Below are 105,223 nucleotides of genomic sequence, written 5' to 3'. Positions count from 1 at the left end.
GCAGAAGCCGCCAGACCAGCAGAACCCCAGCGCCGCAGCCGATGCCTATCTCGCCGAGAGCCGTGGCTTCGACCTGTCCCTGATCAAGGGCCTGTACACGCAGGAGCACTACTTCGACGCTCGCGCCGATGGCGGGCGCGGCGCCGGCACAGGCACCGTTCGCTTCCAGCTCGAGGAGACCTGGTGGGAGCGCTTCTTCGACGCGCCCCACCGCTTCGGCAAGAAGAAGGCCAACTTCAAGACCGGCGGCGCCTACAAGGGCACATGGTGGGCACTGCCCTCGCTGTCGTTCGCCGAGCCGGCACCGACCGAAACCGCCCTGTCTGCGGCCCTGCAGCAGGCGATGCGCGCCGCCGGCACCAGCAACACCGAAGCGCCCACCACCAATCCGCCCCCGACCGAGCTGTGGCTCGTGGAAGGCATCTTCGACGCGATCGCGCTGGCGCATCACGGCATCGCCGCCGTGGCGCTGCTGAGCTGCAACAACTACCCGGAGAAGGCGCTCGCCGCGCTCAAGGCCCAGCTCGAAGCCCAGGGCGGCACCGTCCCTGCGCCCGTGCTGGTGTGGGCCTTCGATGGCGATACCGCTGGGCGGGCTTTTACGCTGAAGTACGCGCGCCGCGCCCGCGATGAGGGCTGGGTGTGCGAGGCCGCTCAGATCCCGCAGGACAAGGGCAAGAAGGTCGACTGGAACGACGCGCACCAGCACGACCGGCTCAAAGAGAGCCACCTCAGGGAGTACCGCTACCACGGTGCGCTGCTGCTGGCCGACTCGGCGCAGGAGAAAGCGCTGCTCATCTACAACCACACCGGCCGCGCGGAGTTCGACTTCGACCACGGCAATCGGCTGTGGTGGTTCAAGCTGGATCTCGACCGCTACGGCAAGGCCCGCGACGCGCTGCGCGAGGCGATCAAGGAAGGCACCCGGGAGGAAATGACAGAGGACGCCCAGCGCGACCAGGCGCTGCTCGAGTCCCACACCATCCAGAACATCGCGAACTGCCTGCCTCGGGCCCTCTACTACCAGAAGAACGAGGTCACCGACGAGGCCTGGTACTACTTCCGCGTCACGTTCCCGCACGACAGCCCGGCAATCAAGGCCACGTTCACCTCAGGCCAGCTCACGGCCGCCACCGAGTTCGAGAAGCGGCTCCTGCACATCGCACCAGGCGCGATGTTCAGCGGCAGCAGCCACCAACTCAAGAAGATCATGCAGTGGCAGCTGGACAACCCGAAGGTGGTCCAGACCATCGATTTCATCGGCTACAGCGCCTCGCACAAGGCCTACATCCTCGGCAAGGTGGCCGTGCGCGAAGGCCAGATCCACGAGGCCAATAAGGAAGACTATTTCGAGTTCAACAAGCTCTCGATCAAGTCGCTTCAGAAGTCGATCCAGCTGCGGATCAATGCCGACCGCGAGGGCTATCAGCGGGCATGGCAGCAGCACCTGTGGCGCGCCTTTGGTGCCAAGGGCTACATCGCGTTGGCATTCTGGTTTGGCAGTCTCTTCGCCGAGCAGGTACGCGCCGAACAGCAGAGCTTCCCGTTCCTTGAGATCGTCGGCGAGCCCGGCGCCGGCAAGACCACGCTGATCCAGTTCCTCTGGAAGCTGCTCGGGCGCGACTACGAGGGCTTCGATCCCTCGAAGTCCACCGCCGCCGGGCGCCTGCGCACGTTCACGCAGGTCAGCAACCTTCCCATCGTGCTGATCGAGTCGGACCGGGAAACGAAGACCGGCGGGCAGGCCCACGTGAGGTCGTTCGACTGGGACGAGCTGAAAGACGCCTACAACGGCAACAGCATCCGCACCACCGGCGTGAAGACCGGCGGCAATGAGACATACGACCCGCCCTTCCGCGCGTCGATCGTCATCAGCCAGAACAACCAGGTGCAGGCCTCGCAAGCCATCATGGAGCGGATCTGCCACATGACCTTCGACACCGGAGGTTTCACGCAGAGCAGCTACGAGAGCGCCAAGACGCTCGAGAAGGTGGAGATCGAGGCGGTCAGCGGTTTCATCCTGGCCGCGCTGCGCCGCGAGGCCGAGGTGATGCAGGCCATCACCAGCTCGCACGACGAGAACATCCGCTTCCTGCTTGCGCAGGACGGCATCCACAAGCCGCGCATCGCGAAGAACCACGCGCAGCTGTTGGCGATGGCCACGGCCATGCGCGGCGTGGTGAAGCTCTCGGACGAGCAGTTCGACCAGGTGCAGGCGCAGATCGTCACGATGGCCCGCGAACGCCAGAGCTCGATCAACGCCGACCACCCGCTGGTGCAGGAGTTCTGGGAGGCCTTCGATTACCTCGATGCCCTCGGCTACACGAACGTCAAGGGCGAGCACTTCGACCGCCCGTTGCTCAACCACAGCCGCACGGCCGATCAGATCGCCGTGAACCTCAACGAGTTCGTCGAGAAGGCGAACACGCACCGGCAGCAGATCCCGCTGATGGCCGATCTCAAGAAGGTGCTGCGCACCAGCAAGACGCGGCGCTTTCTCGACGTCAAGTCCGTCAGCAGCGCCATCCGCTTCAGCGTGGTCGCGGTCACGGCGACCGACGTGAAGAAGGAAGTTCCGAAGACCGTGCATTGCTGGGTCTTCGAGCGGCCTGGGCGGGGGGGCTGAAGCCATGGAGCACGACACCATGCACCTCCCCGAATCCCGGCCCTTCCGCTGCCACTACCGGCACGCCGTGCCAGGCCAGGAGCCGATCGCGCTCTTCATCCAGCTGCGCGCGCGTGACGCCGATGCGGCCCAGCGCCTCGCAGAGGCCGCTGTGGGCCGGCTGGTCGACCGCGTCGAGCCCGCCCCCTTCCCCTTTTCCATCACCAACCCTGCAAAGGAGGTCTGACCATGCACGCCTACATCGTGAAGGTCATCGACGCCACTGGCGTCTTCTACGGGTACGTCCAGCTCGCCACCTCGTGCGCCGCAGCCGAAGGCCTCGCCTTCGACCGCTTCGGCGACGTGCGACTGCTCAGCGTGCGGAGGTCCGCATGAGAAAGCGCAAATGGGACGAGCGGTCCAGCCTGGAGCGCACAGCCTGCACAGCCGTGCTGCTGTCGGCGCTGCGCAACCTGCACAAGGTCTGCCTCGACATGGAACTGGAGCGCGAAGACAAGCGACCCAGCGAAGCCCAGTACCAGAACGCCATGCGCCACGCCGGCGCCGCCATCGCCATGTGCAGCGGAGGTGCATCGTGACCGGCCCCCGCAAGACCATGCCGACGCACAGCATCTACGCGGACAACTTCAAGTATCGCGACTCGGCTCACACCGATATCCGCGAGACCTTCAAAGCCGCTCGGCGTGCGCTGGCCCGCGAGGCTCAGCGCAAGGCCGAGGAGCGCCAGCAGAGCCTGGAACTCGACAACGTGGTGCCCATGCCCTCGCGAGGTGGCAAATGAGCGGTTACGACATCGCGACCGCGCCGGATACGGCGATCGTGCAGCTCGTGTTCACGTCGCCGCCGTGCGTGGGCCACAGCAAGCCCATGGAACGGGCGCTAGTGACCTCGTTTCGGGCTTGCGAGCTGTGCACGCACTCGACGGCCCGCGCCGGCCGTCTGCTGTGCGACAGCCCAGCCGTGCGGCTGACGGGCCAGCCCGAAGCGCTGGACGTGGCACGTGCGCCGGCCGGCAGCTGCGGGCCCAACGCCAGGCATCTCGACATGCCGGGCTGGCACTGACGACGAGAAGCCGCCATGGCCCACGCGATCGAGCCCACCGACCAGATGCTGCACGAAGCCTGCGCACGCATGGCGGAGCGCTTTCACTGGGCCGATGACTTCGAGGCGGTGATGCAGGACCGCGTGCGCAGCCGACTGGTGCGCATCGCAGCCCGGCATCCGACCGCCGCCGGCAGGGCACCCGCGCCGCCGCGCGCGCCGGCCTGCCGCCCCTTCCAGCCACCCACCAGCGGAATCCCCCTTTTCGACCGCAAGCGCGCCGCCTCGGGCGAGCGCGATGACGACTGACACAACCCTTTCAGAGACTCAACATGAAACGCGTCTACATCGAGGCCCCTCGTGCCTTCGGCAAGGTCACCCAGCGCAGCATCACGGTGATCGCCTTCACCGGGAAGACCGGCGCGGGCAAGGACAGTTGTGCCGCTGTCCTGCACAACCGCTTCCAGTTCGAAACCATCGCGTTCGCCGACGCACTGCGGCGAGAGATCGCGGCGGCATGGCGTCTCGACGAACGGATGCTCAACTTTCGGCCGACGAAGGAATTCTCGATTCCTGCGCTCGCCGTGGGCATGTGCAGCGATCCTGCCTTCATCAACTGGTGCTTCGACGCCGACGAGAGCCTGCACGAGCCGCGCAGCCCGCGCTGGGTGATGCAGCACTGGGCCGACTACCAGCGCCGTTACCGCCCGACCTACTACGCCGACATCGTCACGCGCTGGATCAGCCGGCAGGCCTCGGTGGGCTTTCGCCGCTTCGCGGTCACAGATCTGCGCGATCCGGTCGAGGTGCAAGCCCTGATGGCCCTCGGCGTGCAGTTGAGCGTGGTCCGCGTCCTGGGCCCGCACGCGGCCGGGCTCAGCGCCGACACGGCGCACCACAGCAGCGAGCGGCACGAGATCGATGCGGACTTCGAGCTGGTGAACGATGGAAGCCTGGAGTTGCTCGCCGAACGCGTCTCGGCCTTGCCGCCAGTGCGGTGCCTGACCGACGAAGGGCGCGCGGCGTTCATGCAGGAAATGCTCACCGGCCACTTCAGCAGTGAGGCCCATCCGTTGGAGGAACTGGTCAAGCAGTACCACGAGCGCTGCGAGACCTACGACCGCAGCGTATGCACGGGGCCGGTGGGCGTCGACGGCATCTTGCCGGCCACCGACCGTGAACGCAGCCTCATCAACCTCAACGCACAACGCGTGCGCCAAGAGATCCTCGGGCGCAACGGCATCGGCCCTGCCGCCTTCAGCGCCGCCCTGGCCTCTTTCGGTCGCCGGGGAGTCTGATCGTGGACGAGCTCTTCGTCATCCTCGACATCACGGGCTGCGAAAACTGGCCCTTCGCCCTGCAGTACCTCACCGGGCCGGCCTCGCCGCGCAGCATTCCGCCGGAAGGCCGTTCGAACGTGCTGCAGGTCAGCCGTGGCGCTGCCGAGCGCGAGGCGGTGCGCCTGGCAGAAATGCATCCGGGCCACACGTTCGCGCTGTTCCTCGCCACCCACGCCACCGTGCGGACCGAGATCCCGGCGAGCGTGAACTTCAAAGGAGAGCCGTTCATGCGGCGCAGCCTCACCCAGCTGCTGCCTCTCGATGACGGCGTGCCCTTCTGAGGGCCGACATGAAGCACCAGAAGAAACGCCATCGCCGCCCGGCGCGCACCTGCGCCGAGCTGGCGCGCATGGCCGAACTCAATCAAGCGCGCGACGAGGCGCTCAAGGAGATCTCATGAAGTGCCCCGCCTGCACAAGCACAGAGCAGCGCGTGCTTTCCACGCGCACCGCCGACTCCAGAATCACGCGCCTGCGCTGCTGCGACGCCTGCGGGCACCGGTGGAACACCGTGGAGATCGGCGCTCAGAACCTCAACCGCATGGAGTCCGCCGTGGCGGCCGTGCGCACCTTCACCAGCCTTTCCAAAGAACTCGAAGATGCCAAGGCCACGCACAGTTAACAAGAAGATCCCGGACCTGCCACGCGGCATGCGCCGGGTGGATGGAGTCTGGTACTGGCGCGGCACCGACGGGCTCACCAGGGAGATCGAGGCGGGGCTGAAAGCGACCGGCATGAAGATGCGGTGCGGCACGACGCCCGTCCAGGCCCGGCTCTGGTGGGAGAAGCATGTCTCGCCGGCGCTCGCCGCCGCGGTGCCCGACGACGATGTCGTCGGCACCATCGAGGAGATCATTCGGAAGTACGAGGCCGACGAGCTCGCCACCATGAAGCGAGAGAAGACGAAGGAGGAGTACAGCGGCCGCATCCGCCGGCTGCGCGCTGCCTTTCGTACGAAGCGCTACCCAAAAACTGAGGCGCACGCCCTGCTGCCCGGCTACCTGAGCGCGGTCGCGATCACGCAGCACCTGCACGACAACCGGGAGCGGGCATCGTCAGCCAACAAAGACATGCAGCTTCTGTCGCGCATGTTCCGCCTGGCGCGCGTGCGCTGGGGCTTGACCACATTCAACCCGTGCGACGGCATCGAATACCTGCCCGAGGCGCCGCGCGACCAATACGTCAGCGACGCCCGCTATGCCGATATCCACGCCGCGGCGAGCCCGCTGCTGCAGTGCATGCTGGAGATCAGCACCCAAACCGGCGCCCGTCAGGGGATGATCCTCGACATCCGGATCGGAGACTTCAACCAGCAGGGCATCGACATCCGCGTGACGAAGAAGCGCAACAGCACCGGCTTCGTGACGAAGCGCTACGCCATGACGCCCGACCTCTGGCGCGCGCTGAGCACCGCGCTCGAGCTGCGGAAGAAGCGTCGCGGTGGCGCCCAGTGCCTGCCGGAGCACCACCTTTTCATCACGAAAAACGGCACGCCGTACACGAAGGAATCTTTCAAGAGCCTGTGGCGCGTGGTGCGCAAGAAGCTCGGCCTCGGCGGCCGGGAGATCACCTTCCACGACATGCGCGCCAAGGCGGCATCCGATGCCGTGTCCGACACTGCCGCGCAGGAGCTGCTGCACCACGAAGACGTCAAGGTCACGAAGCGCGTCTACCGTCGCAAAGTGCCAACAGGTACACCCCTGCCGTCAGCAATCGGGGGGCGTGACGAAACCTGAAAGGCCCCGGGTTTGTCAGGAACCCTATCCATTTGTCAGCCGCAAAGAAAAACGGGTCAGGACTTGTGGTCCTAACCCGTTGATCTATCTAGCAAAAATGGTCGGTGTGAAAGGATTCGAACCTTCGACCCCTTGCACCCCATGCGAGGGGGTTCGGTGCAACTAAGTGGTTGTCGCGATTTAAGTTTCTGGAAAACACCGTGACAAAAAATCACCGGTAGGATTCTCGATTTTTGCATCTGTGTCAGAGGGAAGGCGGCGCATTTGTCCGCGCAGCCACCTCTGCCTACTACCATCGGTAGGCTAGTCCGAGCTTGCCGGAGACAATTTTTCCCGGGTCTTTTTCCCGAGTTCCTTCAGCTTCTCGATCTCGCGCGCTATCCGCCGCTCACCCTCCTCTCGGCTGATCTCGCCACGAGCCATCTTGCGGCCAATGGAACGGGCCTCGGTCTCGATCACCTTCTCTCTGGCCTTGGCATCCAGGCCGACGCTGGCCGCCTCATCAGCCAGGCGGCGAGAGTCGACCTTCACGCCCAGGGCTTTCGACACCGCCAAGCCGGCATCCGTTTCCTTTCCGAGCCCGGTCTTGGCGCCGTCGAGAGCCTTCTCGATGCCGGTCCAGCCATAGGGGTCCAGCATGCCGCTATCAACCGGGGCGCCCATCTTGCGCATGAGCCAGCCCAGGCCCGGCGTGGGCAAGTTCGGCAGCATGAACTTCGCGAGCGTGTCGGAGACCTTCATCACCATCTCGCCGGCCGTGTCGGTCGGCTTGACGATCTTGTCGCCGCGCCAGTTGGTGTTCGAGTAGAAGTCGATCAACAGGGAAAGCGGGCCTCCGATTGACAGCCAGCTCGGCAGGGGGACGCTGGCCTTGCTGCCGCTGGTGTCCGTGATGTCTCCGGCTGGGAGCCATCGGCGCACGTCCAGCCACATGGGGTCATTGCTCTCGTTGTTCCACGGCAGCCGCACCATTTTCGGAAGGCCCAGCGATTTGCCCTGCAGGTCTTCGGGCAACAGCCGCTCTTCCTTTTCGCGATCACCACCGGCACCCAGCGCCATATAGGTCAGCATCGACAACGCCTCACCGAGCGCGGCGTACTTGGCGAACTTCCAGGGCTTCGTAACCACGGCCTTCGCAAGCAAGGGCACCGCCCGATAGGTGAAGCTGACGAACGGAAGCACGCTGCGACGTGCTGCCCGGACCCAAGGAGCGTTGATGTCGTAGTTGAGGAAGGCGTCGCGCGCAGCCTTGCCTGCGTCCGCGTCGCTCTTCCCTGCCTCGATCTCGTTGAGGAACTTCGCCAAGCGGAACACAGAGTCTTCCGACTGGTAGGCCTTGATCATCGCGCCCATGGTGCTACCCAGCGCCCGCCCCGGCAGGGTCTTCGTGGAAGCGATGCCGGCCTCACGGAAACTGCCGTGGGCGGCAAGCGCGACCACGTTGGCAAGGCTGGCCTTCTGCACCGACTCCGGGTCGCTCTTGGCAATCTGCTGCAGCAGCGGCTCGATCACCGAAGTCCTGATCTCGTTGCTCGCGAACGACCCGCCCTCAGCGCCAGAATCGTCATAGCGCTCGATCAAAGCCTTCGCCCTGGCATCCCCTGCCTTCGACGCAACGATGGTCTCCAGGGCCTTGCGAAGGTCGTTCACTCCGACCTCCGCGAGGTCGGCCATGATGAAGTTCGACATCACATTGTTGACGTGAACCGCGGGCGACAGTGCCGTCTTGCTGATCTTCCAAGCACCCAGCAGCTTGTCCCACAGGCCGTTGCGCAGCTCCATCGCGCCAGCGATGTCGGAATACATCACGGCCGGGAGGTACTTGCCAGCCAAGTCGCCATAGCGTGCAACCTGGGTTCCCTTGATCTTGGTCTCGGGCACCTTGACCCACTGGTCACGAGTGAACGTCTGCGAGCCGAGCACTGCATGAGCACCGCTGATGTCGACGACATCGAGACCGGCATCGCTGTCCTTGCCGTAGTTGATGGCCGTCCACTGCAGCAGCCGCGAGGTCTCGACATCCCGGACGCCCTGTACCATCGTGCGCGCGAAGGCATACCTTGCATCTTCGATCTCGCCCATGCGCTGCCGTTCGGCCAGGGTGAAGTCGCGCCAAACCTTGATGTTGCCGGCCTTGGTCGCGTCGCGTACCTCCCAGGTGCCGGCGTTTGCGTAGCCTTCCAGTGCGACAGGCCGCTTTGCCCCTTGAACCAGATACTCGCGGCGAATGAGCTTGCCGCTGTTGTCCCGCTTCTCCAGCATTTCCAGCTTGAGCCCCTTCAGGTCTTCCGGCAGATCGCCGCGCACGCGATCCAGGCTTGCCTCCAGCTCCATGCCGCGCCCCTTGAACTGGTCGCCCTTCAGACGTTGAGCGCGCTGACGCGCGACAGCCTGAGAGCCGGTCAGCTCTGCCTCGTACTTCTTGTAGCTCCGATGGACGTAGGCCATCTTGTTGCGCTCGTAAGTCTCCGGCGTGATGAGCCCGAGTTTGACCGCCTCCTTGGAGAGGTTGTCGATGTCGGTCTTCATCTGCCGCATCACTTCCTGCTGAACTGCAGGAAGCCTTTCGAGAAGCTCGCGTTCGCGAGCTGTATCGGGCTTCTCCTGCAGCCATTGATAGGCGACGGAGAGCTGGTCAGGCGTCATAGACGAGAGACGATCCAAGGTGCCCTTGGCCTCGCGCATGAGCTTGTTCTCGCGAACGGTCTTGTCGAACTTTGCAGACAGGTACTCGGCAGGGAGCCCGTAGTCCGAGATGAGGCCTTGCTTGGCCTTCTCCAGCCAAGACCAGGACGACTTCGCATCGAGTGCACGCTCAGCCAGGCTCACAGCCTTGGCGCCGAGTGCCTTCACGCCCGAGACGCGCGCGAGCTGTTCGCCGATAGAGTCGACAACCTTGTTCGTAACTTGGAGGCCTGCCATTACTGGCGCAGTCGCCTTTATGCCCAAAGCACCAACGGCCGCCGCGGCGGCTCCGGCAGTACGCCCTTGATCCTCCTGGGCATGCTCCGATGCGCGGGAGCTACGGCGCAGTCCTAGTTCGGCGTCAGCGGCGACCGAGCGCACAGTCGGGCTTCTTCTGGCGGCCTCTGCGTAGGCCCTCGCCAGGTCCGTCCTCATCGAAATCGCAGCGTTGCCGAAGCCAGAGTCTTTGGAGAGGTCCACCTTGAAGCCTACATCCACCAGTCGGTTCAACCAACGCGCCGCCCATCGGAAGAATCGCTTCAAACCGGTCGAATCCATCTCAGCCTGGAACTCTTCCCAGAATCTGTCCTGCTTAAACGCAGCGCCAGCCACGTCGGAAAGATTCTCTTCCTCGACCAATGAGTCGCTGACCTTCCGGCCGTAGCTCTGCTCCTGGAACTCACGATTTGCCAAGCTGTCCCGAGACACGCGGCGCAAAGCAGCCATCAGGCCCGCATGCAGGTCTGGGTGAGCCTCTTTGAGCGAATGCGTGAATTCGTGCCCGAAGGTCGAAACTGGGTCGACATCGCCACGAGCGTGGATGTAGACGGTCTTCGGGTCGCCAGGAACATAAGCGCCACCGGCAGGAGCGTTCGGATCGTCAGACTGGAAGTAGACCGTCTCGACGCCGAAATACTGCTTCATCGCAGCGGCGAGCTGTCCTCTACTAGACTTCGGTTCGACCTCAACATGGCGTACCCGCACATCGGTGCCGGCATCCTTGCTGAGAGCTGCGGCGAGCCTGGAGACTCTCGACGCATCTGCCGAAGCAGCTTGACCATTGGAAGCCGCCGACGTGCTCTCTCGCGAAGAGCGGCGCGATAGCGCATCCATCTCTTCGCCCATGCGCGAAGACCGGCGAGCAATCGGATCGGCGGAAGCATTCGGCGATTCTATGCCCGCTCCGTCCTGACTCACCCATTCGGGCAGCAAGCCGGTCTTCTGGTCTGCAAAGACAGTGTTGACGCCGCTGGCGGTCCGGTTGCTGTCACCGTGCGGCCCGTAGTTAACCCAGGAATTTTGGCCCCGGGTCTCGGAGGTCATGGCCCTTCGCGCCAGCGGCGAGTACATGGCCGAATGCAAGCGCCATGCGTTCTCCTCGCCATCAGCACGGAAGCCGACAGCCTCTTTGACGTGCCCGAAGTAGTCGTGAACGATGCGGAAGACATCGTTCGCCACCATGTCAACGCCGTCGAGCGTCTCGCCAACCTTGCGGAGTAGCGGATTCGAGCTGGCGTCGAAGCTGCTGGAGCCGAATCCATCGGTCGTGGGGAACACCCAGAGGTGGTTGTTCTCCTGCACGTCGATGATCGCCAGGCGAGGCGACGCAGCATATGGGTCGCCGCCCTTCTCAAAGTCGATGAACTCGACTTTCAACTCCGGGTGATACTTCTTGATCGCCGCCCACTGCGCGAGAGTCTCCTCGATCATCTTGTCGTAGGCGGCCTTGACCTCTGGGTCAGAGGGGTCGTGAGCCATCTCGGCGTAGGCGTCAGCGATACGCCGCGCTCGCCCCTCGTCAACGCGAGCAAACGTGGTCGGCGGCTTGTAGTCGATACCCGCGTCGCGAGCGTAAGCCTCGGCGACAGCACGGGCTTTCTCCGTGGGGCGGACTTCAACCGCTCCCCTGCCGGGAACCTCTATGGTTGCCGGGAGGCCTGCAAGTCTTCCGCGTACTTCTCCAGCGCTGCGATGTTCCGCCCCTGGTTGAACCGCCACCGACCGAGCGCTTCTTCGTGCTGCTCCGTCGTCTCGAAGTCCTCGCGCTTGGGAGCTGTTCTCTTCAGTTGCTCGGCCCTCTCGCGGGCCTGCGCTGCTGTGATCGCTTCCATTTACGCCTGCCCTTCCTGGGGACTGTTCCCGTCCATCACGCTCGTCGCGAAGCCGCCCGGAATCAACTGGCTCTCCAGCCGGTCGGGAATCTTGCCGGTCTTGATGGCCTCTTCCATCTGCTCGATCCACAGATTGCGCGGCATCGCCTCGGGCGGGATCGACGCGCTCTTGCCGAACTTCAGCCGGAACTCGCGCATCAGCTCGGTCGCCCGGCTTGGCTTCAATGACACTCCTTGCGTACTCATAGGCTTTCGGCGCACGCCGCTCCAGTTCTGCTCTATTGGTGAAGTATGCGCGAACGATCTGCGCATGAATCTCCGACTGCACGAGTGCAGCCGGGAGTGGCTTTCCAGAATCGGTTGCATCGAATGCAGCTTCAAGTGGGTACGCAAAAAGCGTCGCCAGCGAAGAGCCGTCTTGAGCGCCATAGAGGTCGAAGACCTCCTGAGCCACCGCGCCTTTAGCTTCAATACTACCATCGGTAGTAATAGCGAGCCGCGAATCGCTCGCAGAGCGCATTGCGTTGCCGTCGAAGTCGCCGTTATGCGCCAACTCGTGGATGAGTTGCCCGCGGAATTCCTGCTGCTCTGCCAGGTTCGCATTCAAGCCGGGGACCGTCGAGTCCACGTCGGTCTGCTTGAATGAGACGCCGCGCACAGTCTTGCCACGGAGGTTCTTCTTGAAGAAATTGGCAAGTCCCCCGGGGAACTTCGGCGTGTTGACAAAGAAGCCTTGCACCGAGTTCACCCAAGCGCGGGGCACGCCAAGCGCAAGAATGTCCCGCAGAGCCGCCGAGACAGCCTGAGACTGCTCATTCGACAGGGCGCCGAACATCGTGCCTGTCGGGTCGCCCATGAAGTCTGGTTCACCGAACTGATGCTCGTGATCGAACGTCGGATCGAGATCGACGCGGGCCTCGGGATCGATGTTCTCGGCCGGCCGACCAAATGCGGGCTGCGACTGCACGCCACGGCGCGCATCGCTTCGACGCAACGCCTCGACTGCGGCTTCGCGATTACCCTCACGGGCGGCACGAGTTGCTGCAAAGAATTCGTCTCGGGTCATGTGCCCGGCCTTGACCGCATCGCGGCCCGCCTCCGTCACATGGGACACAAAGTCTTCATCAGCCGCCGTGGTTGACTCCTGCCGCGTTGACGTGATCTGACCTTGCTCGCCAGCGATCTGTCGCAGCGCCTCGATCATCGCATCAGCGTCCTTGCCGCGCAGCACCGCTACTGCGCGACGAGGCTCGGCTGCGATGGCCGCGCGTGCCATACCGATGTCGTCGCCAGCAATGGGGGCCTTTGCCAAGAGCGACTCTGCGGTCTTGGCTGCCATGCGGTTCAGCTCCCCGCTGATGCGGGCTTTGTCGGCTGCTCTCCCAACCAGTCGCGTTGCCCCCAAACGGTCGCTTGCCGCGCCGGCTTGGCGCATTGCCTTGGGGCTCAGAAGACGCGGCGCGACCGCGAGCGGCCCATCGGCCAACGCGGCACGCAGCAAAGCTGATTGCGTCGCGTCTTCCGGCGTGGCCGAAACAACGGAACGTGGTTCGCCAGCCGCGCCTGGCTTTACGACCAGCTTTTCGTCGGGATTGGCGTAGAAGAAGTAGCTGATCGAGCCATCGGCCTCGACCCTGGTCACAACGCCCAGTTCGGATGTGGGCGACAGGGCGCGAGCAGCAGCCATAGAGGTCTGCTCGATCTCGACCTTGCGCCTGGCGCGCTTCGTATTGGCTCTCTCCGCAAGCTCGCGCATGCGATCTTCGAAGCCCAACTCCCGCTGGCGCTGGGCATCGATCCACTCAGCGCGCCTGGCTTCGTCGCCCTTCTTTGGGAACAGCTTGGATGCCTCGGATTCCAGGCGCTCCGTCGCGATCTGGTCGCTGCTGCGAGTCTCACCCTGCACTCGCGCCTGACCCTCAGCGTCCACGGAGATCGGCGTCGGAGTCGCTCGCCGTGTCTGGTCGAAGCCCAACTCACCCGGAGCGCGAGCAGAAGGAGAGGTGATCTCGGCACGGCCGCTCTTGCGCGGCAAGTCGCCCAGCGTGGCATCGCGTTCCTGCGGACGAGCGGACTGTTCGTCGGTTACTGCGTTGCCGCGGCCGTCAACCGAGATCGGCGTCTGCTGCCCACGCGGTGCTGAAGGTTCGAAGCCGAGCTTGCCCAGCTCGTCGCGAACGATGTCTGCACGGCCGACTGCCTTGGCAGCAGGCTCGAAACTCGTATCGCGCACCTGGGTATCGCCATCGGTGCGAGCTGCCCCCTCGCTGTCGACAATGATCGGGGTCGGCGTTGAGCGTGGCGTAGGCTCGTATCCCAGAGCCTTCAGTTCGTCCCGCACCGTCTGGCGGACCTCACTCGTGTCGGCTCGGCCGGACACTCGCGCCGCCGCCTCGAACGGAGGCTCCACGCCATCCATGCGTGCGTTTCCGCGGCTGTCCACACGAACAACAGGAGCTGGCAGGGCGAGCGGCGCAGAGCCCGGCGCCTCTGCATCCACGACCGTGCCCGCGTCGATAGCAGCTCCAGGCTTGCCATGCCTCGTGATCGCCCCCCTCACCCCACCCATGCCGGCGCCACCAGCGGCGCCCAATGCGAATTCTCCGAACGATCCATCCCCGAGATCGCGGGTATCGCCAGTCGAATCATTCACGCCCTTGCGCTGCGCGACCCCCTCCCCCACCTCCTGGATGCCCTCTTCGGCAGCTCCAAGCACCGCGCCGATCACGGCTCGCGCAACGCTGCCCTTCGCTGCGCTTTCGAGTGCATGGCCGCCTGCCTTGCCGAGCAGTGCGCCAGTCAGCGCGCCGCCCGCAGCGGATACCGGTGCCACGTACTTTGCAACGCGATCCTCCGTCTCCTTCGCAAGGGCGGCACGCGCGTCCGCAGGCGCCTCGCCTTTGGCAATACGTTCGCGAAAGACCGGCGAGATGGCCGCGAGCTGCTCGTCCGTCTTGCTGCCGAACCAGTCGCGCACCTCACTGACGGCTGAGCCCACCCCTTGCGAGGCGCCGACGAGGGTGCCGGTTGCAATCTGCGCCGGAATGGACTGCCCGCGTGTGCTTACCGCGATGCCGACCTGCGGCAGAACTTGGCCCGAGATGTTGGCAGCCTGCAGGCCGAAGCCTGCTGCAGTTGGAGACTTGCCCAGGGTCAAGCCAGACGCATCACCCTCGCGCACTGCCTGAATGATGTTGCCCTCGGGCGTGGTGTTCTCCATCGCCGTCTTCGCCGCCTGGCTCCGGGTGCCGAGGATCGCCTCGCCCTTCTTCGTGAGCCATCCGCCGACCGGATTGGCGACGGCGGCAAGCACCTTGCCAGGTACACCAGTGCCGTGCTTCACGTAGGCCAGTCCAGGGTCTTCCTTCCAGGCCTTGTCAATCTCCTCCTGTCCGATGTCCCCGGCCTTGCCGATCCCGGTCAGGGCATCGCCCGCTGACTTGACGACGCTCCCCCCGAATTGCTTCAGGTAGTCCATCGCCCCGACACTCTCTTCAGGCGCATCGAGGAAGGCGTCGGCAGACGGCGCATCCACGACGGGCGATTCATCAGGGATGTCGAGAAACGCATCAGCGCTCATCCCGCGCTTAGCGGCAGTTCGACTAACCTTGCCGCGAGAACTGCCTGGCTCTGCGATTTCGGAGTGAATCTTCGAAGCGTAGGACGCCGTTTCCGGGTTGTTCCAAGAATCTCGGTTCCACCCGTTGTTGTAGGCGCGCGCCGCATCGTCCGGGTTCTGGAACTTCGCGAGGTTCTCCTTCATAGCCTCGCGATGGATGTACAGCGCATCAGCTTCGTTGAATGGATCGAGCTTGCGGCCGGCGCGCTCTGACAGCGTGCGCAACGTCTTCGGCATGACCTGAGCGAGCCCCATGGCGCCCGCCCTGGAGACGGCAGCCGGGTCGTTGTTCGATTCCACCCTGATCTGGGCTGCCGACCAACCCTTGGGAAGTCCAAGAAGCCTGTCCGTTTCGGCGAGGTAGGTGTCTCGGTCGAAGTCGAGGAAGTCGTCTGCGTTCATTGAAATCCCAGGGCTTGCAGTTCTTGGCGCGCCGCTTCGCGCGACATCTGGCCGCTGCGAACAGCGGCCTTGATCTCCGCGGCACGACGCGCTTCAGCCGCGTCGAGCTGCGGCATCGCTCCCTTGCTCGGAGCCTTGATGCCCATCCCTGGGCCACTGCCGGTTCGGGCTGCGCTGCCGGGCGGCGTCATGCCTGCGCCGACCGGAGCGCCTGAGCCCACGCGAGAAGTGCCCGCCATCTGGGCAGCACCATCGACGAGCTGAGCCGCCTGCTTCAGGGCGTCCTCCGGCTTCAGCGGCGGCGCGCCAAGCTGTTTAGCGTTCGAGTCGACGAGCTTCGTCGCGACATCGGTAATGAGTGCCTCGCGGCTCTTCGCCTTGTCGCCCTTCCCCATCGCATACGCCAGGGCGGCATCCTCGTCGACGCCGAGGCGCTTCAGGCCATTCACCGTCTGCTCCATAGGCGACTGGCGCTCCGCCGCAATCTTTGAAGCCGAGGCTGTTGCCTGGGCAGTCTGGGCGTCGATGAGGCCCGCGCGCGCGCCCTGCTCTTCAACCTTGCCAGAACGTAGAGCGTTTTCGCTGGTAGTGTTGGCTTGGATGAGGCCAGTCTGTGCGTCGGCCTGACGGGTCTGTGCAGCTCGAAGCAGATTGTCGGCGCGGCTCTTTTCCGCTTCACGCAGAGTGGCTGCCACGCTGCCGTTCTTGGTGAAGGTGTCGACCATGCCGATCATCTCGTCGCGGCTTTTGAAGCTCATCGGCACCGTATTGCCATCGGGGCCAGTAACCGAACCAGTGATCGCGCCCGACTTGTCGGCGTTCGCCGAGAACTTGTAGCCAGGCGACATCTCCGACATCACGGATGCGATCTGGGTCGGATCGCCGGTCATGGCCGCCTGATTGAGCTTCGTGTTGAAGTGCAAAGACTTCAATGCGACGCTCTTACTCGCGAGCTGTTCATAGCCTTCCAGGTCTCCGCTCTGCAGCCGGGCCTGCGAAGCACGGTCAAGAGACTCCCAGATCGGCCGCTTCGTCTCTGGCACCGGCCCCTCGTCGCCCGCACGCGCTGGCTGGTTGTCAGCCGCCACGGCTATCGAAACATCGGCCTTGCGCGAGTCGCGCAGCGCGCGCTCGCGCTGGCGATCCTCCTCTTGACGGTCGAGCATCTGCTGGCGCCGCGCGTTCGCGGTCCACTGCTGCCCCATCTCGACACCATCAGCCAAACCACCCCAGAAACCGCCTCCAGACATTTCGCGCTCCTTACGTCGACATCAGGCCGGCACCCACAGCCGTGAGCGCAGCGCTACCCGCAGCGCTACCTGCATAGGCGCTGGCAGCGCCGCCAATTAGTTTCCCGATACCAGCGCTCTTTGCGTCACTGGAGGCCTGCTGCTGCTGCGCCATGCTCTGGAACGTGTTCCCAGCGCCACCGATGGTGCTTGCCGCCTGGCCGAAGCCACCCATAGTCGAATTGAAGCTCTGGTTGTTTGCGCTGATGAGGCCCGCCATTCCTGCCGCACTCGACTGCCCCGCGCGAAGTGCTGCGTCCGAGGCGGCCGTCGAGTTCGCAGGGAGGTTCCGGCCGAGTCCAGCCGCATCCATCCGCATCGCAAAGCCCTTCCCCTTCACCGCCTCGGCGGTGCTCGTGGCCGCATTCGCAGCGGTAGCGGCCTGAGACAGCGAGGAGTTCTCTCGCAAGGCGAGAGCCTTGGCCGAATTGGGGTTGAGGCCAGCTCGCAGCATGTCCCGTTGCGCCCCGGCGTTCGCCTTGTCGTAGGCCTGGACAACAGCCGCGTCCGCCTTGCCAGCCTCTGCGGCGATGCGCTCCGTCGAGTCGTAGTTCCTCGCCTCGTCGATGATCTGGTTTTCGAGCGGAACCTGAACGTCGCGGTATCGATTCAACGCGAGTTCGGCGGCATCAGCTTGGGCGCTCTGCAAGCGCTGCTCAGTCGGCTGATTTGCCTTGATGATGTCCATGTATTCGCGCTGCAGCACCGTGTCGCTGTCGAGCTTCTGCTGAGCGAGCGCGTTTTGCTGCAGCCCTAGCACCGCCTGAGTCTGTGCTTGATAGAGCGCAGCAACGCCCAGGTTCTTATCCGATCCGCCGCCACCCATACACATGGCTTACTCCTTCGACGTAGAAGACGCCGCAAACTGGGCGCGCAGGTTTTCGATATAGGCCTCGTATCCCTCGATGTGGAATTGGCGTCGCGCCGTTGCCGCGACTTCACGCGCCCAATCCCATCCGCCGACGATCCGCGCGGACATGAGCGCGACATTCAGATAGTCAGAGCGGGTGATGAAGGCGATACGCTTGTCGGCGGCACTGTTGGTCCGCTCCAGCTCGTTTGCCGTGAGCCAGTTGAGCATTGCCATTTCCATGAGCGGACTCAGCATCGCGAAGTGACGCTGATAGAACGGATCGCGCGGCAATGCGATCAACGCCCCAAACATCATCAGGCTTGTGTCGGCCTGCTTGTCGCCATCAACGAGGTCATCCCAGAGATGTACGACCGCAAAGAGCATCTCAAGGAAAGCCGCCGCTTCGCGGTCCCCCTTTACGAGATAGTCGATCAGGGCACGAACAGGTTTGCCAGAGAAGTCGGGAGTAGTGTTCATGCTCGCATCAGTAGGATTGCCGAGCATCCTAGGCCTCTAGCCGCGAGCAGCGGACGGTTTTCTCGTCAATACCCAGTCACATCGACAACTAGGTCGGTCACGTTTCGCGTGGAAACATAGCCGCGCCTGGTGGCTGTGAAATAGCGTCGATAGATGAAAAAGCTGCGCTCGATGGTGTTGTCGTTCGGAGTTCGCGCGCCTAGCAAAGCCTCCCATTGCATTGACGCTGAGTCTTGCATGTAGCGGAGCATTCCACTGACGACAACTGCCACCTTCTTTCCGGGATAGCTGCGACTGGCGACGCCGCTGGGAAAGAACACGTTTCCCTGCTTATAGGTGTCCACTACCCGCAACGACTTGTCGTTCGAGTCATAGACCTGCGTGCCAGCGGCGTTCCAGACCTGCAGCCCACAATTGCTAGGAGTAGGTGGCGACTGGTCAAAGACATAGAAAGTGACCGATCCCGGAGCCGTGTCCACTGCCGCGGCGCGCACTAGAAACGTCGTCGGCGAGAACTGCCGAATCATCGCGATGGAGCAGAGCACCGTCGAACGGACTGCCACGAGTGGGGTGTTGCCGGAAATGACGGTGGATACCGTCCCAGCGAACAGCTCCGGCGATGCGCCGCCTGGTCCCGGGAAGTTGAACGTCTGCACGCTGGTGAGGCGGAAGTTCGTGTACTCCGAGTCGATCTGGAAGAAACCGTTGTCGTTAAAAACTTGAATCCCTGCCGGCATCAGTAGGCCCCATAGACGATGTTCATGGTGGGAGGCGATGGGCTGAAAGGCTCGGCCGGGAACGCGGTCCACGAAAGAGTTTGTCCGCTGACGTTGAAGTCATATGACATCTCTTGCCAGTCGTAGCTGTTGTCGTTGAGTACGGCGAACCAAGGCCGCCCATTTGGCACGGCCACCGAGCCGTTACCCGTGATCGAAACGTAGCCAATGACGCGACAGACGCTGGTGGACGAGTTGAGAATTTCGTTTCCGAACTGGTCCCAAATTTGAAGCCCAAATGGCATTACCAAATTCCCAGCCGCACACGCAGCACATTCGCGTCGTCGAAAACAAGAATCTGGCTATTCGTTATGACTAGTCGTCGCGTCCCAGCCTGCCCCACCACGTTGATCGTCCCATTGAATGTGGCGTTCCCGTTGACAATGCTGAAGCCAGGCGCAAAAACATTGCCTCCAGCCTCTACCTGGAAGTAGCGGCCATCGTTCGCGTTCCCAAGAAGCAGCCCGTTCCCGCCAATGTAAAAGCCAGTCTGCCCAGACGCCGGCCATGCGTATCCAGCAAAGCCGCCGCCAGTGACTTGGCCGCGGAAATTTCCGGTCGCACCGGAAATGCTTCCAGCGAAGGAGCCAGCGGAGGCATAGACAGTGCCGCGAATCACAACGTTGTTGAACTCGGCGGTTCCGTCCGCGTTAATGCGCCATCCGGATGAGCCGCCGATGTAGCCCTGACTTCCAATCCATTGGCCGACTGCGATGCTGCCTGCCTTTAGCTTGCTAACCGACAGCTCCGAAATCTTCGCGTCGTCGACTGCCAGATTGCCAATCTTGGCGTTGGTGATCGTCCCGTTCTTGACCCATGCGTCGGCCATATAGACGCCAACGGGAACCTCGACCCCGTTGTTCATGATCGGCGCGGTGACAACAGAAAACATCGGGGCCGAGCTATTCTCGTTTGCCACGTAGAAGAGCCCAGCTCGAACGGCCATCTTCGTGAACGGAGCATCGGGGTTCTCAGCCGCCTCTGTGATCGCGTCAAGCAATGCCGCGACGGAGAGAGCGGTCTGCGCTGGCTTGCCTGCCTGATCATTGAGCGGCCCCTTTCGACCGGCGACATTCACAAAGCGAACCCAGTAGAAATATGCCGCCGAGCCAACCCCCACCGCATCGACATAGAGGGAGCCCTGAGTCTGCCCGACCTGCGAAGCGAGGGTGAAGTCGTTCGTGCCCGCTCGATAGATTTCGGTGTAGGCATGGCCGGGATATTGATTTCCGGACCACTCCAGGAAGATGACGCCGGAACCAACAGTAATCGTCAACCCAGTCGGCTGAGGCGGGGGCGGCAGATCGCCCCCAACGGGCGGCACCACCAGACTGCCGTCCTCCTCGACGACCAGACCCGCGGCCTTCAGCTCTTCCCGACTGACCGCGGTGGCGTTGAGCGACATCACGGCGCGACGCAACTCCATCAGCAGAGGCGCCAGATCGCCCGCCGACTTCGGCACATCGCGGACGGCGACTTTTGTCATGCGCCGATGTCCTGCAGCTCGTCCGAGGTTTCAGCGAGGGTAACGCGACGCACCTTGGCAACGCCCTCTACCTGTACTTCGAACTCGAAGGCCGTGTAGCCCGAAGGCATCGTGAACTCTTCATTGCTCTGGACGGTCTTCTCTCCCACAAGCGCGCCGTCCGCGAAGAGCTTCAGTGTCACCGGATAGCTGTCTGCGAGTACGCGCCCAACGCTCAGGTTGGCCCGACTTGGCAGCACCCACTTGCGGCTCTTCCAGGTGTAGGGAAGCAGATCGCCTTCCTCGAAGCACATGAGCTTCGAGCCCATCGCCAAGTAGAGCTTGCCGTTCGTGACATGCGCGGCTGAAGCGAAGGCGGTTGTCTCGGTAAAGCCAACAACATTCGGATCGAAGATCAGCCCACGCTTTACCAAACCGTTGTCGTAGAACCCGATGTATCGCGAGCCCGATGTGATGCCGAGCATCGTATCTGGCGCGAACTTCTTCCACTCGTTCTTCTGCACGTAGGCAGCCGTCAGCAGTTGCGAGCTGGAAGGCGAGAGCATCACGATGCCATGCTCGTTCGGATAGAAGACAGCACCAGGCACCGAGACAATGCCCCTCTTCGACGCGCAGCCCGAGCACTCGTCCAATACCTCCGCGGGCGCCAGTACAAAGTCGTCTGGATGTCCACCGCTGGCAGTGAGCGGCGCGCCCTTGGTCAAGACCACGAGCGCGGTGCCGAAGCTGCCAATCCCCACAATGGGGTCGTTCGTGGCCTGTGAGTACGCGAGAGGCGCGGCATAGGGCGAGAGCGGCTCACCGAAATATACGTCGTAGTCCTTGAAGCCCACGGTCATGCCGCTCCAGAGAGCACGCAATCCCCGGATACCTTCAGGCCATGCATCCCACCCTTGAGTCTTAAGCGTCTCGCCAAGCTCCAGCTTGGTCTTTGAGTCGACATAGGTGGTTTGCGCTACCGGAATCTCCGCGACAAACTGGATGCCCGTCTGCAAGTTGCCAGAATACGAGCTTCGGTAGATGCGTCGTCGGTTGATCTGCGTGCTCCCGCTCGGGAGCGGCGTCAGATTGGTGATGGTATTCGTGGCACCAACCAGCGTTGACACACGATCTGAAGCAGGGCCAGGCTCGGACTCTTCATCCCATTCGGTAACGAACGTCTCGGTGTAGATGACATACTCCGGCTCAATCTTCCCGTCGCCGCCAGAAGTAGTGAACGCCGGCTTGCTCGTCGGCTTAGGGACACTGGCTTCCAGGTAGTTGGTCGGATACGGCGCTGTACCAGACTGCGCCAATCCGAATCGTGTCTTTCGAACGATGTCCAATCCACCGATCACGCCACTGAAATAGGTTCGCTCCTCAGTGTCATTCGAGATCGCGGCCTTCGCCACGTCGATGTCGTTCTCGAAAGCGAACCACCACTGCATCTCGTTGCCGCTCTTGTAGCCGAACTTGTAGATAGTCTTCGGGTTCATGCGACCGAGATCGCCAACCAGGCGATGGCCGCGCATAGGCGCAAGGGTTCCCCCTCGCAGATCGCAGTCGAGAGCTACCTGGGCCATGCTCTCTCCGAGTGCGATAGGAGCTACGATTGGAGCAAAGCCCAAGAACTTCTGTATATCGATCCGCATTTACTACTATTGGTAGGTTGCAGGCCGTGCTTAAGCTGCCGTCTCGTAGAAACCGCAGACATTCAGCACGTTGTTGCTAGCCATCGACTGCCCTGTAAAAGGCACCAGCAGCAGATTCGACGTACCCTGCCGGACGAACCCGATCACACCATACCCGGTCGTTTGTGACTCTCGTCCAGCAAGTGACCACTCTGCATAGGTGTTGGCCAGCGCCACCGCCGGATAAGGCAGCGGAAGGATGGCGTGCCCGGATGCTGTGCCGAGCGTAGTGATCAACACCGACGCTTGTACGAAGACTGTCTTCCCCTCTTTTCGAATGCGTAGAGAACCCGAGGCGTTGCCAAAGGCTCCGTTTGCAGCCGTTGGAATTGGAGTAGACGCAACCCATGGGTTCGGCTGAACAACATTGACCTCGCCCGCTGCGTTCACCGTCAGGATGTCCTGCGTCGTCGCACCTGGGTTGCCGCGCGCGATCTTGAAGCCGCCCGCGCCATCGCTCACAAGCGTGAAGTTGTTGGTGGCCGTGACGCTGAGCCCGACCTGATAGCTGTCTGTTTTCGTGCCCACAGTGGCTCCTTAGTCGGGGTACATGAGGATCGCAGAGAGGCGGTTCGCGGAGCCGCCCGCGTCGCCGTTTAAGGTGCAGGTTCCGCTCGCCTGCCCCCGATATACGTGCCCTTCGATGTAGTCGGTCGTACCGTTCATGTAGACGAGTTGACTGCCGCTATGCACACACACGAGAAGAACGGCGGAGGACGTGTTCGTCAATCCGACCGTAATGTTGGTGAACCCATTCTTGTTGATGTGTGTTTGGCAGTTGTCGGACGCGGCGTCGCCATTGGTGGAGGATGTAAGGTGGACTGCGTACCAGCCGGGAACATCCGGGGTAAACCGGTTGGTGCTCGTATTGAAAGCGCCATTCGGGTTCCACCCCACGCCTGTATATGGAATCTTGGTATCAACATTGCGCGTGAACGCAGTATTCGCCGAGATAAAGACCGAGCAGCCGATCTTTTTGTTGCCAGCTTGCTTCAACACACCAGCGGGCATGACGAGGTTGCCGGGCAGCGTGATAAGGCCGGCCGCGCCCACGGTGAGCACGTCGATGGGCGTCTCGTTCTGGATGCGGCCACCAGTGGCCTCGGATACGATTTTGAGCGTCATGGTGTTTTTCTCAGAGCTTGTAGCAGGGCAGCATCACAATGCTGGGGCCGGCCGATTCGCCAGACGTGTTCTCGAATGTGCCTGCCGTATAGGCAACGCGGACACTCGCAGAGCCGAAGCTGCTTGGCGCGAAGGTTGCGCGCCATGCCCCTGTCTCGACTGTCGAGCCAAATACTGGCGAGCCGCTGCCGTCAGCCCACAAGTACCCCATCGGACCTCCATCGAAGCCAATCGGCATCTTGTGCTGATGAACTTGCGTCGACGTGGCGTAGCCGTTGCCGTTCACGAAGGTCAGACCGTTGATGGTGCCCGGCGCGCGAATGAAACGCCCTCGCACATCGAACACGGTGAGCCGCTTGCCCGCCGCCCAGTCGGCGGCGGCGCTTGCGCCTCGTGTACTGGCCGAACCGGTCACCGTTTGAATCGGGAGCTGCGCGTCCGTGTAGTCGGTCCACCAGAGCGTGAAGAGCGCCAATGTATCGGCGTTGGCCCGGTTGGTAGCGCCGCTGCCACTGTTGCCGATGGTGCCGCCCGTGGCCGCGATCCAGCCAGCGTCGGCCGCCTGCGCCTGCCGCCATTTGAAGTCGCCCGTGCTCCACACCGAAGTGGAGCCTGTGATAGGCCCGTTGCCGTCGATCTTTACTGCCATGACGGTTCCTTAAACGATGGTCAGGGTCGAGCCTGCCGGGATGGTGATCGTCGCCCCTGCGTTGATCGTGATGGGTCCAGCAGCCATAGCATTGCGGCCGGCCGGAACCGAGTAGTCCGTCGTGACCACGATGTCGCTTTCGTAGAAGACGGCGTCGGTGCCGCCGCCCGTGGCGCCGCCGAGCGAGCCCCAGCCGGTGCCACTGTTGATTTCAGCGCGGCCGAGCGTGATGTTGTACCGAAGGATGCCAACGGCGTTGGCGGGGCGCTGCGCCGTGGTGCCGGCTGGCAGGTTCGCGGCGCCCGTGTTGCTGTCCTTGGTGACCGTGATGGCCGCGTTGTCGGTGATCTGCTTCTGCAACTTGCCGGGTGCGGTCAGCACCGTGTCGGCCGCCGTGATGGCCGTGCCGGTAGCAAGGCTCAACCCCGTCAGCGGCGTAGCGCGCACGCGGGCCTGCGTGAAGAAGAGGTTCGTGGTCCCTTCGATAATGTCGTCGGTGGTGCCGGGCGACGCCACGATCTGCACGTAGATCGAGCTAGTCCAACGGTATTGCCGATTGGTGTCGAGCGCGATGTATATCTTCCCCGTCTCGCCCGTTACTGGGAAAGCCGCGAGATTCGCGAATTCGAGCACGTCATCGACGTAGCTGGGGAGCTGCGAGGCCGGCACCACGCCAGCCACGAGGTCGGCCTTGTTGGCGAGGGCACCCGCCGTCGCCGAGCTGATCGGATAATCGGCCGGCGCGAGATTCCCAACGTTAGTGATGTTCAGCGCCGCGCGTGCCTGTGCATACGTGATGGTGCCGAGTAGGCCTACCCATGAGTAGACCGGGCCATCTGCGATGCTGGCCGCGCTTGCCGCTGCCGCGAGCGCGTGGTATTTCGCGCTGTATTCGCCGCCTTCGACGGGGGTGCCGAGCTGGATCGCCCAGGCCTGGGCAAGATGTTTGGACCCGACAGCCGCTGTCTCGCTTGCCGCAGCGTTGCCTGCACTAGCGCCTGCTGCCGTGGCGCTGTTCGCCGCGTTGTTCTGGCTCGTCAGGGCTGCGTTCGCGCTCGCCGCAGCGTTTGCTTCCGAGACTACTGCTGCGCTCTTACTGGCAAGCGCTGAAGCCGCGCTCGCTGACGCCGCGTTTGCGCTTCCATCCGCCTGCAAAGCGGAAGCGGCAGCGGCATCACGGGCCGCTTGAGCCTCGACCAGGGCCTGCAGCACCTGGGCAATCACGAGGGCGCCGTCAGGCCTCCCCTCGTAGGGCGGCAGCTCGGCGATGGCATGCAGGTCAATCGAGGCAAGGTTTGGCACGACGGCTGTCGTGCGAAGACTCTTCTCGTTCGCCGCGATGGTGATCTTGTAGAAGCTCGCGACAGAGCCGAGCTGGTTCGGCCAGAGGTGTAGGACCGCATAGCCATCGGCATCAGTGGTCGCCTCGACTTCCTCCGGTACGACGTAACCATCGTCAATGTCGTAGCCCGACAGCCGAGCGACGATGGTGGCGCCAACAATCGGCTCGCCACCGACCGAATCTCGGATGACGGCGCGGACTGCACAGGTAGGGATCGCACTCATGGGTTACAGCTCGTCGAAAGGGGTGGACTTCAGGGTCACAATGGCCCTCGTGTGCGACTTGTCGATACGTGCGCGAGCAGAGCGTGCCGCCTCGTCGATAAGCAGATCGCAGTCCTTCGACATGGCGACATCCGTCCAAGCCTTCTTCGGGATGCGATAGAGCACGCCAGCAGCGCCCTCGACCAACTCCTTGCGGTACATCTCGCCGAGCCAGTCAGGGATGTTCACGGTGCTCGGATTGCAGTAAAGCGCCAGTTCCACCTCGACGGTATCGACCCGCAATGGGATGGGGTAGAGGCGAACGAGGTGAGGCTCCTGCGGCGCGATATATGCGCGCGGCTGCTCTCCCGACTGCGTGCGCCAACCCGGCACCCGACGATCCATGTCGCGAGCGGTGTAGGGATCGATGGGGTTGGAGTCGCCCTGGAGGTTCATGCGCGTCACGGCGCAGATCAGCCCCTCTTCCACCAGGTCGCTGAGGTCGTACTCGAACTTGCCCGGCTTGGTCTTGAACTTGGCATTGACGCGCCATGCAGTCGAATCCCGCAGGAAGCGCCCCAGCGCCGTGTTCACTGCTGACGCGATGAGCTGTGGGGTAGCAGGAACGCGCTGAGCTACCTCGTCGTATAGGCTTTCGATCAGCATCAGCCCTGCCCTCCACCCAGCGTTGCAGCGAATGAAAGAAGCTGCACGCCCTTCGCCGTGTCCGCGGCGTTGGTGTTGATCGTGAGCGCGCGGCCGGCGATGAAGTTCTCGGCGCTGGCCTGGAACACAGCCGACACGCCGTTGTCGGTGTTCTTCGTGGCATCAGTGACCGCAGCAGGGAGCGCCGTGACGGAGACAGTAGCCTTCGGAGCTGGAGCTGGACTCGGAGGGATCACGACTGGCGGATACACGGCAAATCGGAATGGGTCGGCCTTCTGCCTCATCCAGACCTTGAACGGCTTGCTGGCGGCCTTCCCCCACCCCCTGGCCTGAACGCTCATCTCGGTCATGTCGACCTCGCGAACGTATTCCGCGCCCTGGTTCTTGAGCACGTCGACCAGGCCTAACGTTGTCAGCTTGGAGATCGACTGCATCTCGCCCGCCACGAGTGGGACATCGATTTGCTCGGTAAAAAACTCCCCCCGCTGCAGCGCCAGAGCCCGCATGAAGTCGTTGAAGTAGCCGAGCAGCGTCGCATCGCTCCAACGGGGCGACGTTCCTGCCGGGTCATTCAGGATGACGCGAGCACCAGCGATGGCGAGCGAGGGGACCATCGCCGACTTACTCCAGCTCGACGACGTTGAAGCGCGGGATGTTGTCCGAGGTGTACTCGCCCGTTTCCTTGCCGTTCTCGATCACCGGGCTGAACTCGGTGACATAGAGGCTGCGCAGATGCGCGATGAACCCCGTGTCCAGCTCGATTTCCTTGCCGCGCTTCGCGACGAAGTTGAAACCGTTGACGGAGCCGAACACGTCGAACTTGCCATCGGGGCCTGAGCCGACCTCGATACGGCAGCGCTTCTTAATGCCGGTACGCGGGTCGTCGCCCTTGCCGGTCGCGACGCCCTTGTCGCTTTCGGTGGCGGCGCGACCGGGCGTCGGGTCGTTTTCCTTGAGCAGCGCTTCGAGGGCGCTGTTCGACATGGACTTGAGCGAAGGCTCCTCGCCGAGCTTCAGTTCGAGCGCGCGAGCAACCATTTCAGCCTTGGTCATATGAATCTCCTGTTGAATGAATGGAAGAGAGGACCGCCACAGGCAAGCCCTCTCCTTCGCCGACGACTTAGTTCGTGACGGCGATCTCGCCGCGCGACATCCAGGCGTCGTTGAGGATCACGCAGGCGTGGTAGGCCTTCCAGCCTGCCGAGCCACGCTGCCCCAGAGGGTCGCCCTGGACTGGCTTCGGGTTCACGATGGTCGGCGTGATAGCCGCCTTGCCCTTGAGCGGCACACACGCCCAGGCGTCCTTCCCGAGGTAGATCACCGGGAACACGTCGCAGTTGGTGCCGCTGGTCGACTGCATCGTGCCGCCAGCCGCGCCGCCCGCGTCAGCGAACGGGTCGCAGAGCGTCGAGGTGAGATAGCGGCAGTCCTCGACAGCGCCGACCTCGTTCTCGTAGGGCGAGAGCGAGCCGTAGGTCTCCACGGCCTTGAAGCCCGCCATGTCGCGCACGTCGTTCTCGATGTCGGTGTGGCCGATGGCGATGTACGAGGCCTTGACGTTGCGGGTCTCGTAGGCCGGCGTCGAGCGCAGCACCGTGGTGATCGGCTTGGCGCTCTGGCGCTTCAGGGTCTTCGTGACCTTGCGCTGCAGCGCGGTCGTGATCTTCGTGTTCACCGCGGCACGGGTCGCGCCATTGGCATAGAACACGCTGGTGCCAGCCTTCAGCACGTTGTAGCGGACCTTCTCCAGCATCTGGCCGGCCTGCTCGCCCAGGATGGCCTGGGTCTCCTGCAGCACCGGATCGGTGTGCAGGTCTTGCACGACATCGGTCAACTCGATGAAGTCGCCGTACTGCTTGATCTCGACGCTCACATCGGTCTTGGTGAGCTGCTTGCCGGCAGGCGTCACGCCTTCGGCCAGAGCCACCGGCACGTTCGAAAGCGCGTTGTAGCGGCGGAAGATCATCGTCGAAGTGCTGTTCGACGGCAGAGGCTTCGTCTGGCCGAACTTCTCGAAGATGAGGTAGGGAATCGCGCGCGTCAGCAGCTCGGCTGCTTGTACGCCCGCGACGGCGGGGGAAATATCACCGTACTTGGTCATGGCAATCTCTCAGGTTGAATCAGGTCAGTTCGGGTGCCGCACGGGCTGCCGCTGCCGCGAATGCACTGTCGAAGTCGTCGGGCTTGCCCGCTGCCGCGCTCGGTGCCACAGGGGCGCTCCGGCTGGGCTGAGTGCTAAGCGCACGCTTCTGTGCGTCGCGTCTGGCTTCATGTCCCGAAGGCGCTGCAGGAGCTGCAGCGGGAGCAGCAGACGGCGCGGGCGCGGCAGCCGGAGACGCCGCAGGGCTCGATGCGCGGTACTGGTTCAGCACCTCGATCACCTCTGCGGACGTGCCGGATTCCGCGACGCGCGCGAAGTGCTGCTGCGTCCAGGTCGGCTGGCTTTGCACCCAAGCAATCAGCTCGGGTGACTGGACAACGGCTTCCCAGTCAGGGTGAGCCTTCGCGATTGCCGCGAAGTGGTCTGCGTCCGACTGGGCTTGCTGCTTGGACTCGATGGGCTCGATGCGAACGTCGAGTTCCTTGATGCGCGCGGCGACGCGATCTTCGAAGGTGCGCTCCAGAGTGGCGCGATCCTTCTTCATCATCAGCGTGACCGCCTTGTAGACGGTCGGCGCGCTCTCCTTCAGCTCGGCGAGTAGCTCCTCGGCCTCGGCGTCCTCGGCGCTCGGCGCGACCGGAGCGGCTGCTGGCGCAGGGGCCGGTGCAGGCGGTTCGGCTTGCTTCGTCTTGAGGGCCTTCAGCTCGTCGGAGGTCGAGCGCAGGAGACCTTGCACAGTCGAGAGACGCTGACGCAGCTTCACCGGATCGTTTTCCTCGTCTGCTGCCGCTGGCGCAGAGGCCGGTGCGGGAGCAGGCGCGGCGGGCGCTGGAGCCTCGACGGCAGAAGCCGGAGTGGCAGGCGCGGGAGCGGCGACCGGTGCGGCTGCAGGAGCCGGGGCCGGAGCAGCGCCACCATCAGGGGCGGAATCAGTCGGCGCCGCCGAACTACCATCGGTAGGATCGTCGGTCGAAGGATCGCCACCCTCGTCGAGCGAAGCGCTCACCTGGGCGTTGCGGTTGCCGAAAGCTGCGTCAAATTCGTCGTCTTGTTCCACGTTGTCTTCTCGTTGAGAGATCGTCGCGTCAAGCGCGGCTCGATCCTGTTTGCCTTGCGGCGGGCGGCCGTGGGCTCACGCCTGGCCTCTTAGCCCTCGTCGCGAGGTGCACCTCGCGACACGGGCATGCTCAGGGCCTCGCGTATCAGGCGAAGCTCCTTGAATCTGTGCTGGACCTCGACAGCATTGCCGTTGCTCGCCAGCTCTTCAATCAACTCCTTCTCGCGCTCGACCAACAGCGAAATGAACGACTGCAGGCTTTGTGTGTTGGAGGAGCCATGCATCGCGCGGCGCGCGGTTTCGAAGGGAGTCACCTTGGCGCCTCTCGTCCATTGAGGAGAAGCAGGACTCGCTGCTCCTCGTAGAACCTCTGGATGGCTTCGAGCTGTAGAGCGTTTGGCTTCAGCACCAGCTCGATGTTCTCTGCGGCCCAGACGGCGACGGCTTTGCATGAGACGCTGCCATCCTCATCCGTCGCTCCACCTCTTGCAGTGGCATCGGCTTGCGAGGCGGCTTCGCCAGCTCGGGAGGAAGTGGTTGCAGCACCGGCTGCGGGCTCAGGCTTGACGACATTGCGGAGCACCCCGCCAACACGGCGAGGCAAACGAACATCAGGCAGGTCACGAAGGGCGCCCGATAGCGCGGCAAGCGTTGCATCAGCGTTCTCCCGTTGGGCATCGAGCTGGTTCTGAAGATTGAGCACCGACCGATTGGCAAGGTCTCTCTGCTGGCGTTCGATCCCAAGCGCCTGCACTGCTTGGTCGGCTCGTGCGTTGGCTTTGGAAAGGTCGTGACGTGCACCGCGCAGCACAAGCGCCTGGGACAGAACAACGGAGATGAGCACCATGACCACCACAACGCACGTCAGGGCGAGCGTCAGGCTTCCCTTCTGGTGGTGAGTGATCTTGCTTGCTCTCATCGGTAGTGTTTTCGAATGCGGTGAGGATAGGGTTGGCCGTTCTTGACGCTGGACGCTTTTCTCGCTACTGCGCCGCCATGCACTTCGTGTAGCGTTCGAGCTGGCGCGTCCACACGCCATAGCAGCGCTTGTTCGGCTGTCCGTTCACCATGGTCGAGCAGTCGTAGCCTGCGGCGTAGCGCCAGTTGAGCAACGCCTCGCACGCCCCCGCATAGTCGCCCTTCAAAAGCCATGTGCGCGGAGACAGCGGCTTGATCCAGTTGCCCGAGCCGTACTGGTACACCCAGTCCATGTAGGTGTCGTATTCGGCTTGGCTCAGGCTCACGCCGTCGAGCGATGCTCGGAAGACGGCTTCCTCCTTGCCAATGTGCGCCTGAGCCTTGACAAGGGCGCGCACGGGCGTGGTGGTGTCTCCGAGCTTTACCGGCGCGCCGTTCTCGTGGAACGTGCTGCCAAAGCCAACCGTAGGCCTGTCACCCTTGGTCGGGACCACAGCGGTGCTGGTGTAGCTCTCGCTCCCGACGATGGCGATGAAGCCGGCAGCGCTGAGCGCAAGACTGGCGACGGCGATGCGTACTCGATTCGCCTGCATCTCAGTCCTCCTTCACCAGCTCAGCCCACTGGCTGCGCGTCATCAGAGGCTCGCCAGCAACCCAGCCACGGCGTACCGCGACCGGCCGCAGCCAAGCTCGCCAGACCTTCTTGAAGAGCCACTCGCTGAAGAGCGCGGAGGTGTAGATCGCCGCCACGAGCGAGGCGATCTTGTCCCAGGGCAGTCCGACGATGATCCAGTACCAGGTCGGGTCGGAGGTTGGCGCCACGGCTTGGGCGACAGTCGTCGCGACCTGGCCTGCTGCATCGGTGTTGGCGCCGATTGCGGCGACGATTGCGGTGGTGCCTTTGGCGATGGGGGCCTTGATCTCGGTCATTTGCGGGTTCATACGAGGGCAGGCTCCTGTTGGGCTGCGGGTTGCTGCGCGATCTGCGCTGCGGCTCCATTCACGATTTGGCCGGCGCGCTGGGCGGCTTCCGTGAGCTGGAGGATGATCTGATCGACGTTCTGCACCAGGGTCTCGGGTGGAATGCGCATGGCCTTCGCGATGGTCGCTACCGTTTGCATGGCAGCCGCGCCCATCTGCTTCTCCTGGTTCTCCTGGTCGGCCTCGCCCTGGGTCTTCAAGAACATGTCGGGGTCGAGGTCGAGATTGCGGGCTCGTTCTTCGAACAGCTCCCGCACCTTCGCCAGATCAGGCGCCATCTTGATGAGGTCGGCCGTGAAGCCGGCGAGCGCGTTGGAGCGAATCTCCTTCGCCACGAGCGACGAACTGCCGCGCGCTGTAACCTCGTGATCGCCCTTGATAGTCGGGTCATCGTTGAACTGCATGTTCCAGTCGTAGCAGTCGCCGATGAACGGCTCCGTGATGCCGTCGTCCCAGTTCTTCGCGAGGTCTTTCAGCGAGATGTTTGCCTGGCCCATGAGCATCGACAAGCCACCGACCGTCTTGCTGACCGCCGCGCCGTCCGTCCCGCCGTATGTGAACCTGGGGACGGTCGTCACCTCGTCGCCTAGCTCCATGAAGAGCTTCAGGAGTTGGGCGAACTCGGCGGTACGGATGGGGATGTCGATCACCCGGACGGCCGGGTACTGCGCATCTGCGGCCGATCCCGTGCGATGCCACACGCGGCCAGAGGTGAAGGTGTCGAGGTCTTGCTCCTCCGGCATCAGGCGGGTGTTGACCTCAAGGTTCGGCACGGCCGCCATCGCAGCGTTGTCCACCATGGCACGAACCGAAGTGTTGGCGCCCCTTTCGGTGTCGCGCATGATGGAGCACATGCCCTCGCCCCAGATGCTCGACTCGTCCTTGTCGAAGTAGAAGAGCTTGAAGGGACGCGATCCGCTGTCGAAGGGGTTGATGTCGATGCGGATGACGATGTGGCCGACCTGCCAGACCTGAGCCTCGTAATCCACGCTCTCGTCTTCGACCGGCAGTCCGGCCGCCTTGAGCGTCGAGGCCTTGATCGTGCCCCACCGCTCCATGATCCGAAAGCGGCCCGTCGGGTTCGGCTTGTTCACCTGGTCCTTCGACAGCTCTCGCAGGCTCTGCTCCCACAGTTCGAGTTGGTTCACATTGCCGTTCGGAAAGGCGGAGAGCACCTTGTCGATCTGCTCAGGCATGTAGGCGTCATCGCGCCGCAGTTTGGCGATGTCGCTGGCCGTGGCTGGGCGCGCATCGAATTCGTAGCGGCACTGCTCGCGCTCGGTCGCCAGGGGGTCAGGGTAGTAATACCAGAGCGGGACGAAGGCGAAGTGAGGCTTGACGACCTTGCGGTCTTCCAGCACCCATTGCCCTTGCATGCGGCGCCAGCGACGAGTCATCTGTGGCGACCCGAGCGGCCCCTTCAGGATGCCGGTGCCGTACATGTTGCCGGAGGCAATAACCTTGCGGCAGACCGACTCGTATCCGCCCTCTTCGAGCTGGTCGTTGACCGTCTTCTCCATACGCGCAGCGCAATCGCGAGCAACCTCTCGGATGGCGCTCTCGATGGCGGTCGGGCTCAGTTGCTGGCCGGCCTCCTGCGCGCGCTGCCGCAGTTGTGCGATCTCGTCGGCGTACATCTCCTCGTCGAGGGTTGGCATCGGCGTGGCTGTGATCGTCCAGTTCTTGTCGCCGGCCGGGAAAAGCATGTCGGACAGCCGCGCATTCAGGCTCTTCACCTTGGCGCGCGACAGGCGCAGGTAGAGCATCGAGCGCTTCTTGTCCTTCAGGCGCTGCAGCGTCGCCGCGTCGTATATGCCCTTGTACTGGCGCAGGTCGTCGAGCCAGCGTTGCTCAGTCTCCAAGCGGAAGGTCCGAGCTTCATCGAACTCCTTGAGGTGCGCGTTGCCCAGTTCCTCCAGCAGCTTCGCAAAGGCAGCCGGGTCGACCGCCTTCATGCTCTCATCGGTAGGACTGTCGGCCGAGAGTTGCTCGACCGTTTCGACGTTTTCCATGCCTGCCATTTCAGTACCCCGTTGCGGTATCGCCGCGGGCCGGAATGTGCGAGCTGGAGCGCGGGCGCTTAGTGGCCTGGGGGCGGTATGCTTTCATCGCGAGGTACTGTAGGGCGTCGTGCGGGTGCGAGAAGACGTTTTTCTCGGGCGCCTCCAGGAAGCGCACGTCGCTCGTATTCGTCTTCAGGCGCCGGTAGTGGTAGCCGCCGTTGAAGCCTTCGCGCAAAGTCGGGCATTCGGGGCTGAGCCGGAAAGCGCTCTCGCCATCGATGTTCCGGGTGAGGAAGTAGTTGACCGCCTCCTGCCGCGTCGTCGGGTCGTTCGAGAAGGCGCTCTCGTACTGCGGCCAGAACTCCTCCAATATCTCCTGGCAGCTCGATCCCTCATCCTGCCCCTTCGCGTCTCCAGCAGGGTCGCCCGTGACGATCATTTCCTTGAAGGGATGGTTTGGGAAGTTCTCATTGAGGAACGGAACGACCGCGCCTTCAATGAGCTGCCGCAGGCTCATGTCCTCGCTGGTGATCTCGGCAATCGTGCGAAGTTGGCCGCGTGTCGAGAGCTGGCCGATGACGCAGCACGGCGTTCGGCCAAAGTCGAAAGAGAGCCGCAGGGGTAGCCCCTTGATTGCGAACAGCTTGGCCTTCGCAAGGTGCAGGCTGTCGCTGTACTGCGGATAGACGCGCTTGCCGCTAAAGGTCGATCCGTATTCGTTCTTGAGGTGCACGTTGATCCACTCCTCGGTCTTGCCGACCGCTGAAAACTGGTAGTAGCCGGGCATCAGGTTGGCGATGTTCTCGGCGTGGGGCGACATCCCGCTGGGCTGCGCAAAGAACTCCATGAGGGGCTGGCCGGGCGAGATCAGCTCCATGCGCTCCAGTTCCTCGATGATCGGAGCCATGCGCTCCATCACTGCGGCGTGGCCCTTGGCACTGGGCTCGGCCATCTCGTACCACCAATGCCTGTCGCTCGGGCTGTTCGTGTCCATCACGAGGTAGCGCTCGGTGGGCCAGCTCTTGGCGTCGATCCACTCGGGCTTGTCGCGCTGCGACGGGTATCGACCAATCCGCCCCGTCAAGCCTTCGATCACGGCGAACGGCAGCTCGCGTGTCTCGTTGGTGAAGGCGGCGGTCAGCTCAAGCGACAGCAGCTTCTTCACGTCTTCAGGGCGGTCCACTGCGAGGAAGAGCACCTCGGCCTCGATGCGCGTGCCGTCTGGGTGTGGCAGCGTGATCGTGTGTGTGATCGGCGCATCCCAACTCATCGGCCCGAAGATGTCCTCTGGGAACCAGTCGAGCCAGGTCTTGATGGTCGTCGACTTCAACTCGGGGTAGGTGTTGCGGATGATCGCGAAGCGCGTGCGTCGCACGCCGTTGGCGTCGGGCTCCTGCTTCATCGCCGTGGCGAAGAGCCGAACGATGCAAGCGGCAGACTTGCCGGAGCCGATGGGGCCACGGATGCCACGAATAAACGCCTTTGATTTAAAAAAATCATTGGCGACAGGGCCTGGTGGCCGCCATTTCAAGTTGAACGATTTCCCGGGCTTAGCAATCAAAATGGGCTCTTCCCAATCAAATTCTTTTTGTCATGGCCCAAGACTGGTTTCTCTACGCTGATCCAATCCACTCCACCACCATCAAGGCTGCGATCAGCAACGGCGCCTTGTCCAACGTCCCGAGCTGCCCTCTTGTGGTCGGCGACACGCTCTCCTTCCCGGGCTCCCGACTCGCATACCGAGTCGTCTCTCGTCACCTCCAGCCCAACAAGGACGGCTCGGCAATGGCCTGGGCGTTGAAGATCGAGCCCGTTCCAAACCCGATGACCGACTGAGCTGGACATCAGTGGGAGTAGCGAGAACGGTGATCGACGAAGAAGATCTTCGTTGGCGTCGTGCCGCCCTCGTCTGCGTAGATGCGGTTCAGGAGGTCGGCCGTCTCCCCCGTGACATATAGCTCAGGGGCGCCGGGCGCGTCGTCGCCGGCCGCGCTGACCAAGCTGTCCAGGATGTCGGCGGCAGCGAGTGCCAGCGCATCAGTGCTGTAGCGGTTGCGGTCGCCCTGGTCGTTGGTCATCTGCAGCAAGGTCAGCGCAACACGCAGCGACTGTGCGAGGTTCTTTGGGCGGCGTGCCTTCATACTCTGGACCTCAACCAACCCAAAGGAGAGCCATGTCGAACTTCAATGCTCCGTCCCATGAGACCACCAACGCCATTCGGGACGCTTCGAACACTGCTGCTAGCCAGGTGAGATCGGCTTACGCCGTTCTGCAGACGGTCAATCCGGCTGCCAGCATCACGCCGGAAGCAATCGCGACCATGACGCTTGCCATTGCGGTGAACATGCTGACCGAGGTCCAGGCTCGGAAGGAGTAGCACAGTCATCGCGCAGCTTCCGCTGACGCACTCTCGTTGCGCTGCAGGTCGGCCAAACCTCCCTCTGGCGTTGCGGGTGCTGGAAGGAGATAGCGGCGGAAGCGCATCACCACCGGGCCGCTCACTGCCGGCAATGACTTGGCTTGACTCATGAGGTACAGCGGGTCGCCCGGCTGTGGCACCGACTGTTCTTCATCTCGCATGGCAATCACCTCGGCGGCCAAGATGCGCAACGCCCAGAGGTGGTAGTCGTCGCGCTCGGCCTCCTGCACCACATCCATGCGCGAGAGGCGGATCGCCTCGTCAACATCGGTTGTTTCGGGCAGGCCGGGCTTGAAGCTCAGAAGGGCTTCAGCAGCCTGCGCGCGGCGCTTCCAGTCCTGCAGGTCTTCGCGCGCTCCCGCATAGGCGTCGGCCATGTAAGGCTTCGTTTCGTCGCGCCCGCGCTGCACCAGCGCTTCGGCGCGAGAAGACACGGCGGGGTCGAGCGCAACATCGATCTCCCAGGCTAGCAGCTCGGCGAGCGCCTTCTCCGGGTCGGTCTCGTGTTCGCGGCGCAAGATGTGCGCACAGATCATCGCGGCGGTCACGGCCATCTTCCACGGGTTCTCGTCGGCGTGCCAGTTGATCGACGCCTTGGCGTAGATGCCGGTGCCCTTATCGGGGTCGCCGAAGTGCTCGCGCTCGATGGCCGAGAGCCGCTCCTCTTCGCGCCACTTCATGTGGTTGCGCAGGTAGAGGAAGGTGAGCGTCGCCGTGAGCGGCAGGAAGCCCCACGAGCCCGAGGCGATGATGAAGGCGAGCCAGCCGGCCTGCCCTGCCAACGAAATCAGCCATGCAAGCCGGTGCTTGTTGCCCGTCAGCACGGTGGAGACGATGGTGATGGCCGAGAGCAGCCACGGGAGAAAGGTGGTCAGGTGTGTGGCAGTCATTGGTTGTTTGCCTCGTTGATGAATGCGTCGGCCAGCTCGCGCGCGGCGATGGCCCAGACGGAGAAGAAGGCGGCTCGGTTGTTGTCGTTGAGCAGGTTCACGCTGTCAGGGCTTTGGCCGCCGATCCAGAATCGACTCAATACGTCGTCCAGCGTGATCGGCGTGTTGCGCATCAGCTCCAGGCGCTGGACGACTTGGGCGCGACGCTGACGCTCGTCCCATTCCTGCTGGGCCTTGCCTGCGGCCTCGACCTCGGCCACGGTGACGCGGCCATGTGTTGCAGCCGTTGGCATGACGGGGCGCGGTTCCTCGGGCCACTGCAGGCGAGCGGCCATGCTGTCCGCGCGCTCGGCGTAACCGCTGAAAGAGGTGCGCCCGGTCATGCCCGCCTCCCGATGGCGCACAGAGCTGTCCGCTCAAGATGCCAGCCTTCCAGAGGGCTCATACTCCCCTCCCCTAGGAGGTGGAAATGGGTAAAGACATTGCGCGCACGCTCTACGTTGCTGGAGCTGCGCTTGTTGGAGGGGCCTTGCTCTGGGCGTTCGCGGCACATCCGCCGACGCATTCCAGCGATTGGGCCTCGTGGGTCCAAGCGTTTGGCGCCATTGCTGCGATTGCTGCGACCGGCATCTTTGTCCGCTGGCAGCACACGCTTGAGGTAGAGCGTGCAGAGAAGGCGGAATTGAGTGCTAAGACCAGAGCGCAAGCAGCGATCTTGTTGAGCCTTCAGAGCCTTGCCTCGGAACTGAGTCGAATGAACGTGCTGACTGGCTTCCAGATTGATGCTGTCGGCAATGAGATCATCTATCCCGATGCTTCTGCGGAATTCAATGCCATCGCTGGTCTGTTTTCGCAGTTGCCCATCGATCAGATCGCTACGCTGGGGAAGATGAACGTCTATCTGGACCTTCGCCGCGCAGCAAGCGAACTGAGCATGGTCTACGCCGTCCAGCCCAAACAGGGGGATGGCTTCTACAAGCGGAATCGTGAGCAGCTCCACAAGCTCCAGAAGCTGTGCTCTCGTCATGCCGCCTATCTGGCGGAAGAGATTAAGTCTCTCGACCGAGCCCTGTACGAGCAAAACGAGGATCAGATCGAGCGGTTGTAGCCCCATCGCGGAGTGTCGCCCCAGACTAGCGGGCGACATGTCAAGGCGGCGGCTCACGATGCCGCCCTTTCCACTTTCAGCTCCATCTCACGGCGATGCAGTCCGCTGGCAATCTGGATGATGTCGTTGACCGGGTTGCCGGTCATGGCGTGCAATGCGATCTTGGCGCGCTGCTCGGCGTTGCCGATCTTTCCGTCGTCCAGGAGGGATTGATAGAACTGCGCGAGCGACAGGCTGTGGTCCTCGTGCGTGTAGACCTTCTTGCCGTAGGAGACGACGGCGCCCTCCCACTGGTCGTCGATGTTGACCGCGTGGGCGATGTAGATGACGCCGGCATCCGGCGCCGTGTCGGGACTCGCGGCGATAGCGGTCTCGACGGCTTCGAGAAACTTGCCCATGTCCAGGGCTTCGTAGCGGGTGAGCATCAGGGTTCCTTCGGGAGGTTGACGTAGACGCCGCGTGCCTGGCTCAGAGCGACAGGCAACTCGACGTGCGGATCGGAGGCCGCCCAACGCGCCTTGGCGTCGGACAGCGTTTCGCCAGGGCGGCGGCGCAGCACATGGGTGCTGGATGCCCTGGGCGGCGGGACGTAGACGAAGGGCTCGTCGTCGGGGTCTTCTGGGCTGAGGTGAATCTCGCCCTGGGGAGCGCGGGCGTTGACCTCCTTGACGAGCTGCCAGTCGGTCCGAGTCAGGCCGCGCAGCCAGGAGACGGCCATCCCGTCCAGGCCCTCGGTGTCGATGACCGTCTTCCCGATCAGCACGCCGGCCCCTCAGCAGCCAGCGCAGGCTCGTTTTGGCTGGTTTGCGATACCGTGTCGGTAAAATCCCGGGATTCTTCGCATTTCTGGCCGGTTTTCGATACCGATTTATCATCGGCCTCACGCGCGCGCGCGTACTGGACGTTTTCGGGCGAGCGATTCAGCCGGATTCCCGGGATCGAGGTCAGCTCTCCCTCGAAGCGCTCCGTCTCTTCCACCGCCTGGGAGAGGTCACCCTCCGTCGCCTTCCGAGCCGCCCGGTCCTCGCTGACCAGGGAGCCGCTCATGGCAGGCTTGGTCTCCACGAAGTGCAGGAAGCCGCCCTCCTGGGCGACATAGCCGGTCTTGCCGTTGGCGGCTGCCCAGTCCTTGAGCTGCTGGGTCAGGCGCTCGGTGGGCGTCAGCTCCAGAGCCCGGATGGCGTCGGCCGTCAGCATCGTGCGGATGTCCTCGGGAGTGCTGCCAGTGCTCAGGCCCGCGTTCACCACAAGCTGTGCCGTGCCCCCCAGGCTTTCCGGCCAGCGACGGAAACGCAGTTCCCTCCCCATGTCTACGACAGGCAGCGCTGTAAGCGTCGGTTCCTTGGGCTTCACGGTCGATTCAGGAGCGCCAACCGAGCCTGCAGCCTCCAGCTCCTCCCCCATGCCCCAATCGGAGCCCGCCTGCGCCTGGGCAGCCGGCATGCCGAGGACAGCCGCCCATTCGGCGCTGAAGTGGTTCCCGGCCTGCGCCGTCACCAGGGCATGGCGCAGCAGAGCGATCTCGTGCTCGAACAGGGTGTCCAGGCGCACCAGCGAGGGCGACATGCCGAGCATCAGCGTGCGAGCCGCCTCGACGGTCCGCTCGAACGCTAGGTTCACCCCCTCCACGAGGCCCGGCTGACGGGCGGCTTGGGCCTTCTTCAGGGCGTCATGCCGCGTGTTGCCGGGGTTCGCCTGCCGGTTGCAGGCTACGGTCGGACTCGCATCGGTAGGAGATACCGCGCAAAGAGGCGCCTGATCGGCGGGATGGGTTCCTTCCACGCCGCGCGGACGGAAGAAGCTGGAGCTTCGGAAGACGGGCCAGAGGACACAGGCGAGACAGATCGCCAGAAGCAGGCCAAGGGCGAGATTGGTGGAATTCATGAAATTTCCTCGTTTCGGTAGGTTGGAAGGTCAACGGAAGGATGCGGGCGCCTTACGGCTGCGCCCGGCGAGCCGGTCGGTATCGAGCTGGGCGAGGTGCCAGCAGTGCAGGTAGAAGAGCGCGCGGCGGTAGGTGGCGCGCACCAGGAGGACCACGGCGCCAACCAGGGCAGCCACAGCCCACATTGCGGGAAGGACTCCAAGGCCCCAGCCCTCGAACATCACAGCCGGCGCCAGCTCGGTACAGCCAGCCAGAGCCGCCACCAGGAACAGGACAACCCAGCGCATCACGCCACCCGCCAGTCACAGGCCAGCATGTCGGTCTGGCTGGCGAGCCATCCGGTCACGGTAGAGCCATCGGCCGCACGCATGTTGATGTTCGGCATCCGGGTGACGGTTCCATCGTCCCCCAGCATGAACAGGGCGCGGGGCACGCCACCGATGGCGGCAGCCTGCTCATGCTCGTCGTGGGAGCCGAGGTTGAGCCAGAGGAACATGCCCTTCCCGTTCCACCCGGCGCGTTGGATTCGGCCACCAGAGATCAGGTGGTCCAGGGCCTCGCCGAACTTCATGTCCCGCTTGGCAGGAGAGGCGACAGGCAGTGGCGGCACACCAGTCGCCGTCGTGCCGTCCGCGTAGGCTCTGGTCTCCAACTGCCGGACGGCGGCAAGCTGGTCACGCAGCGCGTAGCCCAGAAGCGGCCAGACCTGATCGACCGCGTGCTGCCGAGCGTATTGGCGTCCCAAGTCGGCACAGAAGTTGTCAGACGACACCGGGCCGGTGTTCACGCCGACGATCTTCGTGCCGTTGCGCAGGACCAGCACACAGATGGTGACGCAAGAGAGTGGGCTCTTGTTGAAGGTCACGTACTCGGGGAGCAGCGACGCGCCGGGCTTGCTCTCGGATGCGGCACGCACGCCATCCGCCGCAGTGAAATAGCTCTCGCTGACGATGGCCGCCTCGATGTCGGCCGGCGTGACGCGCGGAGCATTCAGGCCCTTCGAAGCGATCTGCGCCTCGTCGGCGGCGTCTTGAGAGGAAATGCGGTCGTTGCTCATGTGACTCCTTCAGTCGGTTGAGATGTCGATGGAAATGGAATGGGAGACCTGGCCCTTCAGGTCGATGGCTTGGCGGTTGTCGTACTGGGCGTTGCGCTTCGCGGCGAGCCACTGCAGGCCATTGGCCCGGATCGCCATGACCTTGGCGTCGGTAGCGTCGAGCGCGACGCCCTCCCCGACTGCGATGGCCTTCTCTGCCATCGCGGCGCCGCCTTCGAGCATTGCGTCGGCATACAGCGCTGCGCGGTCCTCGTTGGCCTTGAAGTAGGCAGCGATGTCCGCGCGCCGGACCATCAGGCCCTCTGCGATGCGGAGCACGGTCTCGCCGTCGTAGAGGGAGAGGAGGATTTCGCTCTCGTGGTCGGCAACGATCTCGGCGTTGGTCTTGGGCTTGCTGCCCTTCTTCGGCCGGCCGGTCTTGCCCTCCTTCGCCACCACGATGACGTTCATGGCCGCCTGCTTGACCAGGGCCATGCGGTAGCGGTCTCGAAGCTCAGGCTGCAGCGTGAAGAACTCGACGATCTGGGCAGGCCAGACCTCGATCTCCTTCGCCACTTCATGGACAGTGCGGCCCGAAGCGAGCTGTTCGAGCAGCCAGTCGGCCTTCTCGCCCAGCATCTCCCGCAGTTTCCGACCCTTGCTTTGACCAGCCATCTGTTTCGATCCTACCGAGGGGACTTGACAAACCTACCAATAGTAGTTATACTACGCAACATGCACCGGCCAAAACCGATGCAGAAATCAACCGGCAGTAGGGACTCCACAGATCAGCTCTCGCCAAGCTGTTAGGACTAGATGGGATTCGCCACACGGCGTGAATCCTCGCCCCGCTAGAAGCCACAAGACACCTCGCAGTGAGGGCACCCCGGGAGGGGCTCCTGAAACACTGGTAAGTGTCCGACCGGCAACTCCAATTTTAGCGCCAAACCTACCGATAGGAGCATTTTCTTTACTCCATCGGTAGAAAAACATCCACACAGAACGACACCGCTCTGCCCCTTCGGGCAGACCAGTGCGCTTTGCACTTTTACCCTACCGATACGAGCTTTAACCACCGAAGGAGATCAGCATGTTCCATACCCCCGCACACAAAGCTCTCGCAGTCCGGCCCGCACAGATTGCCGCTCCGGCAGATGCCGCAATCGAGCGTCCGACAGCACCTTCCACTGTTCTCGAAGCACTCGTTGCGCTCCGGGCCGAAGTCTCCGAGATGGAGTCACGCTGCGGCTGGGCCGGCAATGGCGCTCGCGCCAAGGCAGACGCCGCAATTGCTGCGGCATCGCAGGCCGCACAAGACGCCTACGTCGTGGTGCAGGAGGGAGGCAGCAGCGAGGAGCTTTTCCTGCACGCCCACTACACGGAAAACGAAGCCCACGAGGATCGGATTGCTTGCCGCGACGACGGCAGCTACCGAACTTCTTCGGTCGTGAAGGTGCCTGCAATCCTGGCCGCGCACGGAGAGGTCTTCTACGAGACCGTCGAGGCAATCCTCAAGGCGGCGCTGGATGTCGACTTCCCTGAAGACTGATCGACCAGGGCGCCCCAGCTCAGTACAGAACACACCACGCTGCTCGGCGCGCTGGGCAGCCTAGTGCGCTTTGCACTCGCTTCCTACCAAAAAGAGGATGCGCAACCCAGCACAGGAGATCAGCATGTCCATGCGCAAGATTTACGTGGCCGAAGCGGCAGACGGCAGCGACGACAAGGCAGTCGTCTATCGCGACTCGGAATGGAACGAGTTCCGAACCAAGTTCTACATCGCTGGCAAACACTACGAGCCAGCCGACTCGTTCGAGACCGATAAGGAATCCGCGGTCCACACGGCGGATGACTGGATTCAGAACCGCCGCTACTACAACCGCAGGCCAGCCAGCGCGGCTCCCCACGAGTCGCTCGCACCAGCAGTGGAAGCTCTGCGCGCCTTCGTCGTGCGCCGAGGCCCAGGTTGGCCCGACGACCTCGCAGTCTGCTGGTGCAACGACGCCTATCGACGCTATGGCTGCACATCCGACGAAGCCAGCCTCCTCCAGCTCCTGCGCAACACGGCCGCCACCGGCCCGGGTAGCGACTTCATCCGCAGCTTCAAGCCCTGATTGAACCGCTATGCCTCGCGCGCCGGGGCATGCCAGTGCAATCCCGCACGTCACCGCCTGAACGGCAGAAAGTTCCCATGATCGCCAACATCACCCCCGGCCTCACCTCGACCAGCGACCTCGACCTGAACGGCCAGATCGTCGCTCTGTCGGCCAGCAAGGGCCGCTTTGCCAACCCGCTACTGCAACTCCACCAAGTGACTGGTGGCAGCGGCTGCAGCCCCACCGCCCTCGGCTCCGGCGTGTTCGTCCGTCCTCTCTGGGTCGAATCGCCCGAGGGCAGTGGCAACCTGGCAAGGAACACGGCGAGCGGCACGCCCCATGAAGACGACGGCTCCTTCAAGACCCGTCGTGGTGCGGTCCTCGGCGTCGTGTCGCCCGAGTTGCTCGCCCTGGTGGAAGCCAACACAGAGCCCAAGATTGCCCCCGTCGATCCCTCCAACCTGTGCGTCATCGCCGCATCCAACGGATGCTGGGGCAAGGGCGATACCGTGAAAGAGGCTCTCCGCAAAGCGGGCGCCAAGCTCGGCGATGGCACGTTTGTCGCCGTCATCCACCGCGAGGCCTACCTCAGCGACTGGGGCTCGATCATGACGCCCACCTACTGCGAGGTGGCAGGCCGCCCCAACGTGCAGATGGTCTACAACTCCGAGGAACTGCGGCCTCGCCTGCCGAAGGCCGAAGAGATGGCAGCCCAGTTCATCGCAGCAGCCAAGGTGCAAGCATGAGCACCAGGAAGCCGACCTACCAGGAGCTTGCGAACGCCCTCGCGATGGCCCTCGATGCGTTCTCCAGGCATGACGAGCAGCTCGATGCATTCATGTCCGTGCACGACGCCTCGCGCAACGAGAAGCGACGTGCAAAGGAGGCGGTGAAGGACGCCGACTCTGCCCGCGAGGTTCTCCAACGCACAACGGTCGAGGAGTCACCATGAGAGTCCGCAAGTACAGCAAGCTCAAGCGACTCCCGATCAGCCAGAAGCCGCTACCCCGCCCCCGCCGCCTCGTGCCTGGCCCCGCAAAGCCCTACCTCACCGAAGACGGACCTCTGGCGGGACATCGCATCTATCTTCGCTCACCCAACACACTACCGATAGTAGTTCGAGGCATTGCCGGGCACTACAGCTCGGGGACTTGGGTGCCCTCCCCCTAGAGCCCGGACTGATGCCCAGCGCGCTGGGCATTGGCCTGCGCTTTTGCAGGTTCCCTCTCATGGAGTTTTGAGTATGGCTTGCCTCACCAACTACACAGTTCAGTGCACGGATGTCACCACCGGGAAAACCGGGTGCTTTCTTTTCGATACGGCGCACTGGCAGCAGACCGGCGAATTTAGGGCCGTGTCGCCCGTGTTCGCCAACCTCACGCAGTTCTACGCATGGGACAACGAAAACAAGAACCTGCGCGCGCCGTGCTACCTTGAGCGCAACAGCGATCAAGAGGCCGCACATGACTAAGCGGCTCCCTCACGGCGTTCCTGGACAGGTGAACATTTACGTCCTCGACAAAGACAGCGACATCACCGGCCACGGCGCCCACAACCGCATTCTGGTGTTCGGCCACAAAGACGGAACCATCACGGCACGCGAGGATGTTCGCGGCCTCCCGTTCTCCACTGAAGAGCAGCGCCGTAAGGTGCTCAACGGCTGGCAACGGCAGCATCCGCGCAATTCTCGCCTCAAGCTCATTCATCAAGAGTACGGCGGCGACAGCATTGAGCACATCTACCGAGCAGAAGGCGGTGTCGCGTGAGCCGCATCGTTGCCTACACCTACGAAGCCGATGTGCACTGCGTGAACTGCACCAACAACCGCTTCGGCCAACACATCCGGTTTCCGCGCGATTCGAACGGCATCCCTCTCGACTCGACCGACAGAGAGGGCAACGCGATTCATCCCGTCTTCTCGACCGATGAAGTCACCACGACCCATTTCACTTACTGCGGCTCATGCCTGCAACCTCTGGAGCATTGACCATGGACACCGTTAGCTTTCACACCAGCGCAGAAGACCGGGCGATCCTGATCGCAATCCTCAAACGCGCAAAGACAGTTGCGAACGAGATCGGCAGCCCCCTGCGCGATCCGCTCAGCCTGCACATGGACCTTACCGCGTGCCACGCCAACGGGTGCCCCCTGAAACTCAAGGAGTTGCTGGAGACGGACGACTTCAACTTTACGCACGATGTCTTCGGAATCAGTCGCCACCTCGACCGCGGTACGGGGAAGCTGACGCAGTGCTTCCTGCCCCGCTTCGCCGCACGCACTCAGGAGGCAGCATGACCGCGCAACACACGCCGGCCGTTGGCGACTACATCATGGGTCGCTGCGTGACCATGAACACCTACCACGATGGGCAGGTTCAGGAGATCGTTGGCACGCACGGCTTCGAATCAACGCTGCGCTACCGCATTCGCGCTGAGGGCGGACGTACTTATGTCGTCTTCCATCAAGGCTTTGCGTTCCGTCCCGCAACCCACGCTGCTGATGCGCGCCTGAATGCCGCTGCATGGGCGGCATTCGATGCACTCACGCCGCACACTCCAAGCGCATCAATCGTCGGGCTGCGTCAGAGCGATGTCTCCCGACGCAGTGGCAACGTTGACGAGCGCGTTTCTGTGTCCGCATCCGGGGCACAAGAAGAAGCAGCCGTCCCCGTCGATCTCGGGCTCGACAGCTCGGAACATCACCTCCAGTCCGCAGTGTCTGCACTTCCACATGGCAGTTCTCCTGGTGAGGAAGGCAATGGTAGCGCCGCCCTAGCCGCACCGCAGGAGGCCGCATCGTGAACATGCGCCTCCTCATTCCCATAGAAGTGCTCCAGGCACAGCAAGCATGGTCCGAAGTGGGAGCGATCTTCCAGGACGGCAACCCAGAATGCGACGGATGCCCGCACAGCATGCACGACATCGTTGCGCCGCAGTTTGGTGACGCGCCAGTAGGCGACATCGAGTGCGGCCTGGGCCAGCGTCGAAGCGACAGGCCTTCCGACTGCCCGGTGTACGCAGAACGTCTGAACCAAAAACCTACCAAAGAGAGTTTTTAATGACAACCCTACGCCCTTCCCCCACCACCGCTGACGCCGAGGCCAAGCCCGGTATTTGGACGGGGCTCGTCGTCGGCGCCAACACCAAGCATCGCGGCGCTCACTCGGCCGTACTTCGCGCTGACGGCACGCCGTTGTGCATCGTCGGCCGCGCCGACAACCCGCAGGCCAAAGCCGATGCGCGTCTGCTCGCTCACCTCTGGAACAAGGCCCACGAAGACAGCGTGAGCCTTCAGTCCCTCAACTGATTTTCATCGTCCAGCAACCTATCAAAAGGAGTTTTCTCATGTCCGCACTCATTGACACTTCCAACGCCCGCGCAAACATCGCCTATGTCGGCGAGACCCCCTGGCACGAGTCGGGGCAGCAGCTCACGAAGGGCGCAACCATCCAGGAATGGACAACACAGGCCGGCCTCTCGCATACCGTGAAGGAGGCCAAGGTCGAGTTCTTCAACTCGGCGACTGGCTTGCTCGGCAAGTATCCCGAGCGCAAGGTGCTCTATCGCAGCGACACTGGCGCCCCGCTGTCAGTCGTTGGCGACCGCTACAAGGTGGTTCAGCCGGGCGAGATTCTCGAATTCTTCCGCGACCTCACTGAGGCCGGGGGCTTCGAGCTGGAGACTGCGGGCTCGCTGAAGGGCGGCCAAGTTGTCTGGGCGCTCGCGAAGGTCGGCGATGGCGCTGACGTGGTGGACGGCGATCACGTCAGCCCCTACCTCCTTCTCGCGACGGGCTACGGCGGCGACCTAGCCACTACCGCGAAGTTCACAGGCGTGCGCGTGGTCTGCTGGAACACCATCAGCATGGCCCTGCAGTCCTACGAGGAGCGCGCGGCCGGGGCGAAGCGCGTGACCTCCGTCAAGGTGCACCACGGCAAGAGCTTCGACGCACAGGCGGTGAAGAAGGAGCTGGGAATCTCGATCACCGCGTGGCAGACATTCCTGGCCGAGTCCCGCAGGCTCGCAAACAAGCCGATTAACGCGAAGACGGTGGACGAATTGACCTACGAGCTGGTCGAGCCGCTACTCACAGTGAAGCCCGATGCACCGCTGCCCGATGTCCGCCTGAGCAAGCCCTACAACCGCATCCTGCAGCTCTTCAACGGCGACGCCATCGGCTCCGATGTCGCGGGCGGCCCGAACGCCTGGGCTTGGCTCAACGCCGTGACCCAGCTCGTGGACCACGAGCGCGGGCGCAACAGCGATACGCGCATGAACAGTGCCTGGTTCGGCCAGGGTGACGGCATCAAGAGTCGGGCTCTCGATCTGGCGCTTGCAGCATGACCGCCGCTCAGCAAACGCCGGGGCGTCTTTGGTGGCGCGCTCCGGCTGACCAGCGCTTCCGCGCCTACTACCGCTGCATGCGGGAGGTCTACGGCATGACAGCCAGCGAAGCGCTGGCATATGCACGCAAGGTGTTCGCGCAGTACCCGGCCTTCATGAACGATCCGGTGGGCACGCTGCGCAACAGCCTCGCTACAGCGCAGGGAGCGGCATCGTGAGCGCGCGGATCGTTGGCAGCTTCTCCCACGGAGATGACGAGCCGAGGACCGCGCACAGCGCCAAGTTGGCTATCGGCGCGAGCCGCTTAGGCCTGTGGATGCTTCAGCGGCAACCCGAACAGGGTGGCCGGTGGCATGTGCAGATAAACATCCATGGCCTGCTGGTCTTCGGGCTGGCGGTGCAGGATGACTTCGGCTCCTTGCAGATGGTGAGCGTATGAAGGGGAAGCTGCTGAAGGTTGACTGCCCCTACTGCAGTCGCCCGGCGCGGCTGGTCGGCGGCGCTGCGATCTACCCGCATCGCCCCGACCTCTTCGCTCTCAAGTTCTGGCAGTGCCAACCATGCAATGCGTTCGTCGGCACGCACAAGAACAGCTCGCGCCATGTGCCGCTCGGCCGCCTTGCCAATGCTGAGCTGCGCGCCTTGAAGAGCCGGGCTCATGCTCGCTTCGACCCGCTCTGGAAGCAGGGAGGGATGTCGAGAAGCGAGGCCTATGCCTGGGCTGCCGAGGCACTCGCCATTCCGCAGAATGAGATGCACATCGGCATGTTTGATGGCGCGCGCTGTGAGCAGCTCATCGCGGCAATCGCTGCGCGTCCTGGCTAGATTCTCTCGCTCCCGTGGTAGCCCCCCAGCGTCTCGCGGGCGGGCACCAGTACCCAGGATTGCGCGTGATCGGTGAAGCTCCCCAGGCCGTCATCGATGCGCTCGATACCCGTGTAGCTCCAGAAGTCCACCCCCATCTCGATGGGCTCGATGTCCCAAAGAGGCGGGGGTGGCGCCGCCTTTTGGTCGAGCATGTAAATGCGACCGACACGACTGAACCTGTGGAGTTCATGTATGTGCTCGATCTTCATCAACAGAATCCCGCGAAATGGCCGCAGCCGGCCGCGCTGCCAGCCCGGGATGACCTTTCCATTCTCCCGGGACCGAACCATGTCCATGACCTGCATCCTTGCCATAACTGTATAAATATACAGTATTAATTTTGGCCTGCCTATACTCCTCGCAACGAGGAGCAAGGATGAAGAAAAAGCAAATCATGCGAAGGTTCGCCATCTGGCTGGCGGTCTTACTGTTGATCTCTCTCCGCTTGAGATTCCCGACAGATTCGGCAGCTTTGGCAAGCTGGTACTCGGCAATTGGCACAGTCGGCGCCGTCTTCGCCGCAGTGTGGGCGACCTTTTCGACTGAAGAGCGCCTGCATCAAGAAGCGCAGGACGCCGCCGTTGTAACGTCAGTAATGGTCACCTCCACCGTCTCTCACATGATTGAGGAGTTGCTGAGGATCGAGCTAGAACTCGAAGACATTCGGCTCAACGGCACACCTCTTGCGCACATTGCTCAGATTCGAACTCGTCTGGAAGATATGCCCCTGCCAACCGAAGAGCAGTTGCAACGCCTCGTCCACGCTCCAGGAGAAATCGCTCTAGAGATTGCCAGCGCACTGGCGCGAGTCAAATACGCCCTGCGCATACTTTCGCCAAAGGAACTCGCCACCTATTCCATGGGCGCACGCGACCAAACCAGAGAAGGGGCACGACGGGCGCACACTCCAGTTAGCTCTGCAAGAGGAATACTGTCGGAAGCCACGATGAAAATGGTTGATTTCTACAACGCGGCGGAAGAGCAGGCAAAAGTCAGTAGCGTCAAGAGCACTATCATTCCCGCCTACTTGACGGAGGCGAAAATGGCGAAGTTGTCTAAGATCGCGCGCGTGATTGCGGGCATATGGTCTGTGCTTGGGATGGGCGCATTTTTATGGACGGCTTTCACAACGGGAGTGAAGGCCATGCTCACAGCCTGGGCGAAATCGCTGGGCTGGGTCGTTGGACTAAAACTATGGTGGACTGGATCGGAGACGCCCGAAGGAATGGGCTTGCTCTTAGCCAATTCGCTCGGCCAGATAGTCTTCTTCCTCGGCGGCATCTTGCTCCTCCTTCTAGTCAAACCGCGAGCCCAAAAGCAAAGCCAAAAGGCACCAGTCAGCGCCTAGTCCTCCCCTTGCAACCGGTGTTGATACACACCCATTCATCAGAGGGCTTCTCGCCCAACAGCGCACCGGCATAGGCCGCCTCTTCCCACATGCGGGTGAAGACGGTGGCTCTCCCCTCTCCCGGCATCGCGCGAAAAACCCCCAGCTCTTGGTAGCGCTTTCGCAGCGCCTCCTCTTTCCCTCTCGCCTGCCACGCCTGCCAGGGCGCCAGCGACATCGTGACCAGCTCGTCGATGTCCAGCAGCACCAGCACCGGCCAGGTCATCGCAATACGCGAGGCCTCGCGCAGCTTGCGAACGTTCGAGCGCCTGGCTCTGCTTCGTGTCTTCATCCCGCAGCCACCAGCGCCAGCGCGTCGGCCAGCAAGTCTTCTTGATCGAAACCGTAGTGCTTGGGGAACCCCTTGGTCCCGAGCCCGTGCACGCCCGTGTTCCCGCGATGGTGCTCGTAGCACAGCGGGATCAGCGTCTTGTAGTCGCCCTTCCCCCAGCCTCCGCGGCGAAGGTGATGCAGCTCGACTTCGCTGTCGGTGATTCCGAACAGGCGACGGCAGACCATGCAGCCGAGACCGGCCAGCGCAGACTTGTGCGCCTTCTCGTCCTGCGTCATATCACTGTCACCACTCGGCCGTTGCGCACCACCGCGTAGTGGCCGCCTCCAATCGGCACCTCGACCTCACGCAGCCCGCGCACGGCCGCGAGCTGCATGGGCGTGAGCATGTTGCTCCGCACCTTCTCGACCTCCAGGCCCATCACGCGCTCCATGTAGCGGAGCACGGCGTGATCGCTGATGAGCGGCGCCGCGCGCTCGGCAACGACCTGTGGCCGGAAGACCTTCGGCGGCGTGCGCTTCCGCCCCTTCTTCAGGTCGGAAGGCTTGACTTCATCGCGCGCCGTCATCCGTCGTACCTCATGACCGCTTCAACCCAAGCGCGGAGCTGTGCCTCAGTCTTCCTGGGGAACACGAGCCTGAGCAGGACGTTGATCGTCGCGGAGTACAGCTTCTCGAACTCGTCCTGTTCCATCTTGTCGAACGAGATCGAGCGCGCCGTCACGATGGCGTGCCCCGTGATCGAGACGTTCACATCGACAAAGCCGGCCAGCTTCGTGATGTCCTTGCGGAAGGTGTCGAAGTCCTTCTCCGGCTGAAAGCCCGCGAACCGGCCGCTCTCGATCACTGGCGGCTCCCAATTGTCAAAAGCCAAGCCCACCAGAGAGAACCACTTCCGATGAAAAGCCGTGTTGCGCGCGCGCACGACATCCACCCAGACCTGCTGCCCGATCTTCAGCTTGGGCAACAGCTCGTTCGCTTCCGGCCCGATGGGCATGAGCGCCCCTTGCGGGGTCTTCGCCATCAGCACCCTCATAGCGTGCACCCCACATGCAGCGTGCGCTTCGCCGCAACGTAGGCTTCCCGAGCCTTGCGCGCGGTCGGGAACGAACCGAGGTGCCGCTCCACGCCGTCAACGCAGATGCGCGCGCGAAAACTCTTGCCGCACACGGACACCCCCAGCATCCCCGACTTGTTGTTCGAGTAGGCCTTGCGCTTGTTCTGCGTGTTGATGCGACCAGGCACGTCGCGAAGGTTGCGCCAGCGGTTGTTCGTGCGGTCGGTGTCTTTGTGGTCGACCTCGCCTTCGGGCCAGACGCCTTTGACGTAGAACCAGGCAAGGCGATGCGCCTTCAGCTTCTTGCCGTCAATGCTGATCTGCACGTAGCCGCCGCCCGTCAGCGTGCCGGCCACATCGCCCGCCTTGATGTTCCCGCTCCGGTCCACGCGCCAGTGGAACAGGCCCGTCCCACGGCTATAGGACAAGAGCTGCTTGAGCTTCTTGTGCGTCAGCATCAGCGTCCCCGCAGTTCGAAGAAGCCAGGGCAGTTGCGAACGGCCGTGTAGAGGCGAGCCAAGTCGGGCCACACATGGTCGTTGCACTTGAAGGTGCTGCCTTCACGAAGCGCGGTCTCGTGGCGAATGAATTCGCCGATGGTGCGGGCGCTGTAGTGAGCGCGACCTCGCTCGCGAACCTTGTCGGCCTCGACCTGGAAGCGCTTCCAGATGCCCCAGTTGTCGCGCAGCCAGTACCAAAAATTCGCCCGGTAGTGGACGGCCTGGTCCGCCTGGATGATGGCAAGAAGCTCGTCCTGCTCGCTGTCGATGCCCATCAGTGTGTCTTGTTGCATGCGAAAACTCCTATTGGTAGGTTAAATAACGCGACTCATCGCCGCTTTCTTGCTGGCCGCCAGCACTGCGCGCGCGACTGCCGCCCACGCCTGTTGCTCAGCCTTCGGGATGTCGGCAAACGCCGGCAAAGGAAATGGGAGGCGACGCTCGCGTGCCTCGTATGCGATCTGGCCGAGGGACTTGCGGTCGGTCATGGCTGCAGTTCCTCCAGCACCACCACAAGCCGAGGCTCTGCGCCCCAGACCTTGGTGCAGTTGCGCAGGCAGACGATCTGGCCGTCATCGCGGTAGACGATGCTGTTGCAGGCGTCGCAGAGCGCCTTCTCCAGGTTGTCGATGTCGGGCCTGGTCGGCTTCCATTCGGGCAGCAGCAACGCCGCTTCCTTGCGCCTCTTCGACCACGACGAGGGGATCGGGTACACCGCGCTGAAAGACAGCGCCAGCGGCCCGCTGAGCGGCTCCTTGCCACGCATTGCGACGCGGGCATGGTGCTCGACCCATTCAGCAAAGTCGCGAGTGGCCTCGGGGGTATAGGCACGGCCACGCCCAAAGCGTGGGCGCCCCTTGGGGACCGGCTCGCCCGGCACAACGAACGAGACCTGCATCACCACCCCACCATCCATTCCGGCAGATCGCCAGTAAGACTCAGAGCCTTGTCGACGATGTAGCTGGGGTAAGAGATGCCATCGCGCACGCGGTCGAGGATTTGCACGGCTTCGGCGTAGGTCACGACTGAGCCTCCTCATTACTCTCATTGGTAGGAATTCGAGCCGAGCGAAGCGCGTCGATCTTCGCGCGCTCTTCCGGCGTCGGGCCTCTGGTCTTTGCGGGCTCCGCAGCCAGTTGCCTCGGCACTTCTGGCACCTCGTCGCCCCAGCCCTTGTCCAGCTCGCGCGCGAGCACGGCGGCCCAGCGCTTGCGATTCCAGGACGTGGCTTCGCCCGCACTGATCTCGCGGCTCATCACGCATGCCGCCCTCCAGACGGCCGGGTGCGACCAGTCGCCGATGAGTCCCTGGCGTCGCTGAGACAGGCAGTGCTCGGCCTCGATCCAGGCGGCGTCGCTGTCCAAGCAGGGGCGGCACAGCCTTGCGAACTCGCCCAGGTTCGGGGCGAACGGTCGGGCTCGGCATGCAGCAAGTCCGCGCTCGATCTCCCTACCGCGGAAGCCGGCGAGGCCGATAGCCCATTCGCTCTGCATGTCTTGCACTGGCACGCCCTGATAGAGATCGGCCAGCTTGCCGCCGAGCTGCCCGTTCAGGCTGGCGAAGAGCTTGCCGACCGCACGGGCCGGCAGCGCCTCAGCCGCCGACGACTCGGGCTTCAGCGTCGAAAGTGCGGTCATCACGTCCGGCATCTGCTTCTCCAAAGTTGGTCATCTCTTGCATGAAGTTCGCTCGCTGCTCGCCACGGCTCTGCCTCTCGGGCGTCTTGACGTATGCGAAGGCAGTCCACTCGCTCGCGTAGTGCAAGCCAGGGCCGAAGAAAGTCGCGGCCTGCTTGATGTAGCGCGGGTCTGTACGCTGGGTAGTGCAGAAGGCGGCATAGCGCCCTGCGCCCGCCGCCATCTCTGCTGCAGTAGCGCCCTCCTTCAGGCGTGCATTCCAGGCCTTGAAGGCGTCAGCCTTCGAGTCGCCTGGACGGCGCGGGTATACAGACCATGCGTGCTCGAACTCCTCCGTGTAGGCGATGCGACGGCCCGAGGACTTCAGTCCTTGCTCAGGATTCAGTCCTTGTTTGAAGTCAGTTCTTGTTTGTGTCGGATTCACCGTATGCGGTCGGCCCGCATACGGTTTGGCCGTATCCGGGTTAGCCGCTTCCGGCTTTTCCGTAAGCGGTGAGCGGCACTCGCACACGGTGTAGTCGGTGCCTCCAAAGGTGCCACCATCGGCGCGCGCTGTCTCTGCCCGCAGGTAGCCGGCAGTCTTCAGCTCGCCGATCACTCCATAGACGGCATCACGGCCAGAGGGGCGCGCAGAGGCAGCGGTCTCGTTCACCAGATTGGCAACCGAGACGGTCCAGTTGTCAGGCTTGCCCAACAGGAAGATAAGCATGCCCCTCGCGGCCCAGCTCAGGGCGCGGTCCTCGCTTATCGATTTGTCGAGGACGTAGAAGTTGGCATTTGGGCGCGGCGCCCGGCGAATGCTCATTGAATACTACTTTCGGTAGGTTGTAGGACGAAAACTGAAAGCGCGCTTTACAAGGCGCGTTTCATTCGAGAACAGGGGCCGGCTCCTTGACACTCCTTCTACCTTTGGTAGCATCCCGGGCACGGTCAGCAACCTTCCCAGCCTTCAACAGGTCTGCGATGCACGGGTCACAGACTTGGTGCGGAAGCTCCTGCGTCAACGCGCAGAAGGTCTTGAGACGGTTGTTCGGGACGAAGCCAGCGGACGCCCACTTGTAGATCGACCACGCAGTGATTCCATATGCGTGAGACAGAACAGCCACGCCGATGCGCTTGATTGCGCGGTCGATGCGTGCGCCACGGCCGGTGAGGCTATTTTTGAGAGCTTTATCCATGAGAAAGAACAGAGAGATTGAGTTCGGCAAGCGGGTTTCTGAGGCCCTTGAGCGCAAAGGCGCGACGCTGCACGACTTCGCCAAGGGAATTGAGAAGAGCTACGAGATGGCGAGGCGCTACAGCCACGGCATCTCCATTCCGCAAGACCCGAAGACCTTGGAATTGATGGCCGCGTACCTGAGCACAAGCGTCGGGTGGCTGCTGGCGGACGAGTCGAACCAGAAGGCCACGCCTCAGCTTGTCGAGGCATCGGACCTTCGTGAGCCAATTCGCGAGAGAGTCTGCCTGGTCATTGGCGACAACGCTATGCGAACGGTCGTGCATGGCATCCGCCTCCTTGCGGCTGGAGACCAAGCGATCCTTGCCCCAGTTCGCCCCCGCAATGGCGATGTCGTTGCCGTGCGAACAGGCAACACCACCACTCTGCGGAAGCTCGTCGAGTCCGCGGAGTCCGACCAGTACGTCACGGCGGACAACAGCGCACCACCATTGAAGGGCGAAGTGCTGGTGCTGGGCGTCGTGACCGAAGCCAGAGGCATGTCTGAACGGATGAAATAATCTCACCGTCGCCCTCCCACAGCCCGCTCATGGAGCTGGACAAGGGCGGCGCCCGACGTATAGGAAATGTCCTTGACATCGCCTCGTGCCAGCTTGCTAATCGTCGATTGCGTGAGCCGGCTCTCCTGGCCCACCGCCTTCTGGCTATAGCCGGCACGAAACAATTCGTTGAGCAATTTTTTCCAGTTCATGACGGCGGATTGTAGTCGCCTACGAATAGACAAGCAATGGACCTACAGCTCGAACAGATTTTTTCGACCTTCGGCGGCCGGCTGAAGTGGGCGCGGGAGCGAGCACGCCTCACGCAGGAGCAGCTTTGTCTCATCGTGAGCATGTCCCAGGGCGCCTACTCGAAGCTCGAACGTGGCGGGTCTGGCTCCGAGAAGACCTCCTCTATTGCCAAGGCAGTCAACGTTGACCCGTTCTGGCTGGAAACCGGACAAGGCTCGCCTGATCCACAGGAGGCGCCAGCCGACGACTTCATCCAAGTGCGCTCGGCCGAGCTTCGACTATCTGCCGGGATCGCTGGAGTACAGATCGATTACCTCCACGCCGAGGCCCCTCCTCTGTGGTTCCGCGCTGATTGGATTCGCGAGAAGGGCTACAACCCCAAGCGTCTGCTGTGCACAAAGGTCAAAGGCCGCAGCATGGAGAAGAGCCTTTTCGATGGCGACACGGTTGTCGTGAATCTGGCAGACACCGAGCCCAAGGACGAGATGGTCTACGCCTTCAACTTCGAGGGCGAGCCCGTCGTAAAGAGATTGATCCGCGACCTTGGACAGTGGTGGCTCTCCTCGGACAACGAAGACCAGGGGCGCTACCCGCGCAAGGCCGCGACCAACCTCTCGCTCATCATCGGCAGGATCATTGCGAAGCAGTCGACCATCATCTGAATTCGCCAAGAAATATCGCCTCTTGCCAAATAGCTCTTGACACCTATTCGCTGACGACTTACATTCCAGTCCACACCAACCCGTGGACTGGACATGAATCACTACGTGAACGCAGGCGTCGTCAAGTCGCTCGCATACCAACTGGTCGCCTCGCGCGTCGCGGCCGGCCTCCTCAAGATCAAGAACCGTAGGCAGTTCCGCGATGCCGTCATCGCAACTGTCCACTCGGCATTTCTCGGGAGCGTCGCATGACCAGCGAAACCCGCGACCTGCCGATGCTCTTCAAGAACTACATCGAAGAGCCCTTCCGCTTCCAGCAGCTCGCTGAAGCCCTCCCCGCGCACATCAAGCCGGAGCGCATGGCCCGGCTGGCGATGACCGCCTTCAACAACAGCCAAGCGCTGCGTGATTGCCGCCCCGAATCCATCTTCTCGGCGATCCTCCTGGCAGCCCAAGTTGGCCTGGAGATTGGTGTCGATGGGCAGGCCTACCTCGTTCCGTACAAGGGCACATGCACGTTCGTCCCCGGTTGGAAGGGCATCGTCGACATCGTGATGCGCGGCGGTCGCGCGACCGTCTGGACTGGCGCCGTCTACGTGGGCGACGAGTTCGACTACGCGCTCGGCAGCTCGCCCTTCGTCCAGCACAGGCCCGCTCGCGCTGGCAAGAAGGACCGCGAGCTGGACTACACCTATGCAATCGGCGCCATCACCGGCACCGACAAGCTGGTCATCGAAGTCTGGCCGCGCGAGCAACTCGAAGAGCACTTCGATGCCAACAACAAAGTTGGCGCCAAACACTACCGATACAAGTTTGAGGAAATGTACTTCCGCAAGGTGCCCCTGCTTCAGGTGTGCAAGTACATGCCGAAGTCCATCGAGCTGACCAACGTTCTCACGGCAGCCTATGCCGCGGAGAACCACGACGAAGTGCGCTCTGAAGGCGGCGTGATCTACGTGGATCGCGAGGACGATCAACCCGGCCAGGAGCGTCAGCCGGAAGATGTCGTTCGTCAACCGCAGCGCGCCCGTCGTGCTGAGCCAGCCGACGTAAGCGATGCTGCAGTCAAGACGAGCCCTTCTGCGCCCGTTTATCCTACCAATGCGAGCAACACGCAGCCTCTCGCCACGGAGACGGAGCGCAACTGGGTAAAGCGAAAGGCAGGAGATGGCTTCGCGCATCTCCTGGAAGACGCGGGCATCACCGACTTCGACCACCTCACCAAGGCGGGCTTGGCGAAGTGCCGGAACCTCCTCAACGGACAGCCGGCATGACTAGCCTCGTATTCCGCGAGGGCGATCACACCTACTGGCTCGGCGAACGCCGGTTGCCAAGCGTTTCTGAAGTGCTCGCGCCAGTGCAGGACTTCGAGGGCATCCCCGAGGCGGTGCTCGCGCGAAAGATCGCCATCGGGAAAGCAGCCCACCTGGCTTGCCAGTTCCTCGACGAGGGAGACGAGATTGACCCCGCGTCTCTCGATTCCGTTGTCGCGCCCTACGTCCAAGGGTGGCGCCTCTTCGTGGCCGAGAACAAGCCGCAATGGACGGTCATTGAACAGAGCATGCACGACGAAGCCCTTGGCTACGCCGGCACACCTGATCGAGTCGGCTTCATGCACGGCAGCGAATGGGTCATCGACATCAAGACCGTTGCGACCGTCTCCGCAGCGACAGCGCTGCAGACCGTGGCGTATCGAAAGCTGATTGCTCCGCGTGCCCAAAGTCGCGAGCCACTCATCAAACGCGCAGCCGTGCAGCTTCTGCCGACCGGTAAATACAAGCTGCACGAATTCAAAGAGCCCACCGACTGGGCAATTTTTCAATCTCTTCTCAACGTCAAGCACTGGAGCATTAAGAATGTCAAACGCTGAAGCCAGCACCGCGATCCCCTCCTCTCTCACGATCACCGCTCCCGACCGGGCCGCATTGGTCTCCTCATCGACCAAGCTCCTCGAAGACGCCAAGGCCATCGTGATCGATAGCAACGACATGCTGGAGATTGCCAATGACGAATTGGCCGCGATCAAGGGGAAATGGAAAGCGCTTGAAACGCAACGCGACTCGCTCGTTCGTCCTCTCAACGACACCGTGCGCGCAATTAACACCATGTTCAGAGGTCCGATGGATGTGCTCGTACAAGGCGAGCAGATCATCAAGAGCGCCATGCTGACCTACACCACGGAGCAGGAACGCAAAGCGTTAGAAGAACGCAGGCGCCTGGAGCGGGAAGCAGAAGAACGCCGGCTCCAGGCCGAGAAAGAGGCCGCCGAGGCGCGCGAGAAGCTGGAGGAAGCGGCAGCTACTGGGAGCGATCAGGAAGTCGCGGTTGCGCAAGCTCAAGTCATCGAGGCCGAGCAGGCAGCAAGCACCTCGCTCGCACCGATTCACTACGTCGCGGCTGCCCCTCGCCTCTCTGGAACCTCTGTGCGCAAGACCTGGAAGGCTCGCTTGCCCGAGACGGATGACGACAAGCTGAAGGCCCTGGCCTTCATCGTCGCGAACCCGCAATTCCTTCACCTCGTCGAGTTCTCTCAGAGCGAGTGCAACAAGTTGGCCTCAGCGATGAAGGCAAACATGAAGATCGACGGCATCGTCGCCTACCAGGACTCCGGCATTACGGCACGCGCACGATGAAACCCCTCCCCACACCCACTCCGGCCGACCCGTGGGGCTACGAGCCCCCTGCCAACCCGGTCCCAATCGGTCCGACTGACATCTAGAGCTGACGTGCCGCTACTTGGTCACGGTCATCACATAGCTGGTGGAGCCTTGAAGATGCAGTTGCCATTCATCTCGCCCCATACGGGTCCAGATGTCCTTGAGCGCGGCGTCAATGCTTTCCGCAAGCTTCCGTGCTGTCTCTGGCTCAAGAAGCGGCTCCCAATCCTCAAGCACCAAATGCGCAGCAGCATCGATAGGGTGCACCCCCTCTGGTATTTCCAGAAGTGCGCTCTTATCCCGCTTTGCAGGACGCGGATGGGCCAACGCATCACGCGCTCGCATCACACGTTTAACGTCACTCCACGGAAGCTGCCCGTAGTTCACGCTGGCCCCGACCGATTTCCCGATCAGTTTGAACTTTTCGAGGACAGGCTTGCGCTCTACTCTGGCGCCGTCCTCGTTATCCCAATCATCGCCAAATATTCCAGGCCCCTCCGTTTGGCAGAAGCCCTCAACTGCAAAGGCCAACATGACCAGCGCTCCGAGGCCGGCCCAGTAACGACCAGGAACCGTTTCTGCATCACGGATTTCCCGGAGACATTTGGCGGCATGCCAAAGAACCGGGAAAGGCTTGAATTCCTTCTCGATCCGAACCTCACTCATCTGCGGCATCTCTGTCCCTCGTGCTTGGATAAACAAGTATGGACGAGCCGGTCAGCTCACGCATCGCCGAAACATGTCAGACGAGTCAGGCTAGTGATGTGACTTGACAATCCTACCGATAGTAGTATTATCGCGTTTCCAAAACCACCACGCTTTACACACAAAGGCTATATGGCAAGCGTTAACAAAGTAATCATCGTCGGCAACCTCGGGAAAGACCCCGAGGTCCGCACTTTCCCAAGCGGCGATCAAGTCGCCAACGTCAGCGTCGCAACGACCGACAAGTGGAAAGACAAGCAGAGCGGAGAGATGCGCGAAGCGACCGAATGGCATCGCATCGTCTTCAATGGCCGCTTGGCAGAGATCGCTGGACAGTACCTGCGCAAGGGCTCGCAGGTCTACGTCGAAGGCTCCCTCCGCACCCGCAAGTGGACCGACAAGGATGGCGTCGAGCGCTACTCGACGGAGATTCGCGCGGACAACATGCAGATGCTGGGCAACAAGCAACGCAGCCAGGACGACGGCTACGGTGAGCCGAGCGGCTACGGCGGCCAATCGCAAGGTGGCGGCTACTCCCGCAACGCCCCAGCGCAGCAGCCGAGCGGGCGCAACGGATATGCCGATGCACGAGGCCGCTCTCAGCCTCCGGCACAGCCGCAGCGACAAAAGGCTCCGCGAAGCAGCACTGGCTTCGATGACCTGGACGATGACATCCCGTTCTGACCACCATCGCTTCTCTCTCGTGAGCCTCCCGGCTCGGCTTTTCTTTGCCCATTCAACCTACTAATAGGAGTTTTTGTGAGCATTAAACCGCAACCGATGACCCCAGTCGTCCGCCCCCACATCCCCATCAACAAGGTCGAGTCTTCGATGATCGAAGGCTGCGGCTACGACGCCGCTCGCAAATGCTTGCGCGTCACGTTCAAGGGCGGGAAGAGCTACGACTATGAAGACGTACCGCCCGAACTGCACGCGAGCCTGCTGAAGGCCGAATCGGCGGGCAAGTTCATCAATGCCCACATCGCCCGTCGCTTCAAGACCCACAGGCTGGAGTCTTCGAAGTGAAGGCCACGCTCGAAATGCTGTGCGGTTTCACGGCGCCTCGGTCGCCGGCCGTCATCATGTCGTCGGTACGGATCACCCGTGATTGGGCCTATGCGACCGATGGCCCGAGTTCTATGCGCGTGCGCTGGGAAGGGCCTGACTGCGATATCGCGATCACCGCGCCGCAACTCCAGGCCGCGCTCGCGGGGATCGTCGACGACCAAGCCATAAAGCTCGTGTCCGGCGACGGCTTTGCCACGCTGCACGCCGGACGGCGCAAGCTCAAGCTCCGCACCGTGCCAATCGACGGTATGCCCGAGATCGAGGTCAAGGGCGAACTGGTGTTCAAGGAGGCAGGCCCCCTGGCGGACGCCCTGCAATACGCCCTCGTCACAGCATCGAAGAAGAACCTGGTGCGCCCGGAATACTGCGCGGTTCTGATCGACCAGACTGAGGAAGGAACGCACGTCGTCGGCCTTGATGGGTTCCGAGCCAACCTCGTGAAGGTCGACTCTGAGCCAGGGAAGTACCGGTCGCTCGTTCCTCGCGCGCTGGCAGACCGCCTTGTGAAGCTGGCGAAGCTCGGCGGCCAGATCGCGCTCACGGATGACCGGGTGGTGTTCCGCAAGGGCGACTCCGAGTTCATCGGTGTGCTGCAGCACGCTGGCAAGTTCCCGCCCTGGCAGCGGGTGATGCGCCCCGACGAGTCGAAGATGTTCAAGCTCGAAGGCTCGCAAGCGCCCATCCTCGCTGCGGCTCAGGACGCACAGCGCTTCGGCATCGACACGCTGATTCTTAGCCTGTCCAAGGCTGGGCTCAAGATCACCGGCTCTGCGAAGGGCGATGAGATCGAGCACGACATCGAGATCGATTACAGCGGTCCCGAGATCGAGTACGGGATTCACCCCGTCTACCTGGCTGACGCCATCACCTCCATGGGCGGTTGGCCGTCGATCTCCATCGCGCCACCAGCATCAGGTCTTCCCATGCTCATGAAGCTCGACGGCCGGACCGGCATCGTTCAAGGCAAGAGGGTCTGACCATGCTGGCGAAGCTGATCCACAAGAGCCGCCAGGATGCACACAGCCAGGGTCTTCAGCAAATGATCCTGGTCGAGCGCCACCTCTGCGAGCGCGAGATCGCCGAGACGGCGGCCCGCAATGTGAACGACCTCCTGCGCTACCTGGTGCCAGGCGTGCTGGAGGCCTACAACCTGCGCGCGGTCGAGACCTCCAAGACCATGGTCGCCTGGGAAGCCGACGACTGTGAGACCCCATTCTTTCCCGATGGCCCGGCCTCCATCAAGTTCGCGACGAACTTCGAGGGCCGCGTCGTCCGCATCACCGCCCCTATCTATTTCAAGGAAACGCAGCAATGAAGAACATGAAGCGCCACGCTGGTCGCCCTCGCACCGTCACCGATCCGAAGCTCCCGAAGGGAATCCGTGCCGTCGACGGCAAGCTCTACTGGCGCGGAACCGACGAGGCCACCCGAGCCATCGAAGATCGGCTTCGAGACGCCGGTATAAGCCGACGTTGCGGCAGCACCCCGACAGAGGCCCGGCGCTGGTATCGCGAGAACGTCGCGCCGCACCTGGACGCCCAGGCATGAAGTGCTCCGCATGCGAGAGCACCGACCAACAGGTGCTCTCTACTCGCCAATCCGCGGCGAAGGTGACGCGCCTGCGCCGCTGCTGCGCCTGCGGCCACAAATGGACGACCGTCGAAATGGCGGCCGACAACCTGACGCTTTTGGAAAAGGCCGCCAAGGCTTTGAAGCAGTTCGCCACGCTGGCAAAGGAGATCGAGGATGCCGCGCCCTCGCACGGTTAATAGAAAGATTCCAGACCTCCCTCGCGGAATGCGGAAGGTTCGCGAGAACGCCTGGTACTGGCGCGGCACCGATGTCTCGACGCGGGAGATCGAGAAGCGGCTGCGCGAGATGGGCGTCTCAATGCGCGCCGGCAAGACGCCTGTCGAAGCCCGGCGCTGGTGGGAGAAGAACGTCTCCCCCGCCCTGCTGGCTCTCGTGCCCACCGACGAGATCGTGGGGACGCTGGAGGAGATCATCCGGCAGTACGAGGCCGACGAGCTGCCCGGCTTCAAGCGCGAACTGACCAGGAAAGAGTACGAGGGCCGAATCCGCCGCATCCGTGCGGCCTTCAGCAAGATGCGATACGCGAAAACAGAGGCCGAGGCGATGATGCCCGGCTATCTCCGCGACATCACCATCACCCAGCACCTGCATGCGAACCGGAACAGGCCAGCATCTGCCAACAAGGACATCCAGGCCCTGTCGCGCATGTTCAGGCTGGCCCGGATACGCTGGGGCTTGACGACCTACAACCCCTGCGAGCAGATTGAGTACCTGCCCGAGTCCCCGCGCGACGAGTACGTCAGCGATACCCGGTACAGCACGATCTACGGCGCAGCCGGCCCAGTTCTGCAGTGCATGATGGAAATCGCCACCCAAACCGGTGCGCGCGAGGGCATGATTTTCGACATCCGCCTGGGCGACTTCAGTGACCAGCACATCGATTTGCGCGTCACCAAGAAGAAGAACGACCGCGGCTACGACACCAAGACCTACGTCATGACGGCGGACTTGAAGGCTGCCATCGACCGTGCCTTGGTGCTTCGTAAAAAGAATCGCGGAGGAGCCGCCAGCCTCCCGAGCGACTACCTGTTTATCACGAGGAACGGCACCCCCTACGACAAGGAATCGTTCAAGAGCCTCTGGCGCACGGTTCGGACGAAGCTGAAGCTGAAAGCCCGCGAGGTCACGTTCCACGACATGCGAGCGAAAGCGGCCTCGGATTCAGCCTCCGATGCTGCCGCCCAGGAACTGTTGCACCACGACGACGTGAAGGTCACGAAGAAGGTCTATCGGCGCAAGATTCCGACATCGACACCGCTGCCCTCTGCAATCGGCCGTCGAAGCAGTTGAACGTTAGGTCTAGGTCTTCGGCTCAGTCGAGTCAAAGACCCTTGACAAAGCACCACGAGGTTCAGGGAGCACTGGCTCATCAGTGAACAGCCGGGCCAGGGCACCTTGTTGCGGCGGAATTCCACGGAGCGCCGCGACAAGATTTGCGGATCGGGCTCGATCCATCATCGTCGTCCAGGCGCTCTTGACTCTCGATCCGTCTGTCAGAAAGAAGTTGTTGTCTCCCGAAGCCGCACGCATGGCACTCACTGATTCTTCCAGCGAAGCCCCGCTGAAAAGCCGATGGTAGAAGGCGATGAATGCCACAGCGGAGTCTGACCAATTCGCATCGGCGGCATTACCGATCAGGGCTCCGTAGGGGCGAGCGGGGTCTTCGTTGAGTGCCATGTTCATCGCCCAATGACCATGACAGGACGACATGCAGACAACCAACTCCCCCTCCAATCGTTCAATCAAGGGCTGAAGAGCGGTTCGGAGATCGCCCCAGGTAAGAAACTTGCCGTTGGTGAGCGCAACGCCCTCCTTGTTTCCATGCATGCTGAAATGGAGGATCGGCAGTCTCCCTTCCGATTTGGCGGATGCTTCCGCCAGCCTCTCCCCAAGACTTACCTCAAAGGAGTTCGGGGTAGTAACCAAGCTGTAGAAGTGCGGAATCTCGGCGAGCTTCAGCGCTGAGCAGAGCGCCTGCCCCTCACTCCTGCCGTCAAGCAAATCCGTATCGCGGGGCGACTCAATCACGTAGACAAACCAGCCAGCCATGCCAACCTCCTACTTCGGCGCATCCTAGCAGCCCCGACGTAGCAGCAAAATCCTACCGGCCACGAATACCGCGTTTGTCACAGACAGTGGTTGTTTGTCACACACAAAGAAAAACGGGTCAGGACTTGTGGTCCTAACCCGTTGATCTATCTAGCAAAAATGGTCGGTGTGAAAGGATTCGAACCTTCGACCCCTTGCACCCCATGCAAGTGCGCTACCAGGCTGCGCCACACACCGAAGCTCTCGATTATAGCCTTGGAAATTCAGCGCCCGACGGTCAGCAGCTCACGAATTTCAAATAGTTCGCGACGAAGGTGCAGCAGCTGCGAAAGATCGGCCGTCTGCACGGCTGCGGACGCGGGCGAATCCTCGACGATGGCGGCGTCGAACTCTTCCTGGTCGATCTCGATGGCCTCCACGCCTTCGAGCGGCACTTCGCCCGCCTTGCGGCGGTCGCGCTCGCCCTGCACCAGTTCCTGCAGCTTGTTGCGCGCGCCGCTGATCGTGAAGCCCTGGTCGTAGAGCAGATCGCGGATGCGGCGGATCATGAGCACCTCGTGGTGCTGGTAGTAGCGGCGGTTGCCGCGCCGCTTCATCGGGCGCAGCTGCGTGAACTCCTGCTCCCAATAACGCAGCACGTGCGGCTTGACGCCGCACAGCTCGCCGACCTCACCGATGGTGAAGTAGCGTTTGACGGGGATCGGAGGGAGCGTTTTCTCCATTGAAATCAAGACTGTGCGCGGGAAACCTCAGAGATTACTCTACGCGGCCGCGCAGCACCAAGCACTTATTCGGAGCCGAGGCTCCACTCGACTTCGGATGTCCCGCCCTGATCGATGCTTCCGTGAATCTGTTCCTTGAGCTTGGCGCTCGCATGGAACGTCGCCACGCGGCGCTCGCCGATCGGAATGGCTTCGCCGGTGCGCGGATTGCGCCCGGGCCGGGGCGCCTTCACGCGGATCTGGAAGTTGCCGAAGCCCGAGATCTTCACGTCCGTGCCTTCGATGAGGCTGTTGGCCACGAGCTCGAAGAAGGCTTCGACCATGTCCTTCGACTCACGCTTGTTCAGGCCGATCTGCTCGAACAGCAGGTCAGCGAGATGCGCCTTGGTGAGCGCAGGCGTTTCGAGAGCCTCGAGCGTGAATTCGGCTGCGTTCATTCTCATCACCCCCTCAAGCGGCCGCCGAGCTTGGCGCCCAGTTGTTCGACGATCGCGCGGACAGCGGGCTCGACCTGCTCGTCCGTCAGCGTGGCGCTGTCGCTCTGGAAGCTCAGGCGCACCGCCATGCTCTTCTCGCCCTGCGCCAGCGCGCCGGCCGCGGCCACCGCACCGTCGCGCAGCGGCTGCGGACGGTAGATGTCGAACAGCACGGCGTCGCGCAGCAGGCCCTTGGCCGCTGCGGTGGAGCGGATGGCCTGCATCAGCGCGTCGTGCGTGACCGCCTCGGCCACCACGACGGCGATGTCGCGCTCGACGGCCTGGTGCCTGGGCACCGGCTGCGCCACGGGCACGAGGCGCGCGGTGACGGCGTCGAGGTCGAGTTCGAACAGCACGGGCGCCTGCGAGAAATCCCACTTCTGGCGCCAGCGCGGATGCAGTTCGCCGACGAAGCCGACGGCCTTGCCGTCGACCAGCACGCGTGCCGAGCGGCCCGGGTGCAGGGCCGGATGTTCGGCCGCCTCGAAGACGGGCTGCAGCGGCGCGAGCAGCGCCTCGACGTCGCCTTTCACGTCGTAGAAGTCGATTCGCTCGGGCTTGCCGTCCCAGCGCGCCTCGTCGGCGTCGCCCCAAGCGAGGCCCGCCACGCGCATCGGCTGGCTCACGCCGCGCACGGTGCTGTCGGTGGTGACGACGCTGTCGTCGCGCATGAACACGCGCCCCAGTTCGAACACGCGCACGCGCGGCGCCTTGCGGTCGAGGTTGAACTTGAGCACCTGCAGCAGCGACCCCATCAGCGACGAGCGCATCACGCTCATCTGGCTGGCGATGGGGTTCAGCAGCTTCACAGGGTTGGCGTTGCCGGCCAGGTCCTGCTCCCAGTGCGCTTCGACGAAGCTGAAGTTGATCGTTTCCTGGTAACCCAGCGCGGCGATGCTGCGGCGAACCGCGAAGCGGCTGCGCTGCGCCTCGGGACGCACGCGCGCGGTGATGGGCGCGAGCGGCGCGGTGGTCGGCAGGTTGTTGAAGCCGATCAGGCGCGCGACCTCCTCGATCAGGTCTTCCTCGATCAGCAGGTCGAAGCGGTGCGGCGGCGGGGTCACGGTCAGCGTGCCTTCGCCTTCGGTGATGGCGAAGCCGAGGCGGTTCAGCGCCTCGGCGCACTGGGCCTGCGTCAGCGGCATGCCGATCACGCGCGAGGCGCGCGCCACGCGCAGCGTGACGGGCACGGCTTCGGGCACGCTCAGCGTCTGGTCGTCCATGCGGCCGGCCTGGCCGCCGCAGATCTCGGCGATCAGCTGCGTGATGCGCTCGATGATCTGGACGGTGCGGCTCGGATCGACGCCGCGCTCGTAGCGATGTCCCGCGTCGGTCGAGAAGTTGAAGCGGCGCGAACGCCCCTGCACGGCCTCGGGCCACCAGAAGGCGGCTTCGACGTAGATGTTGCGCGTGTCGTCGGACACCGAGGTGGCATCGCCGCCCATGATGCCGGCGAGCGACTCGACTTCGCGGTCGTCGGCGATCACGCCGACCTTGTCGTCGACGGTGATCGTGTTGCCATTGAGCAGCTTGAGCTGCTCGCCCGGCTTGCCCCAGCGCACCGTGAGGCCGCCATGGATCTTGTCGAGGTCGAAGATGTGGCTGGGCTGGCCGTACTCGAACATCACGTAGTTGGAGATGTCGACCAGCGGCGTCACGCTGCGCTGGCCGCAGCGCGCGAGGCGCTCGACCATCCAGGCCGGCGTCGCGACCTTGGTGTTCACGCCGCGCATGATGCGGCCCGAGAAGCGGCCGCAGAGCTCGGGCGCCTCGACCTTCACCGGCAGCACGTCGGCGAACGAGGTGGCGACCGGTGCGATCTCGGGCGCCTTGAGCGGCGCGCCCGTGAGCGCGGCCAGTTCGCGCGCCACGCCATAGACGCTGAGGCCGTGCGCCAGGTTGGGCGTGAGCTTCAGCGTGAGCAGCATGTCGTCGAGCTTGAGCACCTCGCGCACGTCGGCGCCGATGGGCGCGTCGGCGTCGAGCTCGAGCAGGCCGCCGTGGTCTTCACTCAACTGCAGTTCGCGCGCCGAGCACAGCATGCCCTGGCTTTCCACGCCGCGCAGCTTGCCGAGCTTGATGAGGAAGGGCTTGCCGTCCTCACCCGGCGGCAGTTCGGCGCCGACCAGCGCGCACGGCACCTTGATGCCGACGCGCGCATTCGGCGCGCCGCACACGATGTTCAGCAGGGCACCCTGCCCCGCATCGACCTGGCACACGCGCAGGCGATCGGCATTCGGGTGCTGCACGGCTTCCTTGATTTCGCCGACCACGATGCGCGTGAAAGGCGGCGCCACCGGACGGCGCTCTTCCACCTCGAAGCCGCCCATGGTGAGCGTTTCGGCCAGTGCGGCGCTGTCGATGGGCGGGTTGCAGAACTCGCGCAGCCAGGATTCCGGGAATTGCATCTCTTCGATCTCGATCTGGTTTTTCTGTGATGGGGTGCTGCTGCTTACTGGAACTGCGAGAGAAAACGCAGGTCGCCGTCGAAGAAGAGGCGCAGGTCGTTCACGCCGTAGCGCAGCATCGTGAGCCGGTCGGGGCCCATGCCAAAGGCGAAGCCGATGTAGCGCTCGGGGTCGAGGCCCATGTTGCGCACCACGTTCGGATGCACCTGGCCAGAGCCCGACACCTCCAGCCAGCGGCCGGCCAGCGGGCCGCTCGCGAACTGGATGTCGATCTCGGCGCTCGGCTCGGTGAACGGGAAGAAGCTCGGGCGAAAGCGCAGCACGAGGTCGTCGCGCTCGAAGAAGGTGCGGCAGAAGTCGGTGAAGACGACCTTAAGGTCCTTGAAGCTCACGTTCTCGCCGAGCCACAGGCCTTCGCACTGGTGGAACATGGGCGAGTGGGTGGCGTCGCTGTCCACGCGGTAGGTGCGGCCCGGCGCGATCACGCGGATCTCGGGCGCCTTCACGGTGCCTGTGGTGTCGGCCGCGGCCGCGGCGAACTCTGCGGCGTACTTCTTGATGTGCTGATGCGCATAGCGCACCTGCATCGGGCTGGTGTGCGGGCGCAGGTTGTAGGGGATGCCGTCGTCGCCGTTCAGGTCGACGTAGAAAGTGTCCTGCATCGAACGCGCGGGATGGTTCGGCGGGTTGTTGAGCGAGGTGAAGCTGTGCCAGTCGCTCTCGATCTCGGGGCCGTCGGCCACGTCGAAGCCCATGCTCGAGAAGATTTCCTCGATGCGCTCCAGGGTGCGGCTCACGGGGTGGAGGCCGCCCGAAATGCGGCGGCGGCCGGGCAGGCTCACGTCGAGCGCCTCGGCACGAAGTTGCAGAGAGAGCTCCTCGTCGGCCAGTTGCTGGCGGCGCTCGGTCAGCGCGGCTTCGATGGCTTGCTTGGCGACGTTGATGGCGGCGCCGCGGGACTTCTTCTCTTCGACACTCAGCGCGGCCATGCCCTTCATCAGCTCGGTGATGCGGCCCGACTTGCCGAGGAACTGGGCCTTGGCGTTTTCAAGCTCGGCGGGTGTCTTCGCTTCGGCGAAGGCGGCACGTGCGGTGTCGACCAGGGAGTCCAACTCGTTCATAGCAACAAAAATCTTCGAGGGGAAATAAAAAAGAGCTGGAGCCTTTTCAAGCGCCAGCCCTTGAGCCGTGGGCGCAGGAAGCTGCCCGAAGGCAGCGCCCCGCTGTGCAGAATCAAGCAGCCAGCTTGGCCTTGACCTGCTCCACGATGCCGGCAAAAGCGGCCTTGTCGTGCACGGCGATGTCCGCAAGCATCTTGCGGTCGATCTCGATACCGGCCTTGCGGATGCCGTTGGCGAACTGGCTGTAGGTCAGGCCCAGTTCACGCGAGGCGGCGTTGATACGCGCAATCCACAGCTGACGGAACACGCGCTTCTTGGTACGGCGGTCACGGTAGGCGTATTGGCCTGCCTTCATCACCGCCTGTTTGGCGACGCGGAAGACATTGCCGCGGCGACCGCGGAAACCCTTGGCGAGTGCGAGAACTTTCTTGTGGCGGGCGCGAGCCGTTACACCACGTTTGACGCGAGGCATGTGTGTACTCCTTGTTCGTCTGAGTTAGATGCCACGGCCGGGCAGCATGGCGGCGACAGAAACCATGTTGGTTTCATGCACTGCGACTGCACCACGCAGGTGACGCTTGTTCTTGGTGGTCTTCTTCGTCAGGATGTGACGCTTGAAGGCTTGACCGCGCTTGACGGTGCCACCGGGACGAACGCGGAAACGTTTTTTCGCGCTGCTCTTGGTCTTCATTTTGGGCATGTGAATGCTCCTTTAGTTTGTGCTCGTGAGGCGCCATGGATGCTCCACGGACTTGTTGGCCCCGAGACACTTCTTCATCCCGCCCTCGCCTGCATTTCTTTCGAAATGCGGGCAATGGCGAAATCCCTTCAAAACCTCTCTAACGCGGCTCCAGCCTTCGGCCCGTCAGGCCGCAGCGGGCGTCGCTGCCGGAGCGGCGCCGGCATCGGCTGCCGGCTTCTGCTGCCCACCGCCGCCGGGCTTCTTGCGGCCCGGCGCGATCATCATGATCATCTGCCGGCCTTCGAGCTTCGGAAACTGCTCGACGATGATCGAGTCGCCCAGCTCGTCACGGATGCGCTGCAGCAGGGCCAGGCCGAGTTCCTGGTGCGTGATCTCGCGGCCGCGGAAGCGAAGCGTGATCTTGCACTTGTCACCCTCATCAAGAAAGCGCCGGATGTTGCGCATCTTGATGTTGTAGTCGCCATCGTCGGTACCGGGCCGGAACTTGATTTCCTTGACCTCGATGACCTTCTGCTTCGACTTCGCCTCGGCCGCCTTCTTCTGCTCGTGGTACTTGAACTTGCCGTACTCGATCAGGCGGCACACGGGCGGGTTGGCCGCCGCGACGACCTCTACCAGGTCCACGTCCTGCTCACCGGCAAGGCGTAGAGCCTCTGCAAGACTCACGACACCCAATTGCTCGTTATCCGGGCCGATCAGGCGGACTTCCGGGGCCATGATTTCCCGGTTCAGGCGGTGTTGGCGTTCCTCGCGGTGGCGGCGGTCGCGGAATGCAGTAGCGATGGTCAGAATCCTTCAAAATTTGCTACAAAATCTGTAGCGAACGCCGCTCAGCCCTCGCGGACAAGCGGCACGATTTGGCAGGGAAACATGTGGGGTGTTTCGAGGACAAATCAACGCTTGTCGGCAACATCCTGAACGAGCCGCTGCATGAACGATTCGAGGGACATTGCACCGAGGTCTTGATTGCCCCGGGCGCGCACTGCGACGGCACCTGCTTCCTTTTCCTTGTCGCCCACGACAACGATGTAAGGGAGCTTTTGCAACGAATGCTTCCGTATTTTATACGTAATCTTTTCGTTGTGCAGGTCGAGCTGGACCCTAAGCCCTTGATTTTGCAGCGTTTTCGCAACTTCAGCAGCGTAATCCGCCTGCCCTTCGCTGATATTCAGCACCGCAACCTGCACCGGCGCGAGCCATGCGGGCATTGCGCCGGAGTGGTGTTCGATCAGCATGCCAATGAAGCGCTCCAGGCTGCCGACGATGGCGCGATGCAGCATCACGGGGTGCGCGCGACCGCTCGATTCCGTCACGTATTCGCCGCCAAGACGCTCGGCCGTGTTGAAGTCGACCTGCATCGTGCCGCACTGCCACTGGCGGCCGATGGCATCGCGCAGCGTGTATTCGATCTTCGGGCCGTAGAAGGCTCCATCGCCCGGCGCGATGACGAAGTCGACGCCCGACCGGCGCAGCGACTCCATCACCGCATGCTCGGCCTTGTCCCACAGCTCATCGGAACCGACGCGGTTCTCCGGACGCGTCGCGACCTTGTAGAGGATGTCCGTGAAGCCGAAGTCGGCATAGACCTTCTGCAGTTGGGCCGTGTAGGCGATGCATTCGTCGAGGATCTGGTCTTCCGTGCAGAAGATGTGGCCGTCGTCCTGCGTGAAGCCGCGCACGCGCATGATGCCGTGCAGCGCGCCGCTGGGCTCGTTGCGGTGGCACTGGCCGAACTCGCCGTAGCGCAGCGGCAGGTCGCGGTAGCTGCGCAGGTCGCTCTTGAAGATGAGCACGTGGCCCGGGCAGTTCATCGGCTTGAGCGCGTACTCGCGCTTTTCCGACTCCGTCGTGAACATGTTGTCGCGGTAGTTCTGCCAGTGGCCCGTTTTCTCCCACAGGCTCTTGTCGAGGATCTGCGGCCCTTTCACTTCCCAGTAGCCCGTGTCGCGGTAGATGGCACGCATGTACTGCTCCACCGCCTGCCAGATCGCCCAGCCCTTCGGATGCCAGAACACCACGCCCGGCGCCACTTCGTCGATGTGGAACAGGTCGAGCTCCTTGCCGAGCCGGCGGTGGTCGCGCTTCTCGGCTTCCTCGATGCGCTGGATGTACTGGTCGAGCTGCTTCTTGTCGGCCCAGGCCGTGCCGTAGATGCGCTGCAGCTGCTCGTTCTTGGCGTCGCCGCGCCAGTAGGCGCCGGCCAGCTTCGTGAGCTTGAAGACCTTCAGGAAGCGCGTGTTCGGCACGTGCGGGCCGCGGCACATGTCGACGTATTCCTGGTGGTAGTACAGGCCCATGGCCTGCTCGTCGGGCATGTCCTCGACCAGGCGCAGCTTGTAGTCCTCGCCGCGCGACTTGAAGACCTCGATGACCTCGGCGCGCGGCGTCATCTTCTTGATCACGTCGTAGTCCTGCGCGATCAGCTCGCGCATGCGCGCCTCGATGGCGGCCATGTCCTCGGGCGTGAACGGGCGCTCGTAGGCGATGTCGTAGTAGAAGCCCTCGTCGATCACGGGCCCGATCACCATCTTGGCCGTCGGGTAGAGCTGCTTCACCGCGTGGCCGACCAGGTGGGCCGTCGAGTGGCGGATGATCTCCAGGCCCTCTTCGTCCTTGGGCGTGATGATCTGCAGCTTCGCGTCATGGTCGATGACGTCGCTGGCATCGACGAGCCGGCCGTCGACCTTGCCGGCCACCGTCATCTTGGCCAGGCCGGGGCCGATGGACTGGGCGACTTCGGCCACCGAGACCGGGCCAGGGAACTCGCGGCGCGAGTTGTCGGGGAGCGTGATCTGGATCATTTTGGGAAAACGTCGGTGAGAAAAACAAAAAAGCGCGGTGGATGACCGCGCTTTGCTTGGCTGTGTAGCTGGCGAAAACCAGCGAGCGCGGGGCTACCGGCCTTTTCCTTCGGTGAAGAAAAAGCCGCCGAAACCTTGCCGGGTAGTTCGCGGTGTCATAACCAAGGTGCCTTTCTCGCTCTTGTTGGAGTGCAGAGCCGGCAATTCTAGCCGCTGCCCGCTCAGGACGCGGCCGCAGTGTTCTTCAGTCCCAACACTTCGATCGGTTCGATCGACGGCGGCGCGGCAAACAGCTCAGGGGCCTTCGCCATCAGCGCCTGGGCGATCGGACCGGTCAGGTGGGCCTGGCGGGCGGCCTCGTTCTCGAAAGCATCGAACACGCCGAAGGTGGTCGGCGACAGGCGCAGCGCAAACCAGATCGGCGTGGTCTTCTCGTCACGGGCCATCCCAAGGCCGGCCTCCAGGAACTTCTCGACATCGCTTTCCTTGCCAGGCTTGGCTTCGAGGCGGGCGAACAGTGCGTACTTGATCATGGGTCAATCTCCTGAGTGTTGAACGGCGCGCGACATTGCGCGGCGTTGGCATGAACTCTAGGCAGCCGCAGCCTCTGTAGCCATTGGCGCTTTTGACATCTTTGATATCGTTATGGCCATGAAACTCGACATACTCGCCCTGGATGGCGTGTTCGACACCGGCCTGTCCACCGTGCTCGATGTATTCACCACCGCCAACGAACTCACAGCCATGCTGCAGCTCGACGTGGCGCCGTTCGAAGTCGTGGTGACGGGTGTCCGCAAGCGCGTGCGGACCTCGCAGGGCTTCGCCGTGCCGGTCGCCCGCGCGCTCGGCGCCGGCACGGCCGACTGGCTGATCGTTCCCGCGCTGGGCTGCAAGATGCCCGAAACGCTGGAGCCCGCCCTAGCCCGCCCCGACGTGCGCGACGCCTGCGCCGCACTGCGCGAACGCTCGGATCGAGGCGCCAACGTGGCCGCCGCCTGCATCGGCACCTTCGTGCTCGCCGAGTCGGGCGTGCTCGACCGGCACAAGGCGACCACGACCTGGTGGCTCGCCACGCTGTTCCGCCAGCGCTACCCCGGCGTGCAACTGGAAGACTCGCGCATGCTGGTCAGCTCGGGCCATCTGGTCACCGCCGGCGCCGCACTGAGCCATGTCGACCTGGCACTATGGATCGTCCGCCAGGCCAGCCCCGAACTCGCCACGCTGGTGGCGCGCTACCTGATCGTCGACTCGCGCCCGTCGCAATCGGCCTACGTGATCTCCGACCATCTCTCGCACTCCGATCCGCTGGTCGAGCGCTTCGAGCGCTGGGCGCGCGACCGGCTGGCCGAGGGCTTCTCGCTCGACGAAGCGGCCCTGGCCGCGGGAACAAGCAAGCGCACGCTGGCCCGACGCATGCAGCAGGTGCTGGGCAAGAGCCCGCTCTCGTACGTGCAGGACCTGCGTGTCGAGCGCGCCGTGCACCTGCTCAAGACCAGCGACAAGAGCCTGGAGCAGATCGCCGGCATGGTCGGCTATGCCGACGGCGTCACGCTGCGTACCCTGCTGCGCCAGCGGCTGGGACGCGGCGTACGCGAAGTGCGGCTCGAGGCCTGATCTCGCTGCAGCGGAAACAAAAAAGCCCGGCACGAGGCCGGGCTGAAAGTGACAGCGAAAACTGTCCGTCGGATCAGTGGAACTGTTCTTCCTCGGTCGAACCCGACAGCGCCTTCACGCTGGACGAACCGCCCTGGATCACGGTGGTCACGTCGTCGAAGTAACCAGCGCCCACTTCCTGCTGGTGCGACACGAAGGTGTAGCCCTTGTCGCGTGCGGCGAACTCGGGTTCCTGGACCATGTTCACGTAGTGCTTCATGCCTTCGCCGCGAGCGTATGCATGGGCGAACTGGAAGGTGTTGAACCAGTTGACGTGGATGCCGGCCAGCGTGATGAACTGGTACTTGTAGCCCAGCGCCGACAGGTCTTCCTGGAACGAGGCGATCTGCTTGTCGTCGAGGTTCTTCTTCCAGTTGAAGGAAGGCGAGCAGTTGTACGACAGCAGCTTGCCCGGGCAGGCGGCGTGCACGGCTTGGGCGAATTCGCGGGCGAAGCCGATGTCGGGCACGCCGGTCTCGCACCACACCAGGTCGGCGTAGGGGGCGTAGGCCACGCCGCGGCTGATGGCTTGCTCCAGGCCGTTCTTGACGCGGAAGAAACCTTCCTGCGTACGTTCGCCGGTCAGGAACGGCTTGTCGTTGGCGTCGTGGTCGGACGTGATCAGGTTCGCGGCTTCGGCATCGGTGCGGGCCAGGACGATGGTCGGCACGCCCAGCACGTCGGCGGCGAAGCGCGCGGCGATCAGCTTTTCGCAGGCTTCCTGCGTCGGCACCAGCACCTTGCCGCCCATGTGGCCGCACTTCTTCACGGCGGCCAGCTGGTCTTCGAAGTGCACGCCGGCGGCACCGGCGGTGATCATGTTCTTCATCAGTTCGAAGGCGTTGAGCACGCCGCCGAAACCGGCCTCCGCGTCGGCCACGATGGGCAGGAAGTAGTCGATGAATTCCTTGTCGCCCGGGTTGATGCCACGGCCCCACTGGATCTCATCGGCACGGCGGAAGGTGTTGTTGATGCGACGGACCATCGTCGGCACCGAGTCGTAGGCATACAGCGACTGGTCGGGGTACATCGTCTCGGAGGTATTGCCGTCGGCGGCGACCTGCCAGCCCGACAGGTACACGGCCTCGAGGCCGGCCTTGGCCTGCTGCATCGCCTGGCCGGCGGAGATCGCGCCGAAGGCGTTCACATAGCCCTTCTTGGCCCCGCCGTTGATCTTGTCCCAGAGCTTCTCGGCACCGCGCTTGGCCAGCGTGTGCTCGATGGGGAACGAACCGCGCAGGCGCACGACGTCGGCCGCGCTGTAGCCGCGCTTGACGCCCTTCCAGCGGGGGTCGGTGGCCCATTCTTTCTCGAGTGCGGCGATCTGCTGTTCGCGGCTCAGTTGTTCTGTGAGGGTCTGGGGCATGGTCACTCCGTGAGGTTGATTGAAGGATTGGCGCTGCGGCCGTGGAGTTACTGTAACTCCGTTGCGGACTCTTATGTCTTATAGAAGACATATTTTCGCACTAATAAAATCAATGACTTACGGAGATATTTCTCAATGCAGAATCATTTTTCCCATATCGAGAAAAAATATTGCGGCGCAGCAGGCGCGCATTCCGTAATGCGCAATCAATCTTTCGGTTGTGAAAATGCGGCGTCGCTGCGTGCCGCATGGGCGATCCAGTCGCCGCTTTCGATCACTTCGAGCCCTGCGATGCGCGTCGGGTGGATCTCATAGACCAGGCAATCGAACCACTGCCCGTTCACCTCCACGCGCACCTGCCGCTTGATGTACTCGCCGGAATCGTCGTCCGCCACTTCCTCCAGCACGTCGAGCGCCGCTTCCACCGCGGGCTCGATGGCGTAGACCTCGCCCTTAACCCGCCTTTCACCACCGAGCACGATGCCCGGATAGGCGCCCAAATCGAGCAGCGTGCCGGCGATGCACGCCTGGCCGATGAACCTCGGCGCGGGCCGGTAGCGCGCGATGTCGTTGCGTCCGCCGCTGCGCAGCGTGCCGTAGACAAAAACGTGGGGCATCATCGAAAGCGCGCTCCTTCAGCAACAACAACACTCCACCCAGTCTATTGAACTCCGCTGCCCCCGCATCAGGCCGTCTCGTGGCCTATGGCTGCCTGGCCCTGAGCATGTCGCTCGTCGGCGGCTACGTCGCCCTCTCCAAACCCCTCGTCGCGGCCTTTCCGGTGCTGCTGCTCGCCTGGCTGCGCTTCGGCATTGCGGCACTGGCCATGCCGCACTGGCTCAAGCGCTCGCTGGACGAACCGCCGATGACCACGCGCACGCGCTGGCTGGTGTTCCTCGAGTCCTTCCTCGGCAACTTCCTGTTCTCGATCTGCATGCTCTTCGGCGTGAGCCTGACGAGCGCGGTATCGGCGGGCGTGATCATGGCTTCGATCCCGGCGTGCGTCGCCGTCGCGAGCTGGCTATTCCTGCGCGAGCGCATCACGGTGCGCATCGGCCTGGCCATCGCCTGCGCGGCAATCGGCATCGGACTGCTGGCGCTGTCGCCTTCGGCATCGCATGCGCCGGCTTCCACCGCGGCCGCATCTGCGTCGACGTCGATGCCTTGGCTCGGCAATCTGCTCGTCTTCTGCGCGGTGCTCTGCGAGACGGCCTATGCGGTGATCGGCAAGTCGCTCACCGGGCGCCTCGGGCCCAAGCGCATCGCTTCGCTCATCAACCTCTGGGGCTTCGTGCTGTCGATGCCCTTCGGCATCTGGTTCGCGCTGCAGTTCGACTTCACCGCCGTGCGCTTCGGCACCTGGGCACTGCTCGTGGCCTACGCACTGGCCGCGAGCATCTGGACGGTGTGGCTCTGGATGACCGGACTTCGCCACGTACCAGCCGCACAAGCGGGTGTTTTCGCCGTGCTGCTGCCTGTGAGCGCGGCCCTCGTAGGCGTGCTCGTGCTCGGCGAAAGCCTCTCTTCCCCACAGCTGGTTGCGTTCGTCGTTGCGCTCATCGGCGTGGTGCTTGCAACGTGGCCTGGGCGCCGAACGTGAAAAACGGGGCTTCTCCCCTCTGAAAAAACAACAACTCCCAATGAAAAAAGCGCTTTTTCCCTTGGAAACGCGTTTTTTCTCATTTAGCATCCGCAGTGCCACTGGAGACGCAAGTTTTTCATTGGTGAGTGTTCAACCAAAAAAGGAAATCAACCATGGCAACTGCAAAGAAGGCTCCGGCCAAGAAAGCTCCGGCAAAGAAGGCCGCTCCTGCAAAGAAGGCGGCTCCGGCGAAGAAGGCCGCTCCGGCCAAGAAGGCGGCTCCTGCGAAGAAGGCCGCACCGGCGAAGAAGGCGGCTCCCGCCAAGAAGGCCCCCGCGAAGAAGGCAGCTCCCGCCAAGAAGCGCACGCCCAACGCCGCGTTCATGAAGGCACTGACCCCCAGCCCGGCACTGGCCGCCGTCGTCGGCTCCACGCCGCTGCCGCGCACCGCTGTCGTGAGCAAGCTGTGGGACTACATCAAGAAGAACAACCTTCAGGACAAGGCCAACAAGCGCAACATCAACGCCGACGCCAAGCTGAAGGAAATCTTCGGCAAGCCGCAAGTGTCGATGTTCGAACTGGCAGCGCTGATCGGCAAGCACGTCAAGTAAGCCCTCGGGGCCTCGCGCTCCTGAATCAAGAAGCCCGCTTCATGCGGGCTTTTTTTTCGCCTGCGGCATCGCCCCGCCCTCTTCGAAAAAACGCGCCGGCGTGCAGCCGAAGTGCTTGCGGAATGCCTCTATGAAGGCGCTGACGGAGCTGTAACCCACCGTCAGCGCGACCGCGGTGACGCTCTCGCGCAGGCTCAGCAACTCGACCGCCTTGAGCAGCCGCGCCTGCTGGCGCCACAGCGCGAAGCTCAGTCCCGTCTCGGCAGCGAATCGGCGGGTGAGCGTCCTTCGTGCCATGCCGATGCGATCGGCCCATCGGTCGATGCCGTCCGGCAGCGCCGGGTCGTCGGCCAGGGCTGCAGACATGGCTGCCAGCCGGCTGTCCTGCGGCATCGGCAGATGAAGGGACGGCCTGTCGCCCGCGGCAAGCTCGTCGATCAGCACGCCCACCAGACGCCCTCGACGGGGCTCCAGCAGGGGCGGGGATGCATCCATGCCCGTCAGCCGATCCACCAGCGCGCGCACCAGCGGCGTCGCCGCGAACACGTGCGGCACGCCCGGCAACGCCTGTGCCGTTGTCGCATCGATATGCAGGCTCCAGCCCGCGGTGGCGCCGAAGCTCTGCGCCGCATGGGCACAGCGCGGGGCGATCCAGCCGATCCACCCCGGCGGCTGCACCCAGCGCCCCGACGGCGTCTCGATGACCTGCAGGCCCTCCCTCAAGGCGAACAGCTGCCCGGTCTCGTGCGAGTGATAGCCGGTGACGCGCGCCGCCTCGTGGGCGTTGATCCACAGCGTCGCGGGCGTCCGTTCAGCCATGGGTGGCCCGCGGGAGGTATCGATTGGCCCCGCCCCGCAAGCCCGAAGAGGCGGCGCTGCCTAGCATCGAAACCCTCTCGACTCCAACCAAGGAACAGCCTCCATGAAAGCCCAGGACGTACTCCCCGACGGCGAAGACTTCACCACCATCAACGGCCGCACGTTGCGCAAGGGATCGGTCGCCGCCTTCCTCGCCAACGCGCGCATCCTCGAAGACGCCGGCACATCCGCCGCCGACAGGCAGGCCGCCGAACAGGATTTCGCCTCGCTGATCCCCACCCTCGACGCACTCGGCCTGTTCGACGTCTTCGAGCTGCGCTCGCCGTTCCTGCGCGAGGAGGTGGCCCGCCATCGCGCCGCGCTCAGCCCTGTGCCTGCTGCTGCTTCGCCGAACGCGTGATCGACGACAGCGTGCCGCGCGTGGTGATGACCTCGGGGTCGAGCGGAATCTCGATCAGCGTGCCGGTGTCGGCCTCCAGCGCGCGCAGCAGGGCCGCCTCGAACTGCGCCGTTTCCGTCACCCGCTCGGCCGCGTAGCCGTAGGCGCGCGCAAGTCCGCAGAAGTCGGGGTTGCGCAGCGCGGTGCCGCTGGTGCGTTCGGGGTACTCGCGCTCCTGGTGCATGCGGATGGTGCCGAACATGCCGTTGTTGAGCAGCACGATGATGCTCTTGCCGCCATGCTGCGAAGCCGTTGCGAGTTCCTGACCCGTCATCAGGAAATCGCCGTCGCCCGCGATGGTGAAGGCCACGCGCCCCGTCGCCAGGTTGGCGGCGATGCCCGCCGGCACGCCGTAGCCCATCGCCCCGCTGGTTGGCGCCAGTTGCGTCTTCGCGCCCTTGGCGAGACCGCTGTAGCGGAAGTAGCGATGTACCCAGCTCGCGAAGTTGCCTGCGCCGTTGGTGATGGCCGCATCCGCGGGCAGGTGCTTCTGCAGCAGCGCGACGACCTGCGCCATGTCGACCGGGCCGCGCGGCGTCTCGGCCGGCATGCCGGCCAGCGCCTGCGGCACGAGGTTGGCTTCGTAGTCGGCATGGGCCTGCAGCGTCCAGTCTTCCCACGGCAGCGTCGGCGGCGCGCTCAGCACTTCCAGGCTGCGCGCGGCCGCGCTCATGCCGGCGTTGATCGCCAGGTCGGCCTGGTAGACGCGGTTGAGCTCTTCGGCGCTCGCGTGGATGTGCACCAGCGTCTGCTTCGCCTTGGGGGCCTCGAGCAGCGTGTAGCCGCTGGTGGTCATCTCGCCCAGGCGCGGGCCGATGGCGAGGATCAGGTCGGCATCCTTCACGCGCTGCGCCAGCTTCGGGTTGATGGCGATGCCGACGTCGCCCGCGTACTGCGGATGGTGGTTGTCGAAGGTGTCCTGGAAGCGGAAGGCATTCGCCACCGGCAGGCGCCAGTTCTCGGCGAAGCGCTGCAGCGCCTGCGCGGCCTGCGCCGTCCAGCCGCCGCCGCCAGCAATCAGCAGCGGACGCTGCGACTTCAGCAGCAGCTCGCGCAGGGTGCGCAGCGCGCCCGGGTCGCTCCAGGGCTCCACCGCTTCCACGCGCGCCAGCGGACGCGCGGCGGTCTCGCTGCGCAGCATGTCTTCCGGCAGCACCAGCACCACCGGCCCCGGCCGCCCGTTCATCGCGGTGGCGAAGGCGCGCGCGATGTATTCGGGAATGCGATTCGCGTCGTCGATGCGCTCCACGCGCTTGGCGAAGCCCTTGGTGCTCGGGCCGAAGAAGCTCGCGTAGTCGACCTCCTGGAAGGCCTCGCGATCGCGGAAGTCGCTGCCGACGTCGCCCACGAACAGCACCATCGGCGTCGAATCCTGGAAGGCGTTGTGCACGCCGATCGACGCATTGGTCGCGCCCGGCCCGCGGGTGACGAAGCACACGCCCGGCCGCCCGGTGAGCTTGCCGTGCGCCTCGGCCATGAAGGCGGCGCCGCCCTCCTGCCGGTTGACGATGAAGCGCGCGCGGTCGCGGTAGGCGTGGAAGCCGTCGAGCACCGCCAGGAAGCTCTCGCCGGGCACGCCGAATGCGATCTCCATGCCTTGCTCTACCAGGCACTCCACGATCAGGTGGCCTGCGGGTTGTGATGTACTCATGGGAAGTAGGAACCTCAGCTGCAAATGTCTCCGGCAATTATGTGCGCCCGCTCCAGACGCCTTGCGTTAATTCCCCAATTGGTTAAATTCGCGCCATGAAGGCCTCCAAGGACCCCACGCCCGACATCGCCATCGAGGCCATGGAACCCCGCTCGCGCGACGCGGACAGGTCGCAGCTGGCCATCCTCGCCTCGGCCCGCGACGAGTTCTCCGCGCGCGGCCTCGCGGGCGCGCGCATGGACAGCATCGCCGAGCGCGCGGGCCTCAACAAGCGCCTCATCTACTACTACTTCGGCAGCAAGGACGACCTCTTCCTTGCCGTGCTGGAGCGCGTCTACGCCGACATCCGCGAAGCCGAGCAGCGCCTGCACCTCGACGAGATCGACCCGGTCGAGGCCATCCGCCAGCTGGTGTCGTTCACCTGGCACTACTACCTCGAGCACCCGGAGTTCATCACGCTGCTCAACAGCGAGAACCTGCATTGCGCGGCGCACCTGAAGCGCTCGGAACGCATCCAGGAGATGAACTCGCCGCTGGTGCAGTTGCTCGACACCGTGCTCGAGCGCGGCCGTCGCGACGACCTGTTCCGTGCGGGCGTGGACCCCGTGCAGCTCTACATCTCCATCGCGTCGCTCTGCTACTTCTACCTCTCGAACAACCACACGCTATCGGCCATCTTCGGCCGCGACCTGCGTGCGCCCAAGGCGATGGCGCAACGCCTGTCGCACATGACCGACCTGGTTCTCGGCTACGTCTTGAAATAGGGTTCGCTGCCGGGCTGCGCGGCACTTCGCGTCGCTTCGCCAACCCCATCCGAGGGGGCAACTCCAGCAGGTTCCACGATGTTTCCGGCCTTGCGCCGCGCCGGCTCCAACAGCCGCGCACGACGCAATCGCATCCGAAAACCACCGAACGTCCTCCTGCGGGTATTCACTAGGGAGCGCCCGTTGACGCTCCCGCGCGGCCGTTCCTAAAATCAGTAATTCACTCAATGGTGAATTGATCGATTTCAAGAATGCGGCCCGACCGCGCGGAGACATCCATGAAGTTCATTGCCAGCAGTGCCGTACGCACCACCGTCCTTGCCTCGCTGACCTGCATCGCGGCGCTGCTGCCGGGGCTGGCGGCGGCGCAGAACGGTTATCCGAACAAGCCGATCCGCGTGGTCGTGCCGTTCGCGGCCGGCAGCACCACCGACATCATTGCCCGCGCGATCACCGACAAGATGAGCGCCAGCATGGGCCAGACGCTGGTGGTCGACAACCGCGGCGGCGCGAGCGGCACCATCGGCCAGCAGGCGGTGGCCACGGCCGCGCCCGACGGCTACACGGTGATGATCCATTCGTCGTCGCACACGGTGAGCCCCTCCACCTTCGCCAAGCTGCCCTTCGACACGGTGCACGACTTCGCGGGCGTCACGCCGATCTCGTCGCTGCCCAACGCGCTGGTGATCTCGCCGGGCAAGAACATCAAGACGCTGCCGCAGCTGCTGGCCGCCGCGCGCGCCAAGCCCGGCAGCATGAACTTCGCCTCCGCCGGCCAGGGCAGCGCCACGCACCTGAACGCAGAGAAGTTCAAACTGGCCGCGAAGATCGACGCGACCAACATTCCCTTCAAGGGATCGGGCGAGGCCGTGACCGAGGTGCTCTCGGGCCGCGTCGACTATTACTTCTCGCCGATCGCACCGGTCATCGGCCAGATCAAGGAAGGCCAGTTGCTGGCACTGGCCGTGGGTTCGCCCAAGCGCGCGGCCGCCCTGCCCGACGTGCCCACCACCAGCGAAGCCGGCGTGCCTGGCTCGGAGTTCAACTTCTGGATCGGAATGATGGCGCCGGCCAAGACGCCGCGCGACATTGTCGAGCGCCTGAACGCCGAGGTGGCGAAGGCACTGGCCACGCCCGAGGTGAAGGAGCGCTTCGCCAAGCTGGGCGCCGACGCCTGGACGCTCAAGCCCGAGCAGTTCGACGCCTACATCAAGGAAGAAATCGCGAGCAACGCCCAGCTCGTGAAAGCGGCCGGCCTCTCGGTCCAACAGTAAGCAACGCCAGCACGCTCCCCTCGCTCTTCCGAAAGCCCCGGCTCCCGCCATGTTCCGCAAGCTCCTGCTCTCCCCGGCCCTGCGCCCTTTCCTCCTGATCCTGTTGCTGCTGGTGCTGTGGGACCTGGCGATCCGCCTGTTCAGGATTCCGGCCTACCTGATTCCCCCGCCGTGGGAGGTGGTGAAGCAGCTCGTCGCCGAATGGCCGCGCCTGCTCGCCGAGAGCTGGAAGACCACGCTCGCCACGCTCGGCGGCTTCGGGCTGACGATCCTCATCGGCATTCCGATCGCGATGGTCATCGCCTACTCGCGCGTCATCGAGTCGTACGTGTATCCGCTGCTGGTGTTCTCGCAGAGCATTCCCAAGGTGGCGATCGCGCCCCTCTTCGTGGTGTGGTTCGGCTTCGGCATCTTCCCGAAGGTCATCAGCGCCTTCCTGCTGGGCTTCTTCCCGGTAGTGGTGTCCACGGTCATGGGTTTCAAGTCGGTCGAGCCCGACATGCTCGACCTCTCGCGCTCCATGGGCGCGAGCCGCCTGCAGACCTTCTTCAAGATCAGCCTGCCGCAGGCCTTGCCGCAGATCTTCAGCGGCCTGAAGGTGTCGGTCACGCTGGCGGTGGTGGGCGCGGTGGTCGGCGAGTTCGTCGGCTCCAACTCGGGCATCGGCTACGTGCTGCAGGTGGCCAACGGCAACTTCGACCTGCCGCTGATGTTCGCGGCGCTGGTGGTGCTGTCGAGCATCGGCGTCATTCTTTTCGTAGCCGTCGATCTGGTCGAGCGCGTGATGATTCCCTGGCACGCCTCGCAGCGCCACGTGCACTGATTTCACCGAGTTCCTTCGCAAAGCCAACAACTCCCGGAGACAACACCATGAAGAAACTGCTTCCCACGCTGCTCGCCGCGGCCGCGCTCGCCACCTTCGCCATCGCACCTGCCCATGCGCAGGGCGACAAGCCCAAGGACAAGGTCACGCTGATGCTCAACTGGTATCTGTACAGCGAGCACGCGCCCTTCTTCCTCGGCAAGGAAAAGGGCTTCTACGCAGAGGAAGGCATCGACCTCGACATCCAGGAAGGCCGCGGCTCCGCCGTCACCGCGCAGGCGGTGGCCGCCAAGTCGGCGACCTTCGGCTACATCGACGTCACGACCATGATCAAGGCCGCCGCCAAGGGCGCGCCGCTGAAGTCGACGGGCGTGCTGTTCCAGGTGAGCCCGATGTCGGTGATGGGCTTCACCGAGAAGAACATCAAGACGCCGAAGGACATCATCGGCAAGACCGTGGCGGTGACGCCTGGCGACTCGATGTCGCAGATGTGGCCGCTCTTCCTGAAGGTCAACGACATCAAGCCCGACCAGATCAAGACCGTCTCGGGCGACGCGCAGACCAAGCTCAATGCCGTGACCAACGGCCAGGCCGACCTGCTGCTGGGCTACGTGATGGACCAGGCCATCAAGCTGCAGGACGCCACCGGCAAGCCGGTGACGCCGATCCGCTTTGCCGACTCGGGCGTGAACCAGATCAGCTCCGGGATCATCGCCAACAAGAACCTGCTGACCGAGAACCCCGACCTGGTGAAGCGCTTCATGCGCGCCTCCACCAAGGCCGCCGAAGCCGCCGAGAAGAGCCCCGAGGCCGCGGTCGACGCGATGCTCAAGGCCAACCCCAAGGCCGGCGTGCGCGACACGCTCATCGTGGGCATGAAGCAGAGCGTGGCGCTCTACCACACGAAGGAAACCGCCAACCAGCGCCCCTTCCGCGTGCAGATGAAGAACGTGAACGACTCGCTCGACCTGCTGGTGCAGTACGGCGGCATGGATGCCTCCACGCGCGGCAAGCCCGAGGACTACGTCACTCTGGATTTCCTCCCCTGACCTTCCTTCGGTCCTGAACCCCGCGCGCCTTCCGCAGTAGTCACCTCTCACGCATTCCATGTCCCAAGTCAACCTGATCGAAGCGCGCGGCGTCTCGAAGATCTACCAAAGCAAGGACGGCCCCGTCGAGTCGCTCAAGCCGCTCGATTTCGCCATCAAGGAAGGCGAGTTCGTCTCCGTCGTCGGCCCCTCGGGCTGCGGCAAGAGCACGCTGCTGAAGATGGTGGCGGGCCTGTTGCCCATCAGCGGCGGCAGCCTCACGCTGGCCGGCAAGCCGATCAAGGGCGCGCAGAAAGACGTGGGCATCGTGTTCCAGAGCGCGGTGCTGCTGCCCTGGCGCAGCGTGGAAGACAACATCCTGCTGCAGGCCGAGATGCGCCACATGCCCATGGACGCTGCCAGGGCACGCGCCCGCGAGCTGATGGAGATGGCCGGCCTCAAGGGCTTCGAGGGCAAGTACCCGTGGCAGCTCTCGGGCGGCATGCAGCAGCGCGCATCGATCTGCCGTGCCCTGCTGCACGACCCGTCGGTGCTGCTGATGGACGAGCCCTTCGGCGCGCTCGACGCGATGACGCGCGAGAAGATGAACCTGGAGCTGCAGCGCATCTGGATGACGTCGAAGAAGACGGTGATGCTCATCACCCACAGCATTCCCGAAGCCATCTTCCTGTCGGACCGCGTGATGGTGATGAGCGAGCGGCCCGGCTCCATCGCCGCCGTGTACGACATCGACCTGCCGCGCCCGCGCACGCTGGACGTCATGTCCTCGCCCGAGTTCGGCGCCTACACCAAGCTGGTGCGCGCGCATTTCTACTCGCAGGGCATCCTGGACCACTGAAGAGCGAGAGCCGGCCATGGACGCGATCCGCTTTCACGTCGAGGAGATCCGCTTCGCCGAGCGCAACGTGGCGCTGCGGCTGCCGTTCCGCTTCGGCGCCGCCACCGTCACGGCCTGCCCGCAGGTATACGTGAAGGCGCGCGTGCGCTTTGCCGACGGCCGCACGGCCGAGGGCTGTGCGGCGGAGATGATGATTCCGAAGTGGTTCGACAAGAACCCGGCCCTGAACAACGAGCAGAACTTCGAGCAGCTGCGCTTCGCGCTGCGCGACGCCCGCGAGGCCTACACCGCCGAGCCCGATGCGCAGACCGCCTGGACGCATTTCGCCTCCAACTACGCCGCGCTGCAGTCGCGCGCCAGGGCCAAAGGCCTGCAGCCGCTGGTGGCCAGCTACGGCCCTGCGTTGATCGACCGCGCCCTGCTCGACGCGCTGTGCCTGCACAACGGCATCAGCTTCGCGGCGGCGATGAGCGCCAACCTCTGCGGCATCGACATCGCCGGCAGCGGCCTGGCCGACGACCTCGCGGGCTTCGACGTGCCGGCCTTCCTCGCGAAGCAGTCGCCGCGTAGCCGCATCGCCGCCCGCCACACAGTCGGGCTGGCGGACGCCATCGACGAATACGACGTCTCGCCCGATGCACCCACCGACGGCCTGCCCACGACGCTGCAGGCCGCCGTCCAACGCTACGGCCACACCCACTTCAAGCTCAAGCTGTGCGGCAGCACCGCGCAGGACATCGACCGGCTCCAGCGCATCGCCCGCGTGATCGAAGGCCAGGCGCAACTGGTCACACTCGACGGCAACGAGCAGTACGCGGACGCCGACGACTTCGCCACCTTCCTCGACCGCATGCTCTCCACGCCCACGCTGTGGAAGCTCGCGCAGAAGACGGTGTTCGTCGAGCAGCCGATCCGCCGCGACGCGGCGCTGCAGCGCGACGTGTCGGCGCTGGGCAAGCGCATTCCGCTGCTCATCGACGAATCGGACGCCACGCTCGACGCCTTCGTGCGGGCCCGTGCCCTGGGCTACACCGGCGTGTCGAGCAAGAGCTGCAAGGGCTTCTACAAGTCGGTGATCAACGCCGCGCGCTGCGCGCAGTGGAATGCCGCCTCTGAGAAGCCGCGCTACTTCCTCTCCGGCGAAGACCTGACCATGCAGGCCGGCATCGGCGTGCAGCAAGACCTGGCACTCGTCTCCTGGCTCGGCCTCTCGCATGTCGAGCGCAACGGCCACCACTACGTCAACGGCCTCGCAGCGGCGCCCGAGGCCGAGCAGCAGGCTTTGTTGCGCGCCCACCCGGGCCTCTACGAAACCAGCGACGGCGCAGTGCGCCTCGCCATCCGCGAAGGGCAGCTCGACCTGTCCTCGCTCAACGCCGCACCCGGCTTCGCCACCGGCAAGCCAGGCGCCGGCATCTCGTGGGACGCGATGCGTTCCGTCTACTGAACCGAAGCGCGCGTCCAGCCCGCACAAATCTCTCGCACCCCAAGGAAGAAAACGATGGCCACCCAACGTCTAGGAATCATCATGCACGGCGTCACCGGGCGCATGGGCATGAACCAGCACCTGATCCGCTCCATCTGCGCCATCCGCGCCCAGGGCGGCGTCACGCTGTCGAACGGCGACAAGGTCATGCCCGACCCCATCCTCATCGGCCGCAACGCCGAGAAGATGGAAGCGCTGGCCAAGGCCCACAACATCCCGCGCTGGGGCACCGACCTCGACAAGGCGCTGGAGAACAAGGACGACACCATCTTCTTCGACGCCGGCACCACGCAGATGCGCCCCGCCCTGCTGGCCAAGGCCATCCGCGCCGGCAAGCACGTCTACTGCGAAAAGCCCATTGCCACCAACCTCAACGAGGCCGTCGAGATCGCCCGCCTGGCCGAGGAAGCCACGAAGACCAAGGGCCTGAAGCACGGCGCCGTGCAGGACAAGCTCTTCCTGCCCGGCCTGCGCAAGCTCGACATGCTGCGCCGCGCAGGTTTCTTCGGCCGCATGCTCAGCGTGCGCCTGGAGTTCGGCTACTGGGTGTTCGAGGGCGACCTGCAGCCCATCCAGCGCCCGAGCTGGAACTACCGCAAGGAAGACGGCGGCGGCATGATCCTGGACATGATGTGCCACTGGCGCTACGTGCTGGACAACCTGTTCGGCGAGGTGAAGTCGGTGAGCTGCCTGGGCACCACCCACATCCCGACGCGCTGGGACGAGGCCGGCAAGCCCTACGAGGCCACCGCCGACGACGCGGCCTACGCCACCTGCGAACTCACCGGCCACAACGGAGAGCCCGTCATCGCGCAGATCAACATGAGCTGGGTCACGCGCGTGCGCCGCGACGACCTCGTGACCTTCCACGTCGACGGCACCGACGGCTCGGCCGTGGCCGGCCTTTCGAGCTGCCGCGCCCAGTCGCGCGTGGCCACGCCGCGCCCGGTGTGGAACCCCGACGAGAAGCAGACCATGAACTTCTTCGACCAGTGGCAGGAGATTCCGGACTCGCAGTTCTACGACAACGGCTTCAAGATCCAGTGGGAACACTTCATCCGCCACGTGGTGGAAGACGCGCCCTACAAGTGGACGCTGCCCGAAGGCGCCAAGGGTGTGCAGCTGGTCGAGGCCGCGCTCGAGTCGTGGAAAGACCGCCGCTGGGTCGACGTGCCTGCACTGAAGGTCTGACATGGCACTCTCGCTGAACCTCCCCACCGCCGGCGGCACGCTCGCGCCCTACGCGCTGCGCGGCACCGCACCGGTGAAGCCCGATGCGGGCGTCAAGTTCAACCGCATTGCCTACTCGGCCGCCCACGTGGTGGCCGACCCGATGGCCGCCATCGACCCGTGGCTGCAGTGCGCGGTCGACTGGGACACCACCATCGCCTACCGCCGCCACCTGTTCTCGCTGGGCCTTGGCGTGGCCGAGGCCATGGACACCGCGCAGCGCGGCATGGGCCTCGACTGGCCCACCTCGCTGGAGCTGATCCGCCGTTCGCTCGATGCCGCGAAGGACGTTCCCGGCGCGCTGGTCGCCTCGGGCTGCGGCACCGACCACCTGGACATCGACAGCGTGAAGAGTGTCGACGACGTGATCCGCGGCTACGAGGAACAGATGGCCGCCATCGAGGCGCTGGGCGGCAAGCTGATCGTCATGGCCAGCCGCGCGCTGGCCCGCGTGGCGAAGAGCCCGGCCGACTACGAGCGGGTGTACGACCGCATCCTGAGCCAGGCGAAGCAGCCGGTGGTGCTGCACTGGCTGGGCGACATGTTCGACCCGGCGCTGGCGGGCTACTGGGGCACGAAGAACGTCGATGCGGCCATGGACACCGCGCTGGGCATCATCGCCGCCCACCCCGACAAGGTGGACGGCATCAAGATCTCCCTGCTCGACAAGGACAAGGAAATCGCGATGCGCCGCCGCCTGCCGCCGGGCGTGCGCATGTACACCGGCGACGACTTCAACTACGCCGAGCTGATCGCCGGCGACGGCTTCGGCACCGAACCCACGCACGGCAAGAGCGACGCGCTGCTGGGCATCTTCGACGCCATCGCGCCCGCCGCGAGCGCGGCCCTCGGTGCGCTGGCACAGGGCGACGAGAAGAGGTTCCACGACATCCTCGGCCCCACGGTGCCGCTGTCGCGCCACATCTTCGCGGCCCCCACGCGCTTCTACAAGACCGGCGTGGTGTTCATGGCCTGGCTCAACGGCCACCAGAAGCACTTCACGATGGTCGGAGGCCAGCAGAGCACGCGCTCGCTGCAGCACTTCGCCGAGCTGTTCAGGCTGGCCGACGCAGCCAATTTGCTGGAGCAACCCGAGCTGGCGGTGCAGCGCATGAAGACGCTGCTGGCCTTGCACGGCGTGGAAGGCTGAAGACGAGCATGCGCGATTTCTCGCAGAACCACGACTGGCTGTCGATCAACACCGCCACAGTGCGCAAGCAGTCGGGTGCCGAGGTGCCGCTGGACCACATCATCGACCAGTGCGCCGAACGCGGCATCCGCGCCATCAGCCCATGGCGCGACCAGGTGGCAGCCGTCGGGCTCGACAAGGTGGCGAAGCAGCTGAAGGCGCACGGCATCGGCCTCTCGGGCTATTGCCGCGGCGGCTTCTTTCCAGCGGCCGATACGGCCGGCCTGAAGGCCGCGCTCGACGACAACCGCCGCGCCATCGACGAGGCCAAGACGCTGGATGCGCCCTGCCTCGTGCTGGTGGTCGGCGCCCTGCCCGGGGCGCTCGAAGGCAAGGCCGCCTACAAGGACATCGGCCGCGCCCGCAGCGAAGTGCGCGACGGCATCGCCGCCTCGCTCGAATACGCCCGCGAGGTCGGCATGCCTCTCGCCATCGAGCCCCTGCACCCGATGCAGGCGGCCGACCGCGCATGCATCAACACGCTTGAACACGCGCTCGACCTGTGCGACGAGCTCGATGCGGGCAAAAGCGGCATGCTGGGCGTGGCCCTGGACATCTACCACGTGTGGTGGGACCCGAAGCTGCAGCAGCAGATCGCCCGAGCCGGCTGCGAGCGCCTGCTGGCGTACCACGTCTGCGACTGGCTCACGCCTACGCGCGATCTGCTGAGCGACCGCGGGATGATGGGGGATGGGGTGGTCGAGCTGAAGAAGATCCGTGGGTGGGTGGAAGACGCGGGCTTCGCGGGGTTCAGCGAGGTGGAGATCTTTTCGAATCTTGACTGGTGGCAGCGGACTGGGGCTGAGACGCTGGACGTCTGTATCGAGCGGCACAAGCAGGCGGTCTAGAGCTGCTTTGTATGCGCGTTGTTCGGGGGGCGTGCACAGGCCATCGGGCACTCCCCTCCGCGAATGTCCCCCGCCCTTCGGGCTCCTCCTTTATTTCGCTGCGGGGAGCACCCGATGCCCTGTGCACGATGAGCGCGGCTGTGGCGCTGGCGGTTTGACCTCTGCTTCGGATCGCAGATGAGCATGCGGGGCGCAACCCGCCGAGCTTTTGTGTGAGATGAGCAGCGGACAAGCAGAAGGTCGAAGGGCTTATGCTGGCGCGGTCGCCATTGGAGTAGCGCGTTCAATGGGGAAGCCGAGTGCTGCTGACCTGCGATGACGCTGATTGGGGGGCTAATATCTGCCGGTTTCGGACTTTTGCATACAACCGCGGACGAAGCCCTATGAAGCCCGAGTACTGTCACCTTTGCCACAAGGATTGCCGCTGCGAGTCATGGCACCTCCAAGCCGGAGGCGGATATGTAAGGTTCGCCGATTACTTGCCTCTCAGTGAAGGTGCAGCTGGGCATCCTCGATCCATGGAGTGGTTCTGCTCTGGCCACCTGCCAGCAGCAAGAGCCTTGGCATACAAGCCGCTGAGTGACGCCATGACTTGCTTGGGACAGGAATACGGCACCTTCGAACCTCGCCTCTCCTATGGCCCTTGCCCAGATCCGGAACTATGGCTGACATCGATTGGCCAGAATCGAGCAAAGGTGTTCAGCATCATCCGTCAAGTGACAGGCCGCAATCCGAGCGAAGTCAAAGCATCGCTGGAAACCGGCAATTTCCGGATCAAAGCGGGGTGGCCGATAGACGCGGAACTCAGGCCTATCGCCGAGGCCCTCGAGGCTATTGGTGCATCAGTCGTTCTGCGTTGCCCCTAGCCGGCGGCGCACGGTGATCGCGGTTTGGAGAGCGTCTGCTTTCAAGCGAATAGTAAGACCGCCCAGGGTCCGTGGCTTTCGCGGATACGATGGCCGCCATCGGCCAACAACGGTCGTTGGCAATGAGTGCCCAACTTACCGCCAAACGGACGTTCGAGGTCGGTTCAACGACAAGAGAGAACCGAGACCATTCGTAAACCAGAAATATCTCGATCGCTTGGACCATGAAAACCTTCGCAGAACGCCGGAAGACACTACCCTTGCAGATAACACTCAGAGGGCGGCGATGGACGCTGTATCAGTTCAAGTCTACGGAGAAAGATCACATGAAGTCGGGAATGAAACTGCTGCGGCATTTCGGCTCCGCCGACGATCTAGTTCGCTGGGAAAATGGTCGACGGCAGGTCAAGAGATTCATTGAGAGCAACGAGCTGCTTTCTTCATTGGTGAAGTTTGTTCAGACCGATGAGGTTGGTGAGGATTATTTGATCCATGCGAAGCCGCCATACGATGGTGGCTATTCGTTGGCGATGCTGCGCGATTGGCGCGCCCAGGTGGACGATGGAGCTCCTCCCGTCGGCAGTATAGAGGCCAGCAACGCTCTTGCAACCAGCACAACAGACTCCATTGCAGAGGCCCTGCGTAAAGGACATGAAGTAGATCGATCTTTGATCGAGTCAGCGCTCCTTGGCCCAGGCGATGACACCTTCTATTTTGCGGACGGCATCTGGTATGTCTACGACGTCACGCCAGCAGGCGCCGCGTACTGAGGTCAGAGCTGCTCCATTGCGCCATCGCAGCGTCGGGCTACAGTCGGCCAGAAGCTGACCTTTGCAACCACGGTGCAAATCGAAGTATTGGGTAGCCTATGACCGCCGACCGAGAGATCACCACAATCTGGCCTGGATTCATGAGCGCTCTGGAGCCAGACGCATCGGAGAGCACAGTCGCTGCTGCTCCCCCGGCAGACATCACCGTCGAGAAGCCGTCTTCCGACCTGTCGGCGACAATTTCAGCTTGGTCCGGACAGTGGTTCGGATGGGCCGATCAGGGCCGGCGCTGTGACGTCAGGCTGATAGTCGAACAGCTTTCCCGGCGCACCGCCACAATCGTTTGTGCGCGCGCATCTGCGGACCAGGCCCCATATAACGAACGTCTGCTCGCGCAGATTCATGGAAACGAACTTCATGGTCGGCTGAAAAGCGGCGCAACTCTCCATTTGCGAATGAGAAACCCGGATGTTGTTGAGCTTTTGTGGCGCGAGCTTGACGGCCGCTGGATCGCTGGCGTCTTAGCACAGTTGAGTGCCGGAGGACGACGCATTGTCGAGCGCGTGCCCACAGGCATGCTCGAGCACGGTGAGCAGATTACGCTTGAGATGGTGACATTCAAACCGGATGGGCGGGGTCCTTTCCCAACCCTGGTGTTCAATCATGGTTCAACCGGTATCGGAAATGACCCGTCGCTGTTTACCAGCACGGTGACCAGCCCAGCATTGGCGAAATACTTCAATGATCGCGGCTGGATGGTCGCTTTCCCACAGCGACGCGGGCGTGGGAAGTCGGGAGGTCTTTACGACGAAGGCTTCGAACCAGATCGGTCGCGGTACTCTGACGATCCTCGATACGCTCTTCATGGCTTCGAACGCGCGCTGGTAGACATGGAGTGCGTTGCGGAGCACTTGTTTTCAAGGGATGACGTGGACCATGAACGCTTGCTGATCGGTGGTCATTCTCGGGGTGGCTTCCTTGCGCTGGCATTTGCTGGAGCACGCCCAGAGCTCTTCAGTGGCGTCCTTAATTTTGTAGGCGGCTGGGTTGATGAGCATGGACCCGCATCCGAGATGATCAATCCGGTGATCGCTAGGAGAGGAGCAACCTTTCCCGGGCCGACCGTATGGCTGTACGCGGAGAACGATCCCTTTTACAGCATTGCGCACAGCCATAAAAACTTTCACGCCTTCGAGGCCACCGGAGGCCGGGGTCAGTTTCATGTGCTTGAATTATTGTCTGGGCAAGACGGCCATCACATCCTTTCCCTGACTGGCCTGTGGGGGCCACTCGTAGATGACTTCCTAGACCGCGTCGACAAGTGGAGTCGCAGTTCTTCCACGTCGAACTGACCGGTGATCGCGGTCTTGTTGAACGGCCGCTTTGCAGCAAATCGAAAGTCGGCTCAGAGCCCCTTGCACGGGCGACGTGCTTGGCTACAGTCGGCCAAAACCGGCCGTTCACCGGGTCGGCACAATGCGCCCAAAAGCAGACATTTAGACAAGATTTCCCATGTCTTCAGCACTTGCCTTCTACGACCACATTTGCTGGGGGACTAGCACCGCGGTTCACGACATCCTCGGTAGGGCGGCATCGATTGCGTCTGAGCGCTATGGGGCCAGCGACCCGGTGTCAGAACTACTTGCACGAGAGCTAGCAGAGTACTGGGGAGGCAAGGTCGTCAGCCTGAGTGACGTCGATCTGCCTGTCGATCGGCTTTTTGAGGTTCTCACCGCCGCGCGCGAGCAAGCTTGTGCGAGTGATGAGTTCACTGCGATGGGTCGGAGTTGGCTCACTGGCGCAATGGCGACGTTCTGCAGGGAAGTGGAAATGGCTATCAAGCCGCCACGACGAACTGTGCCCAAGTAGCACGGGGCTGTGTGACTCCGCGTGCACCTTCTCGGACCTACAGACATGGCAAGATTCGGCCAGAACCGGCCGTTTGCTGGGCCGGCACAATGCGGCCAGCAGCGGACGTTGCGCCCCCCGAACCATCCTCCTTAAAGCACGCTATGGTCAGAAAAGTATTGGAATGGATAGCGGCTTTGCGAAAAGATCGGTCCGTTCCCGAGCAAGCTGGTGCCACCGCTCAGTTTGCAACAGTAGCAGCCGACGACTCGGTTTGCGATTCACTTGTTCAAGCCGGCCGTTGTGTGTGGGTGCCCGAAGAGTGGGTGCGAGAACGTCAAGCTGATGGGTTCGTGTTGTATTGCGCCCCCGACTCACGCCGCGGGATGGTTCGAATAGTCGTGCCAGGCTCGCGAGGCGCAGTTGAGTTCTTGATGGAATGTCCTCCGGGCTCCTCATGCGCTGCGACAACTCCCGAGGCGCAGTTCCATTCGCTCCGAGCGCAATCCCGACCGCCGCGCGAAGGTCGGCTTTCCTGAGGCAGCCATACCGCAAAGGGCTCAGACTTGGTGCCGGCAACTGCCGGCAGAATCCGTTCAGAGCCGGTCGCTCGCTGATCCTGCAAAATGCGACCGTTGGATGATTTCAGTACTCGCGCAAAGTGCACATCGACAGCCAGCCCAAATCATCATGAATGAAGAAGAATGGATTGAAATCGTTCAAGCACTCGGAGCTTCAGATGTTGACACTGCCGTGGATGCGGCTGAGCGCTTAGATGTACGAGCAAGCATTGAAGATGTGCCTCGTTTGCTGACCCTGCTGCGACACGAAGACTTCTTTATCCGCGAGGCTGCTGCGTGGCCGTTGTGTCACCTGGCAGGGCCTCTAGTTTTGAAGGAGCTTTTCACTGCCTACCAATTGGGCTTTGAGCAAGGCCATGACAACGATGGCTTCACTGCCGCGTTGCTGGATATGGATCTGGCCAAGGCCAAGAAGCCCCTCCACGCGTTGCTCGAAATCGGCAATGCAATCGAGAAATCTCACGCGGCTTGGCTGCTCGAATTTTGCTAGCGGTTTCGGCCAGTACGGGACATTCAGCAAATGACCTCAATACCTTTCTATCTTGAGTCTGATGTTGAGGCGCTTTTACTGAACATCCCTTACACGCGATTCATGAAATCAAGTGGCGCGTTGCGCTATTGGTCTTCGCTCTGCACGGATGCAAAAGAACTCGCTTCCATCCTGCGAGACTATCCCCGCGTGAGATACGCGCCGCTCGAACCCCTCTATTTGTGCGCAAGAGCTGCAGCGTCACTCGATGAGCACTTGGTGGCAGACCTTTCGACTCATTGGACGTGGAAGGGAGTCGTCTATGCGGCGTTTCTTTGCTCACTCAGGCCCAAAATCGAGTACCGAAAACACCTTTGGGATGCGCGTGAACGTGCGCCGCACAACCAGTGGTTGGTTGACTTGGCGATATGCGAGATCGACAAGTCACCCATTGGTTCTTATGTGCAGCATCAAGAATGCCTTCGCGAGTTGCGAGCTGTCGTTGAACGTATTCCCGCGCAACGCGCGCTTCTCCGACCTGGGCCACAACAAGAAGAACTGTTTCTGCTCCGGTCGTCAGCGGAATCAATTGCGAAAGCCTACAGAATCGGTGGGGTGTCGGCGGCTCGTGCGGCAATTGATTCGTCTCCCTGGAAGCCATTCTTGCGTCGGCCAGGCCTGCTCTAGCAGACGTTCGGTCATCCATATGGACTAGATTTCTGAGTGCTGCGAGGCATGACACCGCGCGGCCATCTGCGGACGTTGCAGCGACACTCCAAAATGAAAATCGAAGACAGCTACACCGAGTTCCGACGCAAGCTCAGGACCGCCGGCAAAAAGGTCACTGGCCTCTTGCCGAGCGAAGGGTTTGACCTCTTCCAGCAGTTCTACGAAAGCGAACGAGCAATTGATGCGCAAACGGAGCAAGGAGACGGACTGGCCGTCTATTTCGGGATGAGTCGCGACGGTGGAATGGTTTACGAGGTCGGGATGATTCGCTCGTTTAGGAGGTCGGGCGTCTCTGCACACGAGGCCAACGCTCGTCTGCGTCTTTCGTTTTCATACCCTTTCGTGGACACCGTCATCAACGGTGGGCTCGACAACATGCCTGGGTGGCCGGAGGGCAACAAATTCTGTTGGACGCCGGGCGACCAAACTGAGCTGAACTCATTCATCAGCTCAAGCGGCCCAATCCAAGCCGTCCTGACGCGACCGCCGCGAGCGACGAAGTTGCGCTTGGAAAACCTCTGGGGCGTGTTCTAGCCGAAGGTCGGCTTCGGAGCGGGCTCGATGACTGCTTCGGGCCCCGAGCAGACGGTCGCTTTGTCTCAAAGCAGTCCTTCGAGAGCCTAGGAATTCCTACTGCCGTCCGACTAGTGGCAAGTGCTTTCGGCGCAGCGCCGCTTCGATCTTGGGCGCGAGCACGGGATAGTTCGCCACGTCCAGGCGTAGCACGGACAGGCGATATCTATTTCCCTCTAGAAGATTGCGCGCCTTCAGTTTCAAGGCGAATGTGCGCGTATCCGCTGCCAGATAGAGGTGCTCCCCAACGCGCTTTCCGACCTTTTCGGATTTGCCCAAGTACAACGGCATCCACTCGTGAACTGCCGTATGTTTCGCCATACGCGCCTTCTGACACGAGGGCACGAATGACTTCTTGAATTCCTCCTGATTCCACGTCGCCGTGAAGCAAGAGAACCAGTCATCCAGCGCTGCGGCGCCATAGGGGCTAGACCACACTTCGATGAAGTAAAGCCCGGAAAACTGGATGGACTCCAAGTCAACTTGGAGGAGATCTCCCAACGGCTGAAACTCGAGGCGCTGCGCTGTTTGCTCAAAGCCGCGAAAAAGTTTCGTGAGTTCGCCGTCGATTTCTTGAATGCGCTGCATACAACCATTATCGAGCGGCTGCTTGTGATGGCCGCCTGCTGCCACAAACCTGTCGGCGAAAGGGCCCTCGCTGGCCCCCGAGTTCTGGTGTGACCGGCTCGCTGTGTCTCGCCGGGTCGAGCCCTCTCCAACGAGGTCTCGATCATGGCCACTCACGCAGATAACTTGAATCGTTGGGCATGCTTGACCAAGAACGGAATGGCCTCAGCTGTACTCTCTTCAACGAAATCGGAGGCGTCTCCGCCTTTCCATGTCTCCGCGACTAACCAGCAACCGTGAAACCCGAGCTCGACACAGCGACTCCGAAATTCTTGAACATTTTCAGGCTCTGGGTCGGCATAGAGAAGTTGTGCGAGGAATAGATTCCAGAAGCTGTTTTCAATGGTATCTCTGGAGTACCGCCTTCCCACGCGATCACTGTTTTCATCCGACCAAACAGTCATCCCGATCTCCGATTCAACCTTGGCCAGTCGTGCAGCCTCAGTTAACTCCGCCGTGGGGGTGAACACGTAGTAGAAGCTAGTTTGCATAGATCAATTCGATTGGAACGGAACCCCGAACGGCTGCTCCTGGCCGTGAGCCGCTAAGACAACTGGGAGGGGAGATAGACGGATGTTCAATCCACCACAGTCACATGTTGGCTATGGGTGCCTCAATCCTGGCGTTCGATGATTTCCGCGTGGATCTCGCCGAATTCCGGAACAGTAAGCAAGTCTTCGATGAGAGCGGCAATCGCGGTGTTTGATCGGGCTTGCTGAACCAGGGGCTCGGCGGCGTAGATCACCGCCTCATAACGCAGGTTCGGGATCAACATCCGTAGGTCCCGAATCGTCGCCTCGCGTTCTACGCCTTTCGCGGCGAGTCGACAGAGAATTTCAACTGCGTTGCCCTGAGTCCAATCGTAGTCACCGTGAGCGACTCTTTTCAGCAGCGGCAAAGCGGGCAGACCGATGAAGTAGAGGATCTCGAAGATAGCGAATTGGCGTGCCGCTATCCATTGGCCTAGTCCCGGGAACCTATCGGCAAGTTCCAGCGGTGGCATCGACTCGTCGTGGAAATAGTGCGGCAGTTCTGGTAGACGGGCCTCATCGAACGTCTCCGCCGCCGATTGTGCGCGTCGTTGAAATTCCGTGCGATCACTGATCACTTCGGCAACCCATCTGACGGTTTTCTGTATGTGCGGGTCAATGGGGCCCGAGATATGTGGGGCAAGCCGCCTATCTTTCTTCAACCAACCAAACACCATAACCTATCCCTTCACGGCGAACGACGCCTTGTGGCCGACTGTTGTCCTCTATGCCGAAGGCTCGAAAGGACCGAATCCCGAGGTGACCTCCCCTGCCCGAAGCGTACGCATCCATGTATCAAACATATCTTCGCCAACGCCTCGCGCAAAAAATGTGACGCTCGAGAACGCTCGGGAGATCTCACGAAGCATCTCGACTAAGGCTTCCGCCTCTATCCGGTTATACCCTTGATGCTCCAGGCCCTCGCCTGCAGCAGAAGCGCGCAAATCATCTAGTACATCCCGTCCCCATTCGTTCCGGGTGACGAAATCCACGGCCGCACTGGAGACCATCTCAGGCGTGATAGTCCCTCGCGTGTAGTCCGCGTCGTCCCACTCGAGCTCAAGGCGGGTGTAGTAGCTCATCTGTTTCGGTGCAGTACTTGTGCTGTATCGCCGATGACAACAGCGGGTTCTAGATGTTGGCTCTTGGCCGCATTGTGCCGGCCCAACGAACAGCCGGTTCTGGCCGGAGGCTGCGCTACGAGTCATGCCTCGATCAAGCACTGGCGTCGCGAACTTCACGCCCGAGAGCCAGGCTCATCCTGGCGCACAGTACCGTGAGCCAAGCTATCCAAATTGGCGTCTCGACTTCGCCGCAGAACTGGATGCCGCTGGGTTCGACTGAGGCCCAGATGTATCGTGCATCGCCCTCCTGGCCGTACCAAGCTGGCCCATTCTTATCGCCTAGCCAACCATCCAACGACTCATATACAGCCGAAACCTTCAACCACTCTTGCTCGGACAGGTCGTATGGGATATTCAGAGTGATGTCTTGTTGCAAGTGCCGTCCTCCGAGCTGTTGGCGGCAGCATTCTGACTCCTTTTGGCCTTGGCCGCGTCCTCAAAGCTCGAAACTAGGCGCCGCCGTTGAATGTCCGAAGTTGGCCGCCTCCCGTCACGTAAGCGGCGTCGCGTTTGGGCCATAGCCTGCGCTAGTTCTGTATAGGCAAGTAGTGGAACGACTGGAAAAATTGATCGATGATTGACTTGCTTGCGATGAATACTGCGTTCGCCCCAGCCGGTCCACCGGTCGAGACAGCAATGCATTGAAGGTTCCAACCGTATCCAGGCGTCTGGGGTAACGCAATTTTCGACTTGTAGTAAGCGGTCGTTGTCCCCTTGGTTTCCGAAGTAGTCGTGATCGCCCAACTCGCACGACTGGTATCGATCATCCCATCGCCGTTCTCTACGATGGTGGGCAACACTCCGTCCATTTGCAGTTGCTCCGCGAATTTTGGAGCACTGAGCGGCGCGCGCGCCTGCAACTCATTGATCTGAGCTTGAGTCATGCTACGAAAACGTTCGGGCAGTTGGTGTTTGTCTATCCTGCAGCGCAAGGCGTTGTTCGCATCGGCGTCTTTCGATGGCTTGAATGCGGCCCAACGGCGTGTGGAATCACCCCCCTGAGTGACGATCCACTGCGGAGGAAGAACTACAGCAGCTCCTAGCGCCTTCAAGGTAACTTGTTCTGCCGACGCATTCGTGGCCCAGCAGAAAAGGGCTGCCGCGGCGGTGATCATCAGTCTCATTAAAAATTCCCTCTTGTTATCACAAAACAATGCACGGGAGGAAGGATATGGGCTGCGAGGCACTACTCACTTATTAGGGGGCAGAGAACTGAATCGACGCCCGTCGCCGACGACGCGACCAGGCCTCCTCGAATGACCGGTTATGGTCGACTGTAGTCCGCCGCTGCCTGGTTGTGAACGCGAGAGTTCGTTGGCATCTGCCCAAATCCGTCCCGCTACGTGCTGGTCCTGGACTTGCTGTCGGCTAGCCATTTGTCCACTACCGTTGGGACAAGCTCGGTCGCCTTGCCCCGAAGGAACGTGTATCCGTATGGCGGCTTTGTGACGTCGAATCCGATTAGGATCTTGTCGGCCCTGCCACGTGCAGCCTTCACCAGAGCGGCGACCGGAAAGACCGAAAGTGATGTTCCGACTACGAGTACCCGCCCTGCGCTCGCAACGTGGCGTTTCGCCTCCGCCAGAAATTCAACCTCTTCGCCAAACCAGACCACATCAGGTCGAAGTTGCGTCCCATCTTCGCAAAGCTGCCCCATCGAAATCGCCGCGCCGCCAATCTTGTAGCGCCTTCGCGCGACAGAAGTTCCGCGCGCATACGCAATTTGCCCGTGGACATGGATGACGTTGCTGGAACCTGCCCGCTCGTGCAGTTCATCGACATTCTGGGTGATGACGACGACCTCGTAGCTAGCCTCCAGGGCTGCAATAGCGTGATGCGCGGCGTTGGGTGCCGCCTCCCAGGCCCGCTGACGTCGCTGGTTGTAGAAGTCAAGCACCACTTCGGGTCGATGCTCCCAGCCCTGCGGACTCGATACTTCCTCCCACGAATACGAGTTCCAGAGACCTGCCGAGTCACGGAAGGTTGGTAGGCCGCTCTCGGCGCTGACTCCAGAGCCTGAAAGCACGACAACCTTGTTCGATTGAACCTCTGGTTTCATTCAACGCCTGAGACTTTCGGTAAAACAGGGATTGGCAAGAATGCAGGTCGCAGCCCAATTTAAGCGAGCGTGGCGACTGGCTGCTCCTGGCCGGGCTCAGTCAATCTTCGCCCCGCTCCGAAGTAGCGCCAGCTTGAGGCGTTTGATGAGTCTTCCCCACATCGACTGACTCTTCGGAGTCTGCATTTTCCCCGCCCCTTTGTTGAATCAAAGACTGAGCTCTGCTGAAGAGCGACTACATCTGGCCTAACTTTGCCTGTCAAAGAAGAGAGGATGCAGCCCCACGGCGAATGGGATCGCACGGGAAAGCCAGAAGATGTTGGATCGCATCCGCGATAGTCCACTGTTCGAAGCCAGGGGTGGCAATCGAGCCATCAGGTGCAACCTCCGAAACGTTGAACCCATCTTCAACGTCTTCGTAGTAAATAGCCATTTCCCCAAGCTGTGCCACGATGAAGACCGATTCGCTCACACCAGCACGCATGATCGGTGCGGCACGAAACGGGACGCGAAGACGGGCAAATTGGTCGGCTTGCTCTGGTGAACACTCGGTGAGTTGGGCGGACACCAGTTCCTCCAGTTCGTCACGAGAAATCGGAACCCAGCGATCCATAGTTTTTGAACGAAGATTCATGAAGGATTTGAGGGCTTGGCGGACTTCAGCTCCTAGCCGTCAGTTGAAATTCGTGCTCGGCTCTTCGATTCCAGCGGAACTCCAAAACCGCCACACGCCAACCTCCTTGCCCGCGCGATAGCGCCCCTCTGCTGCAAGTTGGCCGTTCGCATGAAAGTCGCGCCAGAGCCCGTCTTCCTTGCCATCCACGTACTGGCCTTCGGAAACCAATTTGCCATTCTCGTGGTACTCAACAAAGAGGCCGTGCCGAATCCAGCGCGTTCGGTCTGGTGCCATCACCCGCGCATAACGAAATCTGATGGCTCCTGAGTCGTAGGGAATCTCAGCGATGTTGAGGTCAGCTTCAATGGGCATGCTGTTGGCATCTGCAGGCGAATTGGCAGAGAGGTCGGGGGCGTCCGGTCCTGGCCGGCCGGAGCCAGCGGCATGCTACCTTTCGCGCCGATACGCTCGTTCGAATCATAGATGGACGCACACCCACCTCGCCGCCCGCACCGACCGGGTTGGCTGCCAGTTGTCGACGTCGCGCGCTGCACGGGCTGCGGTTGGTGCGTCGCCGCGTGCGACCTCCACCTTCTCAGCCTCGAAGTCAAGCAATGGAGGAAGTCGTCGACCCTCCAAGACGCGAATCGGTGCACAGGGTGCAGCGATTGCGCAGTGACTTGCCCTTTTCATGCGATCACCATGCGAAAAGGCTGAAACGCCCTTGGCGTAGGCCTCGCCGCTCAGGCAATCCTTAGACCTGGGCACGTGAGCCGCACGGTCGTGAGTGTCAGGTCCGGGTCGGTAGAACCATCCACCTCGCCACAGCCATCGCCGGCATCGCTGCAAAGCGGGGGCGCGCATTGCCGGCCAGTGGTCAACCTGGAACACATAGTCGCCATGGAGCCCTGTGTCGCAAACCTCAATCGAACCGAATTCCCTTCACCACCGGGCCATCAGGCAGGCCGCGAAACTCGCGGCCCGCACACCGGCAACTAACCGCCGGTCTCAGGCGCCCCACGCCGCGCCTTCTCGCTCATCTGAAACAGCTCCCCAGCCTTGCGAGCCATTTCAGCCGCAAGCCAGAGCAGGTTGTTCAATTGCCGAGGCCCATCCCCGCTGCACCAGTCGATCTCTTCCCCATGGCATACCCATAGAAGAGCTTCAAGCTGAGTGAGGGTGTTTTCAAGAAGATCCGCCGGGTCTTGTTGGGCGGCTTCTGCGGAAGCTACCGGCGTGCGAGGCCGGGCTATAGTCTTGGTAGCCATTTTTGTGCGTTCCTTCCAAGGTGTTGCACGAACTTGGTTAGACGGCTGGGGTGCTAGTAACACCCTGGCCGTCGCCTTTTGATACCTCGCATCTGCATCGCTGCTTTCGCACCGACGACCTGCCGCGAGGCAAGCAGCTTTCGAACATTTGGGTGACTTGAGTGGGTGGCTCCTTTCTGCTCCCTTGGCGAGGTGTTGAGTGATAGGGGCATTCACTCTAGAGAAGAACCCGGCGAAGGAGCCGCTACCACAGCACGAAGTCGCGCAGACTGCCAACAAATGCAGCTTCCGCAATGCGCCATGCGTAGGCCATGAGCCCATGCCGCAGCGGCGTTGAACGCTCACCCCGTCTGCGTGAGCGCGCCCCGAACAACAGCGCCAACAAACAAACCCAGCAAAGCGAAACCGCCCCGCCTGTGCTGCAATCCGCCGATGCCTGCCCCGACCCTCGACGACCTGCGCCGCTACGCAGTGGCGCGCACCCTCTTCAAGCCAACGACCCTGCCCGCCGCGATCCGCCGGCTCGGCTTCGTGCAGGCCGACCCGATCCGAGCCCCGGCACGCGCGCAAGACCTCACGCTGCGCCATCGCGTGAAGGACTACCGCGCGGGCGATCTCGAAAACCGCTACACGCGCCTCGCGATCGAGGAAGACTGCCTCGTCAACTACGGCTTCCTGCCGCGCGAGCATCTGGCGCTGATGCATCCGCGCGAGGCCAGGCAGGCTTGGGACGCCGATACGCGGCGCAAGGCGGCCGACGTGCTCGCCTACGTGCAGGAGCATGGCCCGGTGCATCCGCGCCAGGTCGAGCAGCACTTCGCGCACGGCCGCGTCAAGAACTACTGGGGCGGCTCCAGCAACGCGACCACGCACCTGCTCGACGGCATGCACTACCGCGGCATGCTGCGCGTGGTGCGGCGCGACAGCGGCACGCGCGTCTACGAGGCGGTGACGCACGAGCCCGCGGACGACAGCCCTGCCGGCCGCGCCTGGCGTGCGGCGGCGCTCATCGAACTGGTGGTGCGCAAGTACGCGCCGCTGCCTGCATCGAGCCTCACGTACCTCGTGCGGCTGCTCGGCTACGGTGCGCCGCATCTTTCGGCGCAGACGCAGGCGGCGCTGCGCATCGCGCGCGAAGAACTCGCCAGCTGCAGCATCGATGGCACCATCTGGTTCTGGCCCGCCGACGAGAACCCGGCCTCGCGCCGCCACGCGCCCGACGACGCGGTGCGCCTGCTCGCGCCCTTCGACCCTGTCGTGTGGGACCGCCGCCGCTTCGAGCTGCTCTGGGGCTGGACCTACAAGTTCGAGGCCTATACGCCCGCGCCGAAGCGCCAGTTCGGCTACTACGCGCTGCCGATGCTGTGGCACGACCGCGTGATCGGCTGGGCCAACTTCGGCAGCTCGCCCGAGGGCCGGCTGAAGCCAGTGTTCGGCTATGCCGACAAGAGGCCGCGCGACGCGGGGTTCCGCGCGGCGCTCGACGACGAACTGCAGCGCATGACGCTGTTTCTCGCCGGGCGCTGACGTCTTTCTTCCTATAATCGCCGGCCTCAGCCAGCCGCCCGCAACGGGCGCCAGCCGTCTTCGAAGGAACGAAGACCGCAGCCGAAAAAGCTGCCCGCGACGACGCAACAAGAACCCACAAAACACACCGGCCGCCAGCCCGAAGCGAGCCGCCGGTTGCGCTCGTTCGGATCGACGGAATCAACGGGATCAGAGACGAGAAGCCATGGCGCGCCCACATCCGGCGCACGCCGCAGCCACTCCCCCCAAACGCAGGACACAGGAGAAGCTGCACATGACATCGAAGAAGCATCGGCGCCCGGCTTGGCGCCTTTCTCATACCCGCCGCGCCACGCTCGCCGCAACCGCCATGGCGCTGGGCGCCGCCGTACCGGCCTACGCCGAGGAAAAAGACGAATCCGCCGAGACCCGCAAGGCCCTGCCGACCATCACCGTGACCGGCGATGCGGGAGAGACCGCCACCGGCCCGGTGACCGGCTTCGTCGCCAGGCGCGGCGGCACCGCCACCAAGACCGACACGCCGCTGATCGAGACGCCGCAGGCCATCTCGGTGATCACGCGCGACCAGATGGAGGCGCAGAGCGCGCTCACGCTGCGCGAGACCACCAACTACACGGCGGGCGTGGTGTCGAGCAACTTCGACAGCCGCGTTGACCGCTTCAAGGTGCGCGGCGGCGATGCCATCGAGTACCTCGACGGGCTGCAGCGCAGCTACGGTGTGTACAACACCACCCGCGCCGATCCGTACACGCTGGAGCGCGTCGAGCTGCTGCGCGGACCCTCTTCGGTACTCTACGGCCAGGGCGGAATCGGTGGCGTGCTGAACCTGGTGTCGAAGCGGCCGCAGGCCGAGCGGCAGCGCGAGGTGCAGGTGCAGCTGGGCAGCCACAACCGCAAGCAGGTCGCGGCCGACTTCACCGGGCCGCTGGACACCGAAGGCAAGTGGCTCTACCGCCTGGTGGCCGTCAACCGCGACAGCGGCACGCAGGTCGACCACGTGCCCGACGACCGCATCCTGCTGGCGCCCTCGCTCACCTGGCGCCCGAGCGCCGACACCTCGCTCACGCTGCAGGCGCTCTACCAGAAGGACAAGAGCGGTTCGCTGATCGGCTTCTTCCCTTGGCAGGGCACGCTGCTGCCCTCGCTCTACGGCCAGATTCCCACCTCGACCTTCACCGGCGAGCCGGGCTTCGACCGCTTCGACACGCGCAACACCTCGTTGGGCTACCTGTTCAGCCATCGCTTCAACGACACCTGGACCTTCAGGCAGAACCTGCGCTCGACCGAGAGCAAGGTGGTCTACAACACCGCCTACACCAGCTTCACCGCCAACCGGCTCACCGGCCGCCCGGCGCGCCCGGTGTTCAACGCCGACCAGCGCACCATCGAGCGCGACCTGGTGGTGCAGCTCAACGGCGGCAAGATGCTGCTGCTGGACAACCAGGCCGAGGCGCACTTCAAGACCGGCGCGGCGGAGCACACGCTGCTCGTCGGCGCGGACTTCCAGCGCAACGAGACCTCGCAGTTCACCGGCCGCGGCCGCGCGGGCGCGCTCGACGTCTATGCGCCGATGTACGGCAACTACACCGCGCCCACCTTCCTCACGCGGCAGCCCGCGGTGCTGCAGAAGCAGGCCGGCATCTACGTGCAGGACCAGATCAAGTACGGCCGCTGGATCGGCCTGCTCGGCCTGCGCCACGACAAGGCCACCACCGACACCGAAGGCCGCCCTGCGGTGGCGGTCGACGACAAGGCCACCACCAAGCGCGCCGGCCTCGTCTACCTGGCCGATGGCGGATGGGCGCCCTACCTGAGCTATGCCGAGTCGTTCCTGCCGCTGGGCGGCGCGGACGTGAACAACAAGCCCTTCAAGCCGCAGCGCGGCAAGCAGTGGGAAGCCGGCGTGAAGTGGGAGCCCGAAGGCCAGCGCACCTCGTTCCTGGCGGCGGTGTACGACCTGCGCGACACCAACCGCAAGACCACCGACCCGACCAATCCGCTCAACAGCGTGCAGCTCGGCGAGGTGCACGTGAAGGGGCTGGAGCTCGAATACAAGGGCAGCATCGGCCGCGACTGGGACTGGGTCGCCTCCTACGCATACACCGACGCACGCGTGTCGCGCAGCACCGGCTCCGACCTGGGCAAGCGCATCTCGGGCGTGCCGAAGCACACCGCCTCGGCCTGGCTGATGCGGCGCTTCTCCATCGGCGGCGTGCCCGGCTTCTCGCTGGGCGGCGGCGTGCGCTACCTCGGCAAGTCGTACGACGGCATGGACGCCAACCCGGTGCCTTCGGTCACGCTGCTGGACGCGATGATCGCCTGGGACAACGGCCCGCTGCGCCTGTCGCTCAACGTGGGCAACCTGACCGACAAGGTTCAGCTGACCACCTGCCTCGCGCGCGGCGACTGC

General features: G+C 63.1%; 134 protein-coding genes and 1 tRNA gene (2 of these 135 cut by a window edge). 65 read left to right on the top strand and 70 right to left on the bottom strand.

The genetic code is table 11. The features are described from left to right. The 11 genes from ABL844_RS12660 to ABL844_RS12610 form a co-directional block, all read left to right on the top strand. Positions 1 to 2,626 carry the 3' portion of a toprim domain-containing protein gene (locus ABL844_RS12660; protein ID WP_418131489.1) on the top strand. Its footprint begins 254 nt before the window's first position, so 2,626 of the gene's 2,880 nt are visible here — the last part of the coding sequence; the start codon falls outside the window, past its left edge; it ends in the stop codon at positions 2,624 to 2,626. Positions 2,627 to 2,645: 19 nt separating this feature from the next. Beyond that, the gene (locus ABL844_RS12655; RefSeq protein WP_418131488.1) at positions 2,646 to 2,852 is read left to right on the top strand and encodes a hypothetical protein; all 207 of its coding nucleotides are present in this window, start codon (positions 2,646 to 2,648) and stop codon (positions 2,850 to 2,852) included. Between the two features lie 2 nt (positions 2,853 to 2,854). Next, positions 2,855 to 3,001, top strand: a complete 147-nt coding sequence (locus ABL844_RS12650; protein ID WP_177142470.1) for a hypothetical protein — start codon at positions 2,855 to 2,857, stop codon at positions 2,999 to 3,001. Continuing rightward, complete coding sequence (locus ABL844_RS12645) at positions 2,998 to 3,204, top strand: hypothetical protein (RefSeq protein ID WP_418131487.1); 207 nt, start codon at positions 2,998 to 3,000, stop codon at positions 3,202 to 3,204. Before ABL844_RS12650 ends, ABL844_RS12645 begins: the two co-directional genes overlap by 4 nt. Positions 3,205 to 3,221: 17 nt before the next feature. Further along, entirely contained in the window at positions 3,222 to 3,407 is a 186-nt protein-coding gene (locus tag ABL844_RS12640; protein ID WP_418131486.1) for a hypothetical protein, read from the top strand. Continuing rightward, positions 3,404 to 3,688, top strand: coding sequence for a hypothetical protein (locus tag ABL844_RS12635; RefSeq protein ID WP_418131485.1), 285 nt, complete (start codon positions 3,404 to 3,406; stop codon positions 3,686 to 3,688). Before ABL844_RS12640 ends, ABL844_RS12635 begins: the two co-directional genes overlap by 4 nt. A gap of 15 nt (positions 3,689 to 3,703) precedes the next feature. Then, the gene (locus tag ABL844_RS12630) at positions 3,704 to 3,976 is read left to right on the top strand and encodes a hypothetical protein (RefSeq protein ID WP_418131484.1); all 273 of its coding nucleotides are present in this window, start codon (positions 3,704 to 3,706) and stop codon (positions 3,974 to 3,976) included. A gap of 23 nt (positions 3,977 to 3,999) precedes the next feature. Beyond that, positions 4,000 to 4,965: a hypothetical protein gene (locus tag ABL844_RS12625; protein WP_418131483.1), complete on the top strand. Its 966-nt coding sequence runs from the start codon at positions 4,000 to 4,002 to the stop codon at positions 4,963 to 4,965. A gap of 2 nt (positions 4,966 to 4,967) precedes the next feature. Then, on the top strand, positions 4,968 to 5,288 hold the full coding sequence (locus tag ABL844_RS12620; RefSeq protein ID WP_418131482.1) for a hypothetical protein: 321 nt from the start codon (positions 4,968 to 4,970) through the stop codon (positions 5,286 to 5,288). A 115-nt stretch (positions 5,289 to 5,403) separates the two neighbouring features. After that, entirely contained in the window at positions 5,404 to 5,628 is a 225-nt protein-coding gene (locus tag ABL844_RS12615) for a hypothetical protein (protein ID WP_418131481.1), read from the top strand. Then, positions 5,606 to 6,742, top strand: coding sequence for a site-specific integrase (locus ABL844_RS12610; RefSeq protein WP_418131480.1), 1,137 nt, complete (start codon positions 5,606 to 5,608; stop codon positions 6,740 to 6,742). Before ABL844_RS12615 ends, ABL844_RS12610 begins: the two co-directional genes overlap by 23 nt. Before the next feature lie 303 nt (positions 6,743 to 7,045). Here ABL844_RS12610 and ABL844_RS12605 read toward each other — a convergent pair whose 3' ends face one another. The 22 genes from ABL844_RS12605 to ABL844_RS12500 all read right to left on the bottom strand — a co-directional run bounded on the left by ABL844_RS12605 (position 7,046) and on the right by ABL844_RS12500 (position 34,716). After that, positions 7,046 to 15,559 carry a transglycosylase SLT domain-containing protein gene (locus ABL844_RS12605; RefSeq protein ID WP_418131479.1) on the bottom strand — a complete coding sequence of 2,838 codons (8,514 nt, stop codon included), beginning with the start codon at positions 15,557 to 15,559 and terminating at the stop codon, positions 7,046 to 7,048. Beyond that, positions 15,556 to 16,809: a hypothetical protein gene (locus ABL844_RS12600; RefSeq protein WP_418131478.1), complete on the bottom strand. Its 1,254-nt coding sequence runs from the start codon at positions 16,807 to 16,809 to the stop codon at positions 15,556 to 15,558. Before ABL844_RS12600 ends, ABL844_RS12605 begins: the two co-directional genes overlap by 4 nt. 10 nt (positions 16,810 to 16,819) lie before the next feature. Then, a complete protein-coding gene (locus ABL844_RS12595; RefSeq protein ID WP_418131477.1) occupies positions 16,820 to 17,674 on the bottom strand; it encodes a hypothetical protein in 855 nt (284 codons plus the stop codon). 9 nt (positions 17,675 to 17,683) lie between these two features. Beyond that, a complete protein-coding gene (locus ABL844_RS12590; protein WP_418131476.1) occupies positions 17,684 to 18,178 on the bottom strand; it encodes a hypothetical protein in 495 nt (164 codons plus the stop codon). Positions 18,179 to 18,243: 65 nt separating this feature from the next. Beyond that, positions 18,244 to 18,987, bottom strand: a complete 744-nt coding sequence (locus tag ABL844_RS12585) for a hypothetical protein (RefSeq protein ID WP_418131475.1) — start codon at positions 18,985 to 18,987, stop codon at positions 18,244 to 18,246. A 211-nt stretch (positions 18,988 to 19,198) separates the two neighbouring features. Next, positions 19,199 to 20,440, bottom strand: a complete 1,242-nt coding sequence (locus ABL844_RS12580) for a phage tail tip fiber protein (protein WP_418131474.1) — start codon at positions 20,438 to 20,440, stop codon at positions 19,199 to 19,201. Continuing rightward, positions 20,437 to 22,002: a hypothetical protein gene (locus ABL844_RS12575; RefSeq protein ID WP_418131473.1), complete on the bottom strand. Its 1,566-nt coding sequence runs from the start codon at positions 22,000 to 22,002 to the stop codon at positions 20,437 to 20,439. Before ABL844_RS12575 ends, ABL844_RS12580 begins: the two co-directional genes overlap by 4 nt. 99 nt (positions 22,003 to 22,101) lie before the next feature. Further along, complete coding sequence (locus ABL844_RS12570; protein WP_418131472.1) at positions 22,102 to 22,638, bottom strand: hypothetical protein; 537 nt, start codon at positions 22,636 to 22,638, stop codon at positions 22,102 to 22,104. Between the two features lie 9 nt (positions 22,639 to 22,647). Further along, positions 22,648 to 23,235 carry a hypothetical protein gene (locus ABL844_RS12565; protein WP_418131471.1) on the bottom strand — a complete coding sequence of 196 codons (588 nt, stop codon included), beginning with the start codon at positions 23,233 to 23,235 and terminating at the stop codon, positions 22,648 to 22,650. Between the two features lie 10 nt (positions 23,236 to 23,245). Continuing rightward, entirely contained in the window at positions 23,246 to 23,884 is a 639-nt protein-coding gene (locus tag ABL844_RS12560; RefSeq protein ID WP_418131470.1) for a hypothetical protein, read from the bottom strand. A 9-nt stretch (positions 23,885 to 23,893) separates the two neighbouring features. Next, positions 23,894 to 25,450, bottom strand: a complete 1,557-nt coding sequence (locus tag ABL844_RS12555; protein WP_418131469.1) for a hypothetical protein — start codon at positions 25,448 to 25,450, stop codon at positions 23,894 to 23,896. Positions 25,451 to 25,453: 3 nt separating this feature from the next. Beyond that, a complete protein-coding gene (locus ABL844_RS12550; RefSeq protein ID WP_418131468.1) occupies positions 25,454 to 26,095 on the bottom strand; it encodes a hypothetical protein in 642 nt (213 codons plus the stop codon). Further along, on the bottom strand, positions 26,095 to 26,709 hold the full coding sequence (locus tag ABL844_RS12545) for a DUF6682 family protein (RefSeq protein WP_418131467.1): 615 nt from the start codon (positions 26,707 to 26,709) through the stop codon (positions 26,095 to 26,097). Before ABL844_RS12545 ends, ABL844_RS12550 begins: the two co-directional genes overlap by 1 nt. A gap of 7 nt (positions 26,710 to 26,716) precedes the next feature. Then, positions 26,717 to 27,148, bottom strand: a complete 432-nt coding sequence (locus ABL844_RS12540) for a hypothetical protein (RefSeq protein ID WP_418131466.1) — start codon at positions 27,146 to 27,148, stop codon at positions 26,717 to 26,719. Between the two features lie 67 nt (positions 27,149 to 27,215). Beyond that, the gene (locus tag ABL844_RS12535; RefSeq protein ID WP_418131465.1) at positions 27,216 to 28,196 is read right to left on the bottom strand and encodes a N4-gp56 family major capsid protein; all 981 of its coding nucleotides are present in this window, start codon (positions 28,194 to 28,196) and stop codon (positions 27,216 to 27,218) included. A gap of 19 nt (positions 28,197 to 28,215) precedes the next feature. Beyond that, the gene (locus ABL844_RS12530) at positions 28,216 to 29,253 is read right to left on the bottom strand and encodes a hypothetical protein (protein ID WP_418131464.1); all 1,038 of its coding nucleotides are present in this window, start codon (positions 29,251 to 29,253) and stop codon (positions 28,216 to 28,218) included. 89 nt (positions 29,254 to 29,342) lie between these two features. Then, on the bottom strand, positions 29,343 to 29,567 hold the full coding sequence (locus ABL844_RS12525; protein ID WP_418131463.1) for a hypothetical protein: 225 nt from the start codon (positions 29,565 to 29,567) through the stop codon (positions 29,343 to 29,345). Beyond that, positions 29,564 to 30,172, bottom strand: coding sequence for a hypothetical protein (locus ABL844_RS12520; protein ID WP_418131462.1), 609 nt, complete (start codon positions 30,170 to 30,172; stop codon positions 29,564 to 29,566). Before ABL844_RS12520 ends, ABL844_RS12525 begins: the two co-directional genes overlap by 4 nt. 64 nt (positions 30,173 to 30,236) lie before the next feature. Next, positions 30,237 to 30,764 (bottom strand): glycoside hydrolase family protein, encoded by a 528-nt coding sequence (locus ABL844_RS12515; RefSeq protein ID WP_418131461.1) that lies wholly within the window; start codon positions 30,762 to 30,764, stop codon positions 30,237 to 30,239. A 1-nt stretch (position 30,765) separates the two neighbouring features. Further along, the gene (locus tag ABL844_RS12510) at positions 30,766 to 31,113 is read right to left on the bottom strand and encodes a hypothetical protein (protein ID WP_418131460.1); all 348 of its coding nucleotides are present in this window, start codon (positions 31,111 to 31,113) and stop codon (positions 30,766 to 30,768) included. Further along, on the bottom strand, positions 31,110 to 33,164 hold the full coding sequence (locus ABL844_RS12505) for a portal protein (protein WP_418131459.1): 2,055 nt from the start codon (positions 33,162 to 33,164) through the stop codon (positions 31,110 to 31,112). The genes ABL844_RS12510 and ABL844_RS12505 overlap by 4 nt, the downstream gene beginning before the upstream one ends. A 10-nt stretch (positions 33,165 to 33,174) precedes the next feature. Further along, complete coding sequence (locus ABL844_RS12500) at positions 33,175 to 34,716, bottom strand: hypothetical protein (RefSeq protein ID WP_418131458.1); 1,542 nt, start codon at positions 34,714 to 34,716, stop codon at positions 33,175 to 33,177. A gap of 32 nt (positions 34,717 to 34,748) precedes the next feature. On the opposite strand from ABL844_RS12500, the gene ABL844_RS12495 reads away from it, so the two are divergent. Continuing rightward, positions 34,749 to 34,991: a hypothetical protein gene (locus tag ABL844_RS12495; protein WP_418131457.1), complete on the top strand. Its 243-nt coding sequence runs from the start codon at positions 34,749 to 34,751 to the stop codon at positions 34,989 to 34,991. 8 nt (positions 34,992 to 34,999) lie between these two features. On the opposite strand, the gene ABL844_RS12490 is transcribed toward ABL844_RS12495, so the two are convergent. Then, the gene (locus ABL844_RS12490) at positions 35,000 to 35,296 is read right to left on the bottom strand and encodes a hypothetical protein (protein WP_418131456.1); all 297 of its coding nucleotides are present in this window, start codon (positions 35,294 to 35,296) and stop codon (positions 35,000 to 35,002) included. 32 nt (positions 35,297 to 35,328) lie between these two features. Between ABL844_RS12490 and ABL844_RS12485 the strand changes: the two genes are divergently transcribed. Then, positions 35,329 to 35,532, top strand: coding sequence for a hypothetical protein (locus ABL844_RS12485; protein WP_418131455.1), 204 nt, complete (start codon positions 35,329 to 35,331; stop codon positions 35,530 to 35,532). A gap of 5 nt (positions 35,533 to 35,537) precedes the next feature. On the opposite strand, the gene ABL844_RS12480 is transcribed toward ABL844_RS12485, so the two are convergent. Together ABL844_RS12480 and ABL844_RS12475 are read right to left on the bottom strand one after the other, a co-directional pair. Further along, the gene (locus ABL844_RS12480) at positions 35,538 to 36,464 is read right to left on the bottom strand and encodes a hypothetical protein (RefSeq protein WP_418131454.1); all 927 of its coding nucleotides are present in this window, start codon (positions 36,462 to 36,464) and stop codon (positions 35,538 to 35,540) included. Continuing rightward, positions 36,461 to 36,847, bottom strand: a complete 387-nt coding sequence (locus ABL844_RS12475) for a hypothetical protein (protein ID WP_418131453.1) — start codon at positions 36,845 to 36,847, stop codon at positions 36,461 to 36,463. Before ABL844_RS12475 ends, ABL844_RS12480 begins: the two co-directional genes overlap by 4 nt. An 86-nt stretch (positions 36,848 to 36,933) precedes the next feature. Between ABL844_RS12475 and ABL844_RS12470 the strand changes: the two genes are divergently transcribed. Beyond that, the gene (locus ABL844_RS12470) at positions 36,934 to 37,572 is read left to right on the top strand and encodes a hypothetical protein (protein WP_418131452.1); all 639 of its coding nucleotides are present in this window, start codon (positions 36,934 to 36,936) and stop codon (positions 37,570 to 37,572) included. Positions 37,573 to 37,625: 53 nt separating this feature from the next. Here the strand turns inward: ABL844_RS12470 and ABL844_RS12465 are convergent, their stop codons facing one another. The 6 genes from ABL844_RS12465 to ABL844_RS12440 form a co-directional block, all read right to left on the bottom strand. Then, on the bottom strand, positions 37,626 to 37,997 hold the full coding sequence (locus ABL844_RS12465; protein WP_418131451.1) for a hypothetical protein: 372 nt from the start codon (positions 37,995 to 37,997) through the stop codon (positions 37,626 to 37,628). Then, complete coding sequence (locus ABL844_RS12460; protein WP_418131450.1) at positions 37,997 to 38,335, bottom strand: hypothetical protein; 339 nt, start codon at positions 38,333 to 38,335, stop codon at positions 37,997 to 37,999. The genes ABL844_RS12465 and ABL844_RS12460 overlap by 1 nt, the downstream gene beginning before the upstream one ends. Beyond that, a complete protein-coding gene (locus ABL844_RS12455; RefSeq protein ID WP_418131449.1) occupies positions 38,329 to 39,456 on the bottom strand; it encodes a hypothetical protein in 1,128 nt (375 codons plus the stop codon). The genes ABL844_RS12460 and ABL844_RS12455 overlap by 7 nt, the downstream gene beginning before the upstream one ends. Positions 39,457 to 39,486: 30 nt before the next feature. Continuing rightward, on the bottom strand, positions 39,487 to 39,633 hold the full coding sequence (locus tag ABL844_RS12450) for a hypothetical protein (RefSeq protein WP_418131448.1): 147 nt from the start codon (positions 39,631 to 39,633) through the stop codon (positions 39,487 to 39,489). A 110-nt stretch (positions 39,634 to 39,743) separates the two neighbouring features. Next, a complete protein-coding gene (locus ABL844_RS12445; RefSeq protein ID WP_418131447.1) occupies positions 39,744 to 40,514 on the bottom strand; it encodes a Gp49 family protein in 771 nt (256 codons plus the stop codon). Positions 40,515 to 40,523: 9 nt separating this feature from the next. Then, the gene (locus ABL844_RS12440; RefSeq protein ID WP_418131446.1) at positions 40,524 to 41,168 is read right to left on the bottom strand and encodes a hypothetical protein; all 645 of its coding nucleotides are present in this window, start codon (positions 41,166 to 41,168) and stop codon (positions 40,524 to 40,526) included. 415 nt (positions 41,169 to 41,583) lie between these two features. Here ABL844_RS12440 and ABL844_RS12435 point away from each other — a divergent pair, with 415 nt between their 5' ends. The 15 genes from ABL844_RS12435 (at position 41,584) to ABL844_RS12365 (ending at position 47,757) form a co-directional block, all read left to right on the top strand. Further along, entirely contained in the window at positions 41,584 to 42,042 is a 459-nt protein-coding gene (locus ABL844_RS12435; RefSeq protein WP_418131445.1) for a hypothetical protein, read from the top strand. 124 nt (positions 42,043 to 42,166) lie between these two features. Beyond that, positions 42,167 to 42,607, top strand: a complete 441-nt coding sequence (locus ABL844_RS12430; protein WP_418131444.1) for a hypothetical protein — start codon at positions 42,167 to 42,169, stop codon at positions 42,605 to 42,607. 77 nt (positions 42,608 to 42,684) lie between these two features. Then, on the top strand, positions 42,685 to 43,335 hold the full coding sequence (locus ABL844_RS12425; RefSeq protein ID WP_418131443.1) for a hypothetical protein: 651 nt from the start codon (positions 42,685 to 42,687) through the stop codon (positions 43,333 to 43,335). After that, the gene (locus ABL844_RS12420; protein ID WP_418131442.1) at positions 43,332 to 43,541 is read left to right on the top strand and encodes a hypothetical protein; all 210 of its coding nucleotides are present in this window, start codon (positions 43,332 to 43,334) and stop codon (positions 43,539 to 43,541) included. Before ABL844_RS12425 ends, ABL844_RS12420 begins: the two co-directional genes overlap by 4 nt. A gap of 291 nt (positions 43,542 to 43,832) precedes the next feature. Then, on the top strand, positions 43,833 to 44,060 hold the full coding sequence (locus tag ABL844_RS12415; RefSeq protein ID WP_418131441.1) for a hypothetical protein: 228 nt from the start codon (positions 43,833 to 43,835) through the stop codon (positions 44,058 to 44,060). Next, a complete protein-coding gene (locus ABL844_RS12410) occupies positions 44,053 to 44,355 on the top strand; it encodes a hypothetical protein (protein WP_418131440.1) in 303 nt (100 codons plus the stop codon). The genes ABL844_RS12415 and ABL844_RS12410 overlap by 8 nt, the downstream gene beginning before the upstream one ends. Beyond that, positions 44,352 to 44,576, top strand: coding sequence for a hypothetical protein (locus tag ABL844_RS12405; protein ID WP_418131439.1), 225 nt, complete (start codon positions 44,352 to 44,354; stop codon positions 44,574 to 44,576). Before ABL844_RS12410 ends, ABL844_RS12405 begins: the two co-directional genes overlap by 4 nt. 2 nt (positions 44,577 to 44,578) lie before the next feature. After that, positions 44,579 to 44,884: a hypothetical protein gene (locus tag ABL844_RS12400; protein ID WP_418131438.1), complete on the top strand. Its 306-nt coding sequence runs from the start codon at positions 44,579 to 44,581 to the stop codon at positions 44,882 to 44,884. Further along, entirely contained in the window at positions 44,881 to 45,390 is a 510-nt protein-coding gene (locus tag ABL844_RS12395; protein WP_418131437.1) for a hypothetical protein, read from the top strand. Before ABL844_RS12400 ends, ABL844_RS12395 begins: the two co-directional genes overlap by 4 nt. Then, the gene (locus ABL844_RS12390; RefSeq protein ID WP_418131436.1) at positions 45,387 to 45,647 is read left to right on the top strand and encodes a hypothetical protein; all 261 of its coding nucleotides are present in this window, start codon (positions 45,387 to 45,389) and stop codon (positions 45,645 to 45,647) included. The genes ABL844_RS12395 and ABL844_RS12390 overlap by 4 nt, the downstream gene beginning before the upstream one ends. Beyond that, a complete protein-coding gene (locus ABL844_RS12385) occupies positions 45,647 to 45,895 on the top strand; it encodes a hypothetical protein (protein WP_418131435.1) in 249 nt (82 codons plus the stop codon). Before ABL844_RS12390 ends, ABL844_RS12385 begins: the two co-directional genes overlap by 1 nt. A 38-nt stretch (positions 45,896 to 45,933) precedes the next feature. Continuing rightward, entirely contained in the window at positions 45,934 to 46,932 is a 999-nt protein-coding gene (locus ABL844_RS12380) for a DUF932 domain-containing protein (protein ID WP_418131434.1), read from the top strand. Beyond that, a complete protein-coding gene (locus tag ABL844_RS12375; RefSeq protein ID WP_418131433.1) occupies positions 46,929 to 47,150 on the top strand; it encodes a hypothetical protein in 222 nt (73 codons plus the stop codon). The genes ABL844_RS12380 and ABL844_RS12375 overlap by 4 nt, the downstream gene beginning before the upstream one ends. Further along, on the top strand, positions 47,147 to 47,371 hold the full coding sequence (locus ABL844_RS12370) for a hypothetical protein (protein WP_418131432.1): 225 nt from the start codon (positions 47,147 to 47,149) through the stop codon (positions 47,369 to 47,371). Before ABL844_RS12375 ends, ABL844_RS12370 begins: the two co-directional genes overlap by 4 nt. Then, positions 47,368 to 47,757: a zinc-finger-containing protein gene (locus tag ABL844_RS12365; protein WP_418131431.1), complete on the top strand. Its 390-nt coding sequence runs from the start codon at positions 47,368 to 47,370 to the stop codon at positions 47,755 to 47,757. Before ABL844_RS12370 ends, ABL844_RS12365 begins: the two co-directional genes overlap by 4 nt. Here ABL844_RS12365 and ABL844_RS12360 read toward each other — a convergent pair. Continuing rightward, positions 47,754 to 48,095 (bottom strand): hypothetical protein, encoded by a 342-nt coding sequence (locus tag ABL844_RS12360; RefSeq protein ID WP_418131430.1) that lies wholly within the window; start codon positions 48,093 to 48,095, stop codon positions 47,754 to 47,756. The genes ABL844_RS12365 and ABL844_RS12360 overlap by 4 nt on opposite strands. A gap of 80 nt (positions 48,096 to 48,175) precedes the next feature. Here ABL844_RS12360 and ABL844_RS12355 point away from each other — a divergent pair, with 80 nt between their 5' ends. Then, positions 48,176 to 49,147 carry a hypothetical protein gene (locus tag ABL844_RS12355; protein WP_418131429.1) on the top strand — a complete coding sequence of 324 codons (972 nt, stop codon included), beginning with the start codon at positions 48,176 to 48,178 and terminating at the stop codon, positions 49,145 to 49,147. On the opposite strand, the gene ABL844_RS12350 is transcribed toward ABL844_RS12355, so the two are convergent. The 11 genes from ABL844_RS12350 to ABL844_RS12300 are packed head-to-tail and all read right to left on the bottom strand — an operon-like array spanning position 49,137 to position 53,476. After that, a complete protein-coding gene (locus ABL844_RS12350) occupies positions 49,137 to 49,478 on the bottom strand; it encodes a hypothetical protein (RefSeq protein WP_418131428.1) in 342 nt (113 codons plus the stop codon). The genes ABL844_RS12355 and ABL844_RS12350 overlap by 11 nt on opposite strands. Further along, positions 49,475 to 49,756, bottom strand: coding sequence for a Ref family recombination enhancement nuclease (locus tag ABL844_RS12345; RefSeq protein ID WP_418131427.1), 282 nt, complete (start codon positions 49,754 to 49,756; stop codon positions 49,475 to 49,477). The genes ABL844_RS12350 and ABL844_RS12345 overlap by 4 nt, the downstream gene beginning before the upstream one ends. Further along, positions 49,753 to 50,046 carry a hypothetical protein gene (locus ABL844_RS12340; RefSeq protein ID WP_418131426.1) on the bottom strand — a complete coding sequence of 98 codons (294 nt, stop codon included), beginning with the start codon at positions 50,044 to 50,046 and terminating at the stop codon, positions 49,753 to 49,755. The genes ABL844_RS12345 and ABL844_RS12340 overlap by 4 nt, the downstream gene beginning before the upstream one ends. Continuing rightward, positions 50,043 to 50,501 carry a DUF1367 family protein gene (locus ABL844_RS12335; protein ID WP_418131425.1) on the bottom strand — a complete coding sequence of 153 codons (459 nt, stop codon included), beginning with the start codon at positions 50,499 to 50,501 and terminating at the stop codon, positions 50,043 to 50,045. The genes ABL844_RS12340 and ABL844_RS12335 overlap by 4 nt, the downstream gene beginning before the upstream one ends. Before the next feature lie 8 nt (positions 50,502 to 50,509). After that, the gene (locus ABL844_RS12330) at positions 50,510 to 50,992 is read right to left on the bottom strand and encodes an HNH endonuclease signature motif containing protein (RefSeq protein ID WP_418131424.1); all 483 of its coding nucleotides are present in this window, start codon (positions 50,990 to 50,992) and stop codon (positions 50,510 to 50,512) included. After that, complete coding sequence (locus ABL844_RS12325; protein ID WP_418131423.1) at positions 50,992 to 51,327, bottom strand: hypothetical protein; 336 nt, start codon at positions 51,325 to 51,327, stop codon at positions 50,992 to 50,994. Before ABL844_RS12325 ends, ABL844_RS12330 begins: the two co-directional genes overlap by 1 nt. 21 nt (positions 51,328 to 51,348) lie before the next feature. Next, the gene (locus ABL844_RS12320) at positions 51,349 to 51,522 is read right to left on the bottom strand and encodes a hypothetical protein (RefSeq protein ID WP_418131422.1); all 174 of its coding nucleotides are present in this window, start codon (positions 51,520 to 51,522) and stop codon (positions 51,349 to 51,351) included. After that, positions 51,519 to 51,932, bottom strand: coding sequence for a RusA family crossover junction endodeoxyribonuclease (locus tag ABL844_RS12315; RefSeq protein ID WP_418131421.1), 414 nt, complete (start codon positions 51,930 to 51,932; stop codon positions 51,519 to 51,521). Before ABL844_RS12315 ends, ABL844_RS12320 begins: the two co-directional genes overlap by 4 nt. Next, the gene (locus ABL844_RS12310) at positions 51,932 to 52,057 is read right to left on the bottom strand and encodes a hypothetical protein (RefSeq protein WP_418131420.1); all 126 of its coding nucleotides are present in this window, start codon (positions 52,055 to 52,057) and stop codon (positions 51,932 to 51,934) included. Before ABL844_RS12310 ends, ABL844_RS12315 begins: the two co-directional genes overlap by 1 nt. Next, positions 52,054 to 52,683 (bottom strand): hypothetical protein, encoded by a 630-nt coding sequence (locus ABL844_RS12305; protein ID WP_418131419.1) that lies wholly within the window; start codon positions 52,681 to 52,683, stop codon positions 52,054 to 52,056. The genes ABL844_RS12310 and ABL844_RS12305 overlap by 4 nt, the downstream gene beginning before the upstream one ends. Then, positions 52,628 to 53,476 carry a hypothetical protein gene (locus ABL844_RS12300; protein WP_418131418.1) on the bottom strand — a complete coding sequence of 283 codons (849 nt, stop codon included), beginning with the start codon at positions 53,474 to 53,476 and terminating at the stop codon, positions 52,628 to 52,630. The genes ABL844_RS12305 and ABL844_RS12300 overlap by 56 nt, the downstream gene beginning before the upstream one ends. 371 nt (positions 53,477 to 53,847) lie before the next feature. On the opposite strand from ABL844_RS12300, the gene ABL844_RS12295 reads away from it, so the two are divergent. After that, complete coding sequence (locus tag ABL844_RS12295) at positions 53,848 to 54,408, top strand: hypothetical protein (RefSeq protein WP_418131417.1); 561 nt, start codon at positions 53,848 to 53,850, stop codon at positions 54,406 to 54,408. A 2-nt stretch (positions 54,409 to 54,410) separates the two neighbouring features. Here the strand turns inward: ABL844_RS12295 and ABL844_RS12290 are convergent, their stop codons facing one another. After that, positions 54,411 to 54,599, bottom strand: a complete 189-nt coding sequence (locus ABL844_RS12290; protein WP_418131416.1) for a hypothetical protein — start codon at positions 54,597 to 54,599, stop codon at positions 54,411 to 54,413. A 36-nt stretch (positions 54,600 to 54,635) separates the two neighbouring features. Between ABL844_RS12290 and ABL844_RS12285 the strand changes: the two genes are divergently transcribed. From ABL844_RS12285 to ABL844_RS12265, 5 genes are all read left to right on the top strand, one after another. After that, positions 54,636 to 55,301, top strand: coding sequence for an XRE family transcriptional regulator (locus ABL844_RS12285; RefSeq protein ID WP_418131415.1), 666 nt, complete (start codon positions 54,636 to 54,638; stop codon positions 55,299 to 55,301). A 93-nt stretch (positions 55,302 to 55,394) separates the two neighbouring features. Then, positions 55,395 to 55,553 carry a hypothetical protein gene (locus ABL844_RS12280; protein WP_418131414.1) on the top strand — a complete coding sequence of 53 codons (159 nt, stop codon included), beginning with the start codon at positions 55,395 to 55,397 and terminating at the stop codon, positions 55,551 to 55,553. Next, entirely contained in the window at positions 55,550 to 56,575 is a 1,026-nt protein-coding gene (locus ABL844_RS12275) for a recombinase RecT (protein ID WP_418131413.1), read from the top strand. The genes ABL844_RS12280 and ABL844_RS12275 overlap by 4 nt, the downstream gene beginning before the upstream one ends. After that, the gene (locus ABL844_RS12270; RefSeq protein ID WP_418131412.1) at positions 56,572 to 57,171 is read left to right on the top strand and encodes a hypothetical protein; all 600 of its coding nucleotides are present in this window, start codon (positions 56,572 to 56,574) and stop codon (positions 57,169 to 57,171) included. Before ABL844_RS12275 ends, ABL844_RS12270 begins: the two co-directional genes overlap by 4 nt. Further along, a complete protein-coding gene (locus ABL844_RS12265) occupies positions 57,158 to 57,934 on the top strand; it encodes a hypothetical protein (protein ID WP_418131411.1) in 777 nt (258 codons plus the stop codon). The genes ABL844_RS12270 and ABL844_RS12265 overlap by 14 nt, the downstream gene beginning before the upstream one ends. A gap of 99 nt (positions 57,935 to 58,033) precedes the next feature. Here ABL844_RS12265 and ABL844_RS12260 read toward each other — a convergent pair whose 3' ends face one another. Beyond that, on the bottom strand, positions 58,034 to 58,633 hold the full coding sequence (locus tag ABL844_RS12260) for a hypothetical protein (protein ID WP_418131410.1): 600 nt from the start codon (positions 58,631 to 58,633) through the stop codon (positions 58,034 to 58,036). A gap of 162 nt (positions 58,634 to 58,795) precedes the next feature. Between ABL844_RS12260 and ssb the strand changes: the two genes are divergently transcribed. From ssb to ABL844_RS12225, 7 genes are all read left to right on the top strand, one after another. Further along, positions 58,796 to 59,347 (top strand): single-stranded DNA-binding protein, encoded by a 552-nt coding sequence (gene ssb, locus ABL844_RS12255; protein WP_418131409.1) that lies wholly within the window; start codon positions 58,796 to 58,798, stop codon positions 59,345 to 59,347. Positions 59,348 to 59,443: 96 nt separating this feature from the next. After that, positions 59,444 to 59,689: a KTSC domain-containing protein gene (locus ABL844_RS12250; protein WP_418131408.1), complete on the top strand. Its 246-nt coding sequence runs from the start codon at positions 59,444 to 59,446 to the stop codon at positions 59,687 to 59,689. Beyond that, positions 59,686 to 60,708, top strand: coding sequence for a hypothetical protein (locus ABL844_RS12245; protein WP_418131407.1), 1,023 nt, complete (start codon positions 59,686 to 59,688; stop codon positions 60,706 to 60,708). Before ABL844_RS12250 ends, ABL844_RS12245 begins: the two co-directional genes overlap by 4 nt. A 2-nt stretch (positions 60,709 to 60,710) precedes the next feature. Continuing rightward, complete coding sequence (locus ABL844_RS12240; RefSeq protein WP_418131406.1) at positions 60,711 to 61,046, top strand: hypothetical protein; 336 nt, start codon at positions 60,711 to 60,713, stop codon at positions 61,044 to 61,046. Continuing rightward, positions 61,043 to 61,279: a hypothetical protein gene (locus tag ABL844_RS12235; protein WP_418131405.1), complete on the top strand. Its 237-nt coding sequence runs from the start codon at positions 61,043 to 61,045 to the stop codon at positions 61,277 to 61,279. Before ABL844_RS12240 ends, ABL844_RS12235 begins: the two co-directional genes overlap by 4 nt. Further along, on the top strand, positions 61,276 to 61,500 hold the full coding sequence (locus tag ABL844_RS12230; RefSeq protein ID WP_418131404.1) for a hypothetical protein: 225 nt from the start codon (positions 61,276 to 61,278) through the stop codon (positions 61,498 to 61,500). The genes ABL844_RS12235 and ABL844_RS12230 overlap by 4 nt, the downstream gene beginning before the upstream one ends. Before the next feature lie 28 nt (positions 61,501 to 61,528). Then, the gene (locus ABL844_RS12225; RefSeq protein WP_418131403.1) at positions 61,529 to 62,614 is read left to right on the top strand and encodes a tyrosine-type recombinase/integrase; all 1,086 of its coding nucleotides are present in this window, start codon (positions 61,529 to 61,531) and stop codon (positions 62,612 to 62,614) included. A gap of 9 nt (positions 62,615 to 62,623) precedes the next feature. Here ABL844_RS12225 and ABL844_RS12220 read toward each other — a convergent pair whose 3' ends face one another. The 11 genes from ABL844_RS12220 to ABL844_RS12170 form a co-directional block, all read right to left on the bottom strand. After that, positions 62,624 to 63,373, bottom strand: a complete 750-nt coding sequence (locus tag ABL844_RS12220) for a hypothetical protein (protein ID WP_418131402.1) — start codon at positions 63,371 to 63,373, stop codon at positions 62,624 to 62,626. Positions 63,374 to 63,533: 160 nt separating this feature from the next. Continuing rightward, positions 63,534 to 63,610 (bottom strand) — tRNA-Pro (locus tag ABL844_RS12215). Positions 63,611 to 63,636: 26 nt separating this feature from the next. Next, positions 63,637 to 64,095 carry a MerR family transcriptional regulator gene (locus ABL844_RS12210; protein ID WP_184641898.1) on the bottom strand — a complete coding sequence of 153 codons (459 nt, stop codon included), beginning with the start codon at positions 64,093 to 64,095 and terminating at the stop codon, positions 63,637 to 63,639. Positions 64,096 to 64,160: 65 nt separating this feature from the next. Next, complete coding sequence (locus ABL844_RS12205) at positions 64,161 to 64,532, bottom strand: integration host factor subunit alpha (protein WP_126018443.1); 372 nt, start codon at positions 64,530 to 64,532, stop codon at positions 64,161 to 64,163. Between the two features lie 5 nt (positions 64,533 to 64,537). Then, positions 64,538 to 66,979, bottom strand: coding sequence for a phenylalanine--tRNA ligase subunit beta (pheT, locus tag ABL844_RS12200; protein ID WP_418131401.1), 2,442 nt, complete (start codon positions 66,977 to 66,979; stop codon positions 64,538 to 64,540). A gap of 44 nt (positions 66,980 to 67,023) precedes the next feature. Then, on the bottom strand, positions 67,024 to 68,100 hold the full coding sequence (gene pheS, locus ABL844_RS12195) for a phenylalanine--tRNA ligase subunit alpha (RefSeq protein WP_369658593.1): 1,077 nt from the start codon (positions 68,098 to 68,100) through the stop codon (positions 67,024 to 67,026). A 112-nt stretch (positions 68,101 to 68,212) separates the two neighbouring features. Further along, positions 68,213 to 68,572 (bottom strand): 50S ribosomal protein L20, encoded by a 360-nt coding sequence (gene rplT / locus ABL844_RS12190; protein WP_007832499.1) that lies wholly within the window; start codon positions 68,570 to 68,572, stop codon positions 68,213 to 68,215. Positions 68,573 to 68,596: 24 nt separating this feature from the next. Next, positions 68,597 to 68,800 carry a 50S ribosomal protein L35 gene (gene rpmI / locus ABL844_RS12185; protein WP_007832497.1) on the bottom strand — a complete coding sequence of 68 codons (204 nt, stop codon included), beginning with the start codon at positions 68,798 to 68,800 and terminating at the stop codon, positions 68,597 to 68,599. Positions 68,801 to 68,965: 165 nt separating this feature from the next. Further along, entirely contained in the window at positions 68,966 to 69,595 is a 630-nt protein-coding gene (gene infC, locus ABL844_RS12180) for a translation initiation factor IF-3 (protein ID WP_126018435.1), read from the bottom strand. A 101-nt stretch (positions 69,596 to 69,696) separates the two neighbouring features. Next, positions 69,697 to 71,604 (bottom strand): threonine--tRNA ligase, encoded by a 1,908-nt coding sequence (gene thrS / locus ABL844_RS12175; RefSeq protein ID WP_418131400.1) that lies wholly within the window; start codon positions 71,602 to 71,604, stop codon positions 69,697 to 69,699. A gap of 221 nt (positions 71,605 to 71,825) precedes the next feature. Next, positions 71,826 to 72,137: a putative quinol monooxygenase gene (locus ABL844_RS12170; RefSeq protein WP_369658595.1), complete on the bottom strand. Its 312-nt coding sequence runs from the start codon at positions 72,135 to 72,137 to the stop codon at positions 71,826 to 71,828. 118 nt (positions 72,138 to 72,255) lie between these two features. Here ABL844_RS12170 and ABL844_RS12165 point away from each other — a divergent pair, with 118 nt between their 5' ends. Then, positions 72,256 to 73,218: a GlxA family transcriptional regulator gene (locus ABL844_RS12165; RefSeq protein ID WP_418131399.1), complete on the top strand. Its 963-nt coding sequence runs from the start codon at positions 72,256 to 72,258 to the stop codon at positions 73,216 to 73,218. 73 nt (positions 73,219 to 73,291) lie between these two features. Here the strand turns inward: ABL844_RS12165 and aceA are convergent, their stop codons facing one another. Next, positions 73,292 to 74,623, bottom strand: coding sequence for an isocitrate lyase (aceA, locus tag ABL844_RS12160; RefSeq protein WP_019653316.1), 1,332 nt, complete (start codon positions 74,621 to 74,623; stop codon positions 73,292 to 73,294). A 206-nt stretch (positions 74,624 to 74,829) separates the two neighbouring features. Further along, positions 74,830 to 75,243, bottom strand: a complete 414-nt coding sequence (locus ABL844_RS12155) for a gamma-glutamylcyclotransferase family protein (RefSeq protein WP_418131398.1) — start codon at positions 75,241 to 75,243, stop codon at positions 74,830 to 74,832. Between the two features lie 44 nt (positions 75,244 to 75,287). Here ABL844_RS12155 and ABL844_RS12150 point away from each other — a divergent pair, with 44 nt between their 5' ends. Beyond that, positions 75,288 to 76,223, top strand: coding sequence for a DMT family transporter (locus ABL844_RS12150; protein WP_418131397.1), 936 nt, complete (start codon positions 75,288 to 75,290; stop codon positions 76,221 to 76,223). Positions 76,224 to 76,378: 155 nt separating this feature from the next. Next, entirely contained in the window at positions 76,379 to 76,816 is a 438-nt protein-coding gene (locus ABL844_RS12145; RefSeq protein ID WP_126018423.1) for an SWIB/MDM2 domain-containing protein, read from the top strand. A gap of 39 nt (positions 76,817 to 76,855) precedes the next feature. Here ABL844_RS12145 and ABL844_RS12140 read toward each other — a convergent pair whose 3' ends face one another. Beyond that, positions 76,856 to 77,635 (bottom strand): AraC family transcriptional regulator, encoded by a 780-nt coding sequence (locus ABL844_RS12140; protein WP_418131396.1) that lies wholly within the window; start codon positions 77,633 to 77,635, stop codon positions 76,856 to 76,858. Between the two features lie 103 nt (positions 77,636 to 77,738). On the opposite strand from ABL844_RS12140, the gene ABL844_RS12135 reads away from it, so the two are divergent. Further along, the gene (locus ABL844_RS12135; protein ID WP_418131395.1) at positions 77,739 to 78,035 is read left to right on the top strand and encodes a hypothetical protein; all 297 of its coding nucleotides are present in this window, start codon (positions 77,739 to 77,741) and stop codon (positions 78,033 to 78,035) included. On the opposite strand, the gene ABL844_RS12130 is transcribed toward ABL844_RS12135, so the two are convergent. Then, positions 77,998 to 79,725, bottom strand: coding sequence for a thiamine pyrophosphate-binding protein (locus ABL844_RS12130; RefSeq protein WP_418131394.1), 1,728 nt, complete (start codon positions 79,723 to 79,725; stop codon positions 77,998 to 78,000). The two genes, ABL844_RS12135 and ABL844_RS12130, sit on opposite strands and share 38 nt — an antisense overlap. A 95-nt stretch (positions 79,726 to 79,820) precedes the next feature. Here ABL844_RS12130 and ABL844_RS12125 point away from each other — a divergent pair, with 95 nt between their 5' ends. The 15 genes from ABL844_RS12125 to ABL844_RS12055 all read left to right on the top strand — a co-directional run bounded on the left by ABL844_RS12125 (position 79,821) and on the right by ABL844_RS12055 (position 95,023). Beyond that, the gene (locus tag ABL844_RS12125) at positions 79,821 to 80,489 is read left to right on the top strand and encodes a TetR/AcrR family transcriptional regulator (protein ID WP_418131393.1); all 669 of its coding nucleotides are present in this window, start codon (positions 79,821 to 79,823) and stop codon (positions 80,487 to 80,489) included. A 278-nt stretch (positions 80,490 to 80,767) separates the two neighbouring features. Further along, positions 80,768 to 81,763 carry a tripartite tricarboxylate transporter substrate binding protein gene (locus ABL844_RS12120; RefSeq protein WP_418131392.1) on the top strand — a complete coding sequence of 332 codons (996 nt, stop codon included), beginning with the start codon at positions 80,768 to 80,770 and terminating at the stop codon, positions 81,761 to 81,763. 49 nt (positions 81,764 to 81,812) lie between these two features. Further along, the gene (locus ABL844_RS12115) at positions 81,813 to 82,586 is read left to right on the top strand and encodes an ABC transporter permease (RefSeq protein WP_126018411.1); all 774 of its coding nucleotides are present in this window, start codon (positions 81,813 to 81,815) and stop codon (positions 82,584 to 82,586) included. A gap of 47 nt (positions 82,587 to 82,633) precedes the next feature. Further along, positions 82,634 to 83,635, top strand: coding sequence for an ABC transporter substrate-binding protein (locus tag ABL844_RS12110; protein ID WP_184641884.1), 1,002 nt, complete (start codon positions 82,634 to 82,636; stop codon positions 83,633 to 83,635). 58 nt (positions 83,636 to 83,693) lie between these two features. Continuing rightward, positions 83,694 to 84,473 (top strand): ABC transporter ATP-binding protein, encoded by a 780-nt coding sequence (locus tag ABL844_RS12105; RefSeq protein ID WP_369658604.1) that lies wholly within the window; start codon positions 83,694 to 83,696, stop codon positions 84,471 to 84,473. Positions 84,474 to 84,489: 16 nt separating this feature from the next. Then, positions 84,490 to 85,920 carry an enolase C-terminal domain-like protein gene (locus ABL844_RS12100; protein WP_418131391.1) on the top strand — a complete coding sequence of 477 codons (1,431 nt, stop codon included), beginning with the start codon at positions 84,490 to 84,492 and terminating at the stop codon, positions 85,918 to 85,920. Between the two features lie 54 nt (positions 85,921 to 85,974). Further along, complete coding sequence (locus ABL844_RS12095; protein WP_418131390.1) at positions 85,975 to 87,150, top strand: Gfo/Idh/MocA family protein; 1,176 nt, start codon at positions 85,975 to 85,977, stop codon at positions 87,148 to 87,150. A 1-nt stretch (position 87,151) separates the two neighbouring features. Beyond that, a complete protein-coding gene (locus ABL844_RS12090; protein WP_418131389.1) occupies positions 87,152 to 88,339 on the top strand; it encodes a dihydrodipicolinate synthase family protein in 1,188 nt (395 codons plus the stop codon). Positions 88,340 to 88,347: 8 nt separating this feature from the next. Continuing rightward, entirely contained in the window at positions 88,348 to 89,226 is an 879-nt protein-coding gene (locus tag ABL844_RS12085; protein ID WP_418131388.1) for a sugar phosphate isomerase/epimerase family protein, read from the top strand. Between the two features lie 518 nt (positions 89,227 to 89,744). Next, entirely contained in the window at positions 89,745 to 90,092 is a 348-nt protein-coding gene (locus tag ABL844_RS12080; RefSeq protein ID WP_418131387.1) for a hypothetical protein, read from the top strand. Between the two features lie 224 nt (positions 90,093 to 90,316). Beyond that, entirely contained in the window at positions 90,317 to 90,862 is a 546-nt protein-coding gene (locus ABL844_RS12075; RefSeq protein ID WP_418131386.1) for a hypothetical protein, read from the top strand. 98 nt (positions 90,863 to 90,960) lie between these two features. Beyond that, positions 90,961 to 92,214: an alpha/beta hydrolase family protein gene (locus ABL844_RS12070; RefSeq protein WP_418131385.1), complete on the top strand. Its 1,254-nt coding sequence runs from the start codon at positions 90,961 to 90,963 to the stop codon at positions 92,212 to 92,214. Between the two features lie 1,186 nt (positions 92,215 to 93,400). Beyond that, positions 93,401 to 93,781, top strand: coding sequence for a hypothetical protein (locus ABL844_RS12065; RefSeq protein WP_418131384.1), 381 nt, complete (start codon positions 93,401 to 93,403; stop codon positions 93,779 to 93,781). Positions 93,782 to 93,811: 30 nt separating this feature from the next. Further along, complete coding sequence (locus ABL844_RS12060) at positions 93,812 to 94,447, top strand: hypothetical protein (protein ID WP_184642388.1); 636 nt, start codon at positions 93,812 to 93,814, stop codon at positions 94,445 to 94,447. 93 nt (positions 94,448 to 94,540) lie between these two features. Beyond that, positions 94,541 to 95,023, top strand: coding sequence for a hypothetical protein (locus tag ABL844_RS12055; RefSeq protein WP_418131383.1), 483 nt, complete (start codon positions 94,541 to 94,543; stop codon positions 95,021 to 95,023). 96 nt (positions 95,024 to 95,119) lie between these two features. Here the strand turns inward: ABL844_RS12055 and ABL844_RS12050 are convergent, their stop codons facing one another. From ABL844_RS12050 to ABL844_RS12010, 9 genes are all read right to left on the bottom strand, one after another. Continuing rightward, positions 95,120 to 95,650 carry a hypothetical protein gene (locus tag ABL844_RS12050; protein WP_418119986.1) on the bottom strand — a complete coding sequence of 177 codons (531 nt, stop codon included), beginning with the start codon at positions 95,648 to 95,650 and terminating at the stop codon, positions 95,120 to 95,122. A 152-nt stretch (positions 95,651 to 95,802) separates the two neighbouring features. Next, positions 95,803 to 96,180 carry a hypothetical protein gene (locus ABL844_RS12045; RefSeq protein WP_418119985.1) on the bottom strand — a complete coding sequence of 126 codons (378 nt, stop codon included), beginning with the start codon at positions 96,178 to 96,180 and terminating at the stop codon, positions 95,803 to 95,805. 122 nt (positions 96,181 to 96,302) lie between these two features. Beyond that, positions 96,303 to 96,896, bottom strand: coding sequence for a hypothetical protein (locus ABL844_RS12040; RefSeq protein ID WP_418131382.1), 594 nt, complete (start codon positions 96,894 to 96,896; stop codon positions 96,303 to 96,305). Between the two features lie 48 nt (positions 96,897 to 96,944). Continuing rightward, entirely contained in the window at positions 96,945 to 97,301 is a 357-nt protein-coding gene (locus ABL844_RS12035; RefSeq protein ID WP_418131381.1) for a hypothetical protein, read from the bottom strand. A gap of 133 nt (positions 97,302 to 97,434) precedes the next feature. Continuing rightward, a complete protein-coding gene (locus tag ABL844_RS12030; protein ID WP_418131380.1) occupies positions 97,435 to 97,719 on the bottom strand; it encodes a hypothetical protein in 285 nt (94 codons plus the stop codon). Positions 97,720 to 97,870: 151 nt separating this feature from the next. Beyond that, positions 97,871 to 98,467: a hypothetical protein gene (locus ABL844_RS12025; protein ID WP_301512236.1), complete on the bottom strand. Its 597-nt coding sequence runs from the start codon at positions 98,465 to 98,467 to the stop codon at positions 97,871 to 97,873. Positions 98,468 to 98,682: 215 nt separating this feature from the next. Then, the gene (locus ABL844_RS12020; RefSeq protein ID WP_418131379.1) at positions 98,683 to 99,402 is read right to left on the bottom strand and encodes an SIR2 family NAD-dependent protein deacylase; all 720 of its coding nucleotides are present in this window, start codon (positions 99,400 to 99,402) and stop codon (positions 98,683 to 98,685) included. A 259-nt stretch (positions 99,403 to 99,661) separates the two neighbouring features. Beyond that, a complete protein-coding gene (locus ABL844_RS12015) occupies positions 99,662 to 100,036 on the bottom strand; it encodes a hypothetical protein (protein ID WP_418131378.1) in 375 nt (124 codons plus the stop codon). Positions 100,037 to 100,075: 39 nt separating this feature from the next. Then, positions 100,076 to 100,390, bottom strand: a complete 315-nt coding sequence (locus ABL844_RS12010) for a toxin-antitoxin system YwqK family antitoxin (protein ID WP_184636619.1) — start codon at positions 100,388 to 100,390, stop codon at positions 100,076 to 100,078. A gap of 111 nt (positions 100,391 to 100,501) precedes the next feature. On the opposite strand from ABL844_RS12010, the gene ABL844_RS12005 reads away from it, so the two are divergent. Further along, positions 100,502 to 100,735 (top strand): 4Fe-4S dicluster domain-containing protein, encoded by a 234-nt coding sequence (locus ABL844_RS12005; RefSeq protein ID WP_184636617.1) that lies wholly within the window; start codon positions 100,502 to 100,504, stop codon positions 100,733 to 100,735. A 278-nt stretch (positions 100,736 to 101,013) separates the two neighbouring features. Here ABL844_RS12005 and ABL844_RS12000 read toward each other — a convergent pair whose 3' ends face one another. Beyond that, positions 101,014 to 101,286 (bottom strand): hypothetical protein, encoded by a 273-nt coding sequence (locus ABL844_RS12000; RefSeq protein WP_418131377.1) that lies wholly within the window; start codon positions 101,284 to 101,286, stop codon positions 101,014 to 101,016. A gap of 432 nt (positions 101,287 to 101,718) precedes the next feature. Here ABL844_RS12000 and ABL844_RS11995 point away from each other — a divergent pair, with 432 nt between their 5' ends. Beyond that, on the top strand, positions 101,719 to 102,813 hold the full coding sequence (locus ABL844_RS11995) for a DNA glycosylase AlkZ-like family protein (protein ID WP_418131376.1): 1,095 nt from the start codon (positions 101,719 to 101,721) through the stop codon (positions 102,811 to 102,813). A 274-nt stretch (positions 102,814 to 103,087) separates the two neighbouring features. After that, positions 103,088 to 105,223, top strand: the 5' portion of a protein-coding gene (locus tag ABL844_RS11990) for a TonB-dependent siderophore receptor (RefSeq protein ID WP_418131375.1). The gene runs 51 nt beyond the window's last position; only the first 2,136 of its 2,187 coding nucleotides appear in the window; the start codon lies at positions 103,088 to 103,090; its stop codon lies beyond the right edge, outside the window.

Origin of the sequence: Variovorax sp. 278MFTsu5.1, assembly GCF_048305045.1 — a bacterium.
Lineage (GTDB): Bacteria > Pseudomonadota > Gammaproteobacteria > Burkholderiales > Burkholderiaceae_C > Variovorax > Variovorax guangxiensis.
The sequence above is the reverse complement of the archived record's forward strand: the minus strand, read 5'-3'. Positions and strand labels throughout refer to the sequence as shown.

What these genes read in the sequence shown, in the direction of transcription:
- ABL844_RS12470 (WP_418131452.1), top strand. Translation starts at nt 36,934, where the DNA reads ATGGGTAAAGACATTGCGCGCACGCTCTACGTTGCTGGAGCTGCGCTT.
- ABL844_RS12280 (WP_418131414.1), top strand. Translation starts at nt 55,395, where the DNA reads ATGAATCACTACGTGAACGCAGGCGTCGTCAAGTCGCTCGCATACCAA.
- ABL844_RS12335 (WP_418131425.1), bottom strand. Translation starts at nt 50,501, where the DNA reads ATGGCGAAGACCCCGCAAGGGGCGCTCATGCCCATCGGGCCGGAAGCG.
- ABL844_RS12575 (WP_418131473.1), bottom strand. Translation starts at nt 22,002, where the DNA reads ATGGCCCAGGTAGCTCTCGACTGCGATCTGCGAGGGGGAACCCTTGCG.
- ABL844_RS12445 (WP_418131447.1), bottom strand. Translation starts at nt 40,514, where the DNA reads ATGAGCAACGACCGCATTTCCTCTCAAGACGCCGCCGACGAGGCGCAG.
- ABL844_RS12435 (WP_418131445.1), top strand. Translation starts at nt 41,584, where the DNA reads ATGTTCCATACCCCCGCACACAAAGCTCTCGCAGTCCGGCCCGCACAG.
- ABL844_RS12115 (WP_126018411.1), top strand. Translation starts at nt 81,813, where the DNA reads ATGTTCCGCAAGCTCCTGCTCTCCCCGGCCCTGCGCCCTTTCCTCCTG.
- ABL844_RS12170 (WP_369658595.1), bottom strand. Translation starts at nt 72,137, where the DNA reads ATGATCAAGTACGCACTGTTCGCCCGCCTCGAAGCCAAGCCTGGCAAG.
- ABL844_RS12605 (WP_418131479.1), bottom strand. Translation starts at nt 15,559, where the DNA reads ATGAACGCAGACGACTTCCTCGACTTCGACCGAGACACCTACCTCGCC.
- ABL844_RS12630 (WP_418131484.1), top strand. Translation starts at nt 3,704, where the DNA reads ATGGCCCACGCGATCGAGCCCACCGACCAGATGCTGCACGAAGCCTGC.
- ABL844_RS12535 (WP_418131465.1), bottom strand. Translation starts at nt 28,196, where the DNA reads ATGACCAAGTACGGTGATATTTCCCCCGCCGTCGCGGGCGTACAAGCA.
- ABL844_RS12130 (WP_418131394.1), bottom strand. Translation starts at nt 79,725, where the DNA reads ATGAGTACATCACAACCCGCAGGCCACCTGATCGTGGAGTGCCTGGTA.
- ABL844_RS12315 (WP_418131421.1), bottom strand. Translation starts at nt 51,932, where the DNA reads ATGCAGGTCTCGTTCGTTGTGCCGGGCGAGCCGGTCCCCAAGGGGCGC.
- ABL844_RS12645 (WP_418131487.1), top strand. Translation starts at nt 2,998, where the DNA reads ATGAGAAAGCGCAAATGGGACGAGCGGTCCAGCCTGGAGCGCACAGCC.
- ABL844_RS12010 (WP_184636619.1), bottom strand. Translation starts at nt 100,390, where the DNA reads ATGCCCATTGAAGCTGACCTCAACATCGCTGAGATTCCCTACGACTCA.
- ABL844_RS12545 (WP_418131467.1), bottom strand. Translation starts at nt 26,709, where the DNA reads ATGGTCCCCTCGCTCGCCATCGCTGGTGCTCGCGTCATCCTGAATGAC.
- ABL844_RS12590 (WP_418131476.1), bottom strand. Translation starts at nt 18,178, where the DNA reads ATGAACACTACTCCCGACTTCTCTGGCAAACCTGTTCGTGCCCTGATC.
- ABL844_RS12095 (WP_418131390.1), top strand. Translation starts at nt 85,975, where the DNA reads ATGGCCACCCAACGTCTAGGAATCATCATGCACGGCGTCACCGGGCGC.
- ABL844_RS12295 (WP_418131417.1), top strand. Translation starts at nt 53,848, where the DNA reads ATGAGAAAGAACAGAGAGATTGAGTTCGGCAAGCGGGTTTCTGAGGCC.
- ABL844_RS12235 (WP_418131405.1), top strand. Translation starts at nt 61,043, where the DNA reads ATGAAGAACATGAAGCGCCACGCTGGTCGCCCTCGCACCGTCACCGAT.
- ABL844_RS12610 (WP_418131480.1), top strand. Translation starts at nt 5,606, where the DNA reads ATGCCAAGGCCACGCACAGTTAACAAGAAGATCCCGGACCTGCCACGC.
- ABL844_RS12440 (WP_418131446.1), bottom strand. Translation starts at nt 41,168, where the DNA reads ATGGCTGGTCAAAGCAAGGGTCGGAAACTGCGGGAGATGCTGGGCGAG.
- ABL844_RS12510 (WP_418131460.1), bottom strand. Translation starts at nt 31,113, where the DNA reads ATGAACCCGCAAATGACCGAGATCAAGGCCCCCATCGCCAAAGGCACC.
- ABL844_RS12020 (WP_418131379.1), bottom strand. Translation starts at nt 99,402, where the DNA reads ATGAAACCAGAGGTTCAATCGAACAAGGTTGTCGTGCTTTCAGGCTCT.
- ABL844_RS12555 (WP_418131469.1), bottom strand. Translation starts at nt 25,450, where the DNA reads ATGAGTGCGATCCCTACCTGTGCAGTCCGCGCCGTCATCCGAGATTCG.
- ABL844_RS12540 (WP_418131466.1), bottom strand. Translation starts at nt 27,148, where the DNA reads ATGACCAAGGCTGAAATGGTTGCTCGCGCGCTCGAACTGAAGCTCGGC.
- ABL844_RS12560 (WP_418131470.1), bottom strand. Translation starts at nt 23,884, where the DNA reads ATGGCAGTAAAGATCGACGGCAACGGGCCTATCACAGGCTCCACTTCG.
- ABL844_RS12395 (WP_418131437.1), top strand. Translation starts at nt 44,881, where the DNA reads ATGACCGCGCAACACACGCCGGCCGTTGGCGACTACATCATGGGTCGC.
- ABL844_RS12005 (WP_184636617.1), top strand. Translation starts at nt 100,502, where the DNA reads ATGGACGCACACCCACCTCGCCGCCCGCACCGACCGGGTTGGCTGCCA.
- ABL844_RS12145 (WP_126018423.1), top strand. Translation starts at nt 76,379, where the DNA reads ATGGCAACTGCAAAGAAGGCTCCGGCCAAGAAAGCTCCGGCAAAGAAG.
- ABL844_RS12050 (WP_418119986.1), bottom strand. Translation starts at nt 95,650, where the DNA reads ATGCAGCGCATTCAAGAAATCGACGGCGAACTCACGAAACTTTTTCGC.
- ABL844_RS12290 (WP_418131416.1), bottom strand. Translation starts at nt 54,599, where the DNA reads ATGAACTGGAAAAAATTGCTCAACGAATTGTTTCGTGCCGGCTATAGC.
- ABL844_RS12225 (WP_418131403.1), top strand. Translation starts at nt 61,529, where the DNA reads ATGCGGAAGGTTCGCGAGAACGCCTGGTACTGGCGCGGCACCGATGTC.
- ABL844_RS12640 (WP_418131486.1), top strand. Translation starts at nt 3,222, where the DNA reads ATGCCGACGCACAGCATCTACGCGGACAACTTCAAGTATCGCGACTCG.
- ABL844_RS12250 (WP_418131408.1), top strand. Translation starts at nt 59,444, where the DNA reads ATGACCCCAGTCGTCCGCCCCCACATCCCCATCAACAAGGTCGAGTCT.
- ABL844_RS12515 (WP_418131461.1), bottom strand. Translation starts at nt 30,764, where the DNA reads ATGCAGGCGAATCGAGTACGCATCGCCGTCGCCAGTCTTGCGCTCAGC.
- ABL844_RS12625 (WP_418131483.1), top strand. Translation starts at nt 4,000, where the DNA reads ATGAAACGCGTCTACATCGAGGCCCCTCGTGCCTTCGGCAAGGTCACC.
- ABL844_RS12220 (WP_418131402.1), bottom strand. Translation starts at nt 63,373, where the DNA reads ATGGCTGGCTGGTTTGTCTACGTGATTGAGTCGCCCCGCGATACGGAT.
- ABL844_RS12205 (WP_126018443.1), bottom strand. Translation starts at nt 64,532, where the DNA reads ATGAACGCAGCCGAATTCACGCTCGAGGCTCTCGAAACGCCTGCGCTC.
- ABL844_RS12600 (WP_418131478.1), bottom strand. Translation starts at nt 16,809, where the DNA reads ATGTCTGGAGGCGGTTTCTGGGGTGGTTTGGCTGATGGTGTCGAGATG.
- ABL844_RS12505 (WP_418131459.1), bottom strand. Translation starts at nt 33,164, where the DNA reads ATGGAAAACGTCGAAACGGTCGAGCAACTCTCGGCCGACAGTCCTACC.
- ABL844_RS12210 (WP_184641898.1), bottom strand. Translation starts at nt 64,095, where the DNA reads ATGGAGAAAACGCTCCCTCCGATCCCCGTCAAACGCTACTTCACCATC.
- ABL844_RS12480 (WP_418131454.1), bottom strand. Translation starts at nt 36,464, where the DNA reads ATGACTGCCACACACCTGACCACCTTTCTCCCGTGGCTGCTCTCGGCC.
- ABL844_RS12035 (WP_418131381.1), bottom strand. Translation starts at nt 97,301, where the DNA reads ATGAGCTACTACACCCGCCTTGAGCTCGAGTGGGACGACGCGGACTAC.
- ABL844_RS12355 (WP_418131429.1), top strand. Translation starts at nt 48,176, where the DNA reads ATGAAGAAAAAGCAAATCATGCGAAGGTTCGCCATCTGGCTGGCGGTC.
- ABL844_RS12260 (WP_418131410.1), bottom strand. Translation starts at nt 58,633, where the DNA reads ATGCCGCAGATGAGTGAGGTTCGGATCGAGAAGGAATTCAAGCCTTTC.
- ABL844_RS12015 (WP_418131378.1), bottom strand. Translation starts at nt 100,036, where the DNA reads ATGAATCTTCGTTCAAAAACTATGGATCGCTGGGTTCCGATTTCTCGT.
- ABL844_RS12415 (WP_418131441.1), top strand. Translation starts at nt 43,833, where the DNA reads ATGGCTTGCCTCACCAACTACACAGTTCAGTGCACGGATGTCACCACC.
- ABL844_RS12520 (WP_418131462.1), bottom strand. Translation starts at nt 30,172, where the DNA reads ATGAGAGCAAGCAAGATCACTCACCACCAGAAGGGAAGCCTGACGCTC.
- ABL844_RS12360 (WP_418131430.1), bottom strand. Translation starts at nt 48,095, where the DNA reads ATGGACATGGTTCGGTCCCGGGAGAATGGAAAGGTCATCCCGGGCTGG.
- ABL844_RS12465 (WP_418131451.1), bottom strand. Translation starts at nt 37,997, where the DNA reads ATGCTCACCCGCTACGAAGCCCTGGACATGGGCAAGTTTCTCGAAGCC.
- ABL844_RS12060 (WP_184642388.1), top strand. Translation starts at nt 93,812, where the DNA reads ATGACCTCAATACCTTTCTATCTTGAGTCTGATGTTGAGGCGCTTTTA.
- ABL844_RS12085 (WP_418131388.1), top strand. Translation starts at nt 88,348, where the DNA reads ATGCGCGATTTCTCGCAGAACCACGACTGGCTGTCGATCAACACCGCC.
- ABL844_RS12550 (WP_418131468.1), bottom strand. Translation starts at nt 26,095, where the DNA reads ATGCTGATCGAAAGCCTATACGACGAGGTAGCTCAGCGCGTTCCTGCT.
- ABL844_RS12345 (WP_418131427.1), bottom strand. Translation starts at nt 49,756, where the DNA reads ATGACGCAGGACGAGAAGGCGCACAAGTCTGCGCTGGCCGGTCTCGGC.
- ABL844_RS12070 (WP_418131385.1), top strand. Translation starts at nt 90,961, where the DNA reads ATGACCGCCGACCGAGAGATCACCACAATCTGGCCTGGATTCATGAGC.
- ABL844_RS12040 (WP_418131382.1), bottom strand. Translation starts at nt 96,896, where the DNA reads ATGGTGTTTGGTTGGTTGAAGAAAGATAGGCGGCTTGCCCCACATATC.
- ABL844_RS12055 (WP_418131383.1), top strand. Translation starts at nt 94,541, where the DNA reads ATGAAAATCGAAGACAGCTACACCGAGTTCCGACGCAAGCTCAGGACC.
- ABL844_RS12615 (WP_418131481.1), top strand. Translation starts at nt 5,404, where the DNA reads ATGAAGTGCCCCGCCTGCACAAGCACAGAGCAGCGCGTGCTTTCCACG.
- ABL844_RS12240 (WP_418131406.1), top strand. Translation starts at nt 60,711, where the DNA reads ATGCTGGCGAAGCTGATCCACAAGAGCCGCCAGGATGCACACAGCCAG.
- ABL844_RS12455 (WP_418131449.1), bottom strand. Translation starts at nt 39,456, where the DNA reads ATGAATTCCACCAATCTCGCCCTTGGCCTGCTTCTGGCGATCTGTCTC.
- ABL844_RS12380 (WP_418131434.1), top strand. Translation starts at nt 45,934, where the DNA reads ATGTCCGCACTCATTGACACTTCCAACGCCCGCGCAAACATCGCCTAT.
- ABL844_RS12580 (WP_418131474.1), bottom strand. Translation starts at nt 20,440, where the DNA reads ATGACAAAAGTCGCCGTCCGCGATGTGCCGAAGTCGGCGGGCGATCTG.
- ABL844_RS12650 (WP_177142470.1), top strand. Translation starts at nt 2,855, where the DNA reads ATGCACGCCTACATCGTGAAGGTCATCGACGCCACTGGCGTCTTCTAC.
- ABL844_RS12375 (WP_418131433.1), top strand. Translation starts at nt 46,929, where the DNA reads ATGACCGCCGCTCAGCAAACGCCGGGGCGTCTTTGGTGGCGCGCTCCG.
- ABL844_RS12285 (WP_418131415.1), top strand. Translation starts at nt 54,636, where the DNA reads ATGGACCTACAGCTCGAACAGATTTTTTCGACCTTCGGCGGCCGGCTG.
- ABL844_RS12110 (WP_184641884.1), top strand. Translation starts at nt 82,634, where the DNA reads ATGAAGAAACTGCTTCCCACGCTGCTCGCCGCGGCCGCGCTCGCCACC.
- ABL844_RS12350 (WP_418131428.1), bottom strand. Translation starts at nt 49,478, where the DNA reads ATGAAGACACGAAGCAGAGCCAGGCGCTCGAACGTTCGCAAGCTGCGC.
- ABL844_RS12410 (WP_418131440.1), top strand. Translation starts at nt 44,053, where the DNA reads ATGACTAAGCGGCTCCCTCACGGCGTTCCTGGACAGGTGAACATTTAC.
- ABL844_RS12420 (WP_418131442.1), top strand. Translation starts at nt 43,332, where the DNA reads ATGAGCACCAGGAAGCCGACCTACCAGGAGCTTGCGAACGCCCTCGCG.
- ABL844_RS12140 (WP_418131396.1), bottom strand. Translation starts at nt 77,635, where the DNA reads ATGGCTGAACGGACGCCCGCGACGCTGTGGATCAACGCCCACGAGGCG.
- ABL844_RS12305 (WP_418131419.1), bottom strand. Translation starts at nt 52,683, where the DNA reads ATGCCGGACGTGATGACCGCACTTTCGACGCTGAAGCCCGAGTCGTCG.
- ABL844_RS12090 (WP_418131389.1), top strand. Translation starts at nt 87,152, where the DNA reads ATGGCACTCTCGCTGAACCTCCCCACCGCCGGCGGCACGCTCGCGCCC.
- ABL844_RS12325 (WP_418131423.1), bottom strand. Translation starts at nt 51,327, where the DNA reads ATGCAACAAGACACACTGATGGGCATCGACAGCGAGCAGGACGAGCTT.
- ABL844_RS12595 (WP_418131477.1), bottom strand. Translation starts at nt 17,674, where the DNA reads ATGGGTGGCGGCGGATCGGATAAGAACCTGGGCGTTGCTGCGCTCTAT.
- ABL844_RS12425 (WP_418131443.1), top strand. Translation starts at nt 42,685, where the DNA reads ATGATCGCCAACATCACCCCCGGCCTCACCTCGACCAGCGACCTCGAC.
- ABL844_RS12080 (WP_418131387.1), top strand. Translation starts at nt 89,745, where the DNA reads ATGGAGTGGTTCTGCTCTGGCCACCTGCCAGCAGCAAGAGCCTTGGCA.
- ABL844_RS12000 (WP_418131377.1), bottom strand. Translation starts at nt 101,286, where the DNA reads ATGGCTACCAAGACTATAGCCCGGCCTCGCACGCCGGTAGCTTCCGCA.
- ABL844_RS12270 (WP_418131412.1), top strand. Translation starts at nt 56,572, where the DNA reads ATGACTAGCCTCGTATTCCGCGAGGGCGATCACACCTACTGGCTCGGC.
- ABL844_RS12105 (WP_369658604.1), top strand. Translation starts at nt 83,694, where the DNA reads ATGTCCCAAGTCAACCTGATCGAAGCGCGCGGCGTCTCGAAGATCTAC.
- ABL844_RS12495 (WP_418131457.1), top strand. Translation starts at nt 34,749, where the DNA reads ATGGCCCAAGACTGGTTTCTCTACGCTGATCCAATCCACTCCACCACC.
- ABL844_RS12265 (WP_418131411.1), top strand. Translation starts at nt 57,158, where the DNA reads ATGTCAAACGCTGAAGCCAGCACCGCGATCCCCTCCTCTCTCACGATC.
- ABL844_RS12365 (WP_418131431.1), top strand. Translation starts at nt 47,368, where the DNA reads ATGAAGGGGAAGCTGCTGAAGGTTGACTGCCCCTACTGCAGTCGCCCG.
- ABL844_RS12135 (WP_418131395.1), top strand. Translation starts at nt 77,739, where the DNA reads ATGAAAGCCCAGGACGTACTCCCCGACGGCGAAGACTTCACCACCATC.
- pheS (WP_369658593.1), bottom strand. Translation starts at nt 68,100, where the DNA reads ATGAACGAGTTGGACTCCCTGGTCGACACCGCACGTGCCGCCTTCGCC.
- ABL844_RS12635 (WP_418131485.1), top strand. Translation starts at nt 3,404, where the DNA reads ATGAGCGGTTACGACATCGCGACCGCGCCGGATACGGCGATCGTGCAG.
- ABL844_RS12120 (WP_418131392.1), top strand. Translation starts at nt 80,768, where the DNA reads ATGAAGTTCATTGCCAGCAGTGCCGTACGCACCACCGTCCTTGCCTCG.
- ABL844_RS12655 (WP_418131488.1), top strand. Translation starts at nt 2,646, where the DNA reads ATGCACCTCCCCGAATCCCGGCCCTTCCGCTGCCACTACCGGCACGCC.
- ABL844_RS12025 (WP_301512236.1), bottom strand. Translation starts at nt 98,467, where the DNA reads ATGAGACTGATGATCACCGCCGCGGCAGCCCTTTTCTGCTGGGCCACG.
- ABL844_RS12125 (WP_418131393.1), top strand. Translation starts at nt 79,821, where the DNA reads ATGAAGGCCTCCAAGGACCCCACGCCCGACATCGCCATCGAGGCCATG.
- ABL844_RS11995 (WP_418131376.1), top strand. Translation starts at nt 101,719, where the DNA reads ATGCCTGCCCCGACCCTCGACGACCTGCGCCGCTACGCAGTGGCGCGC.
- ABL844_RS12155 (WP_418131398.1), bottom strand. Translation starts at nt 75,243, where the DNA reads ATGATGCCCCACGTTTTTGTCTACGGCACGCTGCGCAGCGGCGGACGC.
- ABL844_RS12045 (WP_418119985.1), bottom strand. Translation starts at nt 96,180, where the DNA reads ATGCAAACTAGCTTCTACTACGTGTTCACCCCCACGGCGGAGTTAACT.
- ABL844_RS12320 (WP_418131422.1), bottom strand. Translation starts at nt 51,522, where the DNA reads ATGACCGACCGCAAGTCCCTCGGCCAGATCGCATACGAGGCACGCGAG.
- ABL844_RS12065 (WP_418131384.1), top strand. Translation starts at nt 93,401, where the DNA reads ATGAATGAAGAAGAATGGATTGAAATCGTTCAAGCACTCGGAGCTTCA.
- ABL844_RS12100 (WP_418131391.1), top strand. Translation starts at nt 84,490, where the DNA reads ATGGACGCGATCCGCTTTCACGTCGAGGAGATCCGCTTCGCCGAGCGC.
- ssb (WP_418131409.1), top strand. Translation starts at nt 58,796, where the DNA reads ATGGCAAGCGTTAACAAAGTAATCATCGTCGGCAACCTCGGGAAAGAC.
- thrS (WP_418131400.1), bottom strand. Translation starts at nt 71,604, where the DNA reads ATGATCCAGATCACGCTCCCCGACAACTCGCGCCGCGAGTTCCCTGGC.
- ABL844_RS12485 (WP_418131455.1), top strand. Translation starts at nt 35,329, where the DNA reads ATGTCGAACTTCAATGCTCCGTCCCATGAGACCACCAACGCCATTCGG.
- rplT (WP_007832499.1), bottom strand. Translation starts at nt 68,572, where the DNA reads ATGCCTCGCGTCAAACGTGGTGTAACGGCTCGCGCCCGCCACAAGAAA.
- ABL844_RS12300 (WP_418131418.1), bottom strand. Translation starts at nt 53,476, where the DNA reads ATGAGCATTCGCCGGGCGCCGCGCCCAAATGCCAACTTCTACGTCCTC.
- pheT (WP_418131401.1), bottom strand. Translation starts at nt 66,979, where the DNA reads ATGCAATTCCCGGAATCCTGGCTGCGCGAGTTCTGCAACCCGCCCATC.
- ABL844_RS12330 (WP_418131424.1), bottom strand. Translation starts at nt 50,992, where the DNA reads ATGCTGACGCACAAGAAGCTCAAGCAGCTCTTGTCCTATAGCCGTGGG.
- ABL844_RS12385 (WP_418131435.1), top strand. Translation starts at nt 45,647, where the DNA reads ATGACAACCCTACGCCCTTCCCCCACCACCGCTGACGCCGAGGCCAAG.
- rpmI (WP_007832497.1), bottom strand. Translation starts at nt 68,800, where the DNA reads ATGCCCAAAATGAAGACCAAGAGCAGCGCGAAAAAACGTTTCCGCGTT.
- ABL844_RS12475 (WP_418131453.1), bottom strand. Translation starts at nt 36,847, where the DNA reads ATGACCGGGCGCACCTCTTTCAGCGGTTACGCCGAGCGCGCGGACAGC.
- ABL844_RS12430 (WP_418131444.1), top strand. Translation starts at nt 42,167, where the DNA reads ATGTCCATGCGCAAGATTTACGTGGCCGAAGCGGCAGACGGCAGCGAC.
- ABL844_RS12165 (WP_418131399.1), top strand. Translation starts at nt 72,256, where the DNA reads ATGAAACTCGACATACTCGCCCTGGATGGCGTGTTCGACACCGGCCTG.
- ABL844_RS12490 (WP_418131456.1), bottom strand. Translation starts at nt 35,296, where the DNA reads ATGAAGGCACGCCGCCCAAAGAACCTCGCACAGTCGCTGCGTGTTGCG.
- ABL844_RS12340 (WP_418131426.1), bottom strand. Translation starts at nt 50,046, where the DNA reads ATGACGGCGCGCGATGAAGTCAAGCCTTCCGACCTGAAGAAGGGGCGG.
- ABL844_RS12565 (WP_418131471.1), bottom strand. Translation starts at nt 23,235, where the DNA reads ATGACGCTCAAAATCGTATCCGAGGCCACTGGTGGCCGCATCCAGAAC.
- ABL844_RS12075 (WP_418131386.1), top strand. Translation starts at nt 90,317, where the DNA reads ATGAAAACCTTCGCAGAACGCCGGAAGACACTACCCTTGCAGATAACA.
- ABL844_RS12275 (WP_418131413.1), top strand. Translation starts at nt 55,550, where the DNA reads ATGACCAGCGAAACCCGCGACCTGCCGATGCTCTTCAAGAACTACATC.
- ABL844_RS12230 (WP_418131404.1), top strand. Translation starts at nt 61,276, where the DNA reads ATGAAGTGCTCCGCATGCGAGAGCACCGACCAACAGGTGCTCTCTACT.
- ABL844_RS12400 (WP_418131438.1), top strand. Translation starts at nt 44,579, where the DNA reads ATGGACACCGTTAGCTTTCACACCAGCGCAGAAGACCGGGCGATCCTG.
- aceA (WP_019653316.1), bottom strand. Translation starts at nt 74,623, where the DNA reads ATGCCCCAGACCCTCACAGAACAACTGAGCCGCGAACAGCAGATCGCC.